The following is a 110,490-nucleotide window of genomic DNA, read 5'->3' on the forward strand; positions in this document are numbered from 1 at the left end:
GCACCTTGGCCGAGATTTCCTGCGGGGCCATCTTCTTGCCGTCGCTGGTGGCCACCCAGGCATCGCCATTGTCATGGGCCAGGATGCTGTACGGGACGTGGGCGATGTCCTTCTGCACTTCGGCGTCGGTGAACTTGCGGCCGATCAGGCGCTTCACCGCGTAGAAGGTGTTCTTCGGGTTGGTCACGGCCTGGCGCTTGGCCGAGGCGCCGACCAGGACTTCGCCGTCCTTGGTGTAGGCGACGATCGACGGGGTGGTGCGATCGCCTTCCGAATTCTCGATGACGCGGGCCTTGCCGCCGTCCATGATCGCCACGCACGAGTTGGTGGTGCCGAGGTCGATACCAATGATCTTGCCCATGGGGGAGACTCCTGAGGATGCTTGTTGGTGTCAGTCCGGCCGTTCGGCCGGTGGATGAATACGATGTGGGGGAGGCTCGTGGAACATTCAAGCCATCTCCCGAACGCTGTGTTTCCGGTCGTCCGGCGCGTTCAGCGTCGGGCCGGGTCGCGGGTCATTCCCGCCTCCCGGCCCCGCAGGGTCAGTCGGCGGCCACCACCACCAGCGCCGGCCGCAGCAGGCGCTCGTTGAGCAGGTAGCCCTTCTGGAACACGGTGACCACGCTGCCCGGGGCTGCGCCCGGGGTCGGCACCTGGCTGATGGCCTGGTGGTGTTCCGGGTTGAACGGCTGGCCGATCGGGTCCAGCAGCACCAAGCCGTTGTCGGCGGCCACCTTCAGCAGCTGCTTGTAGGTCAGCTCCAGGCCTTCGCGCAGCGGGTGCGGGTCGTCGCCGGCGGCTTTCAGGCCGGCATCCAGGCTGTCGAACACCGGCAGCAGCTCGCCCAGCAGCTTCTCGTTGGCGAACTTGCGGGCCTGCTCGATGTCACGGGCCACGCGCTTGCGCTGGTTCTCCAGGTCGGCGCGCTCACGCAGCGCATCGGCCTTGATCTGCTCGACTTCGGCGCGCAGGCGCTCCACTTCGTCGTTGACGCCGGCGGCGGCAGCCGCGTCGGCGGCACTCTGCTGGGATTCGATATCTGGATGTTCGTGGTTCATGTCTGGGTCCCTGGCGGTCACTCTCCGCCTCCACCCACCCTAGTGTGGGCGGGATGCTGCGTTTCAAGCGTCGGATGTTCCCGGCGTGCGTCCGGCCGGCGAAAAGGCCGCGCCGAGCACATCGGCGGTGGCCTGGACCAGCGGGATCATGCGGTCGTAGGCCATGCGCTTGGGGCCGATCACGCCCAGCACGCCCAGCACCTGGCCGTTGGCGGTGTACGGGGCAGTGACCAGCGAGACGCCCTGCAGCGGCATCATCCCGGTCTCCTCGCCGATGAAGATGCGCACGCCCGGCGCCTGGATGGTCCGCTCCAGCAGCTGCAGGATCTCGCGCTTGCTGGAGAACAACTCGAACAGCTCGCGCAGGCGCTCCAGGTCGGACAGGTCCTGTACCCCCATCAGGCGGGTCTGGCCGGCCACCAGCATGTCGTCGGCCGCTGGCTGCAGGGCCTGCTCGGCCAGCTCGATGCTGTGCGCCAGCAGCTGCTCCAGCTCGGAGCGGGCGTCGCGCAGCTCCAGCAGCAGGCGGGTACGGATCTCGGCCATCGGCAGGCCGGCGAAATGGGCATTGAGGTAGTTGGCGACCTGCTCCAGCTGGCCCGGCGCGAACTCCTGGCGGGTCTCGATGACCCGGTTCTGCACCTCGTTGTCGGCGAACACCAGGATCGCCAGCACCCGGCGACCGTCCAGCGCCACGAAATCGATCTGGCGGAAGGCGAACTGCTCGCGTCGCGGCGCGCTGACCACGCCGACGAAGTGGCTCATCGCCGAGAGCAGCTCCGAGGCGCTGCCGAGCAGGGCCTGGGTGCTGCCGCCGCCAGCCAGCTCCTGGCGCAACCGGGCCAGCTCGCCCTCGCCCGGCGGCTGCATCTGCAGCAGGCTGTCGACGAACACCCGGTAGCCATGCGCGGTCGGGACGCGCCCGGCCGAGGTATGCGGCGAGGCCAGCAGCCCCAGGTCCTCAAGGTCGCCGAGGATGTTGCGGATGGTGGCCGGGCTGACCTCCAGGCCGGCCACGCGCGCCAGCGTCTGCGAGCCGACCGGCTCACCGTCCTGGATGTAACGCGCGATCAGCGTGCGCAGCAGATGGTGCGCACGCGGGGCAAGCTGGTCGGGAGAACCGTGCATGGAATCAACCTGTGAGACACGGACACTAGATAATGGCGACGCATCACCTTGGCAAGTCATTGGACCTCCCTCGCCCGCGTGCTAGCGTTGCGCGGCTGCTGATACCCCCTTACCCATGCTCAGACATCTTTCGATCAAGGATTTCGCCGTCGTCCGCGCCACCGAACTGGAGTTCGGGCCAGGCATGACCGTAGTTTCAGGCGAGACCGGCGCCGGCAAGTCGCTGATGGTCGACGCGCTGGGCTTCCTGTCCGGCCTGCGCGCCGACAGCGGCGTGGTCCGCCATGGCGCCGCCCGCGCCGAGCTTTCGGCCGAGTTCGCACTGGAGCAGCTGCAGGCCGCGCGCCAGTGGCTGGCCGACAACGAGCTGGACGATGAGGAACAGTGCCAGCTGCGCCGGGTGATCCGCGCCGATGGCGGTTCGCGGGCCTGGATCAATGGCCGCCCGGTGACCCTGGCGCAGCTGGGCGACCTGGCCTCCCTGCTGGTGGAGATCCACGGGCAGCACGAACAGCAGGCCCTGCTGACGCGCCCGTCGCAGCTGGCCCTGCTCGACGCCTATGCACGCAACGAAAACGAACGCCGCCAGGTGCGCCGCGCCGCCGCGGCCTGGCAGGCACTGGTCGATGAATCGCTGGCGCTGTCGCAACAGGGCGACGTCAGTGACCGGATCGGCTTCCTGGAACACCAGCTGCGCGAGCTCGACCGTGAAGACCTGGAACCGGAGTCGATCGCCGCGCTCGGCGCCAGCCACCGCCGCCAGGCCCACGCCAGCGCCCTGCTGAGCGCCTGCCAGGCGGCCAGCAACCAGCTCAACGGCGACGACGGCAGTTCCGCACTGGACCTGCTGCAGCAGGTACGCCACGAACTGTCACGCCTGATCGAACACGACCCGCGCCTGGGCGAGGTGGACGGCCTGATCGAGAATGCCTCGATCCAGCTGCACGAAGCCCTGTCGCTGCTGGACCGGGTGCACGACGACCTCGACGCCGACCCGGAGCAGTTCGAAGAGAACGAGCGCCGCCTCGGCCGCCTGCACGACCTGGCACGCAAGCACCGCGTGCCGATGGATGAGCTGGGCGCGCAGCGCGAGCGCATGCATGCCGAAGTGGAACAGCTGCGCGGTGCCGACGAGCGCCTGCAGCGCCTGGCCGGCGAGATCGACAAGGCCGCTGCGGCCTGGCGCGTGCAGGCCGAGGTGCTGACCGCCAGCCGCCGCAATGCCGCCGCCGAGCTGTCGGCTACCACCACCGGCATCATCTCCGAGCTCGGCATGGGCGGTGGCCAGTTCCTGATCGAACTGGAACCGCAGGATGCCGGCAAGCCCGATCCGCAGGGTGCCGAGCGCGTGGAATTCCTGGTCGCGGCCAATGCCGGCCAACCGCCGCGCGCACTGCGCAAGGTCGCCTCGGGCGGTGAACTGTCACGTATCTCGCTGGCCATCGAAGTCGCCGCGCTGGACCTGGATGCGGTGCCGACGATGGTGTTCGACGAGGTCGACTCCGGCATCGGCGGCGCCGTGGCCGACATCGTCGGCCAGAAGCTGCGCGCCCTCGGCGAGAAGCGCCAGGTGCTATGCGTGACCCACCTGCCGCAGGTCGCCTCCAAGGGCCACGCGCATTACCGGGTCAGCAAGGCGCCAGTGGAAGGCATGACCCAGAGCGCAGTGGAAAAGCTGGACAGCAAGGCGCGCGAGGAAGAGCTGGCACGCATGCTCGGCGGCGTGGAAGTGAGCAAGGAAGCGCGCGCCGCTGCGCGCAAGCTGCTGCAGGTGTAGCGCCGGCGGAGCCGAGCATGGGCTCGGCTCTACAGGAACATCCCGAACGAAACCGACATGTAGAGCCGAGCCCATGCTCGGCTTCTGTCCGCCGGCGCTCTCACCCCAACGGCCGCGCCAGATCCACGTTCTCCACCAGGTAATCCAGGAACGCGCGCACCCGCAGCGGCAGGTAGCCGCCCTGCCCCAGGAACACCGCGTGCACCTCTTCCAGGTCACCGGGATTGGCTTCCTCCAGCACCGGCAGCAGGCGTCCGGCAGCGATGTCGGCCTGCACCTGGAACGCTGCCAGCCGTGCCATGCCCAGCCCCCCCAGCACCAGCTGGCGCAGTGCATCGCCGTTGCTGGCACGGGCGTTGCCGCTGGGCAGCAGCATCCGTTCGCGACCGTCCTGCAGCAGCGGCCAACCCTGCATCGCCCGCGCATGGCCAATGTCCAGACGGTTGTGCGACTGCAAGTCCTCCACGGTGGCCGGCAGGCCATGCCGTTGCGCATAGGCCGGCGCGGCCACGATCATCATCCGCGTCGCGCCCAGCCGCCGCGCCACCAGGCTGGAGCTCTTCAGCGGACCGGCCCGCACCGCCACATCGGTGCGCTGCTCCAGCAGATCGATCACCTCGTCGTTGAGGGTCAGGTCCACGCCTACCTGCGGGTTGCGCTGCAGGAACACCGGCAGCAGCGGCAACAGGAAATGCTGGCCGAACGGCACATTGGAATTGACCCGCAGGCGTCCACGCGGCTCGGCGTGGGCACTGGCACAGCGCTCGGCCTCGTCCAGGTCGGCCAGCACGCGCAGGCCGCGCTCGTAGAACGCGCAGCCCTCGGGAGTCAGCTGCAGCTGGCGGGTGGAACGCTGCAGCAGGCGTGTCCCCAGACGCTGTTCCAGCCTCGCCACCAGCTTGCTGACCGCCGACGGAGTCATCTCCAACGTTCGGGCGGCCGCGGAAAAGCCCCCGGTCTCGATCACCCGCACGAACACTTCCAGTTCGCCGGATCGGTTGATGTCGGAGCGCGCCATGGCAATGAATCCCGTTCACAGATGATTTTCCATGCGCAGTCTAGTTCACAGATGAGTACGGAATCACCATGGCCTTCCCTCCACCCGGGATTGCCCGATGAACCGCTTCAACCAGCTCGTAGCCACCGCATTGATCGGTCTGTCCGGCGCCGCCAGCGCCGCCTCTGCCCCGCACTGGGTGGCCAGCTGGCAGGCCAGCCCGCAACCGGTCTGGGGAGCGGACTTCCTGTTCCCGTCACTGATACCGGCGTCGCTGCACGACCATACCTTCCGCCAGACCGCGCGCATCAGCCTGGGCGGCCCGCGCCTGCGGGTGCGGCTGAGCAATGCCTATGGCACCCAGCCGCTGCGGATCGGCGGTGCCAGCGTCGCGCCGCAGGCCGGTGCGACGCCGCATCAGCTCCGCTTCGATGGCCGGCCCGAGGTGCTGATCGGCCCCGGCCAGGAACGGCTGAGCGATCCGCTGCCGCTGGCGGTGCAGGACCGTCAAGCGCTGCAGGTCAGCGTCTTTGTGCCGGAGTCGACGCCGTTGCAGACCTTCCACTGGGACGGCCGCCAGACCAGCTGGATCGCCCCCGGCGACCAGAGCCTGGCGCGCGAGCTGGACAGGGCCAGCGCCACCACGGCCCGCCTGTTCCTGACCGGCATCGAAGTCGAGGCCCCGACCAGCGCACGCAGCGTGGTGGTGATCGGCGATTCGATCACCGACGGCGCCACCGCCAGCCTCGACCGGGACCAGCGCTGGACCGACCACCTGGCCGCCCGCCTGGCCCCGCAGGGGGTGGCGGTGGTCAGTGCCGGCATCTCCGGTGGCCGCCTCTTGCGCGACGGCATGGGCGAAGCCGCGCTGGCCCGCTTTCAACGCGATGCGCTGGATCAGCCTGGCGTGTCCAGCGTGATCGTGCTGATCGGCATCAATGACATCAGCTGGCCCGGCACCGCCTTCGCGCGCAAGCAGGCGCGGCCCACGCTTGCCGAACTGCAGGCGGGCTACCGCGCCCTGGCCGGACAGGCCCATCGCCGTGGCGTTCGGATCGTGGGCGCGACCCTGCCGCCGTTCGCTGGCGCCCTGCCCGGTACGCCGCTGGACGACTACTACCAGCCGGACAAGGACGCCCTGCGCAGCCAGCTCAATGCGTGGCTGCGCACCGACGGCCCGTTTGACGCAGTGATCGACCTGGACGCGGCGCTGCGCGACCCGGCCGATCCGTCGCGGATGGCCGCCGCCTATGACTCCGGCGACCACCTGCACCCGGGTGACGCGGGGAACCGGGCAATGGCCGAGGCGGTGGATCTGGACGCGCTGCTTGGAGGTCAGGGGTCAGAGCCCTTTTCCCATGGAAAAGGGCTCTGACCCCAGCATCAGGCCCACCAACGAAAAACCCCGGGCAGGCCCGGGGTTTCGTCGCATATGGCTGGCCGGATCGGCTTACTTGCGCTTCTTGCGCACGTACAGCACCAGCGAGTGCTCTTCCAGCTCGTAGCCGTGGTCGGCTGCGATCTTGCGCTGCAGCTCCTCGATCTCGTGGCTTTCGAACTCGATGATCTTGCCGCTGTCCACGTCGACCATATGGTCGTGGTGGCCGCCACGGTCCAGCTCGTAGACGGCCTGGCCACCTTCGAAATTGTGCTTGAGCACGAGGCCGGCGGCCTCGAACTGGGTCAGCACCCGGTACACCGTGGCCAGGCCGATCTCGTCGCCATGCTCCAGCAGCTGGCGGTAGATGTCTTCGGCGGTCATGTGGTGCTGGGCATTGCGCTGCTCGAGCAGCGCCAGGATCCGCATCCGCGGATGGGTCACCTTCAGGCCGACTTTACGCAGGTCGTGGGTTTCCATAGGTCTCCGTTCATTGGCGATTTAGCGCCAGCTGCCTCGGATTGGGTCGCGGTGGCACGCCGGGAGTGTATCATCGGTTTGATTTCCCCAACCGCCAGTCCCGATGCGCAATCTCCTGTTGGTCGCCGCCGTCGCCCTGTCCACCACCGGGTGCGGCATCATCTACAAGCAACCCATCTATCAGGGCAACCTGATCCGGGAAGATGCCGTGGCCAAGCTGCAGGTCGGGCAGAGCAAGCAGCAGGTCACCGCCCTGCTGGGCACCCCGTCCATTCCCGATCCGTTCCACGCCCAGCGCTGGGACTACACCTCCAGCCAGCGCGTGAACCGCCTGGGCCGTACCGAAGTGAAGAACTTCGTGGTGTTCTTCGAGAATGACACCGTGACCCGTTGGGAAGGCGACTACTTCCCGGGCAACGACAAGGCCCTGGCCCAGCAGACCGTGCGCCAGTTCGGCCGCAACCTGCCGAAGGACAAGAAGAAGAAGGGCCGCTGAGGCCCCCTGCCCGTCCCCACGGGCGGGTTGCGGGCATCAACCGCCGAGCGCACGTCGCCGGCGGTTGTCCTTGGGGTCGGCCAGCAACGGGCGTAGCAGCTCGATACGGTCACCCTCCAGCAACACCTGCTGCGGGCGCGCCAGTACGCCATGCACGGCCACGGCCGGGCATCGGTCACTGCCTTCCAGCGCGGCGGCGGCAATGGCATCGGCCACGGTCGCGCCCTCGTCCAGCTGCAGCCGGCGCGACAGCACCTGCTGCGGCCAGGCCAGCACCACCTCGACCTCGATCATCGCTCAGGCCTCGTCGGCGACGCGGACGAAATCATTGACCATCCGATCGGCCAGCCCCTGGAAGCCGATCGCCAGGGCCGGTCCCAGCAGGCGTGAGCTGGGCTCGAATTCCAGGGTCAGGGTGACCTTGCAGGCGTCCTCGGCCAGCGCATGGAATTCCCAGCGGCCGTGCAACTGCTTGAACGGGCCATCGCGCAGCTGCATGTCGATGCTGTGCGGGCGTTGCAGGGTGTTTTCGGTCTGGAACCAGGTGCTGAACGAACCCAGGCCCAGATCCAGGCGCGCCACCAGCCGGTCCTCGCCCTGCTCCAGGATCTGGGCAGCCGAGCACCAGCGGAAACGGCGCGGATAGGCCTGGACATCGTTGACCAGGTCGAACATGCGCGCGGACGAATGCTCGACCAGGGCGCTGCGGCGAATAGTAGGCATGAATACAGGACGTTTCGGCAATCGACCGGGCGGGCCCGAATCGGAGACAATACGGAAATGAGCAAGAACAGCGGCAAGGATAAAGCAAAGAGCGCGACGGCCAACAAGACCATCGCGTTGAACAAGCGTGCCCGCCACGAGTACCACATCGAAGAACGCTTCGAGGCCGGCCTGGCGCTGCAGGGCTGGGAGGTGAAGTCGATCCGCGCTGGCCGCGGCAACATCATCGATGCCTACGCCTACGTGAAGCACGGCGAGATCTTCCTGATCGGCGCCCAGATCACCCCGTTGATCCAGGCCTCCACCCACGTGGTTGCCAACGACCGGCGCGAGCGCAAGCTGCTGCTGCACCGGAGCGAGATCGACAAGCTGGTCGGCAAGGTCGAGCGCGATGGCTACACGATCGTGCCCACCGCGATGTACTGGAGCAAGAACAAGATCAAGCTCGAAGTCGCGCTGGCCAAGGGCAAGCAGACCCACGACAAGCGCGATGCCGCCAAGGACCGCGACTGGGCGATCGAGAAGCAGCGCGTGATGCGTCGCGGCAACCGCGACGCATAAGGCTGCAATACCGGGCCATGCCCGGCGGCCTTGGCCTTCTGTAAAGCCGAGCCACGCTCGGCTGCCGTGGCTTTCTGTAGAGCCGAGCCATGCTCGGCTGCCGTGGCTTTCTGTAGAGCCGAGCCATGCTCGGCTTCGGCGAAGAAGCCGTCGAGCATGGCTCGACTCTACAAAAGGCGGATCACCCCGCCAGTACGCCCTGCCCGCGCATGCGCGGCGCCAGCGCCGCGTGCATCACCGCCAGGTGCATCACCACCGCCAGTTCCGGCGCGTAGCGATCATCCCCCGCCCGCCACTGCTGGGCCAGCTGCGCGGCATCATCCGGCAGCAACGACAGCAGCTGGGCATCATCCATCGCATCGGCCGCGCCCTGCAGCTGGCGCGCCATCTGCCGCGACTGCCACACGTGCACGCCAATACTGAGACTGGCCAGCGACATCAGGACCACGGCCAGCCCGTGCTCGAACCACTGCGACAGCACTTCCGGCCCCCACAGCAGGGCCGCCAGTACGGCCAGGCCCGGCAGGCGCCACCCCAGCCAATGGATGCGACCGCGCTGCGACCAGTGCACCACCACCGCGCTGGCGATCAGCGCGGCCGCAGCCGTGGCCGGCAGCTCGGTCAGCCAGGTGGCCGCCAGCAGCACCGCCAGCAACGCCCAGACCCAGACCGGCGGCAACGCGCGCCGCTGGTAGTCGGCACCGACCGGCCCGATCAGCTGTCGCAGGCTGCGTTGTTGGCTTGCATCGGTCACCCACCGTCTCCGTGTCTGTCCTGGCTTGGATGGTCGTCGCCAGTGTGTCGCAAATCCGTGCCAATGACGTTACCAATCCGCTATGACGGCGGCTCTACAACTTGTTGTGGATTGCCAAGGTGACTGTTCAGGCGTTTTGCCGTAGCATTGCAAGCGTTGGGCAGGCCCTGACCGTGGCAACGCGGGATCGGCCCTGTACCTTGCAGCACTGTAGAAACCGGGGGTGCATTGGTTTCGACGGGGGTTGTGAAGTCGCCTGGCGCATGCCGAGGGGGTAGCTTTCCTCGTAAATCCAGCTGCAAAACTCTAGTTGCCAACGACGACAACTACGCTCTGGCCGCTTAAGGCCTAAGCCTCGAAACCGCTTGTGTCCATGCTCGCGGTGTAGAGTCACTATCATGGAATCGCGCTGGGTGGCTGCCTGTCAGTCCGGCACTAGAACACAACAGGCTGGTTCCCGGATGCGCTTTGCACGCCGTGCTGTTCGGGGACGAGATCTAACGGCGAGCTAAGCATGTAGTGCTGGGGATGGAGTGCCTTCGGACGGCGGTTCAATTCCGCCCACCTCCACCATCTGTAAGCAGTTCAGCTGTATCTTGCTGATTCTGTTGGGTTTTGGCAGGGCGCGATACCGAAAAACGATCTTTCCAAAAGGATCTTTTGAGGTATCGCCCCTTGCCCAAGCCCTATCTTCTACGCCGGCCTAGCGGACTTCATGTCCGCTTTCTTGTTCCTGTAGACCTGCGCGAGGCTATCGGCTCACGCTTCTTAGTCCGCCGCCTTCCTCCGTCTGCTGTTGACCTTGCCCGCCTCGTCGCGGCCCGCATGGCTGTGGCACTCTCCGAAGCATTCGAGCGCTGGAGAGGTAGCCGCATGGATGACAAGGATAGAGAGGACCTGCTGAAAGTCGTCAGCGGCTCCATCAACCAGTGGACCGGAAACATCCAGCTGCCGAATGGGACTAAGCTCACCGGTCTGAACGTCAATGGGCGAGAAGATGCTCAAGCACTTCTGGAAACGATCAGAGGCTTGGCGTTGCCTGGGCTCTCGGTTGTGGGACTGCCCAATGAACCCGCCAGCGCAGATTTCACGCTATCCGACCGCATCGCCCTGTATCTGGCCGACCTGAGGAATGCCAAGACCTCACCCGGCAATCTTCTAGATAGTGAGAACACGCTCATCATCTTCCAAGAAGTCGCAGGACCTGATCTGCTGATGTCGAAGGTCGGGGAAGCCCAAGTCAGAGCGTTTCTGACAGGACTCCATCACTGGCCGAGCAATGCCAGGAAGAAGAGTGACTACAAAGAGCTGACCGCGCCGCAGATCATGGCCAAGGTCAGGCAGCAGAGAGATAAGGGCATCATTGTTGCCGGTCTCTCAGATCGGACACTCGGAAAGCACCGAGACCGGCTTGCCAGCTTCTTTAACGCACAAGTGGCCAGCGGGATCATCGCGCGCTCGCCTTTGGACGGAATCAAACGGCAGAACTCGGCACAATCTGTGGCTGCCCTGCCCCGCCGTCAGTTCACGATTGAAGAGATCAACAAGATCTTTGACCCTGAGAATTTCCTGCCCTGGGCTAAAGGACGACCTGATCGCTACTGGGGCGTGCTGCTGGCGGCAGGCACCGGGGCGCGAGTGAACGAAGTTGGCCAGCTCTATACGGAAGATGTTGCAGAAGTGAACGGCATCTGGGGGATCCACATCCGCGCCGTCCATCGCGACCAGAAGCTGAAGAACGCCAACTCGCTGCGCTTCATCCCACTACATCCCCGCCTCTTGGATGCTGGGATCCTCACATATGCCCGTGATGTCATGGAGGCTGGCCATGAGCGCCTGTTTCCTCACTTGCCTTGGCACAAGAAGGCAGGCTACGGGGATGCCCTCGGAGATCAGTTCCGCGCCTATCTTGTTGGCTTGGGCATGATGCAGCCCGGCATGGGCTTCCACTCGTTCAGACATACTGCGAGCACCCGGCTTCTCTATGCGGGTGTGCTTAGCTCTATTGCCGCTGCCATTACGGGGCACAAGGCGCATATGCCCGGCGAGCTCGGAACCTATGTAGATGTGCCCACGCTCCAATCGCGCGCAGATGCCGTTGCGCTCCTCCCCATTCCCGAAGGTTTGCCGGTCTATCAGCCTGGAGAGGCAGCGCAGTCTCTCAGGCAAGCGCAACTCAGAGCGAAGCGGCGAGCGGTCAATGCAGCTGCACGTGAACGAAAAGCGGTCGCTCTTGCCAAAAGCGCGCACTCCACGACGCCAACAAGTCGCATGAGGAAGCCATCAAAGGCGTCGTAGCGCCCGGGGAATCTCGGTGACAATGATTAGGCAACGCCATCAACCACTCTAGGCGCTCAAGATTCGGGGTCGGAGCCTTGCGATCAACGCAAATAATGTTTTTATGAGAGCTCCCAAACGTTAGGAGCTCCATATGCCGTTAGAAAGAAAGCTGGCTATCGCTAGTCGAGTGCTATGCCCTTTGATTGCCCAAGACCGGACACGAGACACGCAAGAGCGGATCGAGGACATCATCCACGCCCTCGAAATCGCCGAAGAATTGATCAACCGATGCATGGCTCCAAAGCCCCCGGCTGACGACCACACTCTGAAACCTGCCGTTAGGGTTAGAGAAGCCGTGGTAGAACGCGATCAGGTGCAGCTCAGCGACATGATTTCAGAGCGCCGTGGCGCGGTGTCAAAGCCCACTCGCGGACCTACCTACCACTGAGTTTTCGAAACGAGGTTGGTTGAAGCCCCGGCTCGCCGGGGCCTTCGCTTGCCGGGGCCTTCGCTTGCCTATCAATGCAACCGCACTCCGGGCTCCTTTGCCTGCCTCATTGCCAGCAGGGCATCAGCCGGAGCGGACGCTGCAGGAGCGTCAGTGGGCGCGTCCCCCAAGACCGGGTATCTACGCAGCAACACTTCACTCCAATTCTCCAGCTGCGACAACGACTCGCCTGTTCGACGGTTGTAGTCTTCCTGAGCCTTCGGGCCAGTGGCTTCGTGAGCGCGTTGATACTCCTCGCGTCCCAGCTCAACAGCCCTGACACGGCGCGCCCGACGCCGCGACCAGTCTGAGCGATTCAGGATCCCTGGACGTGGGTTCTGGCTTTCGAAGTTCTCCAAGGCAAATTCCGCTTGAGCCAATACATGCTGGGCACGGTCTTCAGCTTTCAGCCTACGCTTGAAGCGCAGTGCGTCCCGCTTCAACTTCTTCAGTCTTACGAGCAGCTCTTCCAAGTCGCCACGGAGCTTGGGCAATGTTCCATGAGCCGATATCAGAGCTGTGCTGTTGCGCAGCAATCTGCGCGTGAATTTGAGCCTATCTCGCAGAGCCTCTATCCACGCCTCGGCCCACATCTCCAACACTTCGTTCACGGTCAGCTTGGATGCGCTGGTCTGCGGTTGCCGTTCCCCGTCTTCTGCAACCGCCCCAACCGGCATGGCTTCTCTGGCCCCGCTAACCAGAGGAGGCGCTCCACCAGGAGACAGCATTGGTCCCGTGGCGGGGCCCAGTGGAACTTGGCGCGAGCCAACCGGCACTGCCTGATCGGATGCGGGGTCCATCAACCTGCCCTCTCCTGCCATCTGGACCACAGCGCGATCCCAAGCAGCGCTGTTGGCCAGATGGATCCCGTCATTGCCCTGCTTAAGATCGGTATCCATACCTCGGCGATGCAAGGCAGTGGCGTCTTTGCCCATGTGAAGTCCTGGAGCACGGGAAAGCTCCGCTGCTGTGAGCTCATCTCCTTGCTCTGCGGCCTCAACCGCTTGGTCCTTAAGGCTACGATGATCGACGCGTGCCGAGACACCGGCAGCGGCCAAGTGAGCATTGATGGCTTCCCCTACCATTGCCCGGATCCACTCGACTTCCCCTCGACCCGAAGGGCCGCCGTCTAATTCTCTGGTCTTGTCCTTCAGCCCCTCTGCGTCCACCCGCCTGGTCGTAGCCAAGATGTGGACGTGATAGTTGAGCCCGTCAGCGGTCTGCGGCTCATGGATACTTGCCTGGACTGCGAACCTATAACGCTGGACTAGACAGCGCGATATTTCAGCTGCCAGGTCTGAACGCTGCTCGTTGCTCAATTCGTGTGGCAGAGCCACCTCGAACTCACGAGCAACGGTAGCGTCTTTACGCCGCTCTGAAGCCTCGGCTGCAGGCCAAAGCTGCCGAGGATCGAAAGCCCAATCGGGAGCGTCGTCGGGAGCGAGGCAACGGGTCTCAACGACCCCGCCGCGCCTCCGATAATCGTGCCGGAGACCGGTGCGGTCATCGATGATAAGCAGCCCCGCCCTGTAGGCAGCGGCGGCGGTAGATGCGTGCCCCTGGGCACGACTGAAGGTCTTTACTCTTGTGTGATAGATGGCCATTGATGCTCCTTGTTCCGGCCCCCGCATTTGCCTTTATGCCTACGATTTAGGCTTTGGCAAGCGCTTTTTAGGAGGTCAAGGGGCACAGCCTCTTGCGCACGCATTGCCCGAAGGGCAATGCCTAAGTGCGCTCTTGCTTGGCTTATTGATCTCGCTAAGCGACGGACTTTTCACCAGAGAGACGGCGGCCACTAGACCTTCCATTGCCACGTCGAACCATGGATGGCGATGCCCCCCTGCTCGGTCCAGCTGAACTCCTTCCACATCAACTGCTTGGGTTGGCCACCGAACTTCGCCTCATCAAGCAAATACAGGAACGCGTCAGCGGTTATCCAGGTCTTGGGTTCGAGATCCAACTCAGTCAGCTTTGCCGCATAGTTCGCGGCCCGCCCCACCCAAACAATGTCATTTCCACCTCGAACTCCAGTGCGGGCAGCACGAAGAGCGCTAGAGTCAATGCCGACACTCTGCTTGATGGTACGGTTCAATGCCGGGTATTGCTTCTTAAGGGCAGGATTAATGATTTCATTCACAGCGTAATTGATCTTCAGACCTGCAATCGCTGCCGGTGTCGTTTGACGATCCCCTACCCAGATTCCCATCACACGGTCACCGTCGTAAGAAGTGATCGCGCCACCCTCAGCCCTGATGATGCTGGCAGCACAATGCAGAAATGCCTTGTAGACCTCCGCACTAAACCACCATTCCTCAGTGTCGACCATGTTCGTAGAGCCGTGGAGATCCGCATACAGCACGGTAGCCCGCGAAAATTCAACAGCGTCATTGCCGAGTCGCAGATCCTCCGGATCCGGAACCACGCGCCCCTCCCGCTTGTCCCAGGCACTGCTGAAGATCGTCGCAACAGCACCCTCCATGTCTTCGATCAAAGCCATGATTAGTCTCTTGGTCCCATAGCGAGAATGATGTCGCGAATTTGGTTGCAAGCCGGAGCTAGCCTCGCTCTGGCATCCTCCCCAGGCACATAACGGTAGGAAACCGTAGTCAGACCCGCAAGATCACTCGGAAGCTTCAACTTATCTTCCCTAGGCTCCATCAAGAAAGCGCGCTTCCTACCCAAGAACCCAATAAACATACCCAACTCGAACACGACGTTGTCTCGCATCGCAGGCCATTCGTCTCCACGACTAATCACAAGATCATCTGCGTGCGCGATTGCGATTGCAAAGTCAGCCAGTTCGAGCTGCTTTTCCAACTCATCTAACGTGTAGTTTGACGCGCGAAACACGCCATGGTCCCAGACCACAGTCAAGAATGGATCATGTTCAAAGTGTTGGACCAATAGACGGGTGACTGGAAGCGCCTCCACCGAAGACATGACGAACACCCGAACTTGGTTGCGAGGCTTGGCCAGAAGGCTATTCCTCTGCAGAAGTCTCCTCGAAAGTGTGGCGGCCAGTCGCCTCCAGATGATCGGGTGACCATCTGCCATTTCAATGAAATCGCTTTCAGCGACCTTCAGCAGAACACTGAGCTCCCGTGCCACCAGCGTAGCTGCGCGCCTCTGAGCTGGCTCAATCGCAGCCATCTCGCCGACATGATCTCCTGTATGGCGGATGTTGACGATCTTTCCGTTGATCACTACATCAACGGATCCAGCAACGATAAAGAACACTTCGGTGTCCATCCCGTCCTGCTCGACAAAGGACTCGCCCGCCTGGACTTCTAGCAGCTCCCCCCGGTCCATGAGCCACTCTGGCAAGCCGCCGATCCCGCCAAGCAGTCGCGCCTCAGATAATGCAGCGAGCAGCCTCCGCCCTCCATCTGAGCGGAACCGATCAATAAGTCCAGTGGCCACTTCGCCCCCTTGAAAGTGTGAACCAAGACACAATATACAGGTCCAACGGGCCGCCGCCAGTGCATGTGGACCGTACCTGGGCCTTAGCGAAGCGCCCCCCCCTTGGCTTCACCTTTACTGGACGAGAGGATATTGAGATGGGCCACAGCTGGAAGGAAGACCGCGCGAAGAAGCGAATCAAGTCTCGCTACGAGGAAGTGCGGGACGTAGAAATTTACGACTACAAGCGCGATACCTCGCTGGAAAGCATCCCAGCAAAGCGCGCTTATCGCATTCATGCGGCCCACCTCTACATCGATATCGTCAACATTGACGAAATCCTGGCCTGTACGAAGGACGAGGGCACTACCTGCCACAAGCGCACCCTAAAATTCCTCAACCAGCACTATCGCGCTGTCCATCGCATTCTTGAAGAGAGCAATGCCAAGCGCGTCGACTTCCATAACCAACGACTGCATGCCTTGGTCGCTAAGCCTTACGGCGAAGATGAAGAGCGCCAACGGGTGGCCAAAGCCGTGGCCATCGCAAAGCTAGTTGACGAAGTCTTGGCGGAAACAGGGGATGCCGATGAGCACATCCCAAATGCACGTGTCCGCGTAGGTATTGATAGCGGCTTGGCTCTGGCGGTCAACAACGGTCGGCGCGGAGGCCGCGAGCCCCTCTTTCTTGGAAGTCCTGCCAATCACGCTGCCAAGTGCGCTGGACATGCCAGCACAGAAGGCATCTACCTCACAAACTCAGCGCGATCCGTCATGGGCTTCCCCGCACTGGACGGTGACAAGGACCGCTCTACCCGCCTTACTGACGAGCAGATAGCCACCTGCGTTGATGAAGCCAAGCTCGAAACGTCGAAAGACAAGATCATCAAGCTTTGGAAGGAAGAGCAGGAAGAGACCCCCATTGGCAGCATTGAGTTCAGCAGGCCAACGCCACCTTTGTCAGACCTGGACTTTGATGCTCTCACCCCAGGGAATTCAAAGAACTTCGAGGGCGTTTCTGTATACGCTGATATCGATGGCTTCTCTGCGTTTGTGGACCAACACCTTGAAGAGAATCCAGAGAATTTGGTCCGCACGTTACACGTCGTTCGCTCCGAACTGGACTCGGTCACGCACAGCGACTTTGGCGGACGCCGCGTAAGGTTCATCGGCGACTGCCTCCATGGAATGATGATTGAGGGGACGGCCTATACAACGGATGCAGAGGCGACTGTAAGCACCGCCGTCCAATGCGTCGGCGCCCTCCGCAGCAGCTTTCTGTCCGCTATTGAACATCTGAAGTCTGAAGGTGGAGACACTGGGGAGTTGGGTCTCGCGATTGGCTTTGAGTACGGCCCGCTTAGTTTGAGCAGACTGGGCATGAAGGGGGAGCGCGTCCGATGCGCAACGGGGCGAGCCGTAATTGCCTCCGAGGCAGAGCAGCGCATATGCAAGGGAACCGAGAGCAGGATCGGCCCTGCTGCATACAAGGCCGGATCGGACGCAGTTCGCACTCTCTTTGGCAACTCCAGGACGGCTGACAACCTTGACTATGACGCGGCTGTAGAAGAACTTTCGGCCTCTGGCGATAAGGTGGCAAAGGCGGCTCTTGAAGATGCATATGCCTCTTCGCGTCCTGCGGTGGTCCCGTCCTTGTCGCAACCACTTCGCCCACATTCGAAGCTCGCCCACGATGAGCGAAGTTGAGTCATTGCTAAGGAGCGTGGCCCCCGAGTTCGGGGCTACGCTCTCCAATGGAGCCGGTGCAGTAGATGCCACGATTGAGATCTCTCTCCCCAGCGGGAAGACTCGATCTTTTGCTCTATTGCTCACCATCCATGGCTATTACGTCTTTGTCCAAGAGAAAAAAGCCTCGCCCCAACTGCCTCAGTGCTGCCCGGATCGCCACATCAATCCGGGCGGAACATTCTGCTTGGGCTGGAAAGATGACAGCCCTAGCGAAGTCCGCGACGAAGCAGCCGCACGCCGATGGTGGTCTGCTGTTGTGCGATTTCTTTCTCGCCAGATCAACGCAAGCTACCGACGCAAATGGGCAGGTCAAGAGTACGACAGAGCCCATGGTGATGCTGCTGTCCATCAGGCAGCCGCTGAGGCTGCAGCAGAGAAGTTGGGGCCTGATTTCTCTGGTCGCGCGAGGCGGGGAGACTTTACCGTGCGCCTCGATGAGCATCTCAGAGGGCCACGCATTGAACTATGGGGAGATGGCAGACGCCTAGCACGGATCACGAAGCGTGGCGGATCATTGGTGGGAGGACACACCTGCTGCCCATGCGATCCGTCAGGAAAGATCGAGATTTCGAGATGCCAGGATCACGCCGAGCATCTGGAAAACTACATATCCAGCTACTACCTTTGGCGCGTTTCCGAAGACAAGTTCATGGATGATCTTGCAAATCAGGGCGTTGCTTGCTGCGGAACGCTGATCTCCTGTGGGCTGAGGGACGCGCATTCGCGCCTAAACCAACTAACCAAACCTACTGCTAAGCCATATGTCCGACGATCAAAATTCTACCAACCTCCCAAGCCCTCCAAACGCCCAAGGCGGGCGCGTTAGCACTGGTTGGCAACAGCTGAACCTTGTTCTTGGGTTCTTCTCAAGAATCGATACGAAGCTATCGGTGGTGCTGGGCATTGATCTGGGCATGCTGGCACTGGTTGCTACTCGGCTTCCTCCGCCGAGCGAGATGACCGCCGCAGCTGCGGTCTTCACGACTCTATTTTTTACCGCGCTGGGGTTTAGCTTCCGACACCTCTGGAACGGCTCGTTCCCACATCTAGACGGCGGCACGGCATCATTGCTCTACTTTCGAAGCATCGCTCAGATGCGAGAGAGTGAATTTCGGCAGGCATGCAAGAGTCGGAGTCCTGAGGAGCTAGCAGATGATCTCTTTAATCAGTGCTGGCGAAATTCGAAGATCCTCACCTGTAAATTTCACTCTCTCCGGCAGGCCTACATAGCGACGCTACTCGCCGTTGTGCCATGGGTCGCGTTGATAATTCTCCTGCCATCGCCGCAGCGACCGGGATGAATACTTGGTAGAACGTCGAGCGGCTCATTGCTCAATCCATGCCTTCATCCTAGCGAACCACTCATCCCGCTCTGATTCATTGGCTGCTGTGCTCTTAAGCCAACGGTCAGAGTGACGCACGAACGGGACAAGCCAGAGCGGGTGGACAACGTCCCGCACCTGAACTTCCAGGCGATGCGTGACCACCCCTTTGTAGTTGTATTCCCCAGTGCGGATGGCGAGCACTTCAGCCCGCCGCAGGTAGCGCTCACCCTTCACGGGATCTCGGACCCAAATGGCGTCCCTGCCCAGGTCCAAGGCAATGTGATCATGGGATACGGTGGGTTCGAACTCTTCAGGCCTATGCTTCTTCAGTTTGGGCGTTCGGCGACGGAACAGCCACGGCAAGCCCCACAACAGCGCAAGGGGCCAGAAGACCAGCTGCCCGAACAGCATCAGCCCGAGCAAGACCCCATCGGTCGTCGTGCCGTCTTCGAACACGACACCGCACAGCCACCAAAGCGCGAGACCGGTGATGATCCAGCGGATTACCTTGAACAAGGTCCACATACGAGCTTCCTAGCGATGGGCGGGAAGGGCTGGGTCAGCGACGGTCTACGACAGTCCAAGTGCCGCCAACTCTGTCGATGACGAAAGTGCCGACAAGCTGCTGTTGCTCAGTGCGAGTGCCAAGCTGGTAGCGGGCGGTTCCAGTGACACTGCAGGCATAGCCAGGACTGTCCCCTCGCGAGCACTCGCCTACCTTGAGACGCTCAAAGGTCATCGTCGTTCCTGTCGCTTCCTTGAAATACGCGGTCAGCGCTTTCTCAACATCGCCACTACCAGGGCCACCCGAGCAGGCGGCCAGCAGCACTGCGGCGGAAAGCGTCCAAAGCTTCTTCATGTCAGCTCCTTGATCAGTCGATGAGTAGGCAGTGACTGCCCGGATTCGTTGCAGTGCCAGGCAGTACTTCGCTATCGATCACTGACCCGGCCTTGTTGATGACGATGACGATCTGGCTAGGCCGGGCGGAGGAGTCCTCCTCACGCTCGCCGAGATAAGCCAGAGCGATGGCGTCCTTGAAGTCATAGACCTTGCCGAAGCCGATAACGCTTTGTGCGTCCGGAGGCAAAAGAACGGGCTTGCCATCAAGCTTGATAGCGCGCTTGTAGTCCAAGCCTTCCAAAGGTTCGATGCGGCCGATCCTGGTTCGGATGGGCCCAGTGGGCGTTGCGGAGCCGTGACCCGTCGCCCAGATGAACTCGGAGACCTTCGGATGCACTACCCCAGCCGCCTTGAACTGACCGCTCTGCAACTGACATGAGAGGCTGGGCGCAGCCTCAGCAGAAGCGGCGAACGCCAGGAGACCCATTACTGCCCAGCACTTCATATCCATACGACGGCTTCCAGGTTGAATTTTGCGTTGAACGCAAATGACCAGCTAAGCTTATGCCGTCAAACTCTGGAGAGTCAACGTGTTTGTTTCTGCCGGATGCCCGCTCCTCAGCCCACGCCCACAGCCCTCGGTCATCGCCTACGCGCAGCACGCGTTGCCAAAGGCTGGACCCAAGCTCAGCTAGGCGAAATGCTTATGGGCGTAGATGACTCAAATACGACGGCCCCTCGGATCAGTAGATATGAACGAGGGATGCACAAGCCAGACCTAGAGACCATCGAGAAGCTCGCAGGGCTTCTAGACCTTCCTGCGGCCTACTTCCTGGCGGCATCGGATGTTGTCGCTGAGGCCATCCTGCTGCTTTCTCAGCTTGATGCCAAGAAGCAGAAGCAAGCACTTGGGCTGATTAAGAGCCTGATAGACGCCTCATAGCAGCCGCAAGGTACTTCTGAAATAGCTTCAACGATTACTACGCTACAGATGCACCGTTAGACCTTCACCTGCGATGGGCATGAAGCCCAAGGAGTGATCGTATGACCTGCGAGATAGTGAACGTCGGAAAGAGGCGAGACGGGGGAAGCCGGTACTGGTGCCTATCCCATCATGCAAACGCCACCGCAAAATATGGCGTGGCGGCAGAAGAATGCGTGGCTGCGCATGACGAACCCATTTCGGAGAGTGAGTCTCTTGATCTTGAGGTCAACCGCTACGTCGGAGGGATCGCACTTTGGGGGTCAGTGCCCGCGTCATACGACACTACCACCCTGCCCACCGATAGAGGCATCCATGTCCATGCCAGGCGCTTGGGCCGGGACTCAGCCAAGGACATCGACAAGACATATCGAAGGCTGAGGATCCCATTCACGACAGACTTGCTGTCCTCGGAATGGTTCGTCGTGGATGAGATCGACGCAATCAATTACATGGTGTCTGGGGTCTTCGGCTTCGGAACCATCAGTGTCAGATGCAGCCACTGCGGCTTCCCTCATCTGGACCGCGACTGGTTCGCAGTCCATCCTCACAAGAAGCATCAGTGCCATGGATGCGGAAGACAGTTTTCCGACTCGGAAATCGCGATAGGAAACCCTCTCTCGCAGTTGAGGAACCACCTTGAGCCAGGCAATCGATCCCAGATAGCTGCGCCAAGAAGCATAGAGATACGCCAACAGGACTACCCAGGAGGGATACAGATCTGGGGATCAAATCCTGCCATCCTCTGGACCTCCACAGCGCCTGAAGAAACCGGAATCCATCTACACGCTCTGAGCGAGGAAGGCCAAGAGTGGCCCAAGATAGACGACACGTATGAGTCCGTCGTGATAGATGGCATCGAACTTGATGCCGAACAAGTGCGCTACTACATGGCGCAAACAGCACTGCCGCATATCGACGGACGCGTCGTGGCTCTGTCATGTCCGCGCTGCAAAGAGCCTCACTTCGATAAGGGACAGTGGGCATATACGCCCCACATTGACCACGAATGCCACTTCTGCGGAGCGATCTTCCAGAATCCATCGCAGATCAAGAAAACGATATCGAACCCGTTTGTCGAGACAAGAGCACGCCTTTCCAAGCATACGAATCGAATTCTTCGTGAAGACAAGCTAGGGTTGCGCCCCGAAACCATCTAGCAGGGTCACTTCTTTGGCGAAGAAGTCCACATCGATCTGTGGAAGATAGCCACCGAGCTTGCGCATCTCTTGATAGGCGAGATGCGCAGCTTCAGTTGTGATCAGTCCTTGGCTACAGGCTCGTTGCATCAACCCCAAAGAGCCGGTCACCAGCGACTCATGCCCGAACCGCTTGATAGCCGCCTTCCGGGCCCGGCCGTCATCACAAGCGATCTGGCACTGGATGGCGGAGGCAATGAGGATGCACTCGGTCTCGCCATCACCGAGCCCCATGTCATTCTTCGCCGCCAGAAATGCCGAATATGGGACCAATCCGTCGTCAGCAAGGGTCAAAGATCCCTTGGCAAGTTCCAAGTCCAACACTTCGGAGGCGGATGAAGCCTCATCTCTCACTAGGCCTCCGACTTGGAACCGTACACCCTCGATTCCCAAGACCGCATCAAAGACCCCGCCATTCACGAGGTTGATGACTGTCGAAGCATCGAGAAGCACTATCATGCTGCTACTTCGAGTTAGCGGCGAAGAGATAGGATATGGGGACGTTCAAAAGCTCAGCGGCTTTACCGGCAGAGAGCTCCTCACGTTCCACAAGCTTCGCAGCAGCCTCAAGTAGCCTGGGCGAAGTAGAAATCTGTATCCCCTCTCGCTCCCGAAGTCCCAGCTCTCTCGCTCTCTTTTCAGGATTTCCATGCTCGTCTGAGATCTTCTGATACAGCGCCCTAGCGCCTCCTGGCTCCAGCAACCCCAAGCCTTCGCAACGGCGTGCGGCGACCTCAAAGCTCACCCCGAAGAAAATTGCAGTGGTCAGTATCTCCACGTCCCCGAGCGGCCCCTTTGCTCGGTAGTGAGTGCGAACCGCTTCAAGCGCCTTCAAGAACCCTTTCCGGGGCATTAGCAAAGAAGCCGCGAAAGCATCGGCAAAACGCTCTTCGTTCCGATGTTCAGCCAAGCCAGCCGTCTCTCTGTCTCCACCCACCTCTTCGTCCAATCTTGCGAAGTCAATCTTTAGCAAGTCATGGCGCGCTACGAGGTGTCCCACTTCATGAGCAAGGGTGAACAGCATCCGTGCCTTGAAGTTTCGAGGAGCAAGCAGGATCAGTGCGTGGCCTTCGACAATCGCCGAAACACCTTCGATCTTAGGGTCCCTTCCATAGCAGACAAAGACCCCCAACTCCTCCAAGGTAGTTGCCAGACCAAGAAAAGGAACTTGGTCATCCAGCTGTGCGAACGCCCGTCTAAAGATGGCAGCAAAGTTCTCTGCGTTTTCGAGATGGGGAGCCAGGCCCCTGAACAGCTCCAGCCAATTGAGATTGGAAGGCAGAAGTCTTGCTACTGAGAGTATGTCGTTTAGCTGATCACCGATGATGCTCAGAGATGAAGACATGCCCCTTGCACGCTGATCAATGGTCTGCCTCAGCAGGAGCTTGGAAGTGCTCTGATCCTCAGTTGATTCCGGCCGCCCAATCGAGCTCAGCGGAACACGGATTGCCTTTGATATTTTTCTTATTTCCGACAGTGATGCCTCATCACCCGAGACGATCTCGCTAACACGGGAAACGGGCAGGTTCGCCCGTCGGGCCACATCACTGACCGTGAGACTGCGATCTGCGATGTGCTGCGCAATATCCATTACTTCCTAGCTTCCCTCTTCAAGGCCTGGAGCTCTTCTCTCAGACGAATAGCTTGCTCTTCAGTCAACTTTCTCATGCGCCCGATTACTTGTTGGATTCGCGTAGAGCCTGGACGATCAAACAGACTAGCGAGGATGTCTACTGATCGCTCCCTGCCAAGCTGGATCTCCCGAGGCGTCTGAAGGATGACAGAGGTCCGACCAACCAGATAGTTCTGGATTCGCCTCTCAAAGTTGTCGTGATGGTCTTCGGGATGATGTCGTCCGTCTGCAGTCACAATGATGTTGCCCAGCCTCTGGCCGGACTCGTCAAATCTGAGCCGATTCTCTGGGAACTGATCGAAAGCTGCGATCTGACTGGACAGCTTATCCTGGACCTCAAGCCCTCCAATCACATATTGCTGAACGTTCTTCCCCATGCTGCCGCTTATCACGAAGATCTGATCGCCTAACTTCACCCTGCGGCGCAGGTCAGGCCGACAGGTTCCCATGGTCGATTTCGCTTTCTTGTCCGGTTGCAAGATCGGGTCTACTAGCGCTTTACCCATACCAGGGTCAGAACCAGGGGAAACGAATATGTAACTCGACACGCCACACCTCCAATCCATGTGAAGACGAAGCCCAGAACCAGACCCGCCGTGGCGGCCTGTTTTGCGATTTGTACCGCATGCCGAGCCACCTTACTAGTGCCTCTCCCTACACCCCATGCAGAAGGAAATCCCCGGACGCCCCTTAGAGGGGCGGTGGTCTGATCTCAAGTTGTGAGATAGCGTCGCTATAGTCTCGCGTTCGACCATATCCTGAGCAGCCAGGCATGACATCGATTAGCGCGCTTTCACTTTCTTCGATCCCAAGAAATATGGCGGGCTGGTGGCTTGAACACCCCCCGACTGTGCGCCTATACCTTGGAGGAGTGGCGTGTATGCTCCTGAGCATCGCGCTCTTCCTCCATGACCCCAGATCGCTGGCATCCGATGTCGCGACGTATGCAGGATGCGCACTGCTCGCATCTGCTTTCCTAACGGAGTGCTACTACTGGACCGTCGAGAGACTCAACTACCCTCTGATGAAACTGGCCATCACCGTATTGGGTGTCGTGACCCTCGCGGCTGCAACAGGGGTAAGCAAGATCACGGTCAACGATGCTACGGGTCAAGATCCGTCCTATTTCACCAGCGCAGTCGCGCTTCTGGTTCCGCTTTCGTTTGTTCCAGTTGCCGCTGCCCTCGTCATTATCTTAGGCACTTTCGGCGTGATCATCGGCCTTATATGGGGACTAGCAAAGCTCGGCACGGCCTCATCCAAGGTCCGCGATCTGGATTTGGTTATCACTCTGACCAGGATCTTCTCTGGCTTTGTAATCGTGACAATCGCCAGCGCAGTTCTAAATAGCTCATCCTTCATCTACCCATCAATGCGGTGGGTGGCCAGCCACAGCGCACTCTTTTTCGACATGTATGAAGGGTCCGGATGCTCTGCTGACGTGCGAGACCGTGTGGGGCGTGTAAATGATGACCTTGTAGTCATCGGTCGAATGACAAATTCGGGGCCGCAATTCATGAGGGCGAGCTGCCCCCTGGGACCACAAAACACGGTCATTGCACCCTACCCACCAGAGGCGGAGAAGCGCGTCGAGAGCGAACCAAGACAGGACCGGCAGTGACGAAGAATCTTGCGGATGATTGCCGCTTACCCGACGGTGCTTCCATTCATTGCGACACAGCAAGATCAAACCTTGACAGCCCGCGCTGCTCTGCTATTACCAGCAAAGACAGAAAATCGGAGCGGTGATGAAGATCGAGAAATTTTGGAATAGTGCCTTTATTGCAGCCTTGAATCGGCTGCCCGTAGACGACGCAAAGAAGGAAGCAGACCTGGCTACCCAAGTCTGCATTGAGCACTGGCAGGCCAACCGAGGAAATCTTGCGGTGCCTGGCTATAAACTTTGGCAAAATCAAGGCATTGCCGATGTGCCTCTTAGCGGATTCAATGAAGACGGGACACCAGTAAAAATCCCTCCTTCACCGAATAAAATTCTAGCAAGGGAGCGCGCGGCCCAGAAAGCCACACAAGGAAGAACTGATTAGTAATGGCCTGACTAGTGCAGTCTAGATCTTCATTCGAATCCGAACATCTTCTGGATCCCCAGCGAAGTAGCAGTCACATTCTTCGCGTGCCACTCTCATGGCCTCTTCGGCAGTTGTTCCGCTGCATACGAACTGATGTGGATGCAAGTCATGCACGACCCAATAGATCTTAGTCTGTTGCTCCAAAGGCAGCATGGTTCCATCATTGCACTGAAGAGCCACGATCAACCTAACCTTATTTTTACCGGCCGAAGTAGAAGACATCATCAACTCCCTATGATCTATTTAAATGAAGTTATGGCCCGGCGCGAATCGCTTGCTTAGGAAATCCTCACATCTAGAATCCGGCCCAGACTTTGATACGGCCTTCCTGCCTGGCAGAGCTCGATGCTCCACTTCAAAAACCGTCTGGCCCTGTCAACGCCAAGCTTGACATGCTGACCACTAACCAAGCTGAAGGCGAGATGTTCAGTATCATCCCATCGATCCTTCTGAGTTGCCACGAGCACCGGACCTTCGGGCGAAATCACCAAAGAGCCAGCTAGCTCGCCCTCTAAAAGGGGTGGAACGCCAATATCCACCGCTGCGAACCAACCAAAAGGTTCGGCAAAGGTAAAGCAGGTAGACGCCGAGTCCTGGGCTTTGAGAACGGTTCCTGCACGCTCGCCCTGAAGAAGCACGAAGACTCTTTCTTTGTCTGAGCCTTCAGGATCCTTGGACTGCCGCTCTCCCATGAAGGCCCATTGCTGCCGGAAGAGGAAAAGGCTGCCGGGCTTGAGCTCACTGACGGCCTTCTCCGTAAAAGCTTGTGCTGCTATGACCATTGAGGCCACTCCTCCGTAGCTAGATCTAGCTTGATCAGTCTTGATTCCAGCGTCGCCTCAGCAGAACGACAAAGTCCTCGATCACTCGACGCGCATCCATCGACAGTACCTGCCTGACTTGGTGCGCAGGAGCCAGGAATACAGGCTCCTCATGCTCACCCTGTCGCCATGGGAACTGTCCCGAATTGGGGCTTGCCTCATGCTCCGCCCTGGTGCGCCACGCGCCGCCACCATCCCCACTGAGCCTAACGGCTGGCACGATGTGGGTGATTCTCTCAGTTGGATCGATCCGCGAGAGCAGCCATGCCGCATATCCAACAGCGCCGCCCAGTCTGCTAGCTACGTCCTCTTCCAATACCACGGGGAGCCCCATCCCACGCGCGGGAGGCGGCACGGGAAGACTGATCAACAGATCACCGTTTGGCCAGAGGCGTACCGATGCCCCGGACCTGCGGCCGTCATCCTGATCCACAACCAGCGCCTCACCTTCCAAGCGAGATCGGCTACCGACCGCCCTATCAAAGATTGGATGACTGCCAAAGAGAGCGCTCTGCTGAATCTCCGCAATCAGGGAGGGAGCCTCCATCTCTGCAGGTCGAAGGATGGCTGAGACGGGACCGCTGGCTATTGCCAGCTGAAGCGTGTTCGCCCCATATCCCCGCTCCAGCGCGGGAAGGAGCCTAGTTGCCCTAGCCTTCAACTCTTCAGGATTCAGTGGCGCTACGGCATGAGCTAGCTCGTGCCGATGAATGGCGCGGGTCACCTTGTCCTCTAAGTCCTCTGGGGAAGCAAATTCCTGTCGGAAGAGGCCTCCCTCCCAACCTCCGACTTCATTGATCAAAGCAACCTGGCTATCTTCCGGCTCCGCACCTGCCTGCAGGAAGACAAGGATCGGCTTCCGGTTTCGCGCTTCCAGAATCTCTTCGTGAGTGGCCGAGACCCCGCCCGCTTGGGGCACACCGTAGCGAGGCCCCAAGATCAGGATCACAAGATCGGACTCTCGCACTCCGCCAAGGCAAGCAACTTGCGGAGAGCTGGGCCTAGCGCCAAAGTCCTCCGCCATGATGGGAGCGTGCCCCAGCCTCTCGACGGCACGCTTCACTGCGGCTCGCTCGGCTTCCATCCCGGAAATCAACGAACTAATGAAAACCTTCATCTCGACACCCCAGATACGACGGTTGAGCGCCAACGTTATGCCGGACCAAGAGCCAAGGCTCCATTAGACGATCAGGCGGTCTCCCAAGATGAGACAGCAGGGGCACTAAGCTGCCCCTGCTTGGATGAATTATCCAGGGAAAGCTGGGAATTTCTCGTTGGGATGGGAGGCCTTCCACGTCGTGTAAGCGGAAGTCCCTTCCCAAGCAGCGAAAGCACGAGGGGTCCTACCCCGACCGGTCCAGGTTTCGCCCGTATGTGGGAGCCAATACTTGGGCGCGACTTCCTTCTTCACACCTCCCGCCTTCTTGGGGACATCAGCCCCAAGCAAGCTGACGATCTCGGCGCGCTGCTTCGCAGAGAAGCTCTTGCCGTATTGGGACACGAGGTTGGCGACTTCCGCGAAGGCATCAGCGGCCTGCTCTTGGAGAAGCTGAACTTCCTGTTCCTCAAGCTTGCGCAGCTCTTCAGCAAGCTTGGCTTTAGCGGAGGCAATTGAATCGAGTGACGGCTTGGTCATTCTTAAAAACCTGGAATTGGTGGCAAAAGGAGAGAAGGTAGATAGGAAGCTCTGGACGCTAAGCGCGACCACCCTTCCACCGGAAACAAGCTATACGGTCTTTTCCCCCTAGACAACCGGTCCGGGCCCGGAAGGGGCGCAGTCCGCTCCACTCAACCTAACCGGGGTTGCCACTTGCCATAGAACCTAGACGAGGCGATCCAACAAAGAGAATGGAGGATGGTGATGCCCGTCGCAAATTCGAAAAGATCCTGCATGCCTATTCTGTAAGAAAGCACGCTTAGGCGTAAGCACACTCAAAATCGTACAGTACAAAAATGACTGCAAGATAGAAGCGGTCATCCAAGGAAAACCCTTGCGCCACAGCGCCTCGCAACGCATACCCCACTAATTTCCTCTAAACGTTTTCGCGCTAACTTCAACGTTTCGGCGAATGCCTAAGCAACGCGGCAACACTCTAGATCTCGTTTGACGAATCAAAGCCGGGCCTTAGCACTGCTCTCATCATCCAAGGAGACAGTGCCGTGCCAAAAACAGTAAAGAACTTCCTTCAAGACTTCCCTTTCAATCCAGACGCCGATGACGCGCTGCACCTTAAGGGCATCAGGATCGGGCGCTTCCGGATTGATGAGCTGGTCATCACCGGACGCGAAGCGGCCATCCATGCGCAAGAGATCCTCAACGCCGCTATGGAGCGCTCTCGACGCTCTCGCATCAATGCCGCAGGCACGCGCTACCTTGAGCCACTCTCTGCAGGCCACCCCGCCCGGCTTCTTTCCGTAGAGATCAAGGACTATCTGGGAGATAGAGAGCGCCGCTGCCTCGCACAAGAGACCATCGACTCCACAGCCCGAACCCTGCGGCTTCTCCAGATGACCTGCGGCGACATCCCCGTCTCACGCATTGACCACCCCCACATTTATCGCCTCTGGGACCTCATGCGCTGGTCACCTCCGGGCCTCTTCTCTGACCCCGCCTATCGAGGGATTAGCTATGACGAAGCCATTGCCTGCGGCAAGGAGCTAGATGTTCCTCAGCTTGCCCCTGCAACGCTTGAACGTCATCGGCGCTTCCTGGTCTCCTTCTTCAATCAGCTGGTCAAGACCAAAGCCATTGATGCGTCCCCCATGGTTGCGTTCGCAGAGATCAAGAAGGACCTGGTCACGGATCCCAACAAGCCTGAGCGCCTCTTTGATGAAGACGATCTCAAGCGCATCTTCGATCCCAAGACCTTCATTCCATGGGCGAGCAAATACCCCCACCGATGGTGGCTTCCCATGATTGGCCTGTATACGGGCGCACGCATCAACGAGGTCGCTCAGCTGAAGGTCGCCGACATCGTCCAGGAGAGCGATGTCTGGTGCATTCGCATACAGAAGACTGTGGATCCTGACTTGGCGCACCGGACCAGGCTCAGGAGTCGGCAAAGCCTAAAAGGCAAGGCATCTATCCGGACCATCCCTATCCCGAAGCCGCTGCTGGACGCAGGCTTCCTGGACTTCATGGATGACATCAGAGAGTGCGGCCACCCTCGCCTCTTCCCACACCTATCCGCTGGTGTGAACCGTAAGACCGGCGAGACCAATGCTCGCTACAGCCTGGCAGCGCTTAGCCAGTTCAGCCGCTACATGAAGGACCTTGGTTTCCCTAGAGGTGTCGGGTTCCATGCCTTCCGCCACACCATCGCTACAGAGCTCCACCACCAGAACGTCCTCGACGAAGACATTGCGCTGATCACCGGCCACTCTGTCAGCAAGCGCGTGCCCGTGCTTCACGAGGCCTACTTCCACAAGAAGCCCGCCGTAATGCGGAAGAAGCAGATAGAGACGTTGGAGAAATACAGGCCTGCCGTGGTGCTTCCGGTCTATGCCAAGGGGCAATTCAAGCGATGCTTGAAGGACAAGAGGAGGTTCTATCCATAGGTCTACCAAATGCTATAGATTCGATCATACAGTTCTCGGTTGCCGATGTTGAACTTGGACGGCCGAGTTGGAGGTCAGCACTGGCAACGATAGGGACGTTATGACGAAGTTGATCGAAGATCAAAGTGAGTTGGTCAAGTGGGTGAACGATCAGGACGGTGACCTGGACCTCGCAGTGGCATTCTGGGGCCATGATGCAAGCGCTTTCCTCGGCCTCGCAAAAACGCGGAGACGAGTGCGCATTGTGCTGGAGATCAGCCAAGGTGCCACTAATATCAAGGAGGTGCGTAAGCTTCTGAAGATGCCGCAAGTTGAAGTGAAGTCTTATGAACGACTGCATGCCAAGGCTTACATTAGCGCCAACGAGGTGATCATTGGCAGCGCCAATGCATCAGCCGGTGGATTGGGAATTGTCGGCTTCGAGAACAAGCACTGGAAAGAGCTAGGGATTCAGACGCGATCAAAGGAGGTGACCCAGCAAGCGAAGAGCTGGTTTGACGCGCTGTGGCTCGCAGCCGAGAAGATCAGTCCTTCCGAGCTGGATCGCATAGAGAAGCTACAAAAAGTCCGCGCCAAGCTCACCCCTCCGATGGATTGGAAGGCCAAGGACATCTTCGACTCCTTCAAGCATCATCCGGAGGAGTGGAAAGACCACAACATCTGGATCACCGTGGTCACCTCGGAGCTGTCTGAAGAGCAAGAAGCACTGCTAGAGGAGCGACAGAACCAGCAGCCCAAGGTCCCGGTCTACGCATACGCAGAATGGCCATCCATTCCGAAGGACGCAACGATCATTAGCTTCACCTGGTATACCGGCGAAGAGTTCGATACAGATTATCCACTGATCTATCGAACGCCGGGCGTTGCCCAAAAGGGCATGATGCAGTACGTCTTTCCCACCGAGCTTCCGGGCTTTGAAATTGGAAAGCTCTCCAAGTGGGAAGCCGCCACCCAGAAAGCCCGAGATGCGAATCTGCCTAGGTGGAAGAGACGGCATGGACTGAGGATGCCGCTACAAGAGTTCATTGAGAAATACGCCTAGCAAAGCACTATCCGAATGCGAGACAAAGGAAGTCAAGATGGCTCAACCGCAAGAATCGACAGTCGCAGTAATGATTGACTGCGACAACGTTGCTCCCGAGATCGTGGATTTCGCGCTACTCATGGCCGCACAGGCCGGGCGCGTAACGCTTCGGAGGGGCTATGGCAATCGCACTACCTTAGGCAACTCTTGGCAAGAGGCCCTGGTTCGCCAAGCATTCACTCCATGCCTTCAGTTCCAATACGCAGCGAAGAAGAACACCTCCGATATCGCCCTAGCTTTGGATGCCCTGGAAGCGCTCTTCGATCAGAGGGCAGACATCTTCTGCTTGGTAACCAGCGACTCGGACTTTGCCTACCTCTGCAGGAAGCTCCGTGAGCGCGGGGCCACAGTTCTGATCGTCGGCGAAGCCAAGACTCCCGATGCTTTGCGCAATGCCTGCGATCAGTTCTTCGAGTGGTCCGCCCAAGAAGCCTCATCGCCAGAGCCGCCAGATCTTCAGGACCCGCCGCACCCTGCTGACCACACTAATGAAGCCAAGACCACAGGAAGCGCCCCGCTCCCGAAGCGTCGCCCCCGGTTCGTCATCGAGGCTGTTTCACTGCTTGCCGGTAGCACTCCGGAGGGCAAGGTTAGCCTTAATTCCTTAGGGTCCTATCTGAAGCGAGCAGATTCCGGGTTCTCCCCTGGCATCTATGGGCATTCCGGTCTTCTCAACATGGTGAAGACCTACGATCTCCTGTCGCTCAAGCAGGAAGAGAATGGGCAGTGGTCGGTGAGCCTGTCGCCTAAGCCAGAGACAGCCTGACGCGAGCCACCACTGCCGTTTGGCGAATTGCCCAAAAAAGGCCCCGCATCTGCGGGGCCCTAGACTTCAGTAACCGTAACCAGATCGACGCTGCTGCGTCCTCGGCTGGTTGTAGGGGCTACCGTATGGATTGCTCTGCGTTGGCTTGTAAGGATCTACAGTCCCGGACTTCCCGTTGTAGGGGTTGTAATTTCCTTGGGTGCTGTAGTTGTCCAGCTTGGTGGAATTCGCATTGCTACGGTGGTGAGGCTGGACGTAGGTACCGTCCGAGCGATAGTGCCCCTTCACCGCATGGCTCTGAGCCGAAACGGCAAAAGAGGCAATCAGAGCGAAGCCTGCGGCTACAGTCAGTGGAATTCTTTTCATATTTCCCCTTGAATTCAAATGCTCCGAATCAGTTCAAATTCAGCTGCAGATCGAGCATACATACAAAATACAAAGAGCGATAGGCGGCGATAGAGCACCACTTTACTTAAATCAAAACCGTGCTATCTATATTTCAAATTAAAAGCACGGAACTAATTTATGTTAATGATTGCACTTGCCATAGTTATTTATGCACTTCTACTGTATCTCACTTTTAAAAAGAAACTCGATTCACCATCCCAAGAGAACAAGCAATCTGGAAACGCCAAATCCAACCAGGAGGATGGCGATATAAATAGAAATTAAGGTTGTTCGCATCTTGATTAACGTCCTACCCACCTGCATAACGCTTAGGTAGATGCTATCAGCAATAAATGTAATCGCTATCACGAACGCTAAGCCGATGCCGATGCGCAATCCTAAACTAAGCGCCGGATTGTTTATGACAGGACAGACAATCCACAGCACGGCGGAGACGACCGCTGCACCCCCAATAAGCCCAACTGCGTCGCTTTTTTTCCACATTCGGACCATTCCCTTTTATTGAAAAATTCAGCATTCCATCTTTGCAAGTTATTTAATCTGGTGAGACAGACCAAACCACCGATCATCATATCGGCCAGGAAGCGAGATTCTTTAGAGACAAATAGATTCCACCGAAGACCCCATGCTTTGTCATCATAAATCAGGTAACACCAGCAATTGAAAAGTGCAGTAAGGAGCCCCGCAGAGTTCTTTCGGGCATCCTTAGGGTTGCAGAGCTTAGCTATCAAATGATGGGATTACGGAGCGTAATCCACTCATGTCACCCGGAAACAAAGGGGGAAGTCCATCTGGCACTCTCCTCCAAGCCAACTCCACAAACTCTCTATCCTGCTCGAAAGTGTGCATGACCCTGAACTCTGTCACTCCGATGGCGTGAGCTCTTCTCTTGTTGTGCAGGCTCATTGCCCGGAACTGGATTGTCCGCATGAGTAGAGAGTAGAGGGACCGCTTCGCCTCAGAGTTGATCTGAGACGCGGTGGACTGAAGCTGGGGCTGCTTCTCTATATTTGGAATCAGTTCCAGCATCCCAATCAGCTGGGCCTTGTTAGTCTTTGAGTTGAAACTCACTGAGCAGCACTTACACAGCAGCTTCAAGTCAGCAACCTTCATCCGCTGTAACAATGCAGAAACGGATGGCGGCTGAGACGGCACGGACTGAGGAAAGTTGAGCGGGAAGCGGCCCAGTTCCGAGAAGACCGATAGCCATTCCTCATGTTCAAGCCATCGCCAAGAACGACCTGCGAAGTAGTTTTCCCATACGTGCTCGTAGTATCCGTGAGCATTCAAGAAGCCTCCTTCAACAGCCATGATGTAGTCCTTGATGGCGTCCACGTCTTCCGCAGGGAGACCCGACACCTTCGCCATCGCTTGGTCGAATACGGCGTCGTAGCAATCAAACACGTCATCGCTTGGCGTGATTTCGAACGCCTTGTAGCCAGCCTCTTGCGGCACCTGACCTTGAGGAGCAGTTGGACGCCTTGCCCCCACAAGCGACTTCAGAAAGCCAACGATCCCCATAGCTCCCCCCCTTAAGCCTTCAGCCTACTTGTACCGCTCTTCTTGCGTTCCTTCCAGGTCTCCACAACAAACAAGCACAGTGAGTGCGCGGAGTGAACAACTAGTCGAGCATGGCGCGGAGCGACCTTATACGTGCGCTTGTGCTGCCCGTGGGCACTACCCGCATGAGTCCGGAAGGCGCCGATGCCATCAATGATCGAGCTAAGCCCCGCGAGAACTCGCTTGAGGTCATCATCTTCCAGCTGCTCAGGCGACAGTTTGAGGTGCTTGGCGACCACTACCCAAAGCGGCTTGACGGTCTGATTTGAAGGTAGTTCCAGGCCCTCCGTAGCGATGTAGTGCTTGCACAACGCCTCAACAATCGCACATGCCGCTGTCACAGCAGAAGCTGGATCGCTCTCCACAGAGCGAAGTGCCCTCTCAAATTCTTCTTCGACTTCAGCCACAGAGAATTCTTTTAGCGCATCGGCGAACGCTCGGCTGGGCGCGGTCACGCTGTGCGCACCCAAAATCCTTCCGCCAAACGCGTAGCTCAGTTGGTAGCGAGCGAGGGCCTCGGTGATGCGCTTGCGAGCCGTGAGCTCGCGGTCGGGGTCCCAACGCGACACCTCGCCGTCCATAAGTGTCTCGATGAATTTCCCGAGGATAGTGAGCGACTTGGAAGGGTCATCCTTTCCCTCTCTTACAAACCACTCTGTCACCTTTCGAACGCAGCTACCTTCCGGTGGATCGCCAGATGCACCGGCCTCATACATCATGTTTTCAAGTGTCTGGTGATGCTGAGTGTGGTTGCCCACCACATCACCGATGACGGACGCCAGCGGGCGAGGAAAATCTTTCAGCATTGCGAATCTCTGTCAGTGGACTGGCGGCAGGGCAAGCAACTTGGCTTGACCGTAGAGCATAAAGGCACTGCCCAGCGCATAGACAAGCCATCCATACGCAGGTCGAACAAATGCAGTTAGTATCAGTCCGAAGAGCATGGGAAGCGCCGTAATCCCCAGATAGTAGGCCCACGTGAAAGGCAATCGGTCCAGCGATGCCGGTAACTCTTGGAACCGCACCAGAAGTCCGAAAGCTAACCAAGAGGTCAGCGGTCCGACGAACAGAAGCGCCAGTTCGTTCAACAATCGGCAGCGGCGCGACACCTTGCTATGCGACATAGCCACCTCATGGTTGATCAGAAGGACGGTGCTGCTTTCTGCTTGCGCTCGCATTCCTCTTCGACAAAGGCGGTGGCCTTCGGCGTAAACACCGAGATGTAGCCGAAATCAATCCTGAAAACCATGCCGGAGAACTTGACTTCAAGCGCCGGGGTCTTCCAGACCGCTTCATGAGATCGGAATGATTCTACGGGGCTGCGCTTTCTTCTAGGCAGGAATCAACGCAAATGAACTTCAGCCGGTAGATCACCATTGACCTATCTTTAGCAGCGCAGCCCGGTTCACCAGTCAACTCAGCTTCGGCAAAGCGAGCTCGAAGCATGCCCCTTCCCCAAGCGCAGAAGTGACGGTAACAAATCCACCGGCTTGACGCACGGCGCTATGGACTTGTGCAAGACCCAGTCCAGATCCCTGCCCGACAGGCTTGGTGGTGAAGTAGACCTCGAACAGCCGCTCCTTAACATCTTCGCTTATCCCCTCCCCCGTATCGATGACGCTGAGAGTCACATAGTCACCTTCGACACGGTCGTCCGATGGATCGAGGCCCTGGAGCCTCAGGGTCCCAGTCCTGACCACTATCTGGTCTTCTGGTCGGCAAGCATCACGCGCGTTGATCACCAAGTTCAGCAGCGCACGCTCAATCGTGTTTCGATCCACCATAGCGCAGCACGCCTGCTCAGTGATGTCTGCCACGAACTCGGCCTTGTCACCCACCGCCTGCAGCAGAAGAGGTGTCATGCTCTGAACGAGCTCGGAAAGACTCAACGCTTCCGGCTCATACGGATGGCGCCGCGCAAACCCGATAAGGCGCTTGGACAACGCGCCGCCCTGCTCCAGTGAGGCTTCAGCCACCTTCAAATAGCGTGCGTTTGCTTCGCTCAGCTCGCCACTGCCCAGCACCAGATCCACCGCAGCGACAGCAGATTGCAGAATGTTGTTCAGATCGTGCACCACGCCCGCGAGCAATTGACCAACAGCCTCACCCTTTTGAGCCTGCTCGGCTATCATTTCGGCAGCTTGTTGGGCAGCTAGGGCGAACTTACGCTCCTCAGCTGCCTGGTGATGCATCACTTCGAGCTCTTGATAGGCCAAGTTGGTGGCCAAGAGCCTAGACTCCAAGTCTCTGATCGTCCCGGCGTTAGAGTCACTGCCAAATGCATCCCTTTTACGCAGCAATTCTGCCCTATCCGCCAGCGCAAGCTGCAACACTTCAGCAGCCTTCATCGCACGGTTTCGCGCCGTGACGTCTGAGCTAACGGCTAAAATTCCAACGACCGCTCCGTTTTCCACGAGTGGACTGACGCGCACCCACCAATCACGAAGCTCACCGTCGAAAACAGGGCATGAAGCTTCGAAGGTAGAGCTCTCACCGTTTCTCGCGCACTCAAGCGCTCCTAGCACCCGGTCGTGCGCTGCAACAGGCCACAACTCGACCCAAGATTTGTCCAAAACGTCAGAGGAAGTAGACGCTCTCAGCAGATTCAAACCCTTTCCGTTGACCGCGCGCACGACGCCATCGAGATCGATCTCTTTGATGCAGTCGTCGGATAGCTCAACAATTTGCTGGTAACGGTTCATCAGCTCTCTAGCTGAACAGGTCGGCGCCTATAAATTATCGCAATCGGAGCGCAAAGTAAGCGACGTGTGAAATAGGGGCGCCCCGATCAAGAACGTGACCCATTCATAAGACAGCGATCTCAACTATGAGCTATCGGCATCTATCTTTGTGAAGGCCATCCCGTAGCAGACCAGTTGACAGCTGTGGTAGGCAGGAGGCAACACAGGACACATGTCCGGTTTGCGATCTGCTGAAGGTTCAAGAGGTTAGGTTCAGGTCGACCCGATCCCGCTCTCGAACCCGGAGAGGAATCTGAGTGCTCACATAGCGTCCTTGCAGATGTCTTTGCGTGGTTCTCAGTACCGCCGATGCCCAAGGCTTGCGCTGCGCCGCCCAACCAAATTAGGATCATGTATCGTTTGAGGTATCGCCGCGCTAACGGTCGCCACCCCAATATTATGAGTGGAATCAGTGAGTTACAGGTCTTGTGAGACCTCTCCGCCCACCTCCACCATCTGTATGGCCTGTCGAGGCCGCAAGAAGCCGGATCTCCCGCAACGGAGCTCCGGCTTTTTTGTTTCCCGAAGATGGCGCCCCCGCCTGCTGATCCGACCTCCCCCAATGCCACCCGCATCGGGAGCCAGTCACAGAAGCTGAGATCCGGATCCAGTAGAGTCCATGCGTCACACGACGTGACCCGAAACCTGAAAGGACATCAGATGAAGCGCATCACACTGTTTGTGGGCTTGGCCGTGGCGTTGGCACTGGGGCAGGCTTCCGCTGCCACGCCAGGCTCCCGCTATCTACAGCTGGCCGCTGACCAGCGCGTACAACCCGGCACGGCAACCCTGCTTTCGAGCACCATCGATCTGAGCGCCCCCGGTTGGGTGTACGTGCAGTCGGATGGACGGTACTTCCCTGGCGGCAGCTCGGCTGCCAATGCCTACATCACCATCAACGGTGAGGTGGTCTCCAACGACAGCTACATCGACTGGCGGCAGTCAACGTCGGCCCAACAGCACTCCTTCAATGTCATCGGTGCCAAGTACCTGCCTGCCGGACGCCATACGGTCAACCTGGCCGGGCAGGCCATCGGTTCGGCCGTCAATTTCGGCTCCGCCAGCAACCTCTCCGTGCTCATCACCTCTGCGGGCGCGGTTACCAACAGCGGCCTTGCGAGTGACACCGCACAGCTGGACTTCAATACGGTCGGCAGCCCTGAAGGAATGGCGCTGCAGGCCAAGGACCGCAAGCTGCTGATGACTGCCCAGGCCGGTAATCCCGGTGGCCCCATCGTGGCCATGGCTTCCGGCCGCGCGTTCGCGTGGGGCAACTACGGCGATGGCATGATGGGAATTTTCCTGAACGAGCAGGAGCCCGGCATCGAATCGATGACCTGGTCGATCAATGACATCTTCAGTGGCGCAGAAACGCAGGCTCCCTTCTATTCGCAGGGCCTGTTCGTCAATCCGCCGGCTTACAGCACTGTCAGCTTCGTCGCGTCCGAATCGCCGTACTACCAACCGCAGGACGCCAACACCAACAACGTAAAGTACAAGTTCGGCGCCAACTCCCGACTGGTGACGCTGTCCAACGGCTTTGGCGTGGTCGGAAAGGGGTTGAATCCTGGATTCAACTACGCCGCCGCAGGCCCCTACCGCCGATTCGCCTATGTCTGCGTCGGGACCAATGGCTTCGCGCCGGGCTGTCCGTCGGTGGGCTCGCAGGTGGTCATTGGCGAGGGCCAGGTCTGCATTCCGCAGGGGCACAACGGCGTGGTGCTTTTCTCGACGAAGTCCCGCGTGCAGGGTGACCCGAACGACGGTGGCGGAAGCGTGTTCCTGTTCCTGAAGATCGATGGCCAGCAGGTGGGCAGCCTCGGCACCCAGCAGTTGGGCTCCAAGCCGGACTCGGTCAGCACCCGCACCATCTCCGCCAGCTACCTGAGCGCGGGATCATCCGCGCTGGGGACGGGCTGCCACACTGTGCAGGCCGTGGCCCAGGTATTGGGAGATTTCCGCCACATGTCGCTCAATGCCGACATGCCACTGGTCTGGTTCGACTGACCCATCGCGTCGAATGTCGCCGGTGGCCGGGTCTGTTCGCCCCGCCACCGGCTATCCCGCAACACGTTGAAGGACCTGCCATGAAAGCCCCTCTCGCCCTCACCCTGCTCTTCGCCGCATTCGCCGCAGCCCCAGCCACGCTCGCCGCCGCACCGGCCATCGCGCCCCCCGGCACCGCCACGCTGGAAGCCCTGCTCGCCTGCAAGGCCGGCTCCAACTTCAGCGAGGCTGAAGCCATCGATGCACTGCAGGCCGCTGGCCTGGCCAGGAAACCGGGTGGCACCTTCGAGCCGGAGGACAAGCCGGTCGCCCTGTTCGGCGGTACCGTCACCAGTGCCGATGTGAACGTGGCCGAGGGCGAGAAGAGCCTCTTCGTCTATTTGAACGGCGTTGATTCCAAGCGTCTGGCCAAGGCATGGTCAGTAACCACGGTCAACGAGCACGCCAACACGGAAGAGCCTTCATACGTGAAGGCCATCGACAAGCGACACACCCTGCACGTGATCGCAGGCGACGACTACGAAGGCTATTCCGCTGCCGTGAAGTGCCAGATCACCCGGTAACGGGTTGATCCCCGCTACAGCCAACGCCGCACACGTTGGCGGAACAACGGATACACCTCGGGAAAGCGGGCCAGCAACGCCCGCTCTTCCGGCATGATCTGCAGCCAGGTGATGTACAGCACGAACAACGGTACAGCCAGCAACGCGATCGCGTTCTGCAGGTACAACATTGCACCGGCCAGGATCGTTGCCTGGCCCAGATACATCGGATTGCGCGTGTAGCGGTACACGCCGTGCATGACCAGCGCGCTCGATGCTGAAGGGCGCAGCGGATTGACCGTGGTGCGCGCCCGCTGGAACGCGAGCTTCGGCAGCAGGTTCAGCGCCACACCAATCGCCATCACCCCGCCTGCCATCAGCGCCGGCATCGGCAGGGGCAACGCCGCCTCCGGCCACAGTCGGCTCCCTAGCCAGCCGATCCCCGCGCATAGCAGCATCACCAGCGGCGGCGGGATCCGGGTCTCAAGCCACGTCATCGCAGTCCCTGCATCGCTCCATTCACCCCAGTGTCACACGAACCTGTCTGAATCGCTTGCACGGCAGCGGCTCAGGGGCCCAAACCGACCGCCCGGTATCTTCCGCTTTGACAGGCCGACCGCTAGAGTGGCGCGACCGCGCAGGAGGATCGTATGGCTACCATGGGCTTGGGCTTCATCGGCCGCACGACCCTCATCATCACCGTGCTGCTCACCCTGGGCGGCTGCGCGACATTGCGCCAGTTCGGCCCCTCGGTGCAGGTGACTTCGGTCACGCCCGGCCAGTACATCGCGCTCAAGCGCGGCGACATCCTCACCACCGGCAAGCTCAGCTCGGCGACGATGGAAACGCTGCGCGTGGCCGGCCTGGATGAAGGCGTCTGCGCCAAGCCGGGCCTGCCCTGCATCGAAGCGATGGAAGGCAGCATCGTGGTGCGCGAGGAGGACAAGCGTTCGAGTCTGTCCGAGTTGTGGCTGCAGTATGCAATGACCCTGCCCGCGCCGAAGCGCGAGTACTCCACCTCCGGCCGTGCCAAGAGCGCGATCAACGAGCTGGATGCCGATTTCCAACCGCGCCTGGACGCGTGGATGCAGGTCGCGCGCCAGGCCTACGCCTATCTGTTCTTCACCGAGCGCACCGCCAACCAGCGCGGCTTCGAAGACCGCCAGACCCAGGTGCGCGACTACTACAACCTGGCCGTGCAGGAAGCCTCGGTGCAGCTGTACAACGCGTATGCCACCGGGCGCGTGCACAGCGAAGCCAGCCACTTCCAGCTGGGCCGATGGACCTTTGTGCTGGCCCCTTCAGGCGAAGCATCGCCGCTGGATACGCGCACCCCCACCGAGCTGGTGCCGGCGGCCTCGCTGTCGTTCACCGGCACGCTGCGCAGCGTGCACCGCCGCGATGGCTTCGGTGCCGAGCTGGTAGCGGTGATGGACGATCCTGCAGCCGCCACGACCACGACGCCGCCGGCAGCGACGCCTGCCACGCAGGCCAGCGCTCCGGCCACGCAGAGCTGGAGCGAGATGCCGTCGCCGTCGATGACGGTGCTGCTGCGCTTCTCGGGAAAGAACCTGTGGGAAGTGCTGCACGACGACGAGCCGAAGCTGGAGATCCACGACCCCTACCAGGTCACGGAAGTCACCCTGCATGGCCAGCAGGTGCCGCTGGCCGCGAACTTCACGGCTGGCTACGCGCTGTGGCTTGCCCGTTCCAACTTCAGCCACCAGTCGCTGCGCTCGTTGTTCGGCAGCAAGGGCGGCATCGACACGCCGCATCTGTACATGATGCAGCCGTACGATCCCAACCGCCGCGTGCTGCTGATGATCCATGGCCTGGCCAGCAGCCCGGAAGCCTGGGTCAACGTTGCCAACGAGCTGATGCGTGACGACGAGATCCGCCAGGATTTCCAGATCTGGCAGTTCTATTACCCGACCAACATGCCCATCGCGATGAGCCACGATGCAATGCGCCATACGCTGGCCGAAGTGCTCAAGCATTTCGATCCCAGTGGCAAGGCGCAGGCGTCGCACGACATGGTGCTGGTCGGGCACAGCATGGGCGGCGTGATCGCGCGGCTGATGATCTCCTCTTCCGGAGATCATCTGGTGGACACGCTGCTGGCAACCGCGCAGATGACACCTGCACAACAGGAGCTTCTGCGCACCAAGGGCGCACCGGTGCTGACCTTCCTGCCGGAACCGGAAGTGTCGCGCGTGGTGTTCATCGCCACGCCGCACCGTGGCACCGACGTGGCCGGCACCCGCCTGGGCCGCTGGATCGGACGCCTGGTGCGGTTGCCGCTGACCGTGCTGGAAGACGTGGCCACCATTGCCAACGATGGTCAGATCGACCGCAATGACGGCAAGCACGGCTACCAGATGAACAGCATCCAGAACCTGGACAAGGATGATCCCTTCGTCCGCGCGGTGGCCGACCTGCCGATGTCGCCGAAGGTGCACTACCACTCGATCATCGCGCGCGCCAAGGCCGATGGTCCGCTGGAAAAGACCGACGACGGACTGGTGCCCTACTGGAGCTCGCACCTGCCGCACGCGGACTCGGAGAAGGTGATCGTGTCCGGTCACAGCGTGCAGGAAGCCACGCCGGCCATCGTTGAGCTGCGGCGGATCCTGCATGAGGACATGCAGGAGCACGACCGCCAGAACAGGTAGCCCACATCATCACGGCCGCTGGCTGTCCAGCGCGGCCGCATCACAGCGGCGGTGCCCGGGCTTGCCGGAACACCGCCACTGCGGCAGGCGCGAACTGCTCAGCCTTCCCCGCCGGCTGCAGCGTCGATGATCAGATCTGCCACTGCTACCGGCTGCGATGCCAGCGACGCGTGGCTGGCATCCAGCGTGAGGGTGGCACGCGGCTGCATGCGCGCCGCCATGCGCCGCTGGTTGTCGGGATGGATCATGTGATCGGCGCTGGAGACCTGGTACCAGCTCGGCTTGTACCGCCACGCTGGATCGCTGATGGCATCACCGAACGTGCTCGCCAGAGGCGCCTTCTGCGTGACCGCCATTACCCGCGCCTCGTCGACCGGCAGGTCCTGGCAGAAGCTCTCGTGGAACCTGCCCGGCTGCAGCCACAGGTAACCGTCGCTGTCTGGCGCCAGGTTGGCCGCCGCCTCGGGCAGCTGCTGCTGGGTAATGCCGCCGGGGCTCTCGCCCGCATCCGGCGCAAACGCGGCAATGAAGACCAGCCCTATCACGTTGGGTTCGTTTCCGGCCTCGGAGATCACGGCTCCACCATAGGAATGGCCGACCAGCAGCACCGGCCCCTGGAACTGGCGGATCATGCGGCGGGTGCGTTCCGCGTCGTCGGCCAGCGATGTCAGTGGCAGTTCCACGGCATGCAGGTCGCGGAAGCCTCGGCGATCGAGCTCCAGGATCACCTTGGCCCAATGCGCGGCACCGCCCCAGAAACCATGAACCAGAATGATGCTTGGCTTGCTCATCTTGCAGGACTCCTCACTTGGATGGGATGGTTGGCTGGTGGCAGCCCGTGCTGCCTGAAGCCTCCTGACCAGACTACGGATCGCCCCCGCCAGCGGCGATGCACGGACTCCTGAAAACCATGCCAAGGCTCCACAACACCGAAGCGCTCCAGGCTGGGTCCGACGCACTGTTTGCGATCTTCCAGTCGTCGCGCATGCAGGGCGGCGACATCAGCCGCCACGTCATGCAACCCGGCGGATCACTCGCCATTGCCGAAGGCCAGGGGTGCTTCCACTTCATCGAGCACGGCACGGCGCGGCTGCATGCAGATAGGGCCGTCGTGCCGCTGCGTACGGGCGAGCTGCTGTTGATGCCGCATGGCCGGACGCATCGCATCGACTGCGCCGCCGACGCGCAGGGGCCGGCCCATCTGACCACCGCATCGTTCGGGTTCGATGGCCCCGGCAGCCGTCTGCTGCTCGATGCCCTGCCCGGTTGGTTGCATGTCCCAGGGGTGGACCGGATGCCAAGCGGATTTCCCGCCAATTCGGCCGACTGGATGGCGGTAACCCTGGCCGCGATCCAGGCTGAAGCGTCCCGGCCTACGCTGGGCAGCGGCTTGATGCTGTCACGCCTGCTCGACCTGCTGTTTGTCTGGACCCTGCGCTACTGGCTCGGAACGTCCGGTCCGCACAACTGCCAGCGTCTGCACGCCTTGGCCGACCCCCTGATCGGACGAGCATTGGCGTTGATGCAGGCCCAGCCCGCACACGCATGGACCGTCGAGTCACTTGCAGCGTGCCTGAATCAGTCCCGCTCGAATTTCGCGCAGCGATTCAGCCTCGCCACCGGCATGTCACCGATGCGCTATCTGACTGAATCGCGACTGCAGCTGGCCGCGCAGATGTTGCGCAGTGGCAACCGACGGGTGTCGCAGATTGCAGGAGACGTCGGGTATCTGTCCGAACCCGCATTCAGTCGTGCGTTCCGCCGCGCGTTCGGCATGAGCCCGAATGCCTGGCGCCAACAGGCACCGGCGACATCCGACTGAGGGAAATCCCTCATCGCGCGTGCGCACCCGCCCTCCTATGCTGGCCTCACATTCCCCGCAGGAGGTCCGCATGACCACGCAAGAGCCCAGCCGCCAGCCCAGCCCCGACCCGGCCGAGCGCGATGCCTTCTTCCCGTCGCCCTACTCGCTGTCACAGTTCACATCGCCCAGGAGCAACCTGTCCGGCGCCGACTATCCGGACGCACGCCGCGACGGTCGCTGGAAGGTGCTGATGATCGCCGCCGACGAGCGCTACCTGCCCACCGCCAATGGCCACCTGTTCTCAACCGGCAATCATCCGGTGGAGACCCTGCTGCCGATGTACCACCTCGACAAGGCCGGCTTCGGCATCGATGTCGCCACGCTGTCGGGCAACGCCGCCAAATTCGAGTGGTGGGCGTTCCCGCGCGAGGACACGGAGATCGGCGGACTGTACGAACGTTACGAGTCGCGCTTCCGTCAGCCGCTGCCGCTGGACGAGGTGGTCACCGGGCTCGATGCGGATTCGGACTATGCCGCCGTGTTCATCCCCGGCGGCCATGGCGCCCTGATCGGGCTGCCGCAGAGCCGCGCGGTGAAGGCCGTCCTGCACTGGGCGATGGCCCAGCAACGCCACATCATCACCCTGTGCCACGGTCCGGCCGCACTGCTGGCTGCAGGCGTGGACGAGGCCGATGGCGGTTCGCTGTTCCGCGGCTACCGCATCTGTGCCTTCCCCGATGCGATGGACCGGCAGACGCCAGAGATCGGCTACATGCCCGGGCAGCTGCCGTGGTTCTTCGGCGAGCGCCTGGCGCAGCAGGGTGTGCAGATCGTCAACGATGGCATCGACGGCAGCGTGCTGCAGGATCGCCTGCTGCTGACCGGCGACAGTCCGCTGGCTGGTAATGCGCTGGGCAAGCTGGCAGCGCGCACGCTGCTCGACGCCTTGGCCAGCCGCTGACCCGGATGAGCGAACTGGTGCAGGCGTTGCTGGAACTGGAACGCGCCCGCTCACTGAGTGCGGTGGGCGCGGCCCTGCGAGGCATCGCGGCACCACTCGGCTACGACCGCGTGCTGGTGTTCGCCACCGGCACCGGGCTGGAGCGCGGTACACAACGCGTGTACTGGATCGAGGGCGACTGGTTCGGCGACGGCAGCAGTACCGACCTTGCGCGCTATCTGCACGCCTGTCCGGTCAACCGCCACGTACTGGACAGTGACGCGCCGTTCTTCTGGAGCAAGCGCCAGGGCGTTCGTGGCGAACGCTATCAGGTGGTGACGCAGCCACGTGGTGAAGGCCTGCACGGTCTGCAGGTGCCGGTATTCGGAACCACCGGTCTGGAGGGCGCGATCAGTTTTGCCGGGACATCGATCGACGCGTCGGCCAGCGCGCGCCTGCAGCTGGAAGCTGCTGCAACCGCAGCATTCCGAGCCGCACGCCACCTGGCCGAATCGCCTGCCGAGCTTTCGGGAAGCGCGCTGAGCAACCGCGAGCGCGAAGTGCTGCGCTGGGTTGCCGCCGGCCGCCGGCAGGCTGAGATCGCGGCCACGCTTGGGCTTTCCACGCGCACGGTGGAGAACCATCTGCGCCACGCGCGTCAACGCCTGGGTGTGGCGACCACCGCGCAGGCAGTGCGTGCCGCCAGCCGTCGCGGCGAGATCGAAGACTGATCGCGGCGAGGCACTTCCGGCGGTCTGGTTCGCGTGTTACACACGCCATGCGCATGTGCGCGATTGCAGAAAGCAAGGATGATGCTTATGAAACTGCAACTGGCCACGATGGCCGCGTTGGTGGTGGCAACTGCAACCCTGGCTCCGGTGGCGGACGCCAACACAGGGGTCCCGAGAGAGAATGTTTCCTGTGTGCCTGTGAATGTGGACCGCAACCGCGTCCACCACCACTGCACGGAAACCTACACCGATGAATTCGGCAACGTCTACACAGCCGAGTACTGGATCGACGAGTACGGCAACCCTTACCTGCGCGACTGAGCCGGGAAGGGACTGCGCCGGGCCGCGAGCCGGGCCGGCGCGTACGCAGCAGCTGCCGCACGGTCGCCTGATCTACCGGGGGTAGTTGCATGACACCGCGCAGATGCGCGATTGCAGACACAAGGATGATGCCCATGAAACTGCACCTGGCCTCGATGGCCGCACTGATGCTTGCTGTGGGAGCTCTCTCCACGTCGTCCCAGGCCACCGCCAGCGGTGGTGGCGGTGGTCCGGAGAACACGAACTGCGTCCGGGTCAAGATGGGGCCCTATTACCATCAACGTTGCGAAGTGACGTACTTCGAAGAGGATGGCACTCCCTACATCCGGGTGTACTGGATTGACCAGAATGGCCAGTGGTACCTGCCCGCCGACTGAGCAGACATGATCTCCTGATCGCGCCCGCGCGATCCGCCGGGCGGCGCTTTCACCGCCCGCCCGGCACCTGCCATCCGCCCATCCCGGCATACCGCTGCCCTCGCCTTCCATGGCATGCTCCATGAAACCGTTTTCATGGAATGGAGGGATTCCACGATGTTGTCGCGCTTCCATCGCCCTGCGCTGTGTGCGCTGTTGGCGCTTGTTCTGCCTGCCGTTGCCTGGGCCGCCGCACCGGCGCCACTGAAAGTGATGTCGTTCAATGTCCGCACCCCGGCTGATACCGAACCGGGCAAGCGCTGGCCGGACCGTCGCGATGCCATGGTCAAGGTCATCCTCGATGCACACCCGGCCGTGATCGGCACCCAGGAGCTGGTGAAGGAGCAGGCCGACTTCCTGTCCGAGCACCTGCCCGGTTACCGCTGGTTCGGCGAAGGCCGCCGCGGCGGAAGCGGTGACGAACACATGGGCGTGTTCTACGACAGCAAGGTGCTGGCCGTCGAGGAATCCGGCAACTTCTGGTTGTCCGATACGCCGGAGGTGCCCGGTAGCATCACCTGGGGCAACCTGTACCCGCGCATGGTCACCTGGGCCCTGTTCCGGCGCCTGGACGATGGCCGTCGTTTCTACTTCATGGATACCCACCTGCCCTACCGCGACGAGGACGAGCCGCGCCGGGTGAAGGGTGCCGAACTGATCGGCAAGCATCTGGCAACCCTGCCGGCCAACCTGCCGGTGGTCCTGACCGGCGACTTCAACAGCGAGCCCGGTGGTGACACCTACAAGGCATTCACCCGCCTGCTGCAGGACACCCGTACCCAGGTGAAGGCTCCGCAGGGGCCACGCCTGACCTTCCACGATTTCACCGGCAAGGCCACCGTGCAGCTGGACTGGGTGCTGGTGCGCGGCTTCCATGCACGCAGCTTCGTCACCGATGACCGTCGCATCGACGGTGTATTGCCGTCGGATCATTTCCCGCTGGTGGTCGAGCTGGACTGGCCGGAACACTGAACCTGCGCGGCAGCCGCAGCTACGGCGGCGGCTGTCGCGACATCAGCCGGTACAGCGCCTGATGCTGGTTGCGTGCCTGGCAGATGCGGGCACCGACCGCCAGAAACACGGAGATGCCGATCAGGCCCAGCCCCAGCATCTGGTCCGGCAGGCGCACGAAGCCGATCGCAGCCGCCATCGTAGCCAATACCATCAGCACTACGACCGCTACCGACAGCCCTGCACCAGGCGGCCCCGGATCACCGAACAGCATGCGCTGGGTATCGCGCTTGTCATCGCTCATCGCCTGCCCTCCTGGAATCTGCCCCACTAGTTACACCGCGGGCCCCGATTCCGGCAGAGTCAGAAACGTCATGACTGTGACAACGTCCACAGCACGCGACGCGCTACCCTGCCTCCATTCCCAATCTGCGGAGGACGTCATGGCGCACCAGAGCCGTCTGGCCGGATTCATCATCGACTGCCAGGACACGCCCGCTGACGAAGGCGCACGCTTCTGGGCGGCCGCACTCGGTCTGCAGGCGCAGCCATCGTATGCCGAAGATGGCGCCGAGTACGCCGACCTGCAGGGGGCGCCCACGGGCCTGAACGTGGAAGTACAGCGCGTCGATCATCCTTCACGGGTGCACCTGGACATCGAGAGCGACGACATCGATGCCGAGGCAGATCGACTGGAAAAGCTCGGCGCGCGCCGGATCGGCTTCGTCAAACGCTGGTGGGTGATGGAAGCGCCCACCGGCCATCGCTTCTGCATCGTGCGCATGCGCGAACGCGCAGTACCGGCCAATCTCTGGCCCTGAAGCAGAAAGGGACGGAAGCCGCGGCTTCCGTCCCCTCATGCCTACTGCAGCTGCGCCACGCTGGGTTGCTGCGGCGATTGCCCCCAGCCGCCCAGCGCCTTGTACACACCAACCACGCTGACGTTGACTTCGGCCTCGGCCGCCGCCAATGCATCATCCGCCGCCAACTGCGTGCGCTGCGCATCCAGCAGGGTCAGGAAGTCTTCCGAGCCCTCGCGATAGCGGATCTGCGCCAGCGATTCGGCACGTCGTGCCGCCTGCGCCTGCTCGACCACGATCGCCAGCCGCGCCTGCTGCTTGGAATAGCGGGTCAGCGCGTTTTCGGTGTCTTCCAGTGCCAACAGCACGGCCTGCTCATACTGCGCAGCCACACCCTCGGCTTCAGCCTTGCTGGCACGCAGGCGTGCACGCACGGTGCCGAAGTCGAACGCGGCCCAGCTCAGCGACGGGGTCAGCGACCAGGCCTTGTTGTTGCCATTGACCAGGCCACTGGCGTCGCCGCCGAGGAAGCCGACGAAACCGGACAACGACAGCCGCGGGAACAGGTCCGCAGTGGCCACGCCCACCCGCGCGGTGGCGGCGGCCAGGCGACGCTCGGCCACGCGCACGTCGGCGCGTTGGCGCAGCAGCTCGCGGGTATCGCCCAGCGGCAGCGCCTTGGCAAATGCCGGCACGTCGTGCGGCGCAAGCATGGCGGTCAGCGTTTCCGGACGCTGGCCCAGCAGAACCGCCAGCCGGTTGCGCGACTGCGTCTCGGCCACTTCCAGCAGCGGGATATCGGCCTCGATCGCCTTCAGGCGGGCACGGCTGCTCTGCACATCCAGCTCGCTGCCGGCGCCCAGCTCCCAGCGCGCCTCGGTCAGCTTCTGCGTATCGCGCAGGTTGGCCAGGGTGTGCTGGGCCACGGCGATGCGCTTCTGCGTGCCACGCAGCTCGAAGTAGTTGCGCGCCACTTCGGCGGCGACCAGCACCTGTGCATCGGCCAGGTTGGCCTGCTCGGCGTCGAGGTCGGCGCGCGCGGCTTCTGCAGCACGGCGCTTGCGGCCGAACAGATCCAGCTCCCAGCCGGCGTCGAAGCCGAGCTGGTAGCTTTCACTGAACACCCGCTGCCCACCCAGCTGCGGATCGGGTTGCTTGCGGCGGTCGTAGCTGCCGCCTGCGGTGATGTGCGGGGCCTGGTCGAAACGGCTTTCGACGAACACCGCACGGGCCTGGCCGACGCGGGCCACCGCCACGCGCAGGTCGAGGTTGTCCGACAGTGCACCGTGCACCAGCTGTTCCAGCACCGGATCATCGAACTGCGCCCACCAGCTGGCCACCGGCGAGGTGGTGCTGAACACCGGCTGCTGCGCACCCTGCAGCACCACAGGCTCCTGTACCGGCGCCTTGTAGTTGGGGCCGACGCTGACACAGCCTGCCAGCACCAGGCTGGAGACGGCCATCGCCAACGTGCGCATCACCATGGCAGCACCTCGCCCAGGTAGGTGAAGCTGCCGCTGGCGCCGGATTCACCGATCAGCGCCATTTCCACGCTGGAACGTGCGCCTTCGCTGATTTCGATTTCGCCGTTGCCGCCGTTCATGTCGGTCTTCACGTAACCCGGATGCACGGTGTTGACCTTGATCGGGGTATTGCGCAGTTCGTAGGCCAGGCTCAGGGTCCAGCTGTTCACCGCTGCCTTGGAGGCGTTGTAGGCCGGGATCTTGAAATCGTAGATGCCCGACGCCGGGTCGGCGTGCAGGGTCTGCGAGCCGAGCATGCTCGATACGTTGACGATGCGGCCGGATTTGGCCTGCTTGACCAGCGGCAGGAAGGCCTGGGTGACCGCCACCAGCGCGTACACGTTGGTGTCGAAGGTGCGCTTCCAGGTCTCGAGCGACTGCTCCGACGGCGCCTGCGCCGGGTTCTCGATCATGATGCCGGCGTTGTTGACCAGGATGTCGAGGCGGCCATGGCGCTGGCGTACCTGCTCGACCGCTTCGGCGATGCTGGCTGCATCGGTCACGTCCAGCTGGATGGCTTCGACCGGCAGGCCTTCAGCCTGCAGCTGCAGTGCCAGCTCAACTGCCGTGTCGCGCTTGCGACCTGCCAGCAGCGTGTGCACACCGGCCTGGGCGAGCTGGCGCACGGTTTCCAGGCCGATGCCACGGGTGGCGCCGGTGACCAGCGCGATCTTGTTCTGATGGGTGTTCATGGATTCATGCCTTGTGAGGGGAAAGCCGCCGCCGGCCAATGACCGGCGGCGACGGGGTTCCATGTCAGTGGTGGATGGTCGGCTCGCCGTGCTGCACCAGCTGGCCACCACCATTGCGGGTGACGAACTTGCGCAGGGCCACGTAGAACACCGGGGTGAGGAACAGGCCGAACAGGGTCACGCCCAGCATGCCGGCGAACACGGTGATACCGGTCACCGAGCGCACCTCGGCGCCTGCACCGTGCGACAGCACCAGCGGCACGGTGCCGGCGATGAACGCGATGGAGGTCATCACGATCGGGCGCAGACGCAGGCGGCAGGCTTCCAGCGCCGCTTCAACGATGCCCTTGCCGCCCATCTCCAGCTCTCTGGCGAATTCGACGATCAGGATCGCGTTCTTGCACGCCAGGCCCATCAGCACCACCAGGCCGACCTGCACGAACACGTTGTTGTCACCGCCGGTGAGCCAGACGCCGAACAGCGCGGACAGCAGGGTCATCGGCACGATCAGGATCACCGCCAGCGGCAGCGACCAGCTCTCGTACAGCGCGGCCAGCACCAGGAAGGCCAGCATGATCGCCACCGGGAACACGATGAAGGCGGCCTTGCCCTGGGTGGCCTGCTGGTAGCTCAGGTCGGTCCATTCAGTGGTCATGCCCACCGGCAGCACCTTGCCGGCAATCTCGGTCAGCTTGTTCATCGCTTCGGCCGAGGACAGCAGGCGCGGGTCGGCTTCACCGGCCAGGTCCGCTGCCGGGTAGCCATTGAAGCGCAGCACCGGGTCCGGGCCGAAGGTCTGCTTGATGGTGACCATCGAACCGATCGGCACCATTTCACCGCGGTCGTTGCGGGTACGCAGCTTGCCGATGTCCTCGACCGTCTCGCGGAACGGGCCATCTGCCTGGGCGATCACCTGCCAGGTACGGCCGAACTGGTTGAAGTCGTTGACGTAGGCCGAACCCAGGTAGGTCTGCAGGGTGTCGAACAGCTCGGTGAGCTGCACGCCCTGTGCCTTCGCCTTCACGCGGTCCACCTCGGCATCCAGCTGCGGCACGTTGGCCTGGTAGCTGGAAATCGGGAAGGCCATGCCCGGCGTCTGCGCCACGGTGCCCTGCATCGCCTGCACGGCTTTCTGCAGCGCGCCGTAGCCCAGGTTGCCACGGTCCTCGATGAACATCTGGTAGCCGTTGCCGTTACCCAGGCCGAGGATCGGCGGCGGCATCATCGCGAAGGCGAAGCCTTCCTGCAGCCCGGCGATCTTCTGGTTGATCTCGGCATTGATCTGCGCAGCGGTACGGCCATGACGCTCGGCGAACGGCTTGAGCGGAATGAACGCCACACCGGTGTTCGGCGTGTTGGTGAACTGCAGCGCGTTCAGACCCGGGAACGAGATGGTGTGGGCCACGCCATCGGTTTCCTGGGCGATCTTGGCGACCTTGCGCAGCATTTCATCGGTACGCGCGATCGACGAACCTTCCGGCAGCTTCACGCCGGCAATCAGGTACAGCTTGTCCTGGGTCGGGATGAAGCCCGGCGGCACCAGCTTGAAGATCACGCCGGTACCGACCAGCAGGACCGCGTAGACCACGAACACCGCGCCGCGACGGCCGAGGATGCGCGCCACGCCACGTTCGTACTTCTCCGAGCTGGACTTGAAGAAGCGGTTGAACGGACGGAACACCCAGCCGAACAGGCGGTCGATCAGGCGGCTCGGGCCGTCCTTCGGTGCGCCGTGGGCCTTCAGCAGGCGCGCGGCCAGCGCCGGCGACAGGGTCAGCGAGTTGATCGCCGAGATCACCGTGGAGATGGCGATGGTGACCGCGAACTGCTTGTAGAACTGGCCGGTGACACCGGACAGGAACGCCATCGGCACGAATACGGCACACAGCACCAGCGCGATCGCCACGATCGGGCCGGACACTTCACGCATGGCCTGGTGTGCCGCCGCGGTGGGCGACAGGCCTTCTTCGATGTTGCGTTCGACGTTCTCCACCACCACGATCGCGTCGTCGACCACGATGCCGATCGCCAGCACCAGGCCGAACAGGCTCAGCGTATTGATCGAGAAGCCCAGCAGGTACAACGCGGCGAAGGTACCCACCACCGACACCGGCACCGCGATGAGCGGGATGATCGAAGCGCGCCAGGTCTGCAGGAACAGGATCACCACCAGCACCACCAGCGCGATGGCTTCCAGCAGCGTGGAGACCACGGCCTTGATCGAGTCGCGCACGAAAATGGTGGTGTCATACACGGCTTCGTACTTCACGTCGGCCGGCATGGTCTTCTGCATCTCGTCCATCGTCGAGATGACCTGGTCGCGGATTTCCAGCGCGTTCGCACCCGGCGACTGGAAGATGCCGATACCGACCGCGTTCTTGCCGTCCAGCTGCGAGCGCAGGGTGTAGTCACCCGCACCCAGTTCCAGGCGGGCCACGTCGGACAGGCGCACGATCTCGCCATCGGTGCCACTCTTGAGCACGATGTCGCCGAATTCCTTTTCGGTCTTCAGCCGGCCCTGGGCATTGATCAGGGTCAGGAACTTGCTGTCCGGCAGCGGTTCGGCGCCGAGCTGGCCGGCCGACACCTGCACGTTCTGCTCGCGCATGGCGCGCACCACGTCGCTGGCGGTCAGGCCACGCGAAGCCACCTTGTCCGGATCCAGCCAGGCGCGCATGGCGTAGTCGCCACCACCGAAGATCTGCGCGTCACCGACGCCCGGAATACGCGCCAGCGCGTCCTTGACGTGCAGGCGGGCGTAGTTGCGCAGGTACAGGGTGTCGTACTTGCCTTGCGGCGAGGTCAGGTGCACCACCATCAGGAAGGTCGGCGACTGCTTCTGCGTGGTCACGCCCTGCCGGCGCACGTCCTCGGGCAGGCGCGCCTGCGCCTGCGCCACACGGTTCTGCACCTTCACCGCCGCCGCGTCCGGGTCGGTACCCGGGCGGAAGGTAACGGTCATCTGCAGCACGCCGTCGGAACCGGCGACCGACTTCAGGTACATCATGCCTTCGACGCCGTTGATGGCTTCTTCAAGCGGCGTGGCGACGGTCTCGGCAATGACCTTGGGGTTGGCGCCCGGATAGACCGTGCGCACGACCACCGACGGCGGCACCACTTCCGGGTACTCGCTGATCGGCAGGATTGGAATCGTGATCAGGCCTGCGGCGAAGATCACGATCGACAGCACCGCCGCGAAGATCGGCCTGTCGATGAAGAAACGGGAAAAGTCCATGGAGGAATTCCTGGGAAAGGCATTCGGCGGGCAACAGCCACCCTGCCCCTCGCCGAGATGACGAAGGCAGGGAAGGCTGCCGCTGGCGCCGGCAGCTAAGCGGGGACGCGGATCAGGAGACGGCGGGTCAATGCTTCAGGGCGGCGGTGGCATCGCGGCCCGGTGCCGGCGCGGCCTGTGGCTGCATCGCCACCGCCTTGGCCTGCACCGGCATGCCCGGCATGAAGACCTTCTGCACGCCGTCGATGATCACCTTGTCGCCCGCGGCCAGGCCGTGTTCGACAATGCGCAGGCCGTCGGCGGTGCGACCGAGCTGGATGTCGCGGCGCTGGGCCTTGCCATCCTTGTCGACCACGTAGACATACTTGCGGTCCTGGTCGGTCAGCACGGCCTTGTCGTCGATCAGCAGGGCCTGGAACTGGCCGCTGCCGAGCAGCTGCACGCGGGCGAACAGGCCCGGGGTGAACTGGCGGTCGGCGTTGTCCAGCAGTGCGCGGACGCGGATGGTGCCGGTGCTGCGGGCGACCTGGTTGTCGAGGAAGTCGACCTTGCCCGAGTGCGGGTAACCTTCCTCACCGGACAGGCCGACCTTCACCGGCAGCTCGCTGTCACGCTCGCTCGGGCGCTCGCCCTTGCGTGCCATCTGGGCATAGCGCAGGAAGGTGCTTTCGTCGGCATCGAAGTAGACGAACACGGTATCCAGCGAGACCAGCGTGGTCAGCACGCTGGCACTGTCGCCGGCGGTGACCAGGTTGCCGGCGGTGACCATCGCGCGGCCGGCACGGCCGTCGATCGGTGCGCGCACCTTGGTGAACTCCAGATTGAGCCGGGCCGCATCCAGCGCGGCCTGCGCCGCCTGCACGGCGGCACCGGACTGGTCAGCGGCGGCACGACGTTGCTCGGCGGTCTCGGTGGAGATCGCCTGCTGCTCGGACAGGCGCTTGGCGCGCTCGGACTCGCTGCGGGCCAGCGTGGCCTGGGTACGTGCGCGGGCCAGTTCGGCGGCAGCGCGATCGTACTCGGCCTGGTAGCTGCGCGCGTCGATGGTGAAGAGCACTTCGCCCTTCTTCACTTCCTGGCCTTCGACGTAGTTGACCTTGTCGATGTAGCCGGACACGCGCGGACGCAGTTCAACGCTCTGTACCGCTTCGACGCGGCCGCTGAATTCGTCCCACTGGCTGACCTGCTTGACCAGCACCGGCGCTGCGCTGACCTGCGGCGGAGGCGGTGCACCGGCTTCTTCGGCATGGCCGCCGCTGCACGCCGCCAGCACGGCCGCAGCGAGGATCGACACGCCGACCATCGCGATGCGATGGCCGAAACGATGTGGGGTGGTATTGGGGGAAGTCATGGCATGCATCCGTACGGAGGGGTGGTACAGCTATATGAGAACGTGTTGCAAAAATCGGCGCCGCATACTGCGACCTCAACCATGGTCGAGGTCAAGCGACGCCTGCGGTATCGCGCCACAAAGGGGGAACTTCCAAGTGCAGCAGGCCACGCGGCAGTTCGGCATCGCTGCTGTCACAGCGGACGATGGCGCGGTTGTCGCGGCAACCATCCAGCAGCGAGACCACGCGACGACCCACCAGCAGCGAGCTGGGCCACTCGATGCAGGCATTGGCCGCGTTGGCCGGGGTACAGACCGGGCTGCAGACTTCCAGCATCTGCGCACGCACGCCCAGCGCCTGCGCCTCCTGGTGCACGACCTGCGCGTACATGCGCAGCGCGGCGGTGGTGATCGAGGTCTCGCCGTAACCCGCCCACGGTTTGGCGTTGGCCGGGCTGCCGATCATCACGTAGCGCCGTGCATGCACGTTGTCCTGCAGCAGCGGCAGCAGGTGACGCACCGCGTGCACGTGCGGCATCAGATCGGCCTGCATCGCGCCCATCAGTTCGTCACCGTTGCGGTCGACCACGCGACCGCGGCGGTATGGCCCACCCATTGCGGCGATCACTGCCGCCAACGGGCGCGGGCGCTGCGCGATGCGTTCGGCCAGCGCGCGCGCCGATCCGTCGTCGCTGAGCGAACCCAGCACCGTCTCCAGGCCCGGCTCATCGGCGAACTGCTCGTGCAGCGCCGCCAGCCGGCCCGGATCGCGGCCGACAACCAACACCGGGCTGCCGGCCTCCAGCAGCGCGCCCACCACACCCTGGCCGACGGCACCGGTGCCGCCCAAGACCAGGACTTCGGGCGTCAGCATCCCATTCACGGGACATTTCCTCCCATATCCGGGATAGTCCCGATTCGACGCAGTCGGTCACCCTTGTGAGGGACCAGGCGGAGGGCGCCGCCACGCTGCTGACGCATGGGCGCGGTAAACTCACGGAAGTCCTTGTGTACCAAGGAACTCGGGCGGGCTTCGACGGTCATCGCCAGGTCCAGGGTGTTCTGGCCGGCGTTCCGGAGTCGGGCAAGAATGTTGCGCAGGCTCATGGCGGACGGGCTCCAATTAACGAATGGCGCCACGATAGACCTCAAACCTTTACTTGATTAGTCCTGATTAAGGGGAATAATCATCCCGCTCCCGGTCCAATCGTTCTGTCACGATTGTCCCATCCCCGACGTCCAGGATCCCCGACCATGTCCCACGATCTCAACGAGACGCTGATCTTCGTCAAAGTGGTCGAGCAAGGCAGCTTCATCGCCGCTGCCAAATCGCTCGGCCTGCCCAAGACCACGGTCAGCCGCAAAGTGCAGGAGCTGGAAACGCGCCTGGGCGCGCGCCTGCTGCACCGGACCACGCGCCGCCTCGGCCTGACCGAAGCCGGTTCGATCTACCACGAACATTGCCAGCGCATCGCGCGCGAACTGGAAGAAGCCGAGAGCGCGGTGAGCCAGCTGCAGTCCGGCCCGCGCGGCTGGCTGCGCTTCACCGTCCCCTATTCGATCGGCATCACCTGGATCGCCCCGCTGCTGGGCCAGTTCCATGCGCAGTACCCGGAGATCCGCCTGGACATGCACATGGGCAACGAGAAGCTGGACCTGATTGCAGGTGAAGCGGACCTTGCGCTGCGCGTGGGGGCCCTGCCCGATTCCAACCTGGTCGCGCGCAAGCTGGGTAGCCTGCGTACGCAGGTGTTCGCCAGCCCGGCCTACATCGAGCGCTATGGCGAACCGCTGCACCCGGAAGAACTGCAGTTCCATCGCATCCTGGCCATGCGCAAGCCGTACCACACGGGTAATTCGCCGCGCTTCACCTGGCAGCTGGGCGAGAACGGCGGTGAACTGCGCGACTTCCCGGTCACCCCGCTGATGACCGCCAACGACATGTCTGCGTTGAATGGGGCATTGGTGTGTGGCGAAGGCCTGCTGCTGACCGGCGACGTGATGGCCAAGCCCTTCGTCGAATCGGGCATGGTGCGCCGCGTGCTCGCTGGCTGGACCGGTCCGGAAGTGGACTTCAACGCCGTGTTCGCCGGTGGCCGCCTGGTCTCGCCAAAAGTGCGTGCGTTCGTCGACTTCCTGGTCGAGAAGCTCAACTTCGACGCCAATTACATGCTGGCGCAGTGCCCGGGTGCGAAGCTGGCGCAGCAGCAGAAGGAAAAGGAAGACGCTGCACTGGAAAGCAGCGGCAAGCGGATCCTGGAGAAGGTGGCCGCTTCGGCGGCATGACCGAGGGTATCCTCGCGTGGCGTGGATCTACCCGGGCGCGCGATGTCGCTTTCTGTAGCGTCGAGCCATGCTCGACTGCTTTTCGAACGGCGCCGACCAAGGTCGGCATCTACCAGAAGAGGTAGCCGAGCGTGGCTCGGCTCTACAGGCGCTATCGGTGTGCCGAGCAAGCTCGGCACCTACAAAAATGCCGCCTGCAAGGGCGGCATTTTCGTTCCAGGTGCGCCCGGTTTCCGGTAGATGCCGACCTTGGTCGGCGCCGTAGGAGAAGCCGCAAACGGGAACGCTATCGGTGTGCCGAGCAAGCTCGGCACCTACAAAAATGCCGCCTGCAAGGGCGGCATTTTCGTTCCGGCTACGCCCGGTTTCCGGTAGATGCCGACCTTGGTCGGCGCCGTAGGGAGAAGCCGCAAACGGGAACGCTATCGGTGTGCCGAGCAAGCTCGGCACCTACAAAAATGCCGCCTGCAAGGGCGGCATTTTCGTTCCGGGTGCGCCCGGTTTCCGGTAGATGCCGACCTTGGTCGGCGCCGTAGGGAGAAGCCGCAAACGGGAACGCTATCGGTGTGCCGAGCAAGCTCGGCACCTACAAAAATGCCGCCTGCAAGGGCGGTATTTTCGTTCCGGCTACGCCCGGTTTCCGGTAGATGCCGACCTTGGTCGGCGCCGTAGGGAGAAGCCGCAAACGGGAACGCTATCGGTGTGCCGAGCAAGCTCGGCACCTACAAAAATGCCGCCTGCAAGGGCGGCATTTTCGTTCCGGGTGCGCCCGGTTTCCGGTAGATGCCGACCTTGGTCGGCGCCGTAGGGAGAAGCCGCAAACGGGAACGCTATCGGTGTGCCGAGCAAGCTCGGCACCTACAAAAATGCCGCCTGCAAGGGCGGTATTTTCGTTCCGGCTACGCCCGGTTTCCGGTAGATGCCGACCTTGGTCGGCGCCGTAGGGAGAAGCCGCAAACGGGAACGCTATCGGTGTGCCGAGCAAGCTCGGCACCTACAAAAATGCCGCCTGCAAGGGCGGCATTTTCGTTCCGGCTACGCCGGAACTGTAACGCTGCGCGTTACTGCTTGAGCGGAATCACACGAATTTCGACACGGCGGTTCTTGGCACGGCCCGCATCGGTGCTGTTGTCGGCAATCGGGTACGACTTGCCGGCGCCCAGCGTTTCGATACGCACGCTCTGCACGCCCTGGCCGATCAGGTACTGCGCGACCGAGTCGGCACGTTCCTTCGACAGGCGGTTGTTGACCGCGTCGCTGCCGATGCTGTCGGTATGGCCGACCACTTCGATCATGGTCTGGTTGTAATCGCGCAGGGTGCCCGCCACGCCGTTGAGCGACCCGTAGAACTGCGGCTTCAGGGTCGACTTGCCGAAGTCGAAGGTGATGCCGTCCGGCAGGTTCAGCATGATGTTGTCGCCCTGGCGCTGCACATCGATGCCGGTGTTGGCGGTGCGCTCGCGCAGCGCGCGTTCCTGGCGATCCTGGTACTGGCCGACGGCGGCGCCGCTGAGCGCACCGATACCGGCACCGATCAGGGCATGCTGACGACGCTCGGTGGCGCTGTCGCCGGTCAGCAGGCCGGCTGCCACGCCAATGGCGGTGCCGATCAGGGCGTTGCGGCCGGTGCGGTTCTGCTGCTCGGTCGGGTTGCCGTACTGGTCACTCTGTACGTAGGAGCCGCCGGTGGCGCAGGCCGACAGGACGGCCGCACTCATCAGGGCCAGTGCGACGTTGCGGGTGGTGTTGCGGATCATGAGATTCTCCTTGGTTTCCGGTCGGCCGGCGGCCTGCGGGCGCAAAGAGAATAAACAGCCCGATGCGATGCCGGAATGATGATCGGGCACCGCGACAGGCCCACGTTCAGCTAACTGACCGGATCGCTCAGGTCGCTCTTTACCCTGCCCCCGACTGGCGGTAAGCCGCCAACGCGGCGTCGCGGCCCGCGGCCAGATCCACCAGCGGCGTGCGTGGATAGCCCGGTGCATGCGCCGCCAGCAGCAACGGATGCTGCCAGGGCGCGAATCGTGCCTTCACCGGCAGTGCGGCCAGTTCGGGCACCCAGCGGCTGATGTACCGAGCCTGCGGATCGAATTTCTCGGCCTGGGTCACGGGGTTGAACACACGGAAATACGGTGCGGCATCGGCACCGGTTCCCGCCACCCACTGCCAGCCCATCGTGTTGTTGGCCAGGTCGGCATCGAGCAGGGTGTCCCAGAACCATCGCGCGCCATGCAGCCAGTGCGCACGCAGATGCTTGCACAGGTAGCTGGCGACGATCATCCGCACCCGGTTGTGCATGTAGCCGGTGTGCCACAGCTCGCGCAGGCCTGCATCGACGATCGGCACACCGGTGTTGCCGCGCTGCCAATCGCGCAGCTGCGCGTCACTGGGCGTTGCCCATGGGAAGCGATCGAAGCGCGGGTTGAGGTTGTCGGTGGGCGTCTTCGGGAAGTGATGCAGCAGGTGGTAGGCGAAGTCGCGCCAGCCCAGCTGGCGCAGGTAGCCATCGATGTCGGCGTCGGTGCCGGCACTGCGCAGCCCTTCCAGCGCGTGGGCGATGCGCCAGGGTGCGATTTCGCCGAAATGCAGGTGCGGCGACAGCCGCGAGGTCCCGACCCGGTCCGGCAGGTCGCGCTGCTGGCGGTACCCGCGCAGGGCACCGTCTTCAAAGACGGACAGTGCTTCCAGCGCACCTGCCTCGCCTGGCTGCCAGTGCTCCCAGAAGCCGGTATCCCAGTCCAGTGCTGGCGCCAGCTGCAGCGCGTCCAGCGCGCGGCTGTCGACCTCATGTGCCGGCAGTTTCTCCGGTGCAGCCTGCAAGGCTGGCAACCGCCAATGGCTTAGCACGTTGCGCCAGTACGGGGTGAATACCTTGTACGGCTGCCCTTGCTGGGTCGCGATGTCCCAGGGCTCGAACAGCAGGCTGCCATTACAGCTCTGCGCATCGATGCCCTGCTCGCGCAGCGTGCGCTTGATGGTGGCATCACGAGGTTGCGTGGCCGGCTCGTACTTGCGGTTCCAGTACACGGCTTCTGCGTCGCTCTGTTCGATCAGGGCCTGCAGCGTCGGCAGGCTGTCACCGCTGCGCAGCACCAGCGAGGACCCCCGCGCGCGCAGGTCCGCATCCAACGCGGCCAGTGATCGGTGGCGCCACGCATCGGAGGCGGCACCCGGCGCCCAATCGCCTTCTTCGTGCGGCGCATGGATGTAGACCGGCACCACGTCGTGACCGGCATCCAGCGCGGCCTGCAGGGCCGGATTGTCCTGCAGCCGCAGATCACGGCGGAACCATACCAACGCTACCGACACAGACACCGCCTTCGTTGTGGAAGGCGGACATGATAGCCAGCGACGGTGAAGGCGTTGCACGCAGACGCCGTCTGCTAGGCTGCCGGGCCGCTCCTCGTTGGACCCCGCCATGGATGATCTGCATGCCCCATTCGCCCGCTTCGGCCTGCTACGGGCCCAGCACGAGGGTGACTGGCAGGGACCTTTCCCGCTACCGCCTGTATTGGCATGCTTCTACGCGCAGGTCGGACCCCTGGGTCATGAGATCAATGCGAAGGTGGGCAACGCCGGCATCACCCTTCCGGGCCTCGATATCTGGATACCGCCGCTGCAGCGCCTGTGGAGTCACCAGGCCGGCTATCGCTGGCACGGCATCAGCGGCGAGCCGATCCAAGACTGGCCATCGAACTGGCTGGTGATTGCCGATCGCAGTGCCGATCCGTTCATCCTCGACCTGGATGATGGCCACGTGCTGTTCAGCCATCACGGCGCCGGCCTGCGGGATGCCGGCGAGATCGCTGCCGACGTACCGACCCTGATGGCTGTGCTGGCGGCGGCCGGCACGGTATACCTCGGTGCCGGCGATGACCTCTACAACGACGATGACGATGGCGGCATCCGTCCTGAACACCAGGAGGCAGCCGTACAGGCGGTGGCCCGGGTACTGGGCCACCGCCTGCAGGCCGAGTCGTTCATCGAGATGTTGCTGGACTGAATCCACGCATGGCGTGGATCTACTTTTCGAAGCGCTGCATCGCCTCGCTGATCAGTGCCCGCGCCTCGGCGGCGTTGCCCCAACCGTTGAGCCGCACCGGGTTGCGCCCGGCCGGCAGGTCCTTGTAGACCCGGAAGAACGCTTCGATGCGCTGTCGTTCGATCTCCGGCAGATCGGCCAGGTCGCGGATGTTGGCGTAGGTCGGGTCAACCTTGTCGGTCGGCACGCCGATGATCTTCTCGTCGTGCTCGCCGCCGTCGATCATCTTCAGGTAGCCGATCGGCCGGAAGCGCACGATCACGCCCGGGTACAGGGGTTCACGGGTCAGCACCAGCGCGTCCAGCGGATCGTTGTCGCCAGCCAACGTGCGCGGCATCGAACCGTAGTTGGCCGGATAGGCGACCGGCATCGACTGGAAGCGGTCCACATGCACCAGGCCGTCTTCCTTGATCTCGTACTTGGTGAAGCTGCCGGCCGGAATCTCCACCGCCAGATTCACTTCCTGCGGGGCTTCCCTTGGTTGGGCCACCAGGAACGGATGCAGCACGGTATCGGCAGCGGTCACCGCTGTCGCGAGCAGGAGCAGGGCCCCGCCGATGGCAGCCATGGGGACAAGACGGCGTACGGTTTTCATCTGGATCTCCTCATTCCCAGCAGCGATCAGCGCGGCCCTTGGCAGTCTGCGCACGCGGGCAGTCACGCGGCGTGATGCGGCCTTCGGTCAGCTCCATGCGCTGTTTCCCCCCCTTGGCATCGCGGCGCAGTTCGAAGGCATCGTAGAGACGGCCGGTCACGGTGCGCGCTTCATAACGCAAGCGCTGCGGGTCGATGTTCAACACCTGGAACAACTGGGTGTCTTCGGCCACTGGGTTCATCGTCCTGCGCGCTTCATCGGACAGGCGGTACTGCTTCGGTCCGGCTACAGTCACCACGTACTGAGGCGTCGCGGCCTGCCCTTCGCCACGGCGACCATAGGTGTGATCGTGGCCCTGCAGCACCAGATCGACGTTGTGGCGGCGTACCACCGGCAGCAGCACGTCGCGCAGCGCGGCGTTCTCGCGGCCTTCGCGCGGCGAATAGAACGGCTGGTGCAGCAGTACGAGGGTCCACGGCTGCAGATTGCCGGTCAGCACCTTGTCCAGCCACTGCGCCTGTGCCTTGGCCGTGCCAAGGTCGAGTGCCGAAGTGCCATCGACCACCGCCACGCGCACGCCCTGCGCATCGAACCAGTAGCTGGTCTGCCGTGCGGCGGCAGCACCATTGCCCGGCAGCGCGAACGTCACCGGCCAGTGCCTGCCCAGCACGCGGCGCTCCTGCGGGGTGTCCTCGAACTCCTCGAAATACTCGTGGTTGCCGATCGCCGGCGCCACCAGCGTTTCCTGCGCGAGCCAACCGGTGGCGGCAAACCACTCCCCCCACTCGCTGTCATCCATGTTGTCGCCGCCGCTGACCAGATCGCCAGCGAACAGGCTCAGGCGTGCCCCGGGTGCGGCCTTCTGCGCAGCGCGCACCAGGCGGCTGACATGGCTGACGTTCTTGTTCTGGGTATCGCCGAAGTACAGCAGGGTCAGCGGCTGGTCGGGCGCAGCCAGCGTGCGCAGCTGGTTCCAGGCGCTCCAGCTGCCATTGCCCTGCACGCGGTAGACGTACTGCGTATCCGGCTTCAGGCCATCGATGTCGGCGCGATGATGGTGCGATACACCGTTTTCTGTCTGCAGTGTGCGGGTCGTCGCACGGATCTGGCGGATGCCCTCGATGGCGGGTGAATCACCGGCCAGGGCGATTTCCAGCAGCGGCGCCTGCACACTGCCGTCGGTGCGCCAGGCCACGGCGAAACCGTGGCTGGGATCGGCTGCAGGCGAAGCCACGATGCGGTCAGGCACCGTGGTTGCCGCGTAATGGCGGCTGCCCGCCGGCACCTGGGTGTTCGGTTCAGCCGCCGCGAACGACAGCGACGGCACGGCCAACAGCAGGCCAAACACCAGCGTGCGCATCACGCAACGCCGGCTCATGCGCCACACTCCAGCGGCAGCGCCAGCTGCTTGGCGATGCTCTCCCAGTCGAACGCCACCACGCCCTGGTCGTCGTGCACCGCGTACAGCGCACCATGGGGGAAGCGCGCGCTGGGCTGCTGCATCATCCAGATGCCATCGGTGTTGGCCACGGTATTGCCCTGGAACGCGCCGACGGGCTTCAGGGTATGGCGGTCGAACAAGTGGAACACGCTGCGCTGCTTGCCCTGTTCGGTGGTGATCCACCAGCCGTCCTTGCCACAGGTGCGCAGGGTCACGCCTTCGGCCTGTGCCTTGAACACATCACGGCCGAAGGTGGTGCCGGTGAAACGCCCCGCCAACGTGTAGACCTTGAACTCGCTGGCGTAGCTCTCGTCCTCCTCGGCGATCAGCAGGCGGTCGTTCTCGGGGTCGCCCCAGATCGATTCGACCACGCGCAGGGCGCCGGCCTCCGTGGTGTCACCAATGCTGGCCACAAGTTTCGCTTCGACCTTCGCACCGTCGCGGGTCACGTGGTACTGGCGCACGCGCTTGTCCAGTTCCTCCAGCGGCGGCAGGATGTCACGGCCCTGTGCATCCTCGCCGTTGTCCCAGGAGTCGGTGACGTAGACGCTGTAGCCATCGGCACGGCGGTCGACCCACAGCCCGTACGGCTTGCGCAGGTCGTCCGCAGCGAAGGTCGCCAGAGGGGTGAAGTCCGGAAGGCCCAGTACCTGTACGCGGTGATTGTCGCGCTCCACGATCCACAGCAGATCGTCGGTCACCGCGATGCCGTTTGGGCGGTCGAACTGCCCTGGCGCGGTGCCGCTGCTGCCTACGTCGCGCAGGTGCTGGCCGCTGCTGCCGTCGTAGACCACCAGCTTGTCGGTGGCCTTGGCAGTGGCGATCAGCCACAGCTTTCCGTCAGGTGCACGCCAGGCGGCGGGCGAATCGATGTTGTCGGCCGGCGTCATCGGCGAAAGGAATGCCTCGGCGATGGTGGTCACCGCACGCTCGGCCGTGGCCTTTGCCCCGGGCTTGGCCACGGACGGATCGTTGCTGGAGCCCGGCGTGCAGCCCGCCAGCAGGGCAGCCGTCAGCGCCGCGGCCATGACGGTGATGCGACGCCCCATCACAGTGCCACCTTCAGGCCCAGCACGTAGGTACGGCCATACTCTTCCATCTGCAGCGTGCGCGAGCGCGTGCCCTGGTACAGCTCAAGCGGCTTGTCCAGCAGGTTCTGTGCTTCCAGGTACATGCTCACGCGTGGAGTGAACTTGTAGTCCAGCGAGAAGTCGAGCTGGGTGTTCGGCGCAACGTAGATGTCGAAGGCGCGGCCCTTGCCGATGCTGTCCAGGTACTCGCTGCGGTATACCGCCGCCAGCCGCGTACTCAGACCGTACTTCTCATAGCCGATATGGGCACTGTAGACGTGCTTGGAGGCACGTGGCAGGGTGAAGTCCTCGCCTGGGCGGTCCTTGATGCCGGCATCGAACGTGGTGTCCAGCCAGGTGCCGCTGGCACCGACCAGCAGTCCATCCAGGCCGGAAGGCAGGAAGGCCAGCTGCTGCTGCCAGTTGAACTCGGCACCACGCACGGTGGCCTTGCGGCCGTTGATCGGCTGGGTCACGTCGAAACCGCCGTAGGCCGGATCATTGGTGCGCACGGTTTCCACGATGTAGCCGTCGATCGACTTGTGGAACAGGCCCAGCGAGACGATGCCGCTGGTGCCGATGTACTTCTCCACCGACAGGTCAATGTTCTTCGATTCGTACGGGTCCAGTTCCGGATTGCCCAGGCGCACTTCCTCGTCACCCCGGCTGTAGCCCACGCGCGGTGAAATGTCACCGAACGAGGGGCGCGATACGGTCTTGTTGGCCGAGGCACGCAGCACCCAGTCGTCTGCGGCGTCGTAGCGCAGGTGCAGGCCCGGCAGCACGTTGGTGTAGCTGCTGTTGGCCACGCGCGGGGTGACGGTGAAGCTGCGGCCGTTGGCCGCCACGTCCACCTGGTTGCCGGTCGCCTTGAACTGGGTGTTCTCCACGCGCACGCCGCCGATGATGCGCAGTGCGCCGATGTCCCAGGTACCCATCGCGTAGCTGGCGAAGATGTCCTCGCTGGCCACGTAGTCTTCTTCCAGCGAGGTCATCGCGTTGCCGCCAATGTCCTGCGGTCGGGCGCTGTACTGGCTGCCATTGGCCGCCCAGAACGCGCGCATCGCCGCCGAGTCCATGCCGTCGCCCAGGTTGCCATGGCGGTGTTCGGGCGAGGAGGTGCTCCAGCTCGACAGCGCGACCTTCGGGCCGACCCGCAGTTCGTTCTCGTCGACATTGACGTCGCGGTCGCGCCAGCGGCCCAGCAGGCCGATCTTGATGCTGCCGCTGTCGCCGTCGAAGCGCACGTTGACCTGCGCGCTGTGTTCCTTGTCATTGACCTGCTTGGGCGAGAGCACGAAGCGGTCGAAGGCGTAGTTGCTGTTGTCCAGCCACTGCGGATTGTCGAAGCTGTAGCTGGGCAGGCGGCTGCTCTGGTCAAGCGTGCCATTGAAGGCCTTGCCGCTGAGCTTGAAGCGCGCTTCCATCTCATCGTTCACCCGCTCTTCGGTGCGGGTGTAGCCCACCTTGTAGTCGACCACGGCGTTGGTCAGCTTGTTCTCACCGCCCAGGCTGGCCGCGAAGGTGTTTTCCTTCTTGGTGCGATAGCGCATGCGCTTGTCGATCGAATCCTTCGGCATGCCATCCAGGCGGTACTGGTCCGTGCCGGTCTTGACCATCTTCGCGTCGTCGAAGTTGAAGATCACGCGCTGGCGGGTTTCGGCATCGTCGAACTGGCTGTACAGCGTGCGCAGGTAGTACCTGCTGTCTTCGTTCGGGCGCCAGTCGAGGTTGAGGTTGGCGCCGATGCGCTTGCGCTCGATCTCGTACTTGCGGTGCTGCAGGTTGATCGCGGTGACGTCGCCCGGTGCGGCGTCATCCTCGCCGTCGTACTCCACTTCGGTATTGTCCGACTCGAACTTGCGCTTCTGGTAGTTCACGCCCAGCGCCACGCCGAAGGTGTCGTTGAACACTTCGCTGTAGTTGAAGGCCGCCTTCGGGCTGGTTTCACCGGACAGCTGCTGATGGCTGCCTTCGATCTTGCCACGCAGGCTGCGGCCGTCACGGTCGAAGGCCGAGGCCGACTCGACCAGCACCGCGCCGCCGATGGCGTCGCCGGGCATGTCCGGGGTGGGTGACTTCACCACGCGCAGGCGCTCGGTGGAATCGGACGGGATGACGTCCAGCGGGGCGGCGCGACTGGAATCCTCCGGCGTACCCACGGCGATGCCATCCACGCTGACGCTGTTGAGATTGGCATCCAGGCCACGGATCACCACGAAGCGGCCCTCGCCCTGGTCGCGGGTGACGCTGATGCCCGGCAGCCGCTGCAGCGACTCGGCCACGTTCTTGTCCGGGTACTGGCCCAGCGCGTCGGAGGACACCGCGTCTTCGATCGCGTCGCTGCTGCGCTTGAGGTCCACTGCGCGGATCTGCGATTCAAGCTGGGCGCGCACTTCAATGCGGTCCAGGTCGACCGCATCGGCGGCCACGGCGCCGGTGGCGGCGACCGCCTGCTGCCCGGCGGCCTGCAGCGGTGCGGCAGCCCCCATCGCCAGGGTCAGGGTGATGGCAACGGCCAACGGAGTCTTGATATGCACTGGGAATCCCCATTCCTGTTAAGAATGGGTCTGCACGGTATGTCCGCAAGGTTGCATGGCAATGACATGCATCTGCACATTTCATGCAGGCCGTCTCCGGCCCCGGTTTGGGGTTGTGCGCCCAATCCGGCAAAATGGCGGCCTCTCTCCTTCTTCCCCTTCCCGACCATGAAGATCGTCGAAGTGCGCCACCCGCTGGTGCAGCACAAGATCGGCCTGATGCGCAACGCCGCGCTCAGCACCAAGGATTTCCGCGAACTGGCCAACGAGCTGGGCACCCTGCTGGCCTACGAGGCCACCGCCGACCTGGACACCGAACCGCACACCCTGCCCGGCTGGGCCGGCCCGGTCACCGTGCAGCGCATCGCCGGTGCCAAGATCACCGTGGTGCCGATCCTGCGCGCCGGCCTGGGCATGCTCAGCGGCGTGCTGTCGCTGATCCCGGCCGCGCGCGTCAGCGTGGTCGGCCTGCAGCGCGATGAGGAAACCCTGCAGCCGGTGCCCTACTTCGAGCGCCTGACCGGCCGACTGGAAGAGCGCGATGCGCTGATCCTGGACCCGATGCTGGCCACCGGCGGCACCCTGATCGCCACCATCGACATGCTCAAGCGTGCCGGCGCCCGCCGCATCAAGGGCATCTTCCTGGTGGCCGCGCCGGAAGGCATCGAAGCGGTCAAGGCCGTGCACCCAGACGTGGAGATCTACACCGCGGCCATCGACGCCCAGCTCAACGACAAGGGCTATATCCTGCCGGGCCTGGGCGATGCCGGTGATCGCATCTTCGGTACCCGCGTCGGTTGATCCGGCGAACCGGGGTCAGAGCCCTTTCGTGCCGAAAGGGATCTGACCCCAGGCGCTACCCCAAGCGCTGTACTACAGGCCGGCTGCGGCGGCCGGGGCACGTTTCTTCACGTGGCCTTGCTGCCAGCAGGCCAATGCTCCGCGCACCCGCCACCGCTTGGAGTGTCCCCGATGAAAGCTTCATTCCTGCTGGCTGCTGTCCTGCTGGTCAGCCTGCCCCTGGCCGCCAATGCCACCACGCCGCAGCAGCAGCGCATGGCCGACTGCTCGGCCAAGAACAAGGGCCTGAAGGGTGACGCCTACAAGACCGCGCAGAGTTCCTGCCTCAGTGGCCACGCCGCCGAAGCCAAGCCGGCCAATGCGCAGCAGGAACGCATGCGCAAGTGCAACGCTGACGCGGGTGCCAAGAAGCTGGCCGGTGATGCGCGCAAGACCTTCATGAGCAGCTGCCTGAAGGCCTCGTAGCATCGCTCGTCCAGTTCAATCGAATGGGGTCAGAGCCCGTTGCGCAGCAACGGGATCCGACCCCGATAGATCGCAGCCAACTGTCAGAGGCGGGGCTGCAAGCCCCGCCGACAACACCCCTCACCCCAGCGCGCGCGCCTTCAGTTCGCCCTGCTCGTGCAGGGTCACGAAACGGCCTTTGTCATCGCGCCCCAGCTGCGCCAGTGCCACCTGCGGATCGTGGGTGAAAAACAGATGCACGTTGCGCGCCAGCTTGTCCTCAAGGAACTGCCGCTTCTCGTCGATCAACAGTTCGGCGTTGCGGTCGTAGCCCATGGTGATCGGTACGTGCACCCAGGAGCGGCCGGGAATCAGGTCGGCACAGAACACCACCCCGCCGTGCGCATCCTCGCCGGCGTGCGCATGGCCGACGATCTCGGCCAGCATCAACCCCGGCGTGTGACCATCGCTGTAGCTGAAGCGGACGCTGCGACCCAGTACCTTCGAGTACTCGCCGTCCACCACTTCCAGGCGGCCACTGGCCTGCAGCAGGCCAGGCAGCTCCGGAATGAAGCTGGCGCGGTCGCGCGGATGCGGCTGCATGGCGCGCTGCCAATGCTGCGCACCGACCACATAGGTCGCGTTGGGAAACAGCAGTTCCGGCTCACGCCCTTCGCTCCACGCCGCCAGCAGGCCACCGGCGTGATCAAAGTGCAGGTGGCTGAGCACCACCACGTCGATATCCTCGTGCTCGAAACCGGCCTCGCGCAGCGAATCGATCAGCACGTGCTGGCTTTCCTGCACACCGTAACGCTCGCGCATGCGCGGATCGAAAAATGCGCCGATACCGGTTTCAAACAGCACTGTCTTGCCTTCCAGCGGGCTGGCAAGCAGCGCACGGCAGGCCAGCTCGATGCGATTGAGCTCGTCCGGTGCCGCCCATTTTTCCCACAACGCACGCGGCGCGTTGCCGAACATCGCGCCGCCATCGAGGCGTTGCGAGTTTCCACGAATAGACCAGAGTTTCATGGGCTGATTATCGGCGCCGGCTCGTTAAATAATCGCTAGGAAGAAAACAGAAAACCCCGCCGTGGCGGGGCTTCAAGGTTTGCGTCCGCCGGGCATGGCCCGGCGCTACCGCCGCATCAGCGGGCCGGCACGACCTGGGCGCTGCCGACCGGGTTGCGCGGGTCGCTGCCGCCGAACAGTCTATTGGCCTTGCGGTCCCATTCCACGGTCTGCAGGTTGCCCCACACGTGGCTGGAACCGCGGCCGCCGGCGGCGACGTTGCCCGGCAGGTCGATCTTGTGGCCCATCGCCTGCAGCTGCTTCACCGTCGCCGCGTCGAACGCATCGTCCTCGGCTTCGATCAGGTCCGGCAGCCACTGGTGGTGGTAACGCGGCAGCGCGGCAACCTGCTGCGCATCCAGCCCGGCGTCGTAGCCGAGGATGCCCAGCAGCACCATGGTGATGATGCGACTGCCACCCGGGGTGCCCAGCACCACCACCTTGTCGGCATTCTCCATGAAGGTCGGCGTCATCGAACTGAGCATGCGCTTGCCCGGCTTCGGTGCATTGGCCTCGTAGCCCATCACACCGAACGCATTGGGCGTGCCCGGCTTCAGCGCGAAGTCGTCCATCTCGTTGTTCAGCAGCACGCCGGTGCCCTTCGGAATCAGCCCCGAGCCGTACAGCAGGTTGACGGTCTGGGTGGCGCCGACACGGTTGCCGTCGCGGTCGATGATCGAGAAGTGCGTGGTCTCGTCGTCTTCCAGCGGGGTCGGATTGCCCGACAGCAGGTCGCTGGGCGTAGCCTTCTCCGGATGGATGGTGGCGCGCAGGCCCTGTGCGTAATCCTTGCTGGTCAGCACCTTCTGCGGGATCTGCACGAAGTCCGGATCGCCGAGGAAGAAGGTGCGATCGCGGTAGGCACGGCGCATCGACTCCACCACAAGGTGGGTGCGGTGCGCCGGGTCCATCTTGTTGATGTCCCAGCCTTCCAGGATCTGCAGCATGCTGGCCAGCGCGATGCCACCGGACGACGGCGGCGGCGCAGTGGTGATCTTCCAGCCGTTGTAGTTGAACACGATCGGCTCGCGCTGCTTCACGCGGTAGCCGGCCAGCTCTTCAGCGGTCCACTTGCCGCCAGCCTGCTTCACCCCGGCCAGCAGCAGTTTTCCGGTCTGGCCCTTGTAGAAGCCATCAAAGCCACCCGCGGCCAGGCGCTCCAGCGTCTGCGCCAGTTCCGGCTGCTTGAACAGGTCACCGGTGGCGATCGGCTTGCCGTTGCGCAGGTAAACCTCGCGCGTGCCGGGATAGCGCTCCATCACCTCACGACGCGAGGCATAGCCCTTGGCCATGCGGTCGTACACCGGGAAACCTTCGCGCGCGATGCGGATGGCTGGCTGCAGCGAGGCCGACAGCGGCAGCTTGCCATGCTTGGCCGACAATTCGACCAGCGCTGCAGGCAGGCCCGGAATACCGGCCGACCAGGCACCGTTGACCGAGCGGTCACGGTCGAGGTTGCCCTGCTTGTCGAGGAAGGCCTGCGGCGTTGCAGCGGCCGGCGCGGTCTCGCGCGCGTCCAGCATCACGTCCTTGCCGGTGGCCGCGTCATGCAGCAGGAAGAAGCCGCCACCGCCCAGGCCGGAGCTGATCGGCTCGACCACCGCCAGCGTGGACGACACTGCCACCGCGGCGTCGAAGGCGTTGCCGCCCTGCGCCAGAATGTCGATGCCGGCCTGCGTCGCCAGCGCGTGCCCACTGGCAATGGCCGCGCCATCGGGGCGCTCGGCACGGGCCGGGCTGTCGGCCCAGGCAATCGGGCTCAGCAGCAGGCCGAGCAGCAACAGGGGGCGGACGATCAGCGTCTTCATTCGGATGGGGGCTCCGCATAGAGTTCGGGGTGATCGTGCTGCAGCTGGCGCAGCTTGGCCAGCAGCTGGTCTTCCGTTTCCACGATCTCCGGGTCCGGATCGATGCACTCGACCGGGCAGACGACCACGCACTGTGGCTCGTCGAAATGACCCACGCATTCGGTGCAGCGCGCAGGGTCGATCACGTAGATGGTTTCACCCATCGCAATGGCCTGGTTCGGGCAGGCCGGCTCGCATACGTCGCAGTTGACGCAGAGCTCGTTGATTTTCAGCGACACGGCGATACTCCTCGCCCGCGCCCTGGGACAAAGGACCGGCCAGCGCGGGCGCGCGGGCCGGTCAGGTCATCAGCGACGCCCCTGCGGAGCGCCGCCCGGGCCATGCCGGAACATGGCCGCCATGGCTCGGTATTACTTGGCTTCGACGAAAATGTACTCGGCACCGGTCGGCTGGATGGCAGCCTGCACGCGGGCGTTGTCGGCCGACTGGCCGATGAAGACGACGCGCACGCCCTTCATCGAATCCGGCGACACGTCCTTGAACACGGCCTGGATCATGTCAGCCATCTTGCCCGAGGCCGACGAACCGAAGGCCAGCATGTTGCCCGGCTGCACGCCACGGGCCACGGCCTGGGTCGCGCTCTCGGTCTGGCGCTCGTACTTGGCCTGGAAGTCCGGGTCCGATTCCGGGGAGAGGTAGTACAGGAACGGGCTGTTGGTGATGTTGCCCATGTTCTGGATGGCCACTTCCTGCAGGTACTTCTTCCAGCCTGCATCGTCATCCTTGGCCGGGGCGACCAGGGCCTGCTTGGCCTCGTCGACCGGTGCGGCCTCTTCCTTCTTGCAGGCGGTGAAGGCCAGGGCCAATGAAGCGATCAGCATCGCGCGCATGGTGGTGTTCATGGGTTTCCTCCCGGAATGGTGCGTGGTGTTGTACGTAATGGGGTGCGGGTACAGCAGGGCTTACGACTGTGCCGCCTTCGCTTCGCGGACCTTGCGCAGGGCTTCGAGCACCGCGGCCGGCACGAAGCCGGACACGTCGCCGCCCAGGCGCGCGATCTCGCGGACCAGCGAGGACGAAATGAAGCTGTGCTGCTCGGCCGGGGTCAGGAACAGGGTCTCGACCTCGGGGATCAGGTGTCGGTTCATGCTGGCCATCTGGAACTCGTACTCGAAATCGGACACCGCGCGCAGGCCGCGCAGCAGCACCCCGCCCTGGACCGAACGTACGAAATGGGCCAGCAGGGTGTCGAAGCCGATGACCTCGACGTTGCCATGGTGGCCGAGTGCGCCACGCGCCAGCTGCACGCGCTGTTCCAGCGGCAGCGCCGGGCCCTTGGACGGGCTCTGCGCCACGCCCACCACGACCTTCTCAAACAGCGGCGCGGCCCGGCTGACCAGGTCGATATGACCATTGGTGATCGGGTCGAACGTGCCGGGGTAGACGGCGATGCGGCGGTTGGCCACGGTCATGGGCGGATGCAGATGTTCAGATGAAGTCAAAGTGTAGCAGCGGCGCGGCGGTACAGGGCAAAGCGCACCTCACGGGTGCCGCCCTCGCGGTGCAGCAGCCAGTCCGGCGGCAGCACCGGCACGTGGCCGGCCGGCGATTCCAGGTACAGCCAGGCATCGGCGGCCAGGTGCCGCGGCAGCTGGGCCAGCACGTCCTGCCACAGGCCATCGGCGAACGGCGGATCGATGAACACCAGATCGGCCAGCTGTGCCTGAGCGCCCTGCAGCCAGCGCAGGGCATCGGCCTGCACCACGGTGACCTGTTCGGTAGCCTGCAGCTTGGCCACGGCGGCGGTCAGATTGCGCCCCAGCTGAGCATCACGCTCGACCAGGGTGGCGTGGGCGGCACCGCGCGACACCGCTTCCAGGCCCAGCGCGCCGCTGCCTGCGAACAGATCCAGCACCCGTGCACCGCCCAGCTTGGGCATCAGCCAGTTGAACAGGGTCTCGCGCACGCGGTCGCTGCTGGGCCGAAGCCCGGGCAGGGACGGCACCGGCAAGCGGGTGTTGCGCCAGCGCCCGCCGATGATGCGGACCTGGCCGTCGTTGCCCGCACGGCCGCTCACAGGCGCCCCCGGCGAGGTTCATTCGAGAATTTCAGCATGAGCGGGATTGTAGTCGTCCGGGCGGCGCCCGGGGACGCGCCAACGCATGCGCGCTGTCGCTCCCACGCTTCGCTGCGCGAAACGCGGGCCCCACTTACCAGCTTCCACACCCCCGCCGCTTCGCGGCCGCCCCCTGACTCAGGGGGCTCCACCCCAGACGCGATCCAATGCTCGACATACAGGCAGGGTCAGATCCGTTTTCCTGCGGAAAACGGATCTGACCCCAGTTTTATTTCGATATCTGACAGATGTGTCGACCAAGGTCGACACCTACCAACAGCCGCGTGAACCTGTCAGAGGCGGGGCGGTGTGGGTTGGCAGGACCGTTGGCGCCATGGGCCCGAGGCATGCCTCGGGCGGGTTGGGCAGGACGCCCAACCCCGGTCTTGCTGAGTGCGCAGGACAGCGCACACGAGCAAGGCGCCATCGAGCCCCCATGGGTGAGGGCGCTTTGCTTGCGAAGCACCGCTTCGCAAGCGCCCGAACGCACAGCCGCCAGCGGCTGGGCCGGCCCCCGGAGGGGGGTTTACGGCGTGTCCTGCCCACCCACACCGCCCCGCCATCCCACGGATAGCCCGCTGTTGCTGTTGCATCGGCCTCTGCAGGTGCAGGGCTGCAAGCCCTGCCCGACCAACCCCTTGATTTCGGGACAATCAGCCATACCCCTTGGCGAGGCCGCACGCGCTGGCGCGGCATTGCACATGGAGCCTTAATCGATGACCGAGACCACCCAGACCGAAACCCTTGGCTTCCAGACCGAAGTCAAGCAGCTGCTGCAGCTGATGATCCACTCGCTGTACTCCAACAAGGAGATCTTCCTGCGCGAGCTGGTCTCCAACGCCGCCGATGCCGCCGACAAGCTGCGCTTCGAGGCCCTGACCCAGCCTGCCCTGCTGGAAGGCGACAGCGAGCTGCGCGTGCGCGTCAGCTTCGACGCCGCCGCCCATACCATCACCATCGAAGACAACGGCATCGGCATGAGCCGCGCCGAAGCCATCGCCCACCTGGGCACGATTGCAAAATCCGGCACCGGTGACTTCCTGCGCCAGCTGTCCGGCGACCAGAAGAAGGATTCGCAGCTGATCGGCCAGTTCGGCGTCGGCTTCTACAGCGCCTTCATCGTCGCCGACGAAGTGGAAGTGACCTCGCGCCGTGCCGGCCTGGCTGCAGGCGAAGGCGTGCGCTGGACCTCGCGTGGCGAAGGCGATTTCGAAGTGGCCACCGTCGACAAGGCCGAGCGCGGCACCCGCATCGTGCTGCACCTGAAGGACGGCGAGCACGACTTCGCCGATGGCTGGCGCCTGCGCAGCATCCTGAAGAAGTACTCGGACCATATCGGCCTGCCGATCCAGATGCCGAAGGAAGGCGGCGAAGAAGGCGCCGCCATCGAGTGGGAGACCGTCAACCGCGCCAGCGCGCTGTGGACCCGCCCGCGCACCGAGATCAGCGACGCCGAGTACAACGAGTTCTACAAGCACGTGGCGCACGACCACAGCGACCCGCTGGCGTGGAGCCACAACAAGGTCGAAGGCAAGCTGGAGTACACCTCGCTGCTGTACGTGCCCGGCCGCGCGCCGTTCGACCTGTACCACCGTGACGCGCCGAAGGGGCTGAAGCTGTACGTGCAGCGCGTGTTCGTGATGGACCAGGCCGAGCAGTTCCTGCCGCTGTACCTGCGCTTCATCAAGGGCGTGGTCGATTCCAACGACCTGTCGCTGAACGTCTCGCGCGAGATCCTGCAGTCCGGTCCGGTCATCGACTCGATGAAGGCCGCGCTGACCAAGCGCTCGCTGGACATGCTGGAGAAGCTGGCCACCGACAAGCCTGAGCAGTACGCCACGTTCTGGAAGGAATTCGGCCAGGTGCTGAAGGAAGGCCCGGCCGAGGACTACAACAACCGCGAGAAGGTGGCCGGGCTGCTGCGCTTCGCCTCCACCCGTGGCGACGCCGATGCGCAGGCCGTGTCGCTGGCCGATTACATCGGCCGCATGGCCGAAGGCCAGGACAAGATCTATTACCTGACCGGTGAGAGCTACAGCCAGGTGCGCAACAGCCCGCACCTGGAAGTGTTCCGCAAGAAGGGCGTGGAAGTGCTGCTGCTGACCGACCGCATCGACGAGTGGCTGATGGGCTACCTGACCGATTTCGACGGCAAGGGCTTCGTCGACATCGCCCGCGGCGACCTCGACCTGGGCGCGCTGGAAAGCGAGGCCGACAAGCAGGAACAGGAAGCGGCCGCCAAGGACAAGCAGGGCCTGGTCGAGCGCCTGAAGACGGTGCTGGGCGACGACGTGGCCGAGGTGCGCGCGTCGCACCGCCTGACCGATTCGCCGGCGGTGCTGGCCATCGGCGAACAGGACCTGGGGCTGCAGATGCGCCAGATCCTGGAAGCCAGCGGGCAGAAGGTGCCCGAAAGCAAGCCGGTGCTGGAGATCAACCCGGGTCACCCGCTGATCGCCAAGCTGGACGCCGAAGGCGATGGCGCACGTTTCGACGACCTCGGCCGGGTGCTGTTCGACCAGGCCGCACTGGCCGCCGGTGACAGCCTGAAGGACCCGGGCGCGTACGTGGCACGCCTGAACAAGCTGCTGCTGGAGCTGTCGGCCTGATCGGCAGGGTGGAGGTCAACCTTGGTGACGCGCTTTTGTAGAGTCGAGCCATGCTCGACTGCTCCATGAGTGCCAACCAAGGTTGGCACCTACCGAGGCGGGTCGGGCGTGCCAACCAAGGTTGGCACCTGCCGAGGCGGGTTGCTCAGGCCTGGCGATCCAGCAGTGAGCCCAGCATCTGGTCCTGCCGCCGGATCACTGCGGCGTTGGCAGCGAAAGCCACCACTTCGGCCTTGGCCGCCAGCAGATCACCCAGTGGCGCGCCCGGATCGGAGCCGGTGGTGGCCACCGCCGTCTCCACTCCGCCCTGCTCCACCGCACTGCGCTGCAGTTGCAGGCGCTCGGCATCCGGGGTCGCCAGATTGGCCACGTTGTGCGCGGCCACCTGAACACCCTGCTGGGCCGCGCGCATGCCGCTGAGTGCCGTTCCCATCACATTGTTCATGGCGGTCTCCGGGCCGCACTGCGCAGCCCTCCGGACCGGTTAACGGCCGGCGGGCCGCGACCTTGAGTCCACATCGGCCGGACAGGCCCGAGTGGTAGCATATCCATCTGATTTCAGCGCCTTTTGCCAATGCTCAGTTTTTTCCGCCGCAAGAAGCCCCAGGATGCCCCCGCAACGGAGGCACCCAAGACCCAGCACTACTCGGCTGAAGAGCTGGCGGCGGCGTTCCCGTCGGCCGCACCGGTCGAGGACAAAGAACCAGCACCTGTAGTCGTACCGGTCGAGCCTGCGCCGGTCGAGCCGGCCCCAGCAGCCGTCGCTCCAGTTGCTGTCGAGCCCACTCCGGTGATTCAGGCTCCAGCCACTCCGGTTCCGGCAGCTCCGATGGTGATCGACGTCGCTCCCATCGCACCCGCGGCCATCGAACCGGCACCGGCGCCTGAATCCACTCCGGCACCGGCCGCCGACGACCTGCCAGCCGCCGCTTCGGTCGACGCCGTTCCGGCGCCGGCCGGTAAGCCCGGCTGGCGCGAACGCCTGCGCAACAGCGTCATCGCACGCAGCTTCGGCGGCCTGTTCTCGCGCAACCCCAAGCTCGACGACGACCTGCTGGACGAGCTGGAAACCGCACTGATCACCGCCGACGTCGGCGTGGGCGCCACCACCGACCTGGTCGAAGGCCTGCGCAAGCGCATGAAGTCGCGCGAGTTCGCTGATGCCAATGCGCTGCTGGCCGCGCTGCGCGCCGAGCTGATCGCGATCCTGCAGCCGGTGGCCAAGCCGCTGGTGATCGACCGCAACGCCAAGCCGTTCGTGGTGCTCACCGTCGGCGTCAACGGCGTCGGCAAGACCACCACCATCGGCAAGCTGGCCAAGCGCTTCAAGGATGACGGCCACAGCCTGATGCTGGCCGCCGGCGACACCTTCCGTGCCGCTGCCGTGGCCCAGCTGCAGGCCTGGGGCGAGCGCAACGGCGTGGCCGTGGTCGCCCAGGGGCAGAACGCCGATGCCGCTTCGGTGGCATTCGACGCACTGCAGGCCGGCAAGGCCCGCGGCACCTCGGTGCTGATCGCCGATACCGCCGGCCGCCTGCACACCCAGTCCGGTCTGATGAACGAGCTGGGCAAGATCCGCCGCGTGCTCGGCAAGATCGATCCCACCGCCCCGCACGAAGTGCTGATGGTGATCGACGGCACCACCGGCCAGAACGCGCTGTCGCAGCTGCGCCAGTTCAATGCTGCGGTGAACGTGACCGGCCTGGTGGTGACCAAGCTGGACGGCACTGCCAAGGGCGGCGTGGTGTTCGCGCTGGCCCGCGAGTTCGGCATTCCGATCCGCTTTGCCGGCATCGGCGAGCGCCCGGAAGACCTGCGCGTGTTCGATCCGGAAGCCTTCGTCGACGCCCTGCTGCCTGAAGCTTTGGGCGCCTGATACACCGTGCAGCCACCGCACTCTGGTGCGGCCACCCATGGGGTGGCTCTACAAGGGTGAACCCACGGGTGGCTGCCTCTCTGGAACATCGATGCCCCGCCAGCCGCACGCCAGCGCCGACACCGCCCAGCAAGACGACTTCGTCGCCCGCATGCTGCACTGGTTCGACGACCACGGCCGCCACGACCTGCCCTGGCAGCACCCGCGCAGCCCGTACCGGGTCTGGCTGTCGGAAATCATGCTGCAGCAGACCCAGGTGGCCACGGTCATCCCGTATTTCCAGCGTTTCCTGCAGCACTTCCCGACCCTGCCCGACCTCGCCGCCGCCAGCAACGACGCGGTGATGGCGCAGTGGGCCGGGCTCGGCTACTACGCCCGCGCACGCAACCTGCATGCCGCTGCAAAGCGCTGCGTGGAACTGCACGACGGCGACCTGCCGCGCGATTTCGATGCACTGCACGCCCTGCCCGGCATCGGCCGCAGCACTGCCGGCGCGATCCTCAGCCAGGCCTGGAACGACCCGTTCGCGATCCTCGACGGCAACGTCAAGCGCGTGCTCAGCCGCTACCACGGCATCGACGGCTTCCCCGGCCTGCCGGCCATCGAGAAGCAGTTGTGGGCCATCGCCGAGGCGCACGTGGCACACGTGCCGGAAGGGCGCATGGCCGACTACACCCAGGCGCAGATGGACCTGGGCGCCACCGTGTGCAGCCGGGCCAAACCCGCCTGCGTCATCTGCCCGCTGCAGGACCAGTGCGTGGCACGCCGTGAAGGCCGCACCACTGATCTGCCCACGCCCAAGCCCAGCAAGACGCTGCCCGAACGCGAAGCGGTCGCCCTGCTGCTGCGCGACGCCCAGCAGCGCGTGCTGCTGCAGAAGCGGCCGGACACCGGCATCTGGGCGCAGCTGTGGACGCTGCCGCAGGCCGAGGCGGGCAGTGACCTGCAGGACTGGTTCGACACGCATGTCGACGGCTCGCTGGAAGATGCCGACGAACTGCCGGTGCTGCAGCACACCTTCAGCCACTACAAGCTGCATCTGCAGGTATTGTCACGGCAGGTACACGGACTGCGCGTGGAAGAACCCACGCTGCGCTGGGTGGCTGTCGACGAACTGCCCGCGCTGGGCCTTCCGGCGCCGATCCGCAAACTGCTCGACGGCGCCACGATCAAGACGCCGAAACGAACCTCCAAGAAATCCCGCAACCACGAGTGAGTGCCATGCCCCGAACCGTCTTCTGCCAGTACGAACAACGCGATGCCGAGGGCCTGGACTTCGTGCCCTACCCCGGTGAGCTGGGCCAGCGCATCTTCAACAACATCGGCAAGCAGGCCTGGGCCGCGTGGCTGGTGCACCAGACCATGCTGATCAACGAGAACCGGCTGTCGCCGCGCACGCCGGAGCATCGCGCGTTCCTGGAAGGCGAACTGGTCAAGTTCCTGTTCGAGAAGGACGCGGAAAAGCCGGCTGGCTTCGTGCCGGAAGCCTGACCCACAGGGAGTGCCGGCCGCTGGCCGGCAACCTGGCATCTGTGCGATGCCGGCCAGCGGCCGGCACAACCGCTATTTCGTGGCTTCCTCGCGCTCCTGCACCTGCGCCTGGCGCAGCTCCTGCTCGGAGGCGCGCAGTGCCTTCACGTCCAGCTTGCGGATGCTGTCGATGAAGCACGGCATGCGCGGGCCGCCGGTGGGGTCGCGCACAAGCACCTTGTCAAAGCGCGCCGAGACACGGTTCATCTGGCTGGTCAGGCCGATGGCGGTGGCATACGGCAGGTCCTGGCAGGGGCCTCTCAACTCCAGCAGATAAGCCTCGCTGGGCCGGGTCCACACCGCCAGCGCGCTGTCACCCAGTTCGGTCCAGCCATTAAGGCTGCCGAAGAACTGCATGTCATTCTGTGGCGCGCCCGCATGGGCGCGGTACAGGGCCAGTTTTTCAGTGCTGCTGATCCGACCGGTGGTGGCACAGGCGGCCAGGGCCAGGCAGAGGCCGGCCAGCAGAAGCGGGGTCTTCATGGCGATCTCCTCGGGGAACTGCCGCCATCATGCGCCTGGCCTGGCAACGCCGGCGCGACGACCGGCAGCCCCATTCAGCCGCTGGTCGGCGGCTTCCCTGGTCGACCAGGGTCGGCCTCTATCAAAGCGGGCCCGGAACGCCGGATTCCGGTAGACGCCAACCTTGGTTGGCGCTTGCCCTGCAGGAGCAGCCGACCAAGGTCGGCTTCCACCAAAGCGGGCCCAGCGCCTCAGACGTCGGCGTGGGCCAGCGCGTGCAGGCGCCCTTCGCGCAACTCCAGCACCCGGTCCAGGCGACGCGCCAGGCTCCGGTCGTGGGTGACCAGCACCAGGCTGGTGTGCCGTGCGCGGTTGAGCTCAAGCATCAGATCGAACACGGTGCCGGCGGTGCGGTCATCCAGGTTGCCGGTCGGCTCGTCACCCAGCACGCAGGCCGGATGATTGACCAGTGCACGAGCTACGGCGGCGCGCTGGCGCTCACCACCGGACAGTTCGCCTGGCTTGTGATCGAGGCGGTGGCCGAGGCCGACCGCTTCCAGCAGCGTGGTGGCGCGGCTGCTCGCCTCGGCCACCGCGGTGCCGGCCAGCAGCACCGGCATCATCACGTTTTCCAGCGCGGTGAACTCCGGCAGCAGGTGATGGAACTGGTAGACGAAGCCCAGTGCCTGGTTGCGCAGCAGGCCTCGCGCGGTGTCCGACAGCGCCGACATGCGCTGGCCGGTCACGTAGACCTCGCCGGCGGTCGGAATGTCCAGGCCGCCCAGCAGGTGCAGCAGCGTGCTCTTGCCGGCGCCGGAGGCACCGATGATCGCCACCGTTTCGCCGGCGGTCACGGTCAGGTCCAGGCCATCGAACACCGGGGTCTGCATGCGCCCTTCGGCGTAGGTCTTGCCCAGTGCTTCGGCGCGGATCACTTCATCGCCGCGGTTGAAGACCTTATTCATAACGCAGGGCCTCCGCCGGCTGGGTGCGTGCCGCCCGCCAGGCGGGGTACAGGGTGGCCAGGAAGCTCATCAGCAGTGCGACCACGGTAATCGCCACCACGTCGCCGGTCTGCATGTCGGTCGGCAGGCCGGTGATGTAGTAGACATCCTCCGGCATCAGCTTGACGTTGAACACGCTCTCGATGGCGCCGAGGATGCGCTCCAGGTTGAGGGTCAGGGTGATGCCACCGATCAGGCCGGCAAGCGTGCCGAAGATGCCGATCAGCGAGCCCTGCACCATGAACACCTGCATCACCCCGCCCGGGGTCAGGCCGAGGGTGCGCAGGATGGCGATGTCGGCCTGCTTGTCGGTCACCAGCATCACCTGCGAGGAGACCAGGTTGAAGGCGCCCATGGCGATGATCAGCGACAGCAGGATGCCCATCACCACCTTCTCCATGCGCAGCGAGTGGTAGAGGTTGGCATTCTGCTGGGTCCAGTCGCTCACCCGGTAGGCACCACCGAGGTTCTGCGCCAGATCCACGCCCACTTCCAGCGAGCGGTCCATGTCGTGCAGTTTCAGGCGCACGCCGGTGGCGCCGTCGCTGCGCAGTACGCGCTCCAGGTCCTGCATGTTGGCGAAGCCCACGCCACGGTCGACTTCGTTGTAACCGGCCTCGAAGATGCCGCTGACGGTGAAGCGTTTCATCCGTGGCACCGCGCCGGCAGGCGTGCCCTGCACTTCTGCAAAGGTCACCAGCACCTGGTCGCCGACGTCCACGCCCAGCCAGATCGCCAGCTCCTTGCCCAGCAGCACGTTGAAGCTGCCCGGCTTGAGGCTGTCATAGCTGCCCTTGGTGATCTTCTTGTCGATCACCGACACCTTCGGTTCCAGCGCCGGATCGATGCCCTGGATGATCGCGCCCTGCACGCGCGGGCCGCTGATCATCGACTGGATCTCGATGTACGGCGCGGCACCGGCCACGCGCGGATCCTTGTTGGCCACGTCGACCACCCGCATCCAGTCCGGCATCGGCTCGCCGTCGCGGCTGATGGTGGTGTGCGCGGTCATCTGCAGCAGGCGGCTGCGGATTTCCTTCTGGAAACCGCTCATCACCGCCAGGGTGGTGATCAGCACCGTGACGCCGAGCGCGATGCCCAGGATCGATGCCATCGAGATGAAGGAGATGAAGCCGTTGCGGCGCTTGGCGCGCAGGTAGCGCAGGCCGATGGCCACGGGGATGGGTTTGAACATGCAGGCACGCCGGTCAATTCAGCTTATGGTGCCATCGACCGGGGCCGACGGGAAACGCTGCGTGCGGCGACGGCCAGTCGCAGTTCACGTCGCTGCCCGGAATCGAGCACATCCGGCCAGAACAGCAGGCGCCGGCGGCGCCGATCCTCACGCCAGAGCAGCAGCAGCCAGGGGCCGCGCACCACCATTTGCGGCGCCGCCACCTCCTTCCCCGCCACCTGCAGCGGTTCGGCTGGCGCCGGCAGAAGCACCTGCACACGTGGCCTGCGCTGTCGCCAGGCCAGTTCGGTCACGCCGATGGCCCAGGCCAGCAGTACCGCGGGCATCAGCAGGCGCGGCGGCAGGTCCGATGCGCGCAGCAGCCAGGGGGCGGCCAGCAGCACCGCCAGCTGGGCCGCGGCCTGCAGCCGTGAGGGCCGCCACTCAAGGCTTGAGGGCGAGGATCTTCTGCATGAGGGGGATTGCGTGCGCATGCGGGCAGGCCTCATAGCCCATGAACCAGCGCCACAACCTATCGTCCTCGCAGTCGAGCAGGAACAGGAAAACCTCGCGCTCTTCTGTCGGCGCAGCGCTCCATTCGTGGTCGAGGTAACGGCCGAACAGCTGGTCCAGCTCGCGCATGCCGCGGCGGCAGCGCCAGCGCAGCTTCTTCAGCAGAACGTCTTCTTCCATCGTGTTTCTCCAGATACAGCAAAGCCACGCATGGCGTGGCTCTACTGAGGTGGTGCAGCCACGCGTGGCGTGGCTCTACCCGGTACAGCCGGACCGTATCAGGCGCGGCGTTCCATCATCAGCTTCTTGATTTCGGCGATCGCCAACGCCGGGTTCAGGCCCTTCGGGCAGGTCCGGGCGCAGTTCATGATGGTGTGGCAGCGGTACAGCTTGAACGGATCTTCCAGATCGTCCAGGCGCGCACCGGTGTCCTCATCGCGCGAGTCGATGATCCAGCGGTAGGCCTGCAGCAGGATCGCCGGGCCGAGGTAACGCTCGCCGTTCCACCAGTAGCTCGGGCAGCTGGTCGAGCAGCAGGCGCACAGGATGCACTCGTACAGGCCGTCCAGCTTCTTGCGGTCTTCCGGCGACTGCAGGCGCTCGCGGTCCGGCGGTGCCGGGGTCTGGGTGCGGATCCACGGCTTGATCGAGGCGTACTGCGCGTAGAAGTGGGTCAGGTCCGGAACCAGATCCTTGACCACGTTCATGTGCGGCAGCGGGTAGATCGGCACTTCCTTCTTGCCGCAGTCCGAGATGGCTCGGGTGCAGGCCAGGGTGTTGGTGCCGTCGATGTTCATCGCGCACGAACCACAGATACCTTCGCGGCAGGAGCGGCGGAAGGTCAGCGTCGGATCAATCTCGTTCTTGATCTTGATCAGGGCGTCCAGGACCATCGGGCCACAGGCGTCCAGATCGACTTCATAGGTGTCGGTGCGCGGGTTGCTGTCGTCGTCCGGACTCCAGCGGTAGATCTTGAAGGTGCGCACGTTCTTGCCGCCGTTCTTGACGGGGAAGTGCTTGCCCTTCGTGATCTTGGAATTCTTGGGGAGTGAAAACTCGGCCATGGCTGCTCTCGTTGGCTCAGGCGGCCCGCGCCCGTGGGCGCGGATTGCATGGTAGGCGGGGTCGGATCAGTACACGCGCGGCTTCGGCGGCACCACGGACACGTCGTCGGTCAACGTGTACATGTGCACCGGACGGTAGTCGAAGCTGCACTTGCCCTTCTCGTCGACGCTGACCAGGGTGTGCTTCTGCCAGTTGACGTCGTCGCGGTCCGGATAGTCCTCGTGCGCATGCGCGCCGCGGCTTTCCTTGCGCTGTTCGGCCGAGTTGATCGTCGCCACCGCGTTGAGCAGCAGGTTGTTCAGCTCGTAGGTCTCGATCAGGTCCGAGTTCCAGACCAGCGAACGGTCGGAGACCTTCACGTCCTGGAACGAGTCGAAGATCTTGTCCATCTTCTCGCAGCCTTCCTTCAGCGTCTGGCTGGTGCGGAAGACGGCCGCGTCGGCCTGCATGGTGCGCTGCATGCGATCGCGGATGACCGAGGTCGGGGTATCGCCGTTGGCGTGGCGCAGCTTGTCCAGCAGGCCCAGCGCCTTGTCGCAGGCATCGGCCGGCAGCGGCTTGTGCGAAGCGCCCGGCTTGATGGTCTCGGCGCAGCGGTTGGCCACCGCACGACCGAACACCACCAGGTCCAGCAACGAGTTCGAACCCAGGCGGTTGGCGCCGTGCACGGACACGCAGGCCGCTTCACCGATGGCGTACAGCCCCGGCACCACGGCATTGTCGTTGTCGCCGACCTTCTGCACCACTTCGCCGTGGTAGTTGGTCGGGATGCCGCCCATGTTGTAGTGCACGGTCGGGATGACCGGGATCGGCTGCTTGTGCACGTCGACGCCGGCGAAGATGCGGGCGCTCTCGGCGATGCCCGGCAGCTTCTCGTCGATCACGCCCGGGCCGAGGTGGGTCAGGTCGAGCAGGATGTGGTCCTTGTGCTCGCCGACGCCGCGGCCTTCGCGGATCTCGATGGTCATCGAACGACTGACCACGTCGCGCGAGGCCAGGTCCTTGTAATGCGGCGCGTAGCGCTCCATGAAGCGCTCGCCGCTGCTGTTGCGCAGGATGCCACCTTCACCGCGGACACCCTCGGTGATCAGGCAACCGGCGCCGTAGATGCCGGTCGGGTGGAACTGCACGAACTCCATGTCCTGCATGGCGATGCCGGCACGCATGGCCAGGCCGCCACCGTCGCCGGTGCAGGTGTGCGCCGAGGTGGCGCTGAAGTAGGCACGGCCGTAGCCGCCGGTAGCCAGCACCACGCCCTGGGCGCGGAACAGGTGCAGAGTGCCGTCGGACATGTCCAGGGCCAGCACACCGCGGCACGCGCCCTCATCGTCAAAGATCAGGTCGAGTGCGAAGTACTCGATCATGAAGCGCGCGTCGTGCTTCAGCGACTGCTGGTACAGGGTGTGCAGCATCGCGTGGCCGGTACGGTCGGCCGCCGCGCAGGTACGCTGCGCCGCCGGGCCTTCGCCGTACTTGGTGGTCATGCCACCGAACGGACGCTGGTAGATCTTGCCTTCGGCGGTGCGCGAGAACGGCACGCCGTAGTGCTCGAGCTCGATGATGGCCGGGATAGCCTCACGGCACATGTATTCGATGGCGTCCTGGTCGCCCAGCCAGTCCGACCCCTTGATGGTGTCGAAGAAGTGGTAGCGCCAGTCGTCCTCGCCCATGTTGGCGAGTGCGGCCGAGATACCGCCCTGGGCGGCAACGGTGTGCGAGCGGGTCGGGAAGACCTTGGTCAGGCACACGGTCTGCAGGCCCTTGGCGGCCAGGCCGAACGTGGCGCGCAGGCCGGCACCGCCGGCGCCGACCACGACCATGTCGTACTTGTGTTCGGTGATCTTGTAAGCGGACATCTAATCTGGATTCCTGTGTAGGTGCCTGGGCTCAGGCAACGCCGAGGGCGATGCGGCCCACCGCAAACACACTGACGATCATGCCGAGCACGGCGACGAACTTCACCGCGGTCTGCAGCACCAGGGCCAGCAGCGATTCGTGGATGTAGTCTTCCAGCACGACCTGCATGCCGAGCTGCGCGTGCCAGAACATGGCGATCAGCAGGCCGATCAGCGGCACGGCGTTCCACGGCTTGGCCACGGCGGCGGCGGCGGTCGCGTAGTCCGAGCCCAGCAGGCCCAGCACGAAGACCAGGAACCAGATGCCCAGTGCCACCAGGGCGGCGGCGGTCAGGCGCTGGTGCACGAAGTGCTCGGTGCCGGTCTTGGCCGAACCGAGGCCGCGCACGTTCTTCAACGGGGTACGGAACTTGCTCACGCGGCACCTCCGAACATCACATAGGCCCACACCAGCAGGGTGATCACCAGGCTGCCGATGACCGACAGCCAGCTGCTGCGGATGAAGGCGGGGATGCTGAAACCAATGGCGAAGTCCTGCACGACGTGGCGGATGCCATTGCACAGGTGATAGGCGAACGACCATGTCCACGCGAACAGGAACACGCGGCCATACCAGGCCCCGGCATGGCCGGTGAAGCAGTTCCAGGACTCGGGCCCCATCATCAGCGCCAGCAGGCCGGCAGCGATGATGAGGGCACCAACAGACAGAAAGATGCCAGTAGCTCGATGCAGGATCGAGGTGGCCATCTGAATCTGCCAGCGATACACCTGAAGGTGCGGGGAAAGTGGGCGTTGTCTGGTCGCCATTCGCTGGGCTCGTTGTCTCGGCTGGGCGGCACGCGGCCGCGTTGGCTCAATGCTGATCAGAAATCGATGCAGCGTCCGTTTTTCTCCCAATCGCCATACCGCACCGGATCAAGTCCGCCGCGGCCGCCGAATTCCTCCGCCTTTTCCTGTTCCACGGGCACGGGTGCCGCAGGGACCAGCGGGGCTTCAGATTCGTCGTCGGGAGTGGGGGTTGTTTGGCCTATCATGTTCGGTCTCGCAACGCACAAATTTTAGACCTCGTTCACGTGCCTGACAACCTGCCCCCTGCTTTCGTCGGATATCCGCGCCTGCCCGGCCACCAGCTGCTGAGCCTGCAAGGCCCGGATGCGGCTGTCTTCGCCCACGCCCAGTTCAGCAGCGATGTCACCGCCCTGCCCCTGCAGCACTGGCAGTGGAGTGCCTGGCTGAGCGCCAAGGGCCGCACCCTGGCGGTGTTCCAGCTGCTTCGGCTGGCCGAGGACCACGTGATGCTGGTGCTGGCCGACGGCGATGCCGATGCGATTGCGTCGCAACTGCAGCGCTTCGTGTTCCGTCGCAAGGTGAAGGTGCAGGTGCGCAGCGATCTGGCCGTGGCCGGCGCGTTCACTGCGCCGGAGGCCGCCAGCGGCGCCGCGATTGCGCACGCTGCAGCGGACGACTGGGAACTGGATCTGGGCAGCGACGCACTGCCGCGCACCCTGCGAATTGGCGCCGCTGATGCCTTTGCCGCCGGCAGCAAAACCGATGAGGCCGCTTTCGCCCTGGCTTGGCGCCAGTCCGACCTGCGCTACGGCCTTCCGCGGCTGGAGGAAAGCCAGCGCGAAGTGTGGACCCCGCAGCAGCTGGGCCTGGACCGCCTGAACGGCTACAGCGTGAAGAAGGGCTGCTACCCGGGCCAGGAAATCGTTGCCCGCACCCACTTCCTCGGCAAGGCCAAGCGTGCGGTGCAGTTGCTTCAGACAGCCGCACCGGCGCAGGCCGGCGATGGCGTGCAGCAGGACGGCGTCGCGTTGGGCACGATTGCCAGCGTGGCCGGTGAGCTGGCGCTGGCGGTCTTGCCACTGGAGGCCGGCGACGCCGAGCTGCAGGTGGGTGGCGCCGTGGCGCAGCGCGTGCCGTTGCTGGATGGCCTGGCACGCTGAGGTTCACGCCGGGCACGGCCCGGCGCTACCGCTTCATCCACGCATGGCGTCGATCTACTGAACCCACCTTCTGTAGAGCCGAACCCATGCTCGGCTTCTCCATGAAATACAGCCGAGCGTGGGCTCGGCTCTACAGGGTCAGAGGCGCTCGCCGGTTTCCGCGTTGAAGAAATGCAGGCCCTGCGGGTGGATCGCTACGCGGATGTCCTCGCCCACCGCAGGCAACGCCTGCGGCGCCACACGCATGGTCAGCGCGTGCTGGCCACTGCTGAGGTTGACGAATATCTCGTTGCCGACCGGTTCGATGCCTTCAATGCGCGCGCTGAACGCATGCGCATCGTCGGCGGTCGCCGGCTGCAGGTGCTCTGGACGCACGCCCACCGCGATCGGCTTCTGCAGCCACGCCGGATCGATCGTGGCCTGGCCCAGCGGTGCACGCCAGTCGCCGTCGACCACGGTCACGCCACCGGCGTCGCCCTGCAGCGTGCCACGCAGCACGTTCATCGCCGGGCTGCCGAGGAAACCGGCCACGAACAGGTTGGCCGGGCGGTCGTACAGCGCCATCGGCGTATCGATCTGCTGGATGATGCCGTCCTTCAGCACCACGATGCGCTGGCCCAGGGTCATCGCTTCCACCTGGTCGTGGGTCACGTAGATCATCGTGGTGCCCAGCTTGCGGTGCAGCTGCGCGATCTCGGTGCGCACGCTGTGGCGCAGCTTGGCGTCGAGGTTGGACAGCGGCTCGTCCAGCAGGAACACCGCCGGCTCGCGCACCAGCGCACGGCCCAGTGCCACGCGCTGGCGCTGGCCACCGGACATCGCCTTGGGAAGCTTGTCCATCATCTCGGTCAGGCCCAGCGTCTGCGCCGCCTCGGCGATGCGCTTGTCGATGGTGGCCTTGTCATGGCCGCGCAACTTCAGGCCGAAGGCCAGGTTCTCGGCCACGGTCATATGCGGGTACAGCGCGTAGCTCTGGAACACCATGGCGATGTCGCGGTCCTTCGGCGCCACGTCGTTGACCACGCGGTCGCCGATGCTCAGCGTGCCGCCGCTGATCTCCTCCAGGCCAGCCACCATCCGCAGCAGGGTCGACTTGCCACAGCCGGACGGGCCGACCAGCACCATCAGCTCGCCATCGGCGACCTCGAAGGTGGCGTCCTTCACCGCGACCTGGCCGTTGTCATAGACCTTGCGCACACCCTGCAACTGCACTTTTGCCATATCACCTATCCGGTCCGCCCGAAGCCGGGCTGTCTTTTGGGACTGCCTCGGCCCTCCCGATGGCAGTGATGATTGCGCGCTTGCCGCATGACGGCGAGCACTGCAATCGAATACAGTTGCCCATTCTGCCATGTAAACGTTTTCACGTGGCACTATCCGATGATCGGTGCGCACCGATCTGCGTCGGCGGTGGAACGAAGCTTCCGCCGGGGCAGTGGTTTCGAATGGAACGGTCTCCCGCTACCCCGGAGATCGCCCCTGACGAACCTCGGACAGGCAGTTGCGCGGATGTCCCCCGAACCCAGCCATGAAGCGATTGACAACGATGTCACCCGGATCTGAAACTCGAGCGATGCACGACACCCTCTTCCTGTTCGGTGCCACAGGTGATCTGGCCCAGCGCTACCTGTTCCCTTCGCTGCTTCGCCTGCTTGGCGACGGCCTGCTGCCGGAGGACTTCCGCATCCGCGCACTGGCCCTGTCCGGGCATGACACCGAAGCCTTCCATGACATCCTGCGCCCGCGCCTGCAGCAGGCCATGCCGATGGCCACGCAGGACGACATCAGTGCCCTGCTGCGCCGCATCGACTACCGTTCGGTGGACCTGCGCGACGTCGACTCGGTTGCCGCCGCGGTCTCCGACCTGGTGCACCGCAAGTGCGTCAGCTACCTGGCCATCCCGCCGGGTCTGTACATCTCCACCTGCGAAGGCCTGGCCAAGGGCGGCGCACTTGCCGCACCGGCACGCCTGATGCTGGAGAAGCCGATCGGCAGCGACAGCGAGAGCGCCGAGGAGATCATCTCCACCATCGGCCAGTGGATCGACGAGGACCGCGTGTTCCGCCTCGACCACTACCTGGGCAAGGCGGCGGTGCAGAACCTGATCGCGCTGCGCTTCGGCAACACGCTGCTGGAAGCGGTGTGGAACCGCAACTACATCGAATCGGTGCACATCCTGGTGGCCGAGAGTGAAGGCGTGGATGGCCGCGATGCCTATTACGCCCGTTCCGGTGCGCTGCGCGACATGGTGCAGAGCCATATCCTGCAGCTGCTGTGCATGGTGGCGATGGAGCCGCCTGCCTCGCTGGAAGCCGACCGCATCCGCGACGAAAAGGTCAAGGTACTGCGTGCGCTGCGTCCGCTCGATGCCAGGCACGCCGCGCGTGACAGCATCCGTGGCCGCTACACCGCCGGCAGCATCAACGGCCAGCCGGCCCAGGCCTACCAGCCGCCGGAAGGCAGCGACGTGGAAACCTTCGCCGGCGTCACCGCGCATATCGACAACTGGCGCTGGAGCGGCGTGCCGTTCCACCTGGTCACCGGCAAGCGCCTGCCCGAACGCACCACCCGCGTGGTGGTCACGCTGAAGCCGGTCACCCACTGGCTGTTCGAGCGCCCGCAGCGTGCGCAGGCCGCGCCGAACCGCCTGGTATTCCAGCTGCAGCCGCAGGAGAACATCGAACTGGGCCTGATGAGCAGCCTGGCCGGCCCGGAATGGGGCGCGCTGGAACTGCATCCGCTGGAACTGGAACTGTCGGTGCCGACCGGCCTTCATCGCCGCATCGCCTACGAACGCCTGTTCCTGGACGCCTTCAACGGCAACCACACCCTGTTCGTGCGCGACGACGAAGTGCGTGCCGCCTGGGCGTGGATCGACAGCGTGGCCGATGCCTGGAAGGCAGCCAAGCTGCCGCTCGAACCCTACCCCGCTGGCCAGTGGGGCCCGAGCAACGCAACGGAGTTCCTGCCGCAGGGCGTGGACGCACCGGACAGCGGAGCCTCGGCATGAGTGCCAGCTCGCAGCCGGTGCTGGTCGCCGACATCGGTGGCACCAATGCGCGCTTCGCCCTGGCCGACACCTCGCTGGACGCGCCATTGCTGAAGGAGAGCATCCGCGAATACGCAGTGACGGAGTTCCCGTCGCTGGGGGATGCCGCGCACCACCACCTGGAACAGATCGGTGCCACCGCAAGCCGCGGCGTGTTCGCGGTTGCCGGGCGTGTCGACGGCGACGAGGCACGCATCACCAATCATCCGTGGGTGATCTCGCGCAGCCGTACCGCAGCAATGCTGGGCTTCAACGAACTGCACCTGATCAACGACTTCGCCGCGCAGGCGATGGCGATCTCGCTGCTGCAACCCGACGACGTGGTCCAGGTGGGCGGTGCCGCCTGGGTGCCGGGCAAGCCGGGCCAACCGCGCAACTACGCGGTGATCGGGCCGGGTACCGGCCTCGGTGTCGGTGGTCTGATCCTGCGTCACGGCCGCTGCTATCCGCTGGAAACCGAAGGCGGCCATGTAAGCTTCCCACCGGGTACTCCGGAAGAGATCCGCATCCTGGAGATCCTCTCCGAGCAGTTCGGGCGCGTCTCCAACGAGCGGCTGATCTGCGGCCCCGGCCTGGTCAACATCCATCGCGCGGTGTGCGAGATGGCCGGCATCGATCCGGGCCAGCTGCAACCGGTGGACGTGACCGCCCGCGCCCTGCATGGCGATCCGCAGGCAATGCGCACCGTCGATGTGTTCTGCGCGGTGTTCGGCGCCATTGCCGGCGACCTGGTACTGACCCAAGGCGCCTGGGACGGCGTGTTCCTGACCGGCGGACTGACCCCGAAGATGCTCGATTCACTGCAGCACTCCGGGTTCCGCCAGCGCTTCGAACACAAGGGGCGGTTCTCTTCGATCATGGCGCGGGTTCCGTCGCTGGCCGTGATGCATCCTCACGCCGGGCTGCTGGGCGCCGCTGCCTATGCCGCCGACGCCGAACGTGACGCACCAGGAGTTGCCGCATGAGCCCCACCTTCCACGACGACCGCATCGATTTCATCCACCACGGCGATGCCGATGGCTGGATCGAAGCGGTAGCCGCCGAGATGGCGCAGACCCTCAACCACGACATCAATGAAGTGGGCCGCGCGCGCATCCTGCTGTCCGGTGGCACCACGCCGGCACCGGTGTATCAGGCGCTGGCCGAACTGGACGTGCACTGGGACCGGGTTGAAGTGAGCCTGGCCGACGAGCGCTGGCTGTCGCCGCAGGATCGCGACAGCAATGCCTGGCTGGTGCGCGAACACCTGCTCAAGCGCGCCGAGGGTGCCCACTTCGATCCGCTTGTGCGGATTGGCAAGCCGCTGCCGGAATGCGTCTACACCGCCAACCTGCAGGCCCAGCACAGCCAACCGCCGAGCCTGGTGGCACTTGGCATGGGCAACGACGGCCACACCGCCTCGCTGTTCCCGGGTTCGAAGGACCTGGCCCGTGCACTGGAAAGCACCCTGCCCTACGCAGCGCTGGATGCCACCGGCTGCCCGGGCGCGAACCAGTGGCCGCTGCGCATCACGCTGACCCCGCACGGCCTGCGCCAGTGCCGCCAGCGCCTGCTGCTGCTGCGCGGCAAGCAGAAGCTGCAGGTGCTGCGCCAGGCGCTGGATAGCAACAACGCCCAGCAGTACCCGATCCTCAATGCGATCAACCTGGACGGCGCGCGCCTGCGCGTCCACTGGGCTGATTGATGTCGGCGGCGGCGCATGCCGCCGCTTGCCTCTCGCCACCACGAACGCCGGTAGCCAATGAGCCTCCATCCGCAACTGCAAGCCATCACTGAGCGCGTCATCCGCCGCAGCGCCGCCTCGCGTGCCGCCTATCTGGCCGCGATCGACGCCTCCCTGCGCGAGGGCCCGTTCCGCAGCCGCCTGAGCTGCGGCAACCTCGCCCACGGATTCGCCGCCTGCGGCGGCACCGACAAGAGCCGCCTGCGCGGTGGCGTGACGCCGAACCTGGGCATCATCACCGCCTACAACGACATGCTGTCGGCGCACCAGCCGTTCGAAACCTATCCCGAGCAGATCCGCGAGATCGCCCGCGAACTGGGCGCCACCGCGCAGGTGGCCGGCGGCGTGCCGGCGATGTGCGACGGCGTCACCCAGGGCCGTGGCGGCATGGAACTGTCGCTGTTCTCGCGCGATGTGATCGCACAGGCGACCGCCATCGGGCTCAGCCATGACATGTTCGACACCACCGTCTACCTCGGCGTGTGCGACAAGATCGTGCCGGGCCTGCTGATCGGCGCGCTGGCCTTCGGCCACCTGCCGGCGGTGTTCGTGCCGGCCGGCCCGATGACCCCGGGCATCCCGAACAAGCAGAAAGCCGAAGTCCGCGAGCGCTATGCTGCCGGCGAAGCCACCCGCGAAGAACTGCTGGAAGCCGAGTCCGCCTCGTACCACGGCGCCGGCACCTGCACCTTCTACGGCACCGCCAATTCCAACCAGGTACTGCTGGAAGCGATGGGCGTGCAGCTGCCGGGTGCGTCGTTCGTCAACCCGGGCACGCCGCTGCGCGATGCACTGACCCGCGAAGCCACCGAACGCGCGCTGGACATCACCGCGCTGGGCGATGACTTCCGTCCGCTGGGCCGCATCATCGACGAGCGCGCGATCATCAACGCGGTCATCGCGCTGATGGCCACCGGCGGTTCGACCAACCACACCATCCATTGGATCGCGGTGGCACGTGCCGCCGGCATCGTGCTGACCTGGGACGATTTCGACGAGCTGTCGCAGCTGATCCCACTGCTGGCCCGCGTCTATCCGAACGGCGATGCCGACGTGAACCGTTTCGCTGCGGCCGGCGGCCCGGCGTTCGTGTTCGGCGAGCTGATCAAGGCCGGCCTGATGCACGGCGACCTCGTGAGCGTGGCGCGCGGCGGCATGGCCGACTACGCGCGCGAACCGCAGCTGCGCGACGGCCAGCTGGTCTACCTGCCAGGCCTGGAACGCAGCGCCGATGACGAAGTGGTGCGCGGTGTCGACAACCCGTTCGAACACCAAGGTGGCCTGCGCCTGCTGCGCGGCAACCTGGGCAAGTCGCTGATCAAGCTGTCGGCGGTGAAGCCGCAGTACCGCACGATCGAAGCACCGGCGGTGGTGGTGGATGCACCGCAGGTGTTGAACAAGCTGCACGCCGGTGGCCTGCTGCCGCAGGATTTCGTGGCGGTGGTGCGCTACCAGGGCCCGCGTGCCAACGGCATGCCGGAACTGCATTCGCTGGCGCCGCTGCTGGGCCTGCTGCAGAACCAGGGCCGGCGCGTGGCGCTGGTCACCGACGGCCGCCTGTCCGGCGCCTCGGGCAAGATCCCGGCGGCCATCCATGTGACGCCGGAAGCGGCGCGTGGTGGCCCGCTTGCCAAGGTGCGCGAAGGCGACATGATCCGCTTGGATGGCGAGGCTGGCACGCTGGAAGTGCTGGTGGATGCGGCGGAATGGGCCGCACGTTCGCTGGCACCGAACACCGCGCCGGCCGCGCATGATCTGGGCCGCAATCTGTTCGCGATCAACCGTCGCGTGGTGGGTCCGGCGGACCAGGGGGCGATCTCGATTTCGTGCGGGCCGGCGGCGGCCGATGGCGGGCCGTGGGATTACGACGCGGAGTATGAGCTGGGGCACGATGCGGCCGCGGCGGCGGCGCCGCATGAGGCGAAGGACGCCTGAAGCGAAAAGCCGCGGCAGGCTTCCCGGCCTGGGCAGTAGAGCGCCCTGGCCGGGACACGCCGTAAACCCATCCATGGGGGCTCGATCGCGGCATCCATGCCGCTCACGGTCCCGGCCAGGGCGCTCTACTGCCCTTGGACAATTCCCGGCGCGTCATCTGCGCTGCGGCCACTGAATCAAGAAGAGCAAAGGCAAGGGCAAAAGCATGGGTATCGAACAACATCAGGTGAAGGCGGCGGAGCTGTTGCATGCGGCGGGCATCCTGCCGGTCGTGACGATTCATACGCTGGACCAGGCGCGGGCGGTCAGTGCGGCGCTGCTGGAAGGTGGTTTGCCGGCCATCGAGCTGACGCTGCGGACGCCGGTGGCGATGGAAGCGCTGGCGATGCTCAAGCGTGAGCTGCCGGATGTAGTGGTGGGCGCGGGCACGGTGCTGACTGTGGAGCAGATGCAGCAGTCCATCGACGCGGGTGCGGATTTCCTGGTGACCCCGGGCACACCGCCAGCGCTGGCTGATGCACTGGCCGCTGCTCCGCTGCCGGTGGTACCGGGCGCGGCCACGCCGACCGAGCTGCTGTCGCTCTACGCGCGCGGCTTCCGCGTGTGCAAGCTGTTCCCGGCCACGGCCGTAGGCGGGCTGGCAATGATCAAGGGCCTGGCCGGCCCGGTCGCCGACCTCAAGCTGTGCCCGACCGGTGGCATCACCGAAAATACCGCTGCCGAGTACCTTGAGCAGAAGAACGTGGTCTGCATCGGTGGTTCGTGGATGGTGCCGGGCAACTGGATCGCCGACGGCGAATGGGACAAGGTGCGCGCCAGCGCCGCCGACGCCGCGAAGATCATCAAGCGCGTTCGCGGCCACTGACAAGAGGATCGGGGTCGGATCCCTTTCCCGTCGGGAAAGGGATCCGACCCCCAACTACGAGCGCGCGCAGCGCGCGACCCGCTCCTGCTCTTCCTTCTTCATTCCGCGGTGGACGCGCACGGAAACTGTCCGTGGCCCTGCGGAGGGATTGCGCAGGGGCGTAAGCGCCATGGATGGCGCGCCCGAGCCTCCAGGGATGGATTCACGGCATCCCCTGCGCAATCCCTCCGCAGGGCCAACCACACGAATCCTGCCGCACACCGCGAGGGACTCAGCCGTTGGCCGAATCCCCTACAGCGGCCGTGCCGGATCCACCAGCCCGTACTGGCTGGCCATCCGCGCCAACGCGATGTTGTCGTGGATCCCCATCTTCTCGAACAGCCGCGCCTTGTGCGTGTTGACCGTCTTCGCACTCAGGCTCAGGCGCCGCGCGATGTCTTCCTGGCGCAGGCCCTGGGTCAGCAACAGCGCCACCTCAAGCTCGCGCGGCGACAGGTTGTCGAACGGCGAACCATTGCCTTCCACCGTCGACAGCGCCAGATTCTGCGCGATGCTGGTGCCCAGGTAGCGACGACCGGCCGCCACATCACGCACCGCACGCAGCAGTTCCTGCGCATCGCAGCCCTTGCCGATGTAACCGGCCGCGCCGGCTTCGAGCAGGCGCTTGGGCAGCGGGCCGTCTTCCAGTACCGACACGATCACCACGCGGGTATTGCGGTGGCTGCGGACGATGCGCTCGGTCACTTCCATGCCGCTCACGCCCGGCAGATGCAGGTCGCACAGCACCACGTCCGGCAACAGCTGTCGGACCTCGCGCAGTGCGTCCTCACCGGTCTCGGCTTCGCCCACCACCTCGATGTCGGTTTCCCCCGACAGAATCATCTTCATACCGGTGCGGACCAGTGCGTGGTCATCCACCAGGTAGACTCGAATCGTCATTCACGTACCTCTTCGAATGCGGCCATTGCAGGTCAAGCTAGGCAGGGTGCCGATACCCTGCAAGCGCGTCCGGAATGTGGCGCCGGCGATCTGCCTTGCGCATCACATAACCGCGCGTTGTGCTTGCCCCTGTCTTGCAGAACCTGCTGCAACGAAACAACTGATCTATCACGTAGACGTCCCTCAAGGGCCATCCACGTCAAACCCCCTGTGGTGGTGCTTCGCTGGCCTTCGCTGGCGGCGGGCCGTGACGTCGCCAAGGGTGCCGGCGACTGAACATGACCAGATAGCACCCTACCACCCAAACCAGCGCGGCACACCATCCGGCCAGGATGTCGGAGGGGTAATGCACCCCCAGGTAGACCCGCGACACACTGACCAGCAGGCTGAACGCGGGTGCCAGCATCAGGACCGGCCAGCGCCAGCGGGTGTTCCAGGCCAGCAGCACCAGGGTCACCGCCAGGGTCATCGAGCCCATCGCGTGCCCGCTGGGGAAGCTGAACGTCGACTCCGGCGCAATCGATTCCCACAGGCTGGGGCGCTGGCGCTGGAAGAACTGCTTGCTGCCCATGTTCAGCAGCGCCGATCCCACGAAGCTGACCGCGACGAAGGTCGCCTCGCGCCAGCGCCGGAAGCCCAGCAGCGCGCCGATGATCAGCACGTCGGCCGGGATCAGGAACCACTCGTAGCCCAGTTTCGAGATGAGCACGAAGAAACGGTCCAGCCACGGCGAATGCAGACCATGCATCTGCCACAGCAGGGGCGCGTCGAAATGGAACGATTCAAACTCGTGCACTTCGTCCGCCAGGGCAACAAAGCCTGCCAACGGCAGCAGTAGGCCACCGAACAACAGGACCAGGCGCCAGGCGTTGCGCGCCATCCAGTGGCGGAAGCCGGAGGCGGACTCCGGTGCGGCGAGGATCGCAGGCTTATCCGGCGCTTCGGACATATTTGTGTTCGACGTAATCGTCGATCAGGGCGACGAACTCCTGGGCGATGTTGTCGCCGCGCAGGGTCACCTTCTTCTCGCCATCGACGAATACCGGTGCCGCAGGCGTCTCACCCGTGCCCGGCAGCGAGATGCCAATGTTGGCGTGACGCGACTCGCCCGGCCCGTTGACGATGCAGCCCATCACCGCCAGGGTCATGTTTTCCGCACCCGGGTGGTGGATCTTCCACAGCGGCATCTTCTCGCGCACGTGGTTCTGCACCACCTTGGCCAACTCCTGGAAGAATTCGGAGGTGGTGCGGCCGCAACCAGGGCAGGCCGTGACAAGCGGCGTGAAGGCACGCTGGCCGGTGGTCTGCAGCAGCTCCTGGGCGACGATCACTTCCTGCGTGCGCGACTGGCCCGGTTCCGGGGTCAGCGAGATGCGGATGGTGTCACCGATGCCTTCCTGCAGCAGCACGCTCAGCGCCGCGGACGATGCCACGATGCCCTTGCTGCCGATACCCGCTTCGGTCAGGCCCAGATGCAGGGCGAAGTCGGAGCGCTGGGCCAGGTCGCGGTACACCGCGATCAGCTCCTGCACGCCACTGACCTTGGCCGACAGCACGATGCGATCGCGCGGCAGGCCCAGCTCCACTGCCTGCTCGGCCGAATCCAGCGCCGAGCGGATCAGCGCCTCGCGCAGCACGCGGCCGGCGTCCCAGGGCTGTTCGCGCAGGTTGTTCTCGTCCATCAGCTTCGCCGCCAGGGCCTGGTCCAGCGAGCCCCAGTTGGCGCCGATGCGCACCGGCTTGTTGTAGCGGATCGCGAACTCGATCAGCTGGGCGAACTGCAGGTCCTTCTTCTTGCCGAAGCCGACGTTGCCCGGGTTGATGCGGTACTTGGCCAGCGCTTCGGCACACGCCGGCTCGGCGGTCAGCAACTGATGGCCGTTGTAGTGGAAGTCACCGATCAGCGGTACATCGATACCCATCATCGCCAGCTTCTCGACGATGCGCGGAATCGCCGCAGCGGCTTCAACGGTGTTGACGGTCAACCGCACCATCTCCGAACCGGCACGCCACAGCTCGGCCACCTGCTTCACGCTGGAGGCGACATCGGAAGTGTCGGTATTGGTCATCGACTGCACCACCACCGGCTTGCCCCCGCCTACGGTGACCCCGCCGATCTGCACGGCATGGGTCTGGCGGCGGGGCCAGGAGGTGGCATCGGAGGGCGGAGTCGGGCGGGTGACGGCGTCGTGCATGGGCGCATTCTACCGCCCGCCCCCGCATTCGGGGTGACTCGCATTCAGCCGGCGGCACGGCTGCGGCCTATTGTCGCAGGCACGCTCGCCCGTGAACGCATACGATGAGCGTGCATGACCGGTCCCGACGCCCCGTTTCTCCGTACCCTGTGCAGCCTGCGCTGGCTTGCCGTGGGCGGCCAGGCCGCCACCATCCTGGTCGCCACCTGGGTGCTGGGCCTGCCGTTGCCGCAGCTGCCACTGTGGGCCGGCGTGGCCGTACTGACCCTGTTCAACATCTACACCCAGCTGCGCCCGGAAGCGGCTGATACCGCGCCCCTGACCGCGTTCGGCCACATCCTGGTGGACGTGATCATCCTGACCTGGATGGTCGGCTGGAGCGGTGGCATGGCCAATCCGTTCAGCTCGCTGTTCCTGATCCTGATCGCGCTGGCTGCGTTCGCCCTGCCCCTGCGCTGGGCGCTGGCGGTGGCACTGGCCTGCCTGCTCGGCTATGCCAGCAGTGGCGTCTTCGGCCAGCCGCTGCCGGACGGTTACTTCCGCGCGCAGGACCTCAACCGCTGGGGCGTGGTCGCCAACTTCCTGATCTCCGCAGCGGTGGTGCTGGCCTTCTCGACCCGGCTGGCCCTTGCGCTGCGCCAGCGCGAACTGGAACTGTCGGCCCTGCGCGAGCGCTTCGCACGCAACGAGGGCATCGTCGCCCTGGCCACTCATGCCGCCTCGGTGGCCCATGAACTGAACACACCGCTTGCGACCATGACCCTGCTTGCCGACGATGTGGCCGAGCGCAGCGAAGAACCGGAAGTGCGCGAGGACATGGAAACGCTGCGCGAACTGCTGGTGCAGTGCCGGGAGCGCGTGCTGGCGCTGGCCGCACCGGCCTCGGCCGATGCACCCGGACGCAGCCATTCCAGCGCCCAGCAGGTGCTGGAGCAATGGCGGCTGGTGCGCCCGACCATCGACCTGCACCGCAACGACGATGCGCCGCTGCGGTTGCCGCTGGACCCGGGCGTGGGCCACCTGCTGATGGTGCTGCTGAACAATGCCGCCGATGCTGGTGAACAGGCCGGCCGGCCGCGCGTGGACCTGGACCTGCGCATCGAAGGCGACGATCTGATCGGCGAAGTACGCGACTACGGCCACGGCTTCAACGCGCGCGCCGCGGTACTGCCGGGCAAGCTGTTCGGCAGCAGCAAGAGTGAAGGCATGGGGGTCGGCCTGGCCCTGTCCCATGCCACGATCGAACGCCTCGACGGCGAGATGTGGATGCGCCCGGCCCAAGGGGCCGGCAGCCGCGTCGGCTTCCGCCTGCCGCTGGCCCCACGCGAGGAAACCCCATGAGCGCCTCAACCCTCGGCCTGCTGGTCGACGACGACGAACTGTACCTGCGCACCCTGCAGCGCAGCCTGGCCCGCAAGGGGCTTGAAACCCAGACCGCGCAGGATGCCGCCAGCGCGCTGGCATTGGCCCGCCAGCACCCGCCGGCGTTCGCCCTGATCGACCTGAAGCTGGGCAGCGACTCCGGCCTGGCACTGATCCAACCGTTGCGCGCCCTGCGCGCGGACATGCGGATCCTGCTGGTGACCGGCTACGCCAGCATCGCCACCGCGGTGGAAGCGATCAAGCTCGGGGCCGACGACTACCTGCCGAAGCCGGCCACGGTACCGATGATCCTGCGCGCCCTGGGCGAGGAGGATGACGGCCCGGCCGACGACGGCGAAATGGAAGTGCCCGATGCGATGACGCCGATCAGCCGCCTGCAGTGGGAACACATCCAGCAGGCGATGCACGAAACCGGAGGCAACGTATCAGCGGCCGCACGCCTGCTCGGCATGCACCGGCGTTCGCTGCAGCGCAAGCTGGCCAAGCGACCCAGCCCGGAACGCGACCCGAGCCGGTGACACGGCGTCGCCTCCGCCGGGCATGGCGCGGCGCTACCGGATTGTAGAGTCGAGCATGGCTCGACCCTACAGGGGGCGTCAGCGCTTCAGCTGCGCGAGGATCTCGCGGGTCATCGGATCGGCTACCGCCACATCCTCGCCCTGCAGCGCCGGCAACAGGCCACTGGCCAGCTGCTTGCCCAGTTCAACACCGAACTGGTCGAAGGCGTTGATGTTCCAGATCACCGACTGCACGTACACGGCGTGTTCGTACATGGCGATCAACGCACCCAGCGCCTGCGGGGTCAGCGCGTCGAGCAGGATCAGCGTGCTCGGGCGCCCCCCCGGATAATCGCGGTGCGGGTCGTCGCTGCTCTGGCCATTGGCCAGCGCTTCGGTCTGCGCCAGCAGGTTGGCCAGCAGCGCCTGGTGATTGATCGTGTACGGATCATCGTTGTGCACGCAGCCGATGAAATCGGCCGGCACGACGCTGGTGCCCTGGTGCAGCGCCTGGAAGAAGCTGTGCTGCACGTCGGTACCTGCCCCGCCCCACCACACCGGCACGGTATCGGTGGTGACCGGCTGGCCATCACGCTGCACGCGCTTGCCCAGGCTTTCCATCACCAGCTGCTGCAGGTAGGCCGGCAGCAGCGCCAGGCGCTGGTCGTAGGTCATCACCGCGTGCGTGGCATGGCCCAGCACGTTGCGGTTCCAGATGTCAGTCAGGCCATGCAGCACCGGCAGGTTGCGCTCCAGCGGCGCGTCCAGCGCGTGCGCATCCATCTGCGCGGCGCCGTCCAGCAGCTGCTCGAAACGCTCGAAACCGATGGCCAGCGCAATCGGGAAACCAACCGCCGACCACAACGAATAACGGCCACCGACCCAATCCCACATCGGCAGCACGCGATCGGCGGCGATGGCGAAGGCCTTGGCCGCACGCTCGGGGTTGGCGCTGACCGCGTACAGGCGCTCGCTGCCACCCAGCCAGTCGTGCAGGATCTGCCCGTTGAGCAGGGTTTCCTGGGTGCCGAAGGTCTTGGAAATGAGGATGCCGGCGGTCCTGGCCGGATCCAGCGTGGCCAGCGTGCGCTGCATGGCGGCGCCGTCCACGTTCGACACGAAATGCACGCGCAGGCGCGCACCGCTGACCGGGCGCAGCGCATCGGCGACCAGGCGCGGACCGAGATCGGAACCACCGATGCCGACGCTGACCACGTCGGTGACGCCGCTGTCTTCCAGCGCGCGCACCAGCACACCCATGCGCTGGCGGATTTCGCGCGCGGTGGCATAGGCCTCGGCCGCCACCGGCGCATCGACCACGTCGCCGCGCAGTGCGGTGTGCAGTGCGGCGCGACCTTCGGTCAGGTTGACCTGCTCACCACGGAACAGGCGCGTGATGGCACCGCCGACATCACGTTCGGCGGCCAAAGCCAGCAATGCCTGCAACGCCGCGGCATCGTATTTCTGCCGGGCGAAGTTGACGTACAACGGACCGACCCGCAGCGCCAGGTCCTGCACGCGGCCGGGTTCGGCGGCGAGGAGGCTGGGGATGCTTGCGCCCTTCAGGCGCTGGGCGTGGGAATGCAGCGAGTCGAATCCGTTGTTCGTTGTCATGCGGCCTGGGTCGGGATCGTGTCGTTGGTGTGGGTGATCTGGTTCTTGCCATCAACGTACACCAGCTTCGGCTTGAAGCTGTCGGCTTCCTGCTCGGTCATGCTGGCGAACGCGGCGATGATGATGATGTCACCGACCTGCACGTGGCGCGCGGCGCCACCGTTGAGCGAGACAACGCCGCTGCCGGCTTCGGCGCGGATGGCATAGGTCGAGAAGCGCGCACCGTTGGTCACGTCCCAGATGTGCACCTGCTCGAACTCGCGGATGCCGGTGGCAGCCAGCAGGTTGTCATCGATGGCGATCGAGCCTTCGTAGTTCAGCTCGGAATGGGTGACGGTGGCGCGGTGGATCTTGGTCTTGAGCAGGGACAGGTGCATGGGGGCGCTGCAACGGCAAAGGAAAGAGCGGATTCTAGCACCCGCTTGGCCATCGTCAGGGGTCTGCGGCAGGACGCTGAAGGCCGTTCAGGTGCCCTCGCCCGGCGGCATTGCCGGAGCGCGGCCGGAGGCACCCTCCAGCCAGAGGCGGAACACCGCATGGAAGGCCAGCCCGGCAACCAGGCCGAGGCCACCCGCCGCCAGCACCATCAAGGCGTAGCTGATCACATCGAAGGTATCGACATAGCGCAGGCGGTGCAGCAGGGGGCCCTGGGTTTCACCCGGCCAGCCGCAGGTGGCCATCGCCAGCGCGCCAAGGCCAAAGCCGGCCAGCACGAAACCGGCCCGGCGCAGGCGTCGCTGAGAATGCTGGATCAATGCCATCGGCAGCAGCACGGCAATCGCATTGCAGGCTGCCAGCACGAACATCAGCCCCCCACCGGTGAGCGCAGGCATCGGCGTACGCCTGAATTCAAGCGCGAACAACAGGCCGCCAAACAGCTGGGCCGGCAGCATGCCGGCCGCCAGCACCGCCAGGATCGAGGCCTGGGCGAGGCGGCCCGCGTCAGTGTCCGGTTCCTTCATTTCCAGTCTCCCGTCCGTGGGATGGTGAGAGGCGCCCCGCGGGGCGCCCAGGAGCCAGGTGCGGCTCAGAATTCCAGGTTGTCGATCAGGCGCGTCGTGCCCAGGCGCGCGGCGATCAGCGCCACGCGGCCGCCGCCATCGAAGGTCGGCTCAGCCAGTTCGGGCGTGCGCAGCACCGCGTAGTCGACCTGGAAACCAGCCGCCTGCAGCGCGGCCGTGGCGTCGGCCTCGATCTGCGCCCGCGTGTACCCGGCCACGTAGCCTTCGCGCATGCCCAGCAGCGTGCGGTGGATGGTCGTCGCAACCGGGCGCTGTTCTGCGCTGAGGTACTGGTTGCGGGAACTCTTGGCCAGGCCGTCCTCGTCGCGCACGATCTCGGCGCCGACGATCTGGATGGGGAACGACAGCTCAGCCACCATCTGCCTGATCACGGCCAGCTGCTGGTAGTCCTTGCGGCCGAACACGGCCACATCCGGCTGCACCTGCAGGAACAGGCGCGCCACCACCGTGCAGACGCCATCGAAGTGGCCCGGGCGGCTGGCGCCTTCCAGCACCTCGCTCACGCCCGGCGTGTGCATCTGCGTGGTCTTGTCCACGCCCAGCGGGTACATGGCCTCGACGCTGGGCAACCACACCGCGTCGCAGCCGACCTGCTCCAGCCCGGCCACGTCGGCCTCGGGCGTGCGCGGGTAGCGGTTGAAGTCTTCGTTCGGCCCGAACTGGGTCGGGTTGACGAAGATGCTCGCCACCACCCTGTCGGCGTACTGGCGGGCCAGGGTCACCAGCGAATGGTGGCCACCGTGCAGATTGCCCATGGTCGGCACCAGCGCCACGCGCAGGCCTTCGCGCTTCCACTGGGCGATCTGCCCGCGCAGCGCGCCGAGCTCGTTGAAGGTCTGGATCATTGAGCGTAGGCGTGCTGTTCGTCGGGGAAGCTGCCGTCGCGCACGGCGTCGGCATAGGCGCGGGTGGCACCGGCCACCGAGCCGCCTTCGGCAAGGAAATCCTTGACGAACTTGGGGCGGCGATGGCCACTATCCAGGCCGAGGAAATCGTGCAGCACCAGCACCTGGCCGTCGCACTGCGGGCCGGCACCGATGCCGATGGTCGGCACATCCACCGCCGCGGTCACTTCCGCAGCGACCGGGGTCGGCACGCATTCGAGCACCATGATGCTGGCGCCGGCGGCGGCCACCGCCCTGGCATCTTCCACCAGCTGGCGCGCGGCATCGCCACGGCCCTGGATCTTGAAGCCGCCCAGGCGCAATACCGACTGCGGGGTCAGGCCCAGATGGGCGCAGACCGGAATCTCGCGCTCGACCAGGTAGCGGATGATGTCGACCTTGAAGCCGGCACCTTCGATCTTGACCATCTCGGCACCGGCCTGCAGCAGCTGCAGCGAGGCATCCAGCGCGCGTTCCGGGGTGGCATCGGCACCGAACGGCAGGTCGGCCACCAGCAGCGCGCGCTGCAGCACGCGGGCCACGGCGCGGGTGTGGTAGACCATGTCGGCCACAGTCACCGGCAGGGTCGAATCATGGCCCTGCACGACCATGCCCAGCGAATCGCCGATCAGGATCAGGTCGATGCCATTGGCATCGAAGGTGCGGGCGAAGCCAGCGTCGTAGGCGGTCAACATGACCAGCTTCTGGCCGTTGCGCTTGGCCTCGGCCAGGGCGGGAACGGTCCAGGGCTTGCTGTCTGCGTGGGTGCTCATGTGCTGATAACCGGGGGAGATAACCCGGGCATTATCACCCTATCGGCGCGATCCCGCAGGCATCCACCCGCATCACTGCATCCCGCACGCGGCCATGCCCGGGAATGGCCAGATCCGGCGCGATTTCGGCCAGCGGCACCAACACGAAGGCACGCTCGTGCATGTAAGGGTGCGGTACCTGCAGGCCGGGCTGGTCGAGCACCTGCGCGCCATACAGCAGCAGGTCCAGGTCCAGCGCGCGCGGCCCCCAGTGCACCGCCGCGTCACGCACGCGACCAAAGCGCTGCTCCAGCGCCAGCATCGCCTGCAGCAGTTCATCGGCTGCCAGTGACGTTTCGACCGCGGCCACCGCGTTCACGAACGGTGGCTGGTCTTCATTGCCCCAGGCCGGCGTTACGTACAGGCGCGAGGCCTGCAGCACGCGTGTCCCGGGCAGGCCGTCCAGCGCGGTGATCGCCGCGCCGACAGTCGTGGCCGCATCGCCGAGGTTGGCGCCGAGGCCGATCCACGCAGGCGTCATTGCTTATTCGCCAGCTGCACCGGCCGAGGCACCCGGACGGCGACGACGACGGCGCCGCTTGCGCGGTGCTCCGTTCTCGTCATCGCCCTCTTCGCTGTGCATCGCATCCAGCGACGATTCCAGCTCGCGGCCGGACTGGGCCTGTGCCTCACGCCAGAATTCAACATCGGCAGCGTGCTCGGCCGAGGCCACCTGGCGCAGGCTGAGGAAGTCGAACGCGGCGCGGAAGCGCGGGTGCGTGAGCGTACGGAATACGCGCTTGCGCTGGCGCGAGCCGAAGCGCGACTGCAGCAGCCAGATTTCCTGCATCGGCAGCGAGAAGCGGCGCGGCAATGCGATGGTGCTCAGCTGCTGCACGGTCACACGGTCGGCAGCACGACGCTGCGCCTCCTCCGGTGCCACGCCCTGCTTGAGCAGGGTCGCCTGCGCGCGGCAGAACGCCGGCCACAGCAGCAGCGCGAACAGGAACGCGGGCGAGACCGGCTCGTCGTTGGCCACGCGCGCATCGGTGTTGGCCAGGCCCTCGACCAGCATGCGGCGCAGCGCGCCGGTGCGGTTGGACTTCAGCGCCTTGGCACTTTCCGGGAACAGCACGTCGAGCAGGCCGTAACGCTCCAGGCCTTCGAAGCTGGCCACGCCGTGCCCGGACAGGAACAGCTTCAGCACTTCCTCGAACAGGCGTGCCGGCGCGGCTTCGTTGAGCAGGCCGGCCAGCTGCGGGATCGGCGCGGCGGTGCCCTCTTCGATCTGGAAGCCGAGCTTGGCCGCCAGGCGCACGGCGCGCAGCATGCGTACCGGGTCTTCCTGGTAGCGCTGTACCGGGTCGCCGATGAGTTTCATCAGGCGCGCCTGCACGTCTTCGAAGCCGCCGGTGTAGTCACGCACCGAGAAGTCCTCGATGGCGTAGTACAGGGCGTTGCAGGTGAAGTCGCGGCGGATGGCGTCGTCTTCGATGGTGCCGTACACGTTGTCGCGCACGAGCATGCCGTTTTCCATCTCGCGGTCGCCGCTGCCGTCATCGCTGTTGGCGCGGAAGGTGGCGACTTCGATGATCTCGCGGCCGAACACAACGTGGGCGAGGCGGAACCGGCGGCCGATCAGGCGGCAGTTGCGGAACAGCTGCTTGACCTGTTCGGGCGTGGCGTCGGTGGCCACGTCGAAATCCTTGGGTTGGCCATTGACCAGCAGGTCGCGCACCGCGCCGCCGACAAGGTAGGCGCCGAAGCCGGCATCGCGCAGGCGATAAAGCACGCGCAGGGCGTTCGGGCTGATGTCCTTGCGGGAGATCGTGTGCTGGTCGCGCGGGATGACGCGCAGGCTGAACGGTGATGTAGCAGAGGAAATGATGTTGGCGCTTCCGGTTGAAGTTTCGGGATTGCCCAATGGCATCGAGGTGCATATACTAGCGCTCCTGCCTCGGCAGCGACACAGTTACGCTCCCTTCGTCTAGTGGTTAGGACGTGGCCCTCTCAAGGCTAAAACAGGGGTTCGAGTCCCCTAGGGAGCGCCAGTCGCCGCAGTAGGAACCGAAAAAGCCCGCCCTCGCGCGGGCTTTTCTGTTTTCCGGGTTTGCGACTCCAGAAGATTGATCGCTGTGGCGCCTGCCTGTTCCTGCGTTTGAGGGGGCGGGCCACCCTGGCCTGGACACGCAAAAGCCCATCCATGGTGCTCGATGGCGCCATCCATGGCGCCAACGGTCCAGGCCAGGGTGGCCCGCCCCCTCCTGACAGTTTCCCGCGAAGGCGGCACGAACAGCTTCGCCCCTCCGCAGCCAATTCAATCCCGACGCGCAGACCTGCGTCCGCCAGAACCGCAATGCCTGACGCGAAGGCGGGGCAGCTCAAGCCGGGACCGTTGGCGCCATGGGTTGGGCGCATGCGCCCGACGGGTTGGGCAGGAGCCCAACCCTGGTCTTGCCGCGTGCGCAGGACAGCGCACGCGAGCAAGGTGCCATCGAGCACCATGGATGGGCTTTTGCGTGTCCTGGAGAGGGCGGCCTGCCCCCTCACACTCTGGACAGGCAGGCGCCAACGGAATGCAACCGAAGCCAGTCGCCGTCAGCCTTCCATCTGCTCCAGCTCCTTGCCCTTGGTCTCGCGCACGTAGCGGACCACGAAGACGATCGAGAGGATGGCCGCCACCGTATAGATGCCATAGGCGCCGGCCAGCCCGATGCCGGCCAGCAGCATCGGGAAGGTCACGGTGATCGCGAAATTCGAGGTCCACTGCGCCGCACCGGCAACGGCCAACGCCGGGCCGCGGATCTGGTTCGGGAACATCTCGCCCAGCATCACCCACATCACCGGGCCCCAGGACATGTTGAAGAACACCACGTAGACATTGGCCGCGACCAGCGCCAGCCGGCCCATGCCGTCGGACAGCTGCAGGCGACCGTAGGCCAGGCTGCCGCTGGCGAAGGCCACCACCATCAGCACCAGCGCCACCGACATGCCGACCGAGCCGATCCACAGCAGCGGCTTGCGCCCGATGCGGTCGATCAACAGCACCGTCAGCAGGCAGGCGCCGATGCTCAGCGCACCGGACAGCACGTTGATCAACAGCGCGTCGCTTTCCGAGAAGCCGACCGCCTGCCACAGCACTGCGCCGTAGTAGAACACCACGTTGATGCCGACCAGCTGCTGGAACATCGCCAGGCCGATGCCGACCCAGAGGATCGGGCGCAGCTTGCCGGTGACCTTGTCGTGCAGGTCGGCGAAGCGCGGCTTGTGCTGGTCCTGGGCCAGGCTGGCCTCGATCTCGGCCAGCTTGGTCGCGGCCGTGCCCTCACCATACAGGCGCGACAGCACCGCCCTCGCCTGCTCCGGGCGCCCCTTCACGACCAGGAAGCGCGGACTTTCGGGAATCACCAGCAACAGCAGCAGGAACAGCCCCGAGGGCAGCGCCTGCATCCAGAACATCCAGCGCCAGGCCTCCTGGCCCAGCCACAACGGCTCGGTCGAGGCCCCGGCTGCACGGGCCAGCAGGTAGTTGCTGAGGAACGCCGCGAACAGGCCGCAGATGATCGCCATCTGCTGCACAGTGGCCAGACGCCCGCGATAGCGCGCCGAGGCCACCTCCGCGATGTAGGCCGGCGACATCACGCTGGCCGCCCCCACCGCGAAGCCGCCCAGCACGCGTGCAGCAATGAACAGCCAGGAGGCGTGGGCAGCACCGGCGCCCAGCGCCGACACCAGGAACATCAGTGCCGACACGATCAGCACGCCACGACGGCCCAGGCGATCCCCCAGCCAGCCGGCCAGGAAGGCACCGATCGCGCACCCCAGCAGCATCGAAGCGACTTCAAAACCGAGCGCCGCCTCGCTGGAGTTGAAGGCCTGGCGAAGGCCGTCGACCGTGCCATTGATGACACCACTGTCGAAGCCGAACAGGAATCCACCAAGGGTGGCCACGCAGCTGATCAGGACGATGAATGCAGTGTTCTCACCGCCGTGGGGCGCGGTGCCGGGCTGGGCTTGGGACATGGACGATCCTGCTGGGAAGAGAATCCGGCCACGATGGGTGACCGATCGCCCCGCAGCGTCGCACAGGCCCTGCCCTGCCGCCAATGACCACCACGGCCGCGCCTGCCAGACGCCCGATTTCCGCCCTGCGCCGACACCGGGGGCCAACCTGTTCTAGAATTGGCGGGTTCAGGAATCGATCCACCTCCAGCCCATGCCCTTTGTCGTCACCGAAAACTGCATCAAGTGCAAACACACCGATTGCGTGGAAGTGTGCCCCGTGGATTGCTTCCACGAAGGCCCGAACTTCCTGGTGATCGACCCGGATGAGTGCATCGACTGCACCCTCTGCGAGCCGGAGTGCCCGGTCAATGCGATCTTCCCGGAGGACGATGTCCCCGCCGGCCAGGAAGGCTTCGTCGCCCTCAACGCCGAACTGGCGAAAGAATGGCCGGTGCTGACCGTGCGCAAGGACCCGCCGGCCGACGCCGGCGAATGGGATGGCAAGCCGGACAAGCTGAAGCTGCTGGAGCGCTGAGGCGCAAGCAGCAGCAACGAAAAAGGGCGCCTTGGGCGCCCTTTTCCATTTCCGGTAGCGCCGGGCCATGCCCGGCGGATCCTGGGCCGCGCTTCACGCTCGCCGGGCATGGCCCGGCGCTACCCAAGGCAGGTGCGGACCAAGGCCCACACCCAGCGAGCTGGCTGGCCCTTACTGCGCCAGCTTCGCCTTCAGCGCGGCGATCAGCTTCACCGGCGCTTCGGCGGTGGCCGGCAGGCCACGCGGGTCGACCGCGGAGATGTAGGCACCGGCATCGACGGCGACCACGCGGACCAGGAAGTTGCTGCCTTCGTAGGCCACGTCGTACGAGCCGAGCAGCTGGGCGCGGCTGGCGATGGTCACGCCCTGCACGCCTTCCAGCGCGGTACCGACCTTGGCGAAGGCCTCATCCTTGCCACCGGCAATGGTGAAACCGGTGTTGCCAACGGCCGGAGCCGCGGCCGCCGGTGCTGCCGGCTTGGTGGCCGAAACCAGCGCCGGCACCTTGTTGTCACCGGTCGTGGCCGGCAGGTTCAGGTCCGGCGGCACTTCCAGCGGGCGCATTTCCGGGGCCAGGGCGTAGTCGCCCTTGACGCCACGCTTGAAGCAACCGGTGGTGCCGGCCGCAACAGCTACAGCAAGCAGGGCGTAGGACAGCACGCGGACAGTGGAAACGGATTGACGCATGTGAATCTCCTGGGTCAGACCAAGACGAAAGGTCAGTGGCTGGAAAGGGCTTCGAGCGCGGCGATGTCGCCGGCAAGATGGTCGGCAGCCGCATGGTGCGGCGCCGACAGCGGCAGCAGCGGCAGGCGCAGGTCGTGGCCGATGCCGATACGGCGCAGCAGCGCCTTGACCGGAATCGGGTTCGGCTCGACACCGCAGAAGTCATGGAACGGCTGCAGGCGCGCGTCCCAGGACCCGGTGGCTTCATGGTCGTGGGCGGCGGCCAGCTCGCACATCCGGCGGTAGGCGCCCGGAAGCACGTTGGAACCGACCGAGATCAAGCCATCGACACCGGCCTGGATCGACCGGGCCGCCGTGCCGTCGTCACCGCTGAGCACGGCGAACTGCGGGCTGCGCAGGGCCAGCAGCGCCTGCACCCGGCCGGTGTCGCCCACCGCCTCCTTGATGCCGACGATGTTGGGATGGCTGGCCAGTTCGGCCACGGTCTCCGGCTGCATGTCGCAACCGGTACGGCCGGGCACGTTGTACAGCACGACCGGCAACCCACCCTGGTCGGCCACCGCTCGGTAGTGCGCGATCAGGCCGGCCTGGGTCGGCCGCACGTATGGCGGGGTGACCACCAGCGCGTGGCTGGCACCGAGTGCAGCGGCGCGGCGGGTCTGTTCGATGGTTTTGGCGGTGCCCGACAGGCCGGTACCGGCGATGACCGGAATGCGGCCGCCGATGCGCTCGACCGCGCTGGCAAGCAGCAGGTCGTACTCGGCATCGGTGAGCGTTGCCGCTTCGCCGGTCGAGCCGGCAACGACAACGCCGTGGACGCGACCTTCCAGTTGCAGGTGCAGCAGGCGCTGCCAACCGTCGGGATCGAGGGCGCCGTCGGCCCGGAACGGGGTCGCCAGCGCGGTGATGAGGCCGGAAAGGGACAAGGACGTGCTGCTCTTGGCTGGAAAGGGAAAACGCCCGCCACGAAAGGCCGGGGGCGACCTGAATGTTACTTGCGGCGCGAAAGCACGGGCAAGTATGCTGGACACCGGTGGATCCCCGCCTCTGGCGGGCATTCAGACTAACGCATGCATTACCCGGAATCGCCTTGACCGACACCACCCCGCGCCCCGCGCCGAGCGAAAACCACCTCCTGATCAACGCCTATACGACGCATCCGGAGTCCCCCCTGCTGTCCGTCACCCGCCGCATCGCCGACAGCGGCTGCAACCTGGTGGACGCACGCCTGGCCACGGTCGGTCGCGATGTCTCGGTCACCGCCCTGGCCACCGGCTCCTGGGACTCGGTAGCCAAGCTGGAAGCGATGCTGACCCGGCTCGAGCGCGAGGAAGGCCTGAAGCTGGTCTGGTACCGCACCGCCGCCAAGCAGGCGCAGTCCAACCTGCTGCCGTACATCGTCGAGGTGATCGCCGCCGACAAGCCGGGCATCCTGTTCCAGCTGGCCGATTTCTTCGACCGCCAGGGCATCACCATCGAGAACCTGCAGAGCACCCGCTACCGCGCCATGCAGACCGGTGCGGAGATGTTCAGCGCGCAGGTCACCATCGGCGTGCCGGCCAACATGCACATCGCCGCGCTGCGCGACGATTTCCTCGAGTTCTGCGACCACCTGAACCTGGACGCGATCATGGACCCGATGAAATTCTGATCGGAAGTGCGGATTTTTCGCGCGCCTCTCACGGGCGCGTGGCGTTTCATGCAATTGTCGTAGAAACAACCCAGGCTCGACAGAAGGACCTCATGAACAACGGCGATACCCTGGACAGCACTACCCTCTCCCTGCCGCTGGCACTGTCCGGTGGCAACCAGGCCACCCTCGGCGACTATGCCGGCCAGTGGCTGGTGCTGTACTTCTACCCCAAGGACAGCACGCCCGGCTGCACCACCGAAGGCATCGACTTCAACGCGCTGCTGC

Annotated in this window: 114 protein-coding genes, 1 tRNA gene, 1 other RNA gene and 1 pseudogene (2 of these 117 cut by a window edge); 46 read left to right on the plus strand and 71 right to left on the minus strand. The window is 64.1% G+C overall.

What is annotated here, in order from left to right:
* The 3 genes from dnaK to hrcA form a co-directional block, all read right to left on the minus strand.
* A protein-coding gene (gene dnaK / locus AASM09_RS13700; RefSeq protein ID WP_343368474.1) for a molecular chaperone DnaK crosses the window boundary here: on the minus strand, positions 1–361 show its start. It extends 1,562 nt beyond the left edge of the window; only the first 361 of its 1,923 coding nucleotides appear in the window; its start codon is at positions 359–361; the stop codon falls past the left edge of the window.
* 181 nt (positions 362–542) lie between these two features.
* Entirely contained in the window at positions 543–1,058 is a 516-nt protein-coding gene (gene grpE, locus AASM09_RS13705; RefSeq protein WP_049429553.1) for a nucleotide exchange factor GrpE, read from the minus strand.
* Between the two features lie 63 nt (positions 1,059–1,121).
* Positions 1,122–2,186, minus strand: coding sequence for a heat-inducible transcriptional repressor HrcA (hrcA, locus tag AASM09_RS13710; protein WP_049429554.1), 1,065 nt, complete (start codon positions 2,184–2,186; stop codon positions 1,122–1,124).
* Positions 2,187–2,301: 115 nt separating this feature from the next.
* On the opposite strand from hrcA, the gene recN reads away from it, so the two are divergent.
* Positions 2,302–3,963 (plus strand): DNA repair protein RecN, encoded by a 1,662-nt coding sequence (recN, locus tag AASM09_RS13715; RefSeq protein WP_049429555.1) that lies wholly within the window; start codon positions 2,302–2,304, stop codon positions 3,961–3,963.
* A gap of 100 nt (positions 3,964–4,063) precedes the next feature.
* Here recN and AASM09_RS13720 read toward each other — a convergent pair whose 3' ends face one another.
* The gene (locus AASM09_RS13720; protein ID WP_049429556.1) at positions 4,064–4,981 is read right to left on the minus strand and encodes a LysR family transcriptional regulator; all 918 of its coding nucleotides are present in this window, start codon (positions 4,979–4,981) and stop codon (positions 4,064–4,066) included.
* A gap of 97 nt (positions 4,982–5,078) precedes the next feature.
* Between AASM09_RS13720 and AASM09_RS13725 the strand changes: the two genes are divergently transcribed.
* Positions 5,079–6,335, plus strand: coding sequence for an SGNH/GDSL hydrolase family protein (locus AASM09_RS13725; protein WP_100443613.1), 1,257 nt, complete (start codon positions 5,079–5,081; stop codon positions 6,333–6,335).
* Positions 6,336–6,410: 75 nt separating this feature from the next.
* On the opposite strand, the gene fur is transcribed toward AASM09_RS13725, so the two are convergent.
* Entirely contained in the window at positions 6,411–6,818 is a 408-nt protein-coding gene (fur, locus tag AASM09_RS13730) for a ferric iron uptake transcriptional regulator (protein WP_005409235.1), read from the minus strand.
* A gap of 103 nt (positions 6,819–6,921) precedes the next feature.
* Between fur and AASM09_RS13735 the strand changes: the two genes are divergently transcribed.
* Positions 6,922–7,314 (plus strand): outer membrane protein assembly factor BamE, encoded by a 393-nt coding sequence (locus AASM09_RS13735; RefSeq protein WP_005409234.1) that lies wholly within the window; start codon positions 6,922–6,924, stop codon positions 7,312–7,314.
* A 36-nt stretch (positions 7,315–7,350) separates the two neighbouring features.
* Here AASM09_RS13735 and AASM09_RS13740 read toward each other — a convergent pair whose 3' ends face one another.
* Positions 7,351–7,608 (minus strand): RnfH family protein, encoded by a 258-nt coding sequence (locus AASM09_RS13740; RefSeq protein ID WP_005409233.1) that lies wholly within the window; start codon positions 7,606–7,608, stop codon positions 7,351–7,353.
* Between the two features lie 3 nt (positions 7,609–7,611).
* Complete coding sequence (locus AASM09_RS13745) at positions 7,612–8,037, minus strand: type II toxin-antitoxin system RatA family toxin (RefSeq protein ID WP_005409232.1); 426 nt, start codon at positions 8,035–8,037, stop codon at positions 7,612–7,614.
* A gap of 57 nt (positions 8,038–8,094) precedes the next feature.
* Here AASM09_RS13745 and smpB point away from each other — a divergent pair, with 57 nt between their 5' ends.
* Entirely contained in the window at positions 8,095–8,598 is a 504-nt protein-coding gene (gene smpB, locus AASM09_RS13750; RefSeq protein WP_005409231.1) for an SsrA-binding protein SmpB, read from the plus strand.
* A 181-nt stretch (positions 8,599–8,779) separates the two neighbouring features.
* Here the strand turns inward: smpB and AASM09_RS13755 are convergent, their stop codons facing one another.
* Positions 8,780–9,352, minus strand: a complete 573-nt coding sequence (locus AASM09_RS13755) for a hypothetical protein (protein ID WP_049429121.1) — start codon at positions 9,350–9,352, stop codon at positions 8,780–8,782.
* A 219-nt stretch (positions 9,353–9,571) separates the two neighbouring features.
* Between AASM09_RS13755 and ssrA the strand changes: the two genes are divergently transcribed.
* Positions 9,572–9,925: a transfer-messenger RNA gene (ssrA, locus tag AASM09_RS13760) on the plus strand.
* Positions 9,926–10,225: 300 nt separating this feature from the next.
* Complete coding sequence (locus AASM09_RS13765) at positions 10,226–11,650, plus strand: site-specific integrase (protein WP_262243303.1); 1,425 nt, start codon at positions 10,226–10,228, stop codon at positions 11,648–11,650.
* Positions 11,651–12,916: 1,266 nt separating this feature from the next.
* On the opposite strand, the pseudogene AASM09_RS22220 reads toward AASM09_RS13765, so the two are convergent.
* From AASM09_RS22220 to AASM09_RS13780, 3 genes and pseudogenes are all read right to left on the minus strand, one after another.
* Positions 12,917–13,723, minus strand: a pseudogene (locus tag AASM09_RS22220) (MobA/MobL family protein); the annotation flags it as partial.
* Between the two features lie 191 nt (positions 13,724–13,914).
* The gene (locus AASM09_RS13775; protein ID WP_262243305.1) at positions 13,915–14,616 is read right to left on the minus strand and encodes an adenylate/guanylate cyclase domain-containing protein; all 702 of its coding nucleotides are present in this window, start codon (positions 14,614–14,616) and stop codon (positions 13,915–13,917) included.
* Positions 14,617–14,618: 2 nt separating this feature from the next.
* Positions 14,619–15,539, minus strand: coding sequence for a TIR domain-containing protein (locus AASM09_RS13780; protein ID WP_101765022.1), 921 nt, complete (start codon positions 15,537–15,539; stop codon positions 14,619–14,621).
* Between the two features lie 137 nt (positions 15,540–15,676).
* Between AASM09_RS13780 and AASM09_RS13785 the strand changes: the two genes are divergently transcribed.
* The 3 genes from AASM09_RS13785 (at position 15,677) to AASM09_RS22230 (ending at position 18,567) form a co-directional block, all read left to right on the plus strand.
* Complete coding sequence (locus AASM09_RS13785) at positions 15,677–17,224, plus strand: adenylate/guanylate cyclase domain-containing protein (RefSeq protein WP_134708990.1); 1,548 nt, start codon at positions 15,677–15,679, stop codon at positions 17,222–17,224.
* Positions 17,211–18,092, plus strand: coding sequence for an E2 domain-containing protein (locus tag AASM09_RS22225; protein ID WP_369333463.1), 882 nt, complete (start codon positions 17,211–17,213; stop codon positions 18,090–18,092). The genes AASM09_RS13785 and AASM09_RS22225 overlap by 14 nt, the downstream gene beginning before the upstream one ends.
* 130 nt (positions 18,093–18,222) lie before the next feature.
* The gene (locus tag AASM09_RS22230) at positions 18,223–18,567 is read left to right on the plus strand and encodes a Pycsar system effector family protein (protein ID WP_369333464.1); all 345 of its coding nucleotides are present in this window, start codon (positions 18,223–18,225) and stop codon (positions 18,565–18,567) included.
* A 24-nt stretch (positions 18,568–18,591) separates the two neighbouring features.
* On the opposite strand, the gene AASM09_RS13790 is transcribed toward AASM09_RS22230, so the two are convergent.
* From AASM09_RS13790 to AASM09_RS13800, 3 genes are read right to left on the minus strand one after another with little or no spacing between them, the layout of a single operon-like run.
* Entirely contained in the window at positions 18,592–19,116 is a 525-nt protein-coding gene (locus AASM09_RS13790; RefSeq protein WP_262243306.1) for a hypothetical protein, read from the minus strand.
* Positions 19,117–19,150: 34 nt separating this feature from the next.
* Positions 19,151–19,450, minus strand: a complete 300-nt coding sequence (locus AASM09_RS13795) for a hypothetical protein (protein WP_262243307.1) — start codon at positions 19,448–19,450, stop codon at positions 19,151–19,153.
* A 13-nt stretch (positions 19,451–19,463) separates the two neighbouring features.
* A complete protein-coding gene (locus AASM09_RS13800; protein ID WP_262243308.1) occupies positions 19,464–19,943 on the minus strand; it encodes a hypothetical protein in 480 nt (159 codons plus the stop codon).
* A 96-nt stretch (positions 19,944–20,039) separates the two neighbouring features.
* On the opposite strand from AASM09_RS13800, the gene AASM09_RS13805 reads away from it, so the two are divergent.
* Both AASM09_RS13805 and AASM09_RS13810 read left to right on the plus strand, forming a co-directional pair.
* On the plus strand, positions 20,040–20,375 hold the full coding sequence (locus AASM09_RS13805; protein ID WP_262243325.1) for a helix-turn-helix domain-containing protein: 336 nt from the start codon (positions 20,040–20,042) through the stop codon (positions 20,373–20,375).
* 101 nt (positions 20,376–20,476) lie between these two features.
* On the plus strand, positions 20,477–21,574 hold the full coding sequence (locus AASM09_RS13810; protein ID WP_262243309.1) for a hypothetical protein: 1,098 nt from the start codon (positions 20,477–20,479) through the stop codon (positions 21,572–21,574).
* Here the strand turns inward: AASM09_RS13810 and AASM09_RS13815 are convergent.
* The 3 genes from AASM09_RS13815 to AASM09_RS13825 are packed head-to-tail and all read right to left on the minus strand — an operon-like array spanning position 21,548 to position 23,794.
* On the minus strand, positions 21,548–22,072 hold the full coding sequence (locus AASM09_RS13815) for a hypothetical protein (RefSeq protein ID WP_262243310.1): 525 nt from the start codon (positions 22,070–22,072) through the stop codon (positions 21,548–21,550). The genes AASM09_RS13810 and AASM09_RS13815 overlap by 27 nt on opposite strands.
* 4 nt (positions 22,073–22,076) lie before the next feature.
* Positions 22,077–23,204, minus strand: coding sequence for an ImmA/IrrE family metallo-endopeptidase (locus tag AASM09_RS13820; RefSeq protein WP_343368476.1), 1,128 nt, complete (start codon positions 23,202–23,204; stop codon positions 22,077–22,079).
* Positions 23,204–23,794, minus strand: coding sequence for a hypothetical protein (locus AASM09_RS13825; protein WP_154213997.1), 591 nt, complete (start codon positions 23,792–23,794; stop codon positions 23,204–23,206). Before AASM09_RS13825 ends, AASM09_RS13820 begins: the two co-directional genes overlap by 1 nt.
* 332 nt (positions 23,795–24,126) lie before the next feature.
* Between AASM09_RS13825 and AASM09_RS13830 the strand changes: the two genes are divergently transcribed.
* Together AASM09_RS13830 and AASM09_RS13835 are read left to right on the plus strand one after the other, a co-directional pair.
* A complete protein-coding gene (locus AASM09_RS13830; RefSeq protein ID WP_262243312.1) occupies positions 24,127–24,867 on the plus strand; it encodes a hypothetical protein in 741 nt (246 codons plus the stop codon).
* A 127-nt stretch (positions 24,868–24,994) separates the two neighbouring features.
* Positions 24,995–25,291 carry a hypothetical protein gene (locus AASM09_RS13835; RefSeq protein WP_262243313.1) on the plus strand — a complete coding sequence of 99 codons (297 nt, stop codon included), beginning with the start codon at positions 24,995–24,997 and terminating at the stop codon, positions 25,289–25,291.
* Positions 25,292–25,611: 320 nt separating this feature from the next.
* Here the strand turns inward: AASM09_RS13835 and AASM09_RS13840 are convergent, their stop codons facing one another.
* The 3 genes from AASM09_RS13840 to AASM09_RS13850 form a co-directional block, all read right to left on the minus strand.
* Entirely contained in the window at positions 25,612–26,115 is a 504-nt protein-coding gene (locus AASM09_RS13840) for a hypothetical protein (protein ID WP_262243314.1), read from the minus strand.
* A 34-nt stretch (positions 26,116–26,149) separates the two neighbouring features.
* Positions 26,150–27,271: a DUF4062 domain-containing protein gene (locus AASM09_RS13845; protein WP_262243315.1), complete on the minus strand. Its 1,122-nt coding sequence runs from the start codon at positions 27,269–27,271 to the stop codon at positions 26,150–26,152.
* Between the two features lie 129 nt (positions 27,272–27,400).
* Positions 27,401–27,790, minus strand: a complete 390-nt coding sequence (locus AASM09_RS13850) for an H-NS family nucleoid-associated regulatory protein (RefSeq protein WP_033833029.1) — start codon at positions 27,788–27,790, stop codon at positions 27,401–27,403.
* Positions 27,791–28,314: 524 nt separating this feature from the next.
* Here AASM09_RS13850 and AASM09_RS13855 point away from each other — a divergent pair.
* From AASM09_RS13855 to AASM09_RS13865, 3 genes are all read left to right on the plus strand, one after another.
* The gene (locus AASM09_RS13855) at positions 28,315–29,712 is read left to right on the plus strand and encodes a tyrosine-type recombinase/integrase (protein WP_262243316.1); all 1,398 of its coding nucleotides are present in this window, start codon (positions 28,315–28,317) and stop codon (positions 29,710–29,712) included.
* Between the two features lie 100 nt (positions 29,713–29,812).
* Positions 29,813–30,754 (plus strand): phospholipase D family protein, encoded by a 942-nt coding sequence (locus AASM09_RS13860; RefSeq protein ID WP_262243317.1) that lies wholly within the window; start codon positions 29,813–29,815, stop codon positions 30,752–30,754.
* A 37-nt stretch (positions 30,755–30,791) separates the two neighbouring features.
* Positions 30,792–31,562, plus strand: coding sequence for an NYN domain-containing protein (locus AASM09_RS13865; protein ID WP_262243318.1), 771 nt, complete (start codon positions 30,792–30,794; stop codon positions 31,560–31,562).
* A 597-nt stretch (positions 31,563–32,159) separates the two neighbouring features.
* Here the strand turns inward: AASM09_RS13865 and AASM09_RS13870 are convergent.
* The 5 genes from AASM09_RS13870 to AASM09_RS13890 form a co-directional block, all read right to left on the minus strand.
* Positions 32,160–32,453 (minus strand): hypothetical protein, encoded by a 294-nt coding sequence (locus AASM09_RS13870; RefSeq protein WP_262243319.1) that lies wholly within the window; start codon positions 32,451–32,453, stop codon positions 32,160–32,162.
* Between the two features lie 237 nt (positions 32,454–32,690).
* Entirely contained in the window at positions 32,691–33,491 is an 801-nt protein-coding gene (locus AASM09_RS13875; protein WP_262243320.1) for a hypothetical protein, read from the minus strand.
* 11 nt (positions 33,492–33,502) lie between these two features.
* Positions 33,503–34,336 carry an abortive infection family protein gene (locus AASM09_RS13880; RefSeq protein WP_262243321.1) on the minus strand — a complete coding sequence of 278 codons (834 nt, stop codon included), beginning with the start codon at positions 34,334–34,336 and terminating at the stop codon, positions 33,503–33,505.
* 12 nt (positions 34,337–34,348) lie between these two features.
* Positions 34,349–34,654 carry a hypothetical protein gene (locus tag AASM09_RS13885; protein WP_262243322.1) on the minus strand — a complete coding sequence of 102 codons (306 nt, stop codon included), beginning with the start codon at positions 34,652–34,654 and terminating at the stop codon, positions 34,349–34,351.
* Positions 34,655–34,942: 288 nt separating this feature from the next.
* Positions 34,943–36,232, minus strand: a complete 1,290-nt coding sequence (locus tag AASM09_RS13890) for an ATP-binding protein (RefSeq protein ID WP_262243323.1) — start codon at positions 36,230–36,232, stop codon at positions 34,943–34,945.
* A gap of 699 nt (positions 36,233–36,931) precedes the next feature.
* Here AASM09_RS13890 and AASM09_RS13895 point away from each other — a divergent pair.
* Both AASM09_RS13895 and AASM09_RS13900 read left to right on the plus strand, forming a co-directional pair.
* Positions 36,932–38,278 carry a hypothetical protein gene (locus AASM09_RS13895; RefSeq protein WP_049429122.1) on the plus strand — a complete coding sequence of 449 codons (1,347 nt, stop codon included), beginning with the start codon at positions 36,932–36,934 and terminating at the stop codon, positions 38,276–38,278.
* Positions 38,279–38,358: 80 nt separating this feature from the next.
* Positions 38,359–38,841 carry a hypothetical protein gene (locus AASM09_RS13900; RefSeq protein WP_049429123.1) on the plus strand — a complete coding sequence of 161 codons (483 nt, stop codon included), beginning with the start codon at positions 38,359–38,361 and terminating at the stop codon, positions 38,839–38,841.
* Positions 38,842–38,855: 14 nt separating this feature from the next.
* Here AASM09_RS13900 and AASM09_RS13905 read toward each other — a convergent pair whose 3' ends face one another.
* Complete coding sequence (locus AASM09_RS13905; RefSeq protein ID WP_049429124.1) at positions 38,856–39,317, minus strand: methyltransferase family protein; 462 nt, start codon at positions 39,315–39,317, stop codon at positions 38,856–38,858.
* A gap of 153 nt (positions 39,318–39,470) precedes the next feature.
* Between AASM09_RS13905 and AASM09_RS13910 the strand changes: the two genes are divergently transcribed.
* The gene (locus AASM09_RS13910) at positions 39,471–41,492 is read left to right on the plus strand and encodes an esterase/lipase family protein (protein ID WP_100443614.1); all 2,022 of its coding nucleotides are present in this window, start codon (positions 39,471–39,473) and stop codon (positions 41,490–41,492) included.
* Between the two features lie 98 nt (positions 41,493–41,590).
* Here AASM09_RS13910 and AASM09_RS13915 read toward each other — a convergent pair whose 3' ends face one another.
* The gene (locus AASM09_RS13915) at positions 41,591–42,283 is read right to left on the minus strand and encodes an alpha/beta hydrolase (RefSeq protein ID WP_049429126.1); all 693 of its coding nucleotides are present in this window, start codon (positions 42,281–42,283) and stop codon (positions 41,591–41,593) included.
* A 98-nt stretch (positions 42,284–42,381) separates the two neighbouring features.
* Between AASM09_RS13915 and AASM09_RS13920 the strand changes: the two genes are divergently transcribed.
* The 6 genes from AASM09_RS13920 (at position 42,382) to AASM09_RS13945 (ending at position 46,676) form a co-directional block, all read left to right on the plus strand.
* Complete coding sequence (locus AASM09_RS13920; RefSeq protein WP_238378624.1) at positions 42,382–43,314, plus strand: AraC family transcriptional regulator; 933 nt, start codon at positions 42,382–42,384, stop codon at positions 43,312–43,314.
* A 70-nt stretch (positions 43,315–43,384) separates the two neighbouring features.
* Complete coding sequence (gene hchA, locus AASM09_RS13925; RefSeq protein ID WP_049429128.1) at positions 43,385–44,257, plus strand: glyoxalase III HchA; 873 nt, start codon at positions 43,385–43,387, stop codon at positions 44,255–44,257.
* 5 nt (positions 44,258–44,262) lie between these two features.
* Complete coding sequence (locus AASM09_RS13930; RefSeq protein ID WP_049429129.1) at positions 44,263–44,967, plus strand: PA1136 family autoinducer-binding transcriptional regulator; 705 nt, start codon at positions 44,263–44,265, stop codon at positions 44,965–44,967.
* An 87-nt stretch (positions 44,968–45,054) separates the two neighbouring features.
* Positions 45,055–45,288 carry a hypothetical protein gene (locus AASM09_RS13935; RefSeq protein WP_049429130.1) on the plus strand — a complete coding sequence of 78 codons (234 nt, stop codon included), beginning with the start codon at positions 45,055–45,057 and terminating at the stop codon, positions 45,286–45,288.
* A 134-nt stretch (positions 45,289–45,422) separates the two neighbouring features.
* Entirely contained in the window at positions 45,423–45,665 is a 243-nt protein-coding gene (locus AASM09_RS13940) for a hypothetical protein (protein WP_049429131.1), read from the plus strand.
* A 156-nt stretch (positions 45,666–45,821) separates the two neighbouring features.
* Complete coding sequence (locus AASM09_RS13945) at positions 45,822–46,676, plus strand: endonuclease/exonuclease/phosphatase family protein (RefSeq protein WP_049429132.1); 855 nt, start codon at positions 45,822–45,824, stop codon at positions 46,674–46,676.
* A gap of 19 nt (positions 46,677–46,695) precedes the next feature.
* Here the strand turns inward: AASM09_RS13945 and AASM09_RS13950 are convergent, their stop codons facing one another.
* Positions 46,696–46,959 (minus strand): hypothetical protein, encoded by a 264-nt coding sequence (locus AASM09_RS13950; RefSeq protein ID WP_049429133.1) that lies wholly within the window; start codon positions 46,957–46,959, stop codon positions 46,696–46,698.
* A gap of 139 nt (positions 46,960–47,098) precedes the next feature.
* Here AASM09_RS13950 and AASM09_RS13955 point away from each other — a divergent pair, with 139 nt between their 5' ends.
* Entirely contained in the window at positions 47,099–47,476 is a 378-nt protein-coding gene (locus tag AASM09_RS13955; protein ID WP_049429134.1) for a VOC family protein, read from the plus strand.
* Positions 47,477–47,517: 41 nt separating this feature from the next.
* Here AASM09_RS13955 and AASM09_RS13960 read toward each other — a convergent pair whose 3' ends face one another.
* From AASM09_RS13960 to AASM09_RS13985, 6 genes are all read right to left on the minus strand, one after another.
* A complete protein-coding gene (locus tag AASM09_RS13960) occupies positions 47,518–48,939 on the minus strand; it encodes an efflux transporter outer membrane subunit (RefSeq protein ID WP_049429135.1) in 1,422 nt (473 codons plus the stop codon).
* Entirely contained in the window at positions 48,933–49,670 is a 738-nt protein-coding gene (locus AASM09_RS13965; RefSeq protein WP_049429136.1) for an SDR family oxidoreductase, read from the minus strand. Before AASM09_RS13965 ends, AASM09_RS13960 begins: the two co-directional genes overlap by 7 nt.
* A 64-nt stretch (positions 49,671–49,734) precedes the next feature.
* On the minus strand, positions 49,735–52,905 hold the full coding sequence (locus tag AASM09_RS13970; RefSeq protein ID WP_049429137.1) for an efflux RND transporter permease subunit: 3,171 nt from the start codon (positions 52,903–52,905) through the stop codon (positions 49,735–49,737).
* A gap of 127 nt (positions 52,906–53,032) precedes the next feature.
* A complete protein-coding gene (locus AASM09_RS13975; protein WP_049429138.1) occupies positions 53,033–54,256 on the minus strand; it encodes an efflux RND transporter periplasmic adaptor subunit in 1,224 nt (407 codons plus the stop codon).
* 91 nt (positions 54,257–54,347) lie between these two features.
* Complete coding sequence (locus tag AASM09_RS13980; RefSeq protein ID WP_049429139.1) at positions 54,348–55,118, minus strand: SDR family NAD(P)-dependent oxidoreductase; 771 nt, start codon at positions 55,116–55,118, stop codon at positions 54,348–54,350.
* Positions 55,115–55,342, minus strand: coding sequence for a hypothetical protein (locus AASM09_RS13985; RefSeq protein WP_049429140.1), 228 nt, complete (start codon positions 55,340–55,342; stop codon positions 55,115–55,117). The genes AASM09_RS13980 and AASM09_RS13985 overlap by 4 nt, the downstream gene beginning before the upstream one ends.
* 147 nt (positions 55,343–55,489) lie before the next feature.
* On the opposite strand from AASM09_RS13985, the gene AASM09_RS13990 reads away from it, so the two are divergent.
* A complete protein-coding gene (locus tag AASM09_RS13990; RefSeq protein ID WP_005409107.1) occupies positions 55,490–56,521 on the plus strand; it encodes a LysR family transcriptional regulator in 1,032 nt (343 codons plus the stop codon).
* A 1,061-nt stretch (positions 56,522–57,582) separates the two neighbouring features.
* On the opposite strand, the gene AASM09_RS13995 is transcribed toward AASM09_RS13990, so the two are convergent.
* Together AASM09_RS13995 and AASM09_RS14000 are read right to left on the minus strand one after the other, a co-directional pair.
* Positions 57,583–58,278 carry an OmpA family lipoprotein gene (locus AASM09_RS13995; protein WP_010484399.1) on the minus strand — a complete coding sequence of 232 codons (696 nt, stop codon included), beginning with the start codon at positions 58,276–58,278 and terminating at the stop codon, positions 57,583–57,585.
* A gap of 139 nt (positions 58,279–58,417) precedes the next feature.
* The gene (locus tag AASM09_RS14000) at positions 58,418–59,833 is read right to left on the minus strand and encodes a cryptochrome/photolyase family protein (RefSeq protein WP_049427050.1); all 1,416 of its coding nucleotides are present in this window, start codon (positions 59,831–59,833) and stop codon (positions 58,418–58,420) included.
* A 109-nt stretch (positions 59,834–59,942) separates the two neighbouring features.
* Here AASM09_RS14000 and AASM09_RS14005 point away from each other — a divergent pair, with 109 nt between their 5' ends.
* The gene (locus tag AASM09_RS14005; RefSeq protein WP_049427049.1) at positions 59,943–60,527 is read left to right on the plus strand and encodes an SMI1/KNR4 family protein; all 585 of its coding nucleotides are present in this window, start codon (positions 59,943–59,945) and stop codon (positions 60,525–60,527) included.
* Positions 60,528–60,546: 19 nt separating this feature from the next.
* Here the strand turns inward: AASM09_RS14005 and AASM09_RS14010 are convergent, their stop codons facing one another.
* Genes AASM09_RS14010 through AASM09_RS14025 form a run of 4 tightly spaced genes read right to left on the minus strand, consistent with a single transcriptional unit; the run spans position 60,547 to position 66,164 of the window.
* The gene (locus AASM09_RS14010; protein WP_049427048.1) at positions 60,547–61,161 is read right to left on the minus strand and encodes an inorganic diphosphatase; all 615 of its coding nucleotides are present in this window, start codon (positions 61,159–61,161) and stop codon (positions 60,547–60,549) included.
* A gap of 10 nt (positions 61,162–61,171) precedes the next feature.
* A complete protein-coding gene (locus AASM09_RS14015) occupies positions 61,172–62,539 on the minus strand; it encodes a purple acid phosphatase family protein (RefSeq protein ID WP_100443615.1) in 1,368 nt (455 codons plus the stop codon).
* Entirely contained in the window at positions 62,536–63,651 is a 1,116-nt protein-coding gene (locus tag AASM09_RS14020; protein WP_049426849.1) for a phytase, read from the minus strand. Before AASM09_RS14020 ends, AASM09_RS14015 begins: the two co-directional genes overlap by 4 nt.
* The gene (locus tag AASM09_RS14025; protein ID WP_219632311.1) at positions 63,651–66,164 is read right to left on the minus strand and encodes a TonB-dependent receptor; all 2,514 of its coding nucleotides are present in this window, start codon (positions 66,162–66,164) and stop codon (positions 63,651–63,653) included. Before AASM09_RS14025 ends, AASM09_RS14020 begins: the two co-directional genes overlap by 1 nt.
* Before the next feature lie 216 nt (positions 66,165–66,380).
* Here AASM09_RS14025 and upp point away from each other — a divergent pair, with 216 nt between their 5' ends.
* Both upp and AASM09_RS14035 read left to right on the plus strand, forming a co-directional pair.
* A complete protein-coding gene (gene upp / locus AASM09_RS14030; RefSeq protein WP_005409099.1) occupies positions 66,381–67,013 on the plus strand; it encodes a uracil phosphoribosyltransferase in 633 nt (210 codons plus the stop codon).
* Between the two features lie 171 nt (positions 67,014–67,184).
* A complete protein-coding gene (locus AASM09_RS14035) occupies positions 67,185–67,478 on the plus strand; it encodes a PsiF family protein (protein WP_012479780.1) in 294 nt (97 codons plus the stop codon).
* A 120-nt stretch (positions 67,479–67,598) separates the two neighbouring features.
* Here AASM09_RS14035 and AASM09_RS14040 read toward each other — a convergent pair whose 3' ends face one another.
* The 6 genes from AASM09_RS14040 to rsmD all read right to left on the minus strand — a co-directional run bounded on the left by AASM09_RS14040 (position 67,599) and on the right by rsmD (position 72,410).
* Complete coding sequence (locus AASM09_RS14040; protein ID WP_005412984.1) at positions 67,599–68,486, minus strand: MBL fold metallo-hydrolase; 888 nt, start codon at positions 68,484–68,486, stop codon at positions 67,599–67,601.
* A gap of 116 nt (positions 68,487–68,602) precedes the next feature.
* The gene (gene ggt / locus AASM09_RS14045) at positions 68,603–70,333 is read right to left on the minus strand and encodes a gamma-glutamyltransferase (protein ID WP_049429084.1); all 1,731 of its coding nucleotides are present in this window, start codon (positions 70,331–70,333) and stop codon (positions 68,603–68,605) included.
* A complete protein-coding gene (locus tag AASM09_RS14050; RefSeq protein ID WP_004153175.1) occupies positions 70,330–70,611 on the minus strand; it encodes a YfhL family 4Fe-4S dicluster ferredoxin in 282 nt (93 codons plus the stop codon). The genes ggt and AASM09_RS14050 overlap by 4 nt, the downstream gene beginning before the upstream one ends.
* Positions 70,612–70,743: 132 nt before the next feature.
* Positions 70,744–71,235, minus strand: a complete 492-nt coding sequence (locus AASM09_RS14055) for a hypothetical protein (protein WP_005409092.1) — start codon at positions 71,233–71,235, stop codon at positions 70,744–70,746.
* A 60-nt stretch (positions 71,236–71,295) separates the two neighbouring features.
* A complete protein-coding gene (coaD, locus tag AASM09_RS14060) occupies positions 71,296–71,805 on the minus strand; it encodes a pantetheine-phosphate adenylyltransferase (protein WP_005409091.1) in 510 nt (169 codons plus the stop codon).
* Between the two features lie 26 nt (positions 71,806–71,831).
* Positions 71,832–72,410 (minus strand): 16S rRNA (guanine(966)-N(2))-methyltransferase RsmD, encoded by a 579-nt coding sequence (gene rsmD / locus AASM09_RS14065; RefSeq protein WP_049429083.1) that lies wholly within the window; start codon positions 72,408–72,410, stop codon positions 71,832–71,834.
* Positions 72,411–73,165: 755 nt separating this feature from the next.
* Between rsmD and htpG the strand changes: the two genes are divergently transcribed.
* Complete coding sequence (gene htpG / locus AASM09_RS14070) at positions 73,166–75,058, plus strand: molecular chaperone HtpG (protein WP_049427982.1); 1,893 nt, start codon at positions 73,166–73,168, stop codon at positions 75,056–75,058.
* A gap of 145 nt (positions 75,059–75,203) precedes the next feature.
* On the opposite strand, the gene AASM09_RS14075 is transcribed toward htpG, so the two are convergent.
* Positions 75,204–75,503 (minus strand): hypothetical protein, encoded by a 300-nt coding sequence (locus tag AASM09_RS14075; protein WP_049427983.1) that lies wholly within the window; start codon positions 75,501–75,503, stop codon positions 75,204–75,206.
* Between the two features lie 129 nt (positions 75,504–75,632).
* Between AASM09_RS14075 and ftsY the strand changes: the two genes are divergently transcribed.
* The 3 genes from ftsY (at position 75,633) to AASM09_RS14090 (ending at position 78,425) form a co-directional block, all read left to right on the plus strand.
* Entirely contained in the window at positions 75,633–76,934 is a 1,302-nt protein-coding gene (gene ftsY, locus AASM09_RS14080) for a signal recognition particle-docking protein FtsY (RefSeq protein ID WP_049427985.1), read from the plus strand.
* Between the two features lie 91 nt (positions 76,935–77,025).
* A complete protein-coding gene (mutY, locus tag AASM09_RS14085) occupies positions 77,026–78,150 on the plus strand; it encodes an A/G-specific adenine glycosylase (RefSeq protein ID WP_100443616.1) in 1,125 nt (374 codons plus the stop codon).
* Positions 78,151–78,155: 5 nt separating this feature from the next.
* Positions 78,156–78,425, plus strand: coding sequence for an oxidative damage protection protein (locus AASM09_RS14090; protein ID WP_049427989.1), 270 nt, complete (start codon positions 78,156–78,158; stop codon positions 78,423–78,425).
* Between the two features lie 72 nt (positions 78,426–78,497).
* On the opposite strand, the gene AASM09_RS14095 is transcribed toward AASM09_RS14090, so the two are convergent.
* The 10 genes from AASM09_RS14095 to AASM09_RS22235 form a co-directional block, all read right to left on the minus strand.
* Positions 78,498–78,947 (minus strand): DUF6491 family protein, encoded by a 450-nt coding sequence (locus AASM09_RS14095; RefSeq protein ID WP_100443617.1) that lies wholly within the window; start codon positions 78,945–78,947, stop codon positions 78,498–78,500.
* 230 nt (positions 78,948–79,177) lie between these two features.
* Positions 79,178–79,891 carry a lipoprotein-releasing ABC transporter ATP-binding protein LolD gene (gene lolD, locus AASM09_RS14100; RefSeq protein WP_049427318.1) on the minus strand — a complete coding sequence of 238 codons (714 nt, stop codon included), beginning with the start codon at positions 79,889–79,891 and terminating at the stop codon, positions 79,178–79,180.
* A complete protein-coding gene (locus AASM09_RS14105; RefSeq protein WP_049427320.1) occupies positions 79,884–81,125 on the minus strand; it encodes a lipoprotein-releasing ABC transporter permease subunit in 1,242 nt (413 codons plus the stop codon). Before AASM09_RS14105 ends, lolD begins: the two co-directional genes overlap by 8 nt.
* 23 nt (positions 81,126–81,148) lie before the next feature.
* Positions 81,149–81,598 carry a hypothetical protein gene (locus AASM09_RS14110; protein WP_100443618.1) on the minus strand — a complete coding sequence of 150 codons (450 nt, stop codon included), beginning with the start codon at positions 81,596–81,598 and terminating at the stop codon, positions 81,149–81,151.
* A complete protein-coding gene (locus AASM09_RS14115; RefSeq protein WP_049429307.1) occupies positions 81,549–81,797 on the minus strand; it encodes a succinate dehydrogenase assembly factor 2 in 249 nt (82 codons plus the stop codon). The genes AASM09_RS14110 and AASM09_RS14115 overlap by 50 nt, the downstream gene beginning before the upstream one ends.
* A 98-nt stretch (positions 81,798–81,895) precedes the next feature.
* Entirely contained in the window at positions 81,896–82,681 is a 786-nt protein-coding gene (locus AASM09_RS14120; protein ID WP_005409079.1) for a succinate dehydrogenase iron-sulfur subunit, read from the minus strand.
* A 66-nt stretch (positions 82,682–82,747) separates the two neighbouring features.
* Positions 82,748–84,538: a succinate dehydrogenase flavoprotein subunit gene (gene sdhA / locus AASM09_RS14125; protein ID WP_049429308.1), complete on the minus strand. Its 1,791-nt coding sequence runs from the start codon at positions 84,536–84,538 to the stop codon at positions 82,748–82,750.
* A gap of 31 nt (positions 84,539–84,569) precedes the next feature.
* Positions 84,570–84,956 carry a succinate dehydrogenase, hydrophobic membrane anchor protein gene (sdhD, locus tag AASM09_RS14130; protein ID WP_049400952.1) on the minus strand — a complete coding sequence of 129 codons (387 nt, stop codon included), beginning with the start codon at positions 84,954–84,956 and terminating at the stop codon, positions 84,570–84,572.
* Positions 84,953–85,345: a succinate dehydrogenase, cytochrome b556 subunit gene (gene sdhC / locus AASM09_RS14135; RefSeq protein ID WP_005416132.1), complete on the minus strand. Its 393-nt coding sequence runs from the start codon at positions 85,343–85,345 to the stop codon at positions 84,953–84,955. Before sdhC ends, sdhD begins: the two co-directional genes overlap by 4 nt.
* A 56-nt stretch (positions 85,346–85,401) precedes the next feature.
* On the minus strand, positions 85,402–85,572 hold the full coding sequence (locus tag AASM09_RS22235) for a DUF1674 domain-containing protein (protein WP_005409075.1): 171 nt from the start codon (positions 85,570–85,572) through the stop codon (positions 85,402–85,404).
* 39 nt (positions 85,573–85,611) lie between these two features.
* Between AASM09_RS22235 and AASM09_RS14140 the strand changes: the two genes are divergently transcribed.
* Positions 85,612–86,487 carry a YgfZ/GcvT domain-containing protein gene (locus AASM09_RS14140; RefSeq protein WP_049429309.1) on the plus strand — a complete coding sequence of 292 codons (876 nt, stop codon included), beginning with the start codon at positions 85,612–85,614 and terminating at the stop codon, positions 86,485–86,487.
* Positions 86,488–86,625: 138 nt separating this feature from the next.
* Here AASM09_RS14140 and AASM09_RS14145 read toward each other — a convergent pair whose 3' ends face one another.
* Positions 86,626–87,708, minus strand: coding sequence for an ABC transporter ATP-binding protein (locus tag AASM09_RS14145; protein WP_049429310.1), 1,083 nt, complete (start codon positions 87,706–87,708; stop codon positions 86,626–86,628).
* A gap of 352 nt (positions 87,709–88,060) precedes the next feature.
* On the opposite strand from AASM09_RS14145, the gene zwf reads away from it, so the two are divergent.
* The 5 genes from zwf to eda all read left to right on the plus strand — a co-directional run bounded on the left by zwf (position 88,061) and on the right by eda (position 94,059).
* Positions 88,061–89,497 carry a glucose-6-phosphate dehydrogenase gene (zwf, locus tag AASM09_RS14150; RefSeq protein ID WP_049429311.1) on the plus strand — a complete coding sequence of 479 codons (1,437 nt, stop codon included), beginning with the start codon at positions 88,061–88,063 and terminating at the stop codon, positions 89,495–89,497.
* Positions 89,494–90,501: a glucokinase gene (gene glk, locus AASM09_RS14155; RefSeq protein ID WP_049429312.1), complete on the plus strand. Its 1,008-nt coding sequence runs from the start codon at positions 89,494–89,496 to the stop codon at positions 90,499–90,501. Before zwf ends, glk begins: the two co-directional genes overlap by 4 nt.
* Positions 90,498–91,220 carry a 6-phosphogluconolactonase gene (gene pgl / locus AASM09_RS14160; RefSeq protein ID WP_049429313.1) on the plus strand — a complete coding sequence of 241 codons (723 nt, stop codon included), beginning with the start codon at positions 90,498–90,500 and terminating at the stop codon, positions 91,218–91,220. Before glk ends, pgl begins: the two co-directional genes overlap by 4 nt.
* A gap of 57 nt (positions 91,221–91,277) precedes the next feature.
* Complete coding sequence (edd, locus tag AASM09_RS14165; protein ID WP_049429314.1) at positions 91,278–93,194, plus strand: phosphogluconate dehydratase; 1,917 nt, start codon at positions 91,278–91,280, stop codon at positions 93,192–93,194.
* A 205-nt stretch (positions 93,195–93,399) separates the two neighbouring features.
* Positions 93,400–94,059, plus strand: a complete 660-nt coding sequence (gene eda / locus AASM09_RS14170; protein ID WP_049429315.1) for a bifunctional 4-hydroxy-2-oxoglutarate aldolase/2-dehydro-3-deoxy-phosphogluconate aldolase — start codon at positions 93,400–93,402, stop codon at positions 94,057–94,059.
* A gap of 291 nt (positions 94,060–94,350) precedes the next feature.
* Here the strand turns inward: eda and AASM09_RS14175 are convergent, their stop codons facing one another.
* The 3 genes from AASM09_RS14175 to ispG all read right to left on the minus strand — a co-directional run bounded on the left by AASM09_RS14175 (position 94,351) and on the right by ispG (position 97,193).
* Positions 94,351–94,998 (minus strand): response regulator, encoded by a 648-nt coding sequence (locus AASM09_RS14175; RefSeq protein WP_005409067.1) that lies wholly within the window; start codon positions 94,996–94,998, stop codon positions 94,351–94,353.
* A 199-nt stretch (positions 94,999–95,197) separates the two neighbouring features.
* Positions 95,198–95,947, minus strand: a complete 750-nt coding sequence (locus tag AASM09_RS14180; protein ID WP_049429316.1) for a phosphatase PAP2 family protein — start codon at positions 95,945–95,947, stop codon at positions 95,198–95,200.
* Positions 95,928–97,193: a flavodoxin-dependent (E)-4-hydroxy-3-methylbut-2-enyl-diphosphate synthase gene (ispG, locus tag AASM09_RS14185; RefSeq protein WP_100443619.1), complete on the minus strand. Its 1,266-nt coding sequence runs from the start codon at positions 97,191–97,193 to the stop codon at positions 95,928–95,930. Before ispG ends, AASM09_RS14180 begins: the two co-directional genes overlap by 20 nt.
* Before the next feature lie 114 nt (positions 97,194–97,307).
* Here ispG and AASM09_RS14190 point away from each other — a divergent pair, with 114 nt between their 5' ends.
* Both AASM09_RS14190 and AASM09_RS14195 read left to right on the plus strand, forming a co-directional pair.
* Positions 97,308–98,534, plus strand: coding sequence for an ATP-binding protein (locus AASM09_RS14190; RefSeq protein WP_049431723.1), 1,227 nt, complete (start codon positions 97,308–97,310; stop codon positions 98,532–98,534).
* Complete coding sequence (locus AASM09_RS14195; RefSeq protein ID WP_005409063.1) at positions 98,531–99,094, plus strand: response regulator transcription factor; 564 nt, start codon at positions 98,531–98,533, stop codon at positions 99,092–99,094. Before AASM09_RS14190 ends, AASM09_RS14195 begins: the two co-directional genes overlap by 4 nt.
* A gap of 78 nt (positions 99,095–99,172) precedes the next feature.
* On the opposite strand, the gene pgi is transcribed toward AASM09_RS14195, so the two are convergent.
* The 7 genes from pgi to pcnB all read right to left on the minus strand — a co-directional run bounded on the left by pgi (position 99,173) and on the right by pcnB (position 105,269).
* Positions 99,173–100,687 carry a glucose-6-phosphate isomerase gene (gene pgi, locus AASM09_RS14200; protein ID WP_049431724.1) on the minus strand — a complete coding sequence of 505 codons (1,515 nt, stop codon included), beginning with the start codon at positions 100,685–100,687 and terminating at the stop codon, positions 99,173–99,175.
* Positions 100,684–101,064 carry an aspartate 1-decarboxylase gene (gene panD / locus AASM09_RS14205; RefSeq protein WP_005409061.1) on the minus strand — a complete coding sequence of 127 codons (381 nt, stop codon included), beginning with the start codon at positions 101,062–101,064 and terminating at the stop codon, positions 100,684–100,686. The genes pgi and panD overlap by 4 nt, the downstream gene beginning before the upstream one ends.
* Before the next feature lie 87 nt (positions 101,065–101,151).
* Positions 101,152–101,649 carry a hypothetical protein gene (locus AASM09_RS14210; protein ID WP_049431726.1) on the minus strand — a complete coding sequence of 166 codons (498 nt, stop codon included), beginning with the start codon at positions 101,647–101,649 and terminating at the stop codon, positions 101,152–101,154.
* A gap of 65 nt (positions 101,650–101,714) precedes the next feature.
* Positions 101,715–102,554 carry a pantoate--beta-alanine ligase gene (panC, locus tag AASM09_RS14215; protein WP_049431728.1) on the minus strand — a complete coding sequence of 280 codons (840 nt, stop codon included), beginning with the start codon at positions 102,552–102,554 and terminating at the stop codon, positions 101,715–101,717.
* Positions 102,551–103,366, minus strand: a complete 816-nt coding sequence (panB, locus tag AASM09_RS14220) for a 3-methyl-2-oxobutanoate hydroxymethyltransferase (protein ID WP_049423510.1) — start codon at positions 103,364–103,366, stop codon at positions 102,551–102,553. The genes panC and panB overlap by 4 nt, the downstream gene beginning before the upstream one ends.
* Before the next feature lie 34 nt (positions 103,367–103,400).
* A complete protein-coding gene (folK, locus tag AASM09_RS14225) occupies positions 103,401–103,886 on the minus strand; it encodes a 2-amino-4-hydroxy-6-hydroxymethyldihydropteridine diphosphokinase (RefSeq protein ID WP_049431731.1) in 486 nt (161 codons plus the stop codon).
* Between the two features lie 3 nt (positions 103,887–103,889).
* Entirely contained in the window at positions 103,890–105,269 is a 1,380-nt protein-coding gene (gene pcnB / locus AASM09_RS14230) for a polynucleotide adenylyltransferase PcnB (RefSeq protein ID WP_049431734.1), read from the minus strand.
* Between the two features lie 52 nt (positions 105,270–105,321).
* Between pcnB and AASM09_RS14235 the strand changes: the two genes are divergently transcribed.
* Positions 105,322–105,396, plus strand: a tRNA-Glu gene (locus AASM09_RS14235).
* A gap of 547 nt (positions 105,397–105,943) precedes the next feature.
* On the opposite strand, the gene AASM09_RS14240 is transcribed toward AASM09_RS14235, so the two are convergent.
* Positions 105,944–107,368, minus strand: coding sequence for a sugar porter family MFS transporter (locus AASM09_RS14240; protein WP_049430667.1), 1,425 nt, complete (start codon positions 107,366–107,368; stop codon positions 105,944–105,946).
* Between the two features lie 193 nt (positions 107,369–107,561).
* Here AASM09_RS14240 and fdxA point away from each other — a divergent pair, with 193 nt between their 5' ends.
* Positions 107,562–107,885, plus strand: a complete 324-nt coding sequence (fdxA, locus tag AASM09_RS14245; protein ID WP_005409054.1) for a ferredoxin FdxA — start codon at positions 107,562–107,564, stop codon at positions 107,883–107,885.
* 171 nt (positions 107,886–108,056) lie between these two features.
* Here the strand turns inward: fdxA and AASM09_RS14250 are convergent, their stop codons facing one another.
* Entirely contained in the window at positions 108,057–108,572 is a 516-nt protein-coding gene (locus tag AASM09_RS14250; protein WP_049430669.1) for a hypothetical protein, read from the minus strand.
* 32 nt (positions 108,573–108,604) lie between these two features.
* Positions 108,605–109,498, minus strand: coding sequence for a 4-hydroxy-tetrahydrodipicolinate synthase (gene dapA / locus AASM09_RS14255; RefSeq protein ID WP_049430670.1), 894 nt, complete (start codon positions 109,496–109,498; stop codon positions 108,605–108,607).
* 164 nt (positions 109,499–109,662) lie between these two features.
* On the opposite strand from dapA, the gene AASM09_RS14260 reads away from it, so the two are divergent.
* On the plus strand, positions 109,663–110,223 hold the full coding sequence (locus AASM09_RS14260) for a glycine cleavage system protein R (RefSeq protein ID WP_005409051.1): 561 nt from the start codon (positions 109,663–109,665) through the stop codon (positions 110,221–110,223).
* Between the two features lie 92 nt (positions 110,224–110,315).
* A protein-coding gene (locus AASM09_RS14265; RefSeq protein WP_049430673.1) for a peroxiredoxin crosses the window boundary here: on the plus strand, positions 110,316–110,490 show its 5' portion. It continues 305 nt past the right edge of the window; 175 of the gene's 480 nt are visible here — the first part of the coding sequence; the start codon lies at positions 110,316–110,318; the stop codon falls past the right edge of the window.

Origin of the sequence: Stenotrophomonas maltophilia (genome assembly GCF_039555535.1) — a bacterium.
GTDB classification, from domain to species: Bacteria; Pseudomonadota; Gammaproteobacteria; order Xanthomonadales; family Xanthomonadaceae; genus Stenotrophomonas; species Stenotrophomonas maltophilia_Q.

Coding starts and splice junctions, on each gene's coding strand:
- eda (WP_049429315.1), top strand. CDS start 93,400: ATGGGTATCGAACAACATCAGGTGAAGGCGGCGGAGCTGTTGCATGCG.
- AASM09_RS13810 (WP_262243309.1), top strand. CDS start 20,477: ATGACCTGCGAGATAGTGAACGTCGGAAAGAGGCGAGACGGGGGAAGC.
- AASM09_RS14115 (WP_049429307.1), bottom strand. CDS start 81,797: ATGGAAGAAGACGTTCTGCTGAAGAAGCTGCGCTGGCGCTGCCGCCGC.
- AASM09_RS13765 (WP_262243303.1), top strand. CDS start 10,226: ATGGATGACAAGGATAGAGAGGACCTGCTGAAAGTCGTCAGCGGCTCC.
- pgl (WP_049429313.1), top strand. CDS start 90,498: ATGAGCCCCACCTTCCACGACGACCGCATCGATTTCATCCACCACGGC.
- smpB (WP_005409231.1), top strand. CDS start 8,095: ATGAGCAAGAACAGCGGCAAGGATAAAGCAAAGAGCGCGACGGCCAAC.
- AASM09_RS14015 (WP_100443615.1), bottom strand. CDS start 62,539: ATGAGCCGGCGTTGCGTGATGCGCACGCTGGTGTTTGGCCTGCTGTTG.
- AASM09_RS13950 (WP_049429133.1), bottom strand. CDS start 46,959: ATGAGCGATGACAAGCGCGATACCCAGCGCATGCTGTTCGGTGATCCG.
- AASM09_RS13725 (WP_100443613.1), top strand. CDS start 5,079: ATGAACCGCTTCAACCAGCTCGTAGCCACCGCATTGATCGGTCTGTCC.
- AASM09_RS14250 (WP_049430669.1), bottom strand. CDS start 108,572: ATGCGTCAATCCGTTTCCACTGTCCGCGTGCTGTCCTACGCCCTGCTT.
- AASM09_RS13800 (WP_262243308.1), bottom strand. CDS start 19,943: ATGGATATGAAGTGCTGGGCAGTAATGGGTCTCCTGGCGTTCGCCGCT.
- AASM09_RS22230 (WP_369333464.1), top strand. CDS start 18,223: ATGACCGCCGCAGCTGCGGTCTTCACGACTCTATTTTTTACCGCGCTG.
- hchA (WP_049429128.1), top strand. CDS start 43,385: ATGACCACGCAAGAGCCCAGCCGCCAGCCCAGCCCCGACCCGGCCGAG.
- AASM09_RS13830 (WP_262243312.1), top strand. CDS start 24,127: ATGCTCCTGAGCATCGCGCTCTTCCTCCATGACCCCAGATCGCTGGCA.
- sdhA (WP_049429308.1), bottom strand. CDS start 84,538: ATGTCCGCTTACAAGATCACCGAACACAAGTACGACATGGTCGTGGTC.
- AASM09_RS13920 (WP_238378624.1), top strand. CDS start 42,382: ATGCACGGACTCCTGAAAACCATGCCAAGGCTCCACAACACCGAAGCG.
- ftsY (WP_049427985.1), top strand. CDS start 75,633: ATGCTCAGTTTTTTCCGCCGCAAGAAGCCCCAGGATGCCCCCGCAACG.
- panC (WP_049431728.1), bottom strand. CDS start 102,554: ATGATCCAGACCTTCAACGAGCTCGGCGCGCTGCGCGGGCAGATCGCC.
- AASM09_RS13745 (WP_005409232.1), bottom strand. CDS start 8,037: ATGCCTACTATTCGCCGCAGCGCCCTGGTCGAGCATTCGTCCGCGCGC.
- ggt (WP_049429084.1), bottom strand. CDS start 70,333: ATGAAGACGCTGATCGTCCGCCCCCTGTTGCTGCTCGGCCTGCTGCTG.
- edd (WP_049429314.1), top strand. CDS start 91,278: ATGAGCCTCCATCCGCAACTGCAAGCCATCACTGAGCGCGTCATCCGC.
- AASM09_RS13905 (WP_049429124.1), bottom strand. CDS start 39,317: ATGACGTGGCTTGAGACCCGGATCCCGCCGCCGCTGGTGATGCTGCTA.
- upp (WP_005409099.1), top strand. CDS start 66,381: ATGAAGATCGTCGAAGTGCGCCACCCGCTGGTGCAGCACAAGATCGGC.
- AASM09_RS13740 (WP_005409233.1), bottom strand. CDS start 7,608: ATGATCGAGGTCGAGGTGGTGCTGGCCTGGCCGCAGCAGGTGCTGTCG.
- AASM09_RS14190 (WP_049431723.1), top strand. CDS start 97,308: ATGACCGGTCCCGACGCCCCGTTTCTCCGTACCCTGTGCAGCCTGCGC.
- ispG (WP_100443619.1), bottom strand. CDS start 97,193: ATGCACGACGCCGTCACCCGCCCGACTCCGCCCTCCGATGCCACCTCC.
- AASM09_RS13790 (WP_262243306.1), bottom strand. CDS start 19,116: ATGTGGACCTTGTTCAAGGTAATCCGCTGGATCATCACCGGTCTCGCG.
- AASM09_RS13735 (WP_005409234.1), top strand. CDS start 6,922: ATGCGCAATCTCCTGTTGGTCGCCGCCGTCGCCCTGTCCACCACCGGG.
- AASM09_RS14055 (WP_005409092.1), bottom strand. CDS start 71,235: ATGAACACCACCATGCGCGCGATGCTGATCGCTTCATTGGCCCTGGCC.
- AASM09_RS14120 (WP_005409079.1), bottom strand. CDS start 82,681: ATGGCCGAGTTTTCACTCCCCAAGAATTCCAAGATCACGAAGGGCAAG.
- AASM09_RS14010 (WP_049427048.1), bottom strand. CDS start 61,161: ATGAAAACCGTACGCCGTCTTGTCCCCATGGCTGCCATCGGCGGGGCC.
- AASM09_RS13930 (WP_049429129.1), top strand. CDS start 44,263: ATGAGCGAACTGGTGCAGGCGTTGCTGGAACTGGAACGCGCCCGCTCA.
- AASM09_RS14210 (WP_049431726.1), bottom strand. CDS start 101,649: ATGAAGGAACCGGACACTGACGCGGGCCGCCTCGCCCAGGCCTCGATC.
- sdhC (WP_005416132.1), bottom strand. CDS start 85,345: ATGGCGACCAGACAACGCCCACTTTCCCCGCACCTTCAGGTGTATCGC.
- AASM09_RS14145 (WP_049429310.1), bottom strand. CDS start 87,708: ATGGCAAAAGTGCAGTTGCAGGGTGTGCGCAAGGTCTATGACAACGGC.
- AASM09_RS14095 (WP_100443617.1), bottom strand. CDS start 78,947: ATGAAGACCCCGCTTCTGCTGGCCGGCCTCTGCCTGGCCCTGGCCGCC.
- recN (WP_049429555.1), top strand. CDS start 2,302: ATGCTCAGACATCTTTCGATCAAGGATTTCGCCGTCGTCCGCGCCACC.
- AASM09_RS14035 (WP_012479780.1), top strand. CDS start 67,185: ATGAAAGCTTCATTCCTGCTGGCTGCTGTCCTGCTGGTCAGCCTGCCC.
- AASM09_RS13775 (WP_262243305.1), bottom strand. CDS start 14,616: ATGGCTTTGATCGAAGACATGGAGGGTGCTGTTGCGACGATCTTCAGC.
- hrcA (WP_049429554.1), bottom strand. CDS start 2,186: ATGCACGGTTCTCCCGACCAGCTTGCCCCGCGTGCGCACCATCTGCTG.
- AASM09_RS13970 (WP_049429137.1), bottom strand. CDS start 52,905: ATGGACTTTTCCCGTTTCTTCATCGACAGGCCGATCTTCGCGGCGGTG.
- AASM09_RS13835 (WP_262243313.1), top strand. CDS start 24,995: ATGAAGATCGAGAAATTTTGGAATAGTGCCTTTATTGCAGCCTTGAAT.
- fdxA (WP_005409054.1), top strand. CDS start 107,562: ATGCCCTTTGTCGTCACCGAAAACTGCATCAAGTGCAAACACACCGAT.
- AASM09_RS14180 (WP_049429316.1), bottom strand. CDS start 95,947: ATGTCCGAAGCGCCGGATAAGCCTGCGATCCTCGCCGCACCGGAGTCC.
- AASM09_RS13985 (WP_049429140.1), bottom strand. CDS start 55,342: ATGAGCCTGCGCAACATTCTTGCCCGACTCCGGAACGCCGGCCAGAAC.
- AASM09_RS13820 (WP_343368476.1), bottom strand. CDS start 23,204: ATGGATATTGCGCAGCACATCGCAGATCGCAGTCTCACGGTCAGTGAT.
- grpE (WP_049429553.1), bottom strand. CDS start 1,058: ATGAACCACGAACATCCAGATATCGAATCCCAGCAGAGTGCCGCCGAC.
- AASM09_RS13785 (WP_134708990.1), top strand. CDS start 15,677: ATGGGCCACAGCTGGAAGGAAGACCGCGCGAAGAAGCGAATCAAGTCT.
- AASM09_RS13720 (WP_049429556.1), bottom strand. CDS start 4,981: ATGGCGCGCTCCGACATCAACCGATCCGGCGAACTGGAAGTGTTCGTG.
- AASM09_RS14195 (WP_005409063.1), top strand. CDS start 98,531: ATGAGCGCCTCAACCCTCGGCCTGCTGGTCGACGACGACGAACTGTAC.
- AASM09_RS14025 (WP_219632311.1), bottom strand. CDS start 66,164: ATGGGGGCTGCCGCACCGCTGCAGGCCGCCGGGCAGCAGGCGGTCGCC.
- AASM09_RS14240 (WP_049430667.1), bottom strand. CDS start 107,368: ATGTCCCAAGCCCAGCCCGGCACCGCGCCCCACGGCGGTGAGAACACT.
- htpG (WP_049427982.1), top strand. CDS start 73,166: ATGACCGAGACCACCCAGACCGAAACCCTTGGCTTCCAGACCGAAGTC.
- AASM09_RS22235 (WP_005409075.1), bottom strand. CDS start 85,572: ATGATAGGCCAAACAACCCCCACTCCCGACGACGAATCTGAAGCCCCG.
- AASM09_RS13965 (WP_049429136.1), bottom strand. CDS start 49,670: ATGAACACCCATCAGAACAAGATCGCGCTGGTCACCGGCGCCACCCGT.
- AASM09_RS13995 (WP_010484399.1), bottom strand. CDS start 58,278: ATGATCCGCAACACCACCCGCAACGTCGCACTGGCCCTGATGAGTGCG.
- panD (WP_005409061.1), bottom strand. CDS start 101,064: ATGCACCTGTCCCTGCTCAAGACCAAGATCCACCGCGCCACCGTCACC.
- panB (WP_049423510.1), bottom strand. CDS start 103,366: ATGAGCACCCACGCAGACAGCAAGCCCTGGACCGTTCCCGCCCTGGCC.
- AASM09_RS13890 (WP_262243323.1), bottom strand. CDS start 36,232: ATGAACCGTTACCAGCAAATTGTTGAGCTATCCGACGACTGCATCAAA.
- AASM09_RS14005 (WP_049427049.1), top strand. CDS start 59,943: ATGGATGATCTGCATGCCCCATTCGCCCGCTTCGGCCTGCTACGGGCC.
- AASM09_RS13885 (WP_262243322.1), bottom strand. CDS start 34,654: ATGTCGCATAGCAAGGTGTCGCGCCGCTGCCGATTGTTGAACGAACTG.
- glk (WP_049429312.1), top strand. CDS start 89,494: ATGAGTGCCAGCTCGCAGCCGGTGCTGGTCGCCGACATCGGTGGCACC.
- AASM09_RS13865 (WP_262243318.1), top strand. CDS start 30,792: ATGGCTCAACCGCAAGAATCGACAGTCGCAGTAATGATTGACTGCGAC.
- fur (WP_005409235.1), bottom strand. CDS start 6,818: ATGGAAACCCACGACCTGCGTAAAGTCGGCCTGAAGGTGACCCATCCG.
- AASM09_RS13805 (WP_262243325.1), top strand. CDS start 20,040: ATGCCCGCTCCTCAGCCCACGCCCACAGCCCTCGGTCATCGCCTACGC.
- AASM09_RS13900 (WP_049429123.1), top strand. CDS start 38,359: ATGAAAGCCCCTCTCGCCCTCACCCTGCTCTTCGCCGCATTCGCCGCA.
- AASM09_RS13935 (WP_049429130.1), top strand. CDS start 45,055: ATGAAACTGCAACTGGCCACGATGGCCGCGTTGGTGGTGGCAACTGCA.
- AASM09_RS13870 (WP_262243319.1), bottom strand. CDS start 32,453: ATGTGGAAAAAAAGCGACGCAGTTGGGCTTATTGGGGGTGCAGCGGTC.
- coaD (WP_005409091.1), bottom strand. CDS start 71,805: ATGACCGTGGCCAACCGCCGCATCGCCGTCTACCCCGGCACGTTCGAC.
- AASM09_RS13860 (WP_262243317.1), top strand. CDS start 29,813: ATGACGAAGTTGATCGAAGATCAAAGTGAGTTGGTCAAGTGGGTGAAC.
- AASM09_RS14175 (WP_005409067.1), bottom strand. CDS start 94,998: ATGACGATTCGAGTCTACCTGGTGGATGACCACGCACTGGTCCGCACC.
- lolD (WP_049427318.1), bottom strand. CDS start 79,891: ATGAATAAGGTCTTCAACCGCGGCGATGAAGTGATCCGCGCCGAAGCA.
- AASM09_RS14040 (WP_005412984.1), bottom strand. CDS start 68,486: ATGAAACTCTGGTCTATTCGTGGAAACTCGCAACGCCTCGATGGCGGC.
- pgi (WP_049431724.1), bottom strand. CDS start 100,687: ATGACAACGAACAACGGATTCGACTCGCTGCATTCCCACGCCCAGCGC.
- AASM09_RS13815 (WP_262243310.1), bottom strand. CDS start 22,072: ATGATAGTGCTTCTCGATGCTTCGACAGTCATCAACCTCGTGAATGGC.
- AASM09_RS13895 (WP_049429122.1), top strand. CDS start 36,932: ATGAAGCGCATCACACTGTTTGTGGGCTTGGCCGTGGCGTTGGCACTG.
- mutY (WP_100443616.1), top strand. CDS start 77,026: ATGCCCCGCCAGCCGCACGCCAGCGCCGACACCGCCCAGCAAGACGAC.
- AASM09_RS13975 (WP_049429138.1), bottom strand. CDS start 54,256: ATGACTTCCCCCAATACCACCCCACATCGTTTCGGCCATCGCATCGCG.
- AASM09_RS13850 (WP_033833029.1), bottom strand. CDS start 27,790: ATGACCAAGCCGTCACTCGATTCAATTGCCTCCGCTAAAGCCAAGCTT.
- AASM09_RS14020 (WP_049426849.1), bottom strand. CDS start 63,651: ATGGGGCGTCGCATCACCGTCATGGCCGCGGCGCTGACGGCTGCCCTG.
- folK (WP_049431731.1), bottom strand. CDS start 103,886: ATGACGCCTGCGTGGATCGGCCTCGGCGCCAACCTCGGCGATGCGGCC.
- AASM09_RS13945 (WP_049429132.1), top strand. CDS start 45,822: ATGTTGTCGCGCTTCCATCGCCCTGCGCTGTGTGCGCTGTTGGCGCTT.
- AASM09_RS14075 (WP_049427983.1), bottom strand. CDS start 75,503: ATGAACAATGTGATGGGAACGGCACTCAGCGGCATGCGCGCGGCCCAG.
- AASM09_RS13990 (WP_005409107.1), top strand. CDS start 55,490: ATGTCCCACGATCTCAACGAGACGCTGATCTTCGTCAAAGTGGTCGAG.
- AASM09_RS13880 (WP_262243321.1), bottom strand. CDS start 34,336: ATGCTGAAAGATTTTCCTCGCCCGCTGGCGTCCGTCATCGGTGATGTG.
- AASM09_RS13910 (WP_100443614.1), top strand. CDS start 39,471: ATGGCTACCATGGGCTTGGGCTTCATCGGCCGCACGACCCTCATCATC.
- AASM09_RS13940 (WP_049429131.1), top strand. CDS start 45,423: ATGAAACTGCACCTGGCCTCGATGGCCGCACTGATGCTTGCTGTGGGA.
- AASM09_RS13875 (WP_262243320.1), bottom strand. CDS start 33,491: ATGGGGATCGTTGGCTTTCTGAAGTCGCTTGTGGGGGCAAGGCGTCCA.
- AASM09_RS22225 (WP_369333463.1), top strand. CDS start 17,211: ATGAGCGAAGTTGAGTCATTGCTAAGGAGCGTGGCCCCCGAGTTCGGG.
- zwf (WP_049429311.1), top strand. CDS start 88,061: ATGCACGACACCCTCTTCCTGTTCGGTGCCACAGGTGATCTGGCCCAG.
- AASM09_RS13915 (WP_049429126.1), bottom strand. CDS start 42,283: ATGAGCAAGCCAAGCATCATTCTGGTTCATGGTTTCTGGGGCGGTGCC.
- AASM09_RS14110 (WP_100443618.1), bottom strand. CDS start 81,598: ATGCGCACGCAATCCCCCTCATGCAGAAGATCCTCGCCCTCAAGCCTT.
- AASM09_RS14090 (WP_049427989.1), top strand. CDS start 78,156: ATGCCCCGAACCGTCTTCTGCCAGTACGAACAACGCGATGCCGAGGGC.
- AASM09_RS13845 (WP_262243315.1), bottom strand. CDS start 27,271: ATGAAGGTTTTCATTAGTTCGTTGATTTCCGGGATGGAAGCCGAGCGA.
- AASM09_RS13955 (WP_049429134.1), top strand. CDS start 47,099: ATGGCGCACCAGAGCCGTCTGGCCGGATTCATCATCGACTGCCAGGAC.
- AASM09_RS14105 (WP_049427320.1), bottom strand. CDS start 81,125: ATGTTCAAACCCATCCCCGTGGCCATCGGCCTGCGCTACCTGCGCGCC.
- AASM09_RS13960 (WP_049429135.1), bottom strand. CDS start 48,939: ATGGTGATGCGCACGTTGGCGATGGCCGTCTCCAGCCTGGTGCTGGCA.
- AASM09_RS13840 (WP_262243314.1), bottom strand. CDS start 26,115: ATGGTCATAGCAGCACAAGCTTTTACGGAGAAGGCCGTCAGTGAGCTC.
- AASM09_RS13795 (WP_262243307.1), bottom strand. CDS start 19,450: ATGAAGAAGCTTTGGACGCTTTCCGCCGCAGTGCTGCTGGCCGCCTGC.